Below are 115,343 nucleotides of genomic sequence, written 5' to 3'. Positions count from 1 at the left end.
AATTGAACCCGCTGGTCGACAAAGCGAGTCAGGTGATCCGCGACAGCCAGAGCGAACTGGCCGAACGCTGGCTGGAGAGTGTCCACCAGTCACCGCGTCCGTTTGCCGGCAACCCGGAGATCCGCCGCAGCACCTTGATCCGCGATGCGCTCTGGCGTGGTCGCAAGTTCAGTGCCGAGATCCAGCGCGTGATCAAAGAGCGCACCGTGTGGCTCTGCTACGACCGTATCAACCCGCTCGGCATTCTCAATCAGCCGGACGGTCCGATCCTGCTCTGCACTCTCTCAGAGCTGGATCCCAAGGTCTACGGCATCCCGTTTGACCATATCAAGAATGTGGAGCTGACCAACTTCAGCGCCACCCAGCCGAAGGATTTCAATATTCAGAAGCTGATCCGAGATCAGGGTTATCAGGATGTGAGCGGCCCGATCCGTTTCGTCGGCCGGATCGATGCCAACAGCCAGTCGCTGCTGGATAACCAGATCCCCGGCAACAATCCGCGCATGACCCGCTATGACAAGCGCAGCGTGGTGGTGGAGACCGAAGTGCAGGACACCCCGGAGTTTCGCAGCTGGTTGAACAATATCAGCGGTGAACTGGAGGTGCTGGCGCCGGAATCGCTGCGCAAGGCCTATCTCAATCCGGCCAACCGCTTGAGCTGATTAAGAAATTGCATGTGAAGAGTCGAGCCTGGTCTCGGCTCTTTTTTTGCTTTTTTTTTAAGCATATTTATTCAACTAATTTTTAAGTCTTAACGACAGGATTGAACCGTTTTCCTGCCCCGTTTTTGGGGGCGAATCCCGTGTAAGAGATCTGCCATAGCCACTGTAAGAGGCTGGCGCTTTGAACCGTACGCGAAGCCATGCCAGAATGATCGAGCTTTCCTGTGAAACTAATTAACTTGCTGATATTGAAGGGTTAGTTTTTAAGTTTGTTTTTTGAAATGGGAGCGGCATCAGATCTTTATCATCGGATGGCCCTTGTTCGGGGTCCGCATTTCCTTACTATGGGTCTCACAAGGACGGAGCTGGTCCGGCAGGATGCAGGGCAGCGCATAAAGATGGAATAGTCCGCAGGATGTGGACAAGGGACACCTCAGGATGAGCTCGATAATCAGGATGATTATCGTCACGGATGAATAAGGAACACCGCAGGACGCGGCAGGACACTCTCGGGATGAGAGCAGAACGAACGGAACCTCGTTCTTCAGGATGAACAGGACCTCGCCGGATGCGAGAGGAATACTTCAAGATGAAGTGAGATAACCCGGATGGTTATCTGTCAGGAAGACGCAAGGACCCCCACAGGACGTGGTAATGGACACCTCCAGGATGGAGACAGTGAAGCAGTTCAGGATGAATTGCCAGGCCAGGAACGCCGCAGGACATGCCAACGGATTGGAAAGGGGATATTCCAAAGGATTAGGATAAAGTCAGGGATTGCAGGGAGCATTGCAGTTCTAAGGACAGGACGACACGACTCTAGGGGACGGCTACCGCCGTCCCCTTTTCTTTTATGGTTTGTCCGAGAGATTACCTCGCTGGGCGGCGTTGACGATCTCTTGCAGGCGCTGACGAATGTCGACCATGCCAAACACGCCAAAGATCAGCACAGTGACAAATTCGGCCTTGGTGACCGCGAAGTAGCGTTTGCAAGCTGCCTTGATCATGCTGGCCTGCAGCCAGTGCAGCAGGGCGACAATCACGCCACAGACCGGCAGAAAGCCGTTGAGTTTGCCGGGTAGCGGGGCAATCAGGCTCACCAGTACGCCAAACCAGAAGAACAGTATCAGCCCCATCGCCAACAGATTAAAGACCCGCTTCATTGTTTACCTCCCGTAGATAGAGTTGATAACAGACCTGACCTGCCTGCTTGTCCTTGAGTAGTTGCCAACTGGCGGGCAGCGCCAGATCGGCCATCTCTTTTTCCCGCTCCAGATAGATCAGGGCGTCCGGTGCCAGCCAGCCGCGCTGCTCCAGCAGTTCGCACACTTGCGGCAGCAGCTCGCGGCGAAACGGCGGATCGAGGAACACCAGATCAAACGGCGTGGCTGGGCCTTGCAGCCAGCTCACTGCATCTGACTGGATCACCTGACCCTGACTGCTGCCGAGGGCGGTCAGGTTCTTCTTGATCTGGTCCGCGGCCCCTTTGTCCATCTCGATCAGGGTCACCTGCTCGGCATAGCGCGACAGCGCCTCCAGCCCGAGTCCGCCGCTACCGGCAAACAGATCCAGGCAGCGGGTGCCGCGAATGTGGGGGGCCAGCCAGTTGAAGATGGTCTCCTTGACGCGATCCGTGGTGGGCCTGAGCCCCTCCACATCCTTGACCGGCAATTTGCGGCCTCGCCACTGGCCGCTGATGATTCTTACAAAGCCCGATTTTCCTTGCGGGGCGGGACTCTTGCTCGGGTTGCTACGGCTGGATTTCACTCTGGGCATCGCGTTTCATCGTCAGAAAATAAAGTGGTAGTATAAGGCGGTTCATTTTTATGCCGACCCGCCAAGGGACGGCTATCTTAGCAGTCAGCCTTTGATGTGAGTATTTTTAGATGGCAAAAGGTTTGTTTTCCTGGCTGGGTTTCGGCCGCAAGAAAGAAGAGGCTGAGGCTGTCCAACCACAGACACCCCAAGCCACCCCCGTTACCGTTGAGCCCGAGGTCACTGCTACCCCCGCTCCCGTTTCCGATATAACTGTTTCCGATAGTACGCCGGCTGTTGCCCCCGAAGTGCCTGCCAGCGCACAGAATCCCGTTTTGCAAGATGATTGCTGCCTGCCGACCGAGCTGGACGACCACGGCCCGCTGGTGGTGGAGGAGTGCGCCTCCGATCTGGAGCCGGTGATCGTCAACGAAGCGCTGATCGCCGAAGAGGAACGTGCCGCTGAAGCCGCTCGCACTGCCGCAGAAGCACAAGCTGCTGAAGCGGCTCGCATCGCTGCCGAAGCTCGCGCCGCGGAAGAATCTCGCATTGCCGCCGAAGCCCGCGCCGCGGAAGAGGCTCGTATCGCGGCCGAAGCCCGCGCTGCAGAAGATGCTCGTATCGCCGCCGAGGCTCGCGCCGCAGAAGAGGCCCGCATCGCCGCCGAAGCTCGCGCCGCGGAAGAATCTCGCATTGCCGCCGAAGCCCGTGCCGCGGAAGATGCTCGTATCGCCGCCGAAGCCCGCGCTGCGGAAGAGGCTCGCATTGCTGCCGAGGCTCGCGCTGCAGAGGAGGCTCGCATTGCTGCCGAAGCTCGCGCTGTGGAAGAGGCTCGCATTGCTGCCGAGGCTCGCGCCGCGGAAGAGGCTCGCATTGCTGCCGAAGTCCGCACAGCGGAAGAAGCTCGCATTGCCGCCGAAGCTCAGGCTGCGGAAGAGGCTCGTATTGCCGCTGAAGCTCAGGCTGCGGAAGAAGCCCGTATCGCCAAAGAGGCCCAGCGCGCGGAAGATATGCGCCTGGTCGCCGCGATGGAGGCTGAGGCCGCTGCACTGGCTGCTCTGCCATTGGCCGCCAAGGTGGACGACGACACCCAGGACAAACCGCAGCGGGAGGGCTTCTTTGCTCGCCTCAAGCGCAGTCTGGTACGCACCAAGGAGAATATCGGCTCCGGTTTCTTCGGCCTGTTCCGTGGCAAGAAGATCGACGATGAGCTGTTTGAGGAGCTGGAAACCCAGCTGCTGACCGCCGATCTCGGTGTGGATACCACCACTCGCATCATCGAAGGGCTGGTGCAGCACGCGGATCGCAAGCAGCTCAAGGATGCCGAGGCGCTCTACGGCCTGCTTAAGCAGGACATGGGCGAGATGCTGGCCAAGGTGGAGCAGCCGCTGGTGATCGACACCAGCAAGAAGCCTTATGTGATCCTGATGGTCGGCGTAAACGGCGTCGGCAAGACCACCACCATCGGCAAGCTGGCCAAGCAGTTCCAGGCCGAGGGCAAGAGCGTGATGCTGGCGGCGGGTGACACCTTCCGTGCTGCCGCTGTCGAACAGCTGCAGGTTTGGGGTCAGCGCAACAACATTCCGGTGATTGCCCAGCATACCGGTGCCGACTCCGCCTCCGTTATTTATGACGCCATCGAGGCCGCCCGTTCCCGCGGGGCTGACGTGCTGATCGCCGACACCGCCGGCCGCCTGCAGAACAAGAGCAACCTGATGGAAGAGCTCAAGAAGGTGGTGCGGGTGATGAAGAAGCTGGACGATGCGGCGCCCCACGAGATCATGCTGACACTGGATGCGGGCACCGGCCAGAACGCCCTGAGCCAGGCCAAGCTGTTCAGCGAGGCGGTGGGCCTGACCGGCATTACCCTCACCAAGCTGGATGGCACGGCCAAGGGCGGCGTCATCTTTGCGGTGGCCGACAAGTTCCAGATCCCGATCCGCTACATTGGGGTGGGCGAGGGGATCGACGATCTGCGTCCCTTCGTTGCCAACGACTTCATCGAGGCGCTCTTCAGCCGCGATGAATAAGTCCGGCCGCGATGAGTCAGCTCAGCCGTGATGAGTAAGTGTTCCATGCCCCGACTCCGGTCGGGGTTTGTCAATTTCAGGGAACCGTTATGATTCGTTTTGACAAGGTCAGCAAGGTATACAGCGGCGGCCATCAGGCGCTGCAAAAGGTCAGCTTTCACCTGCGCAAGGGGGAGATGGCTTTTCTGACCGGGCACTCGGGGGCGGGCAAGAGTACCCTCCTCAAACTGATCAGCGTGATGGAGCGTCCGACCGATGGTCGCGTCTTCTTTCATGGTGATGATGTCAGCCATATCCAGCGCAGCCAGATCCCCTATGTTCGCCGCCAGATCGGGATGATCTTTCAGGATCACCGCCTGCTGATGGACAGAACCGTGTTCGACAACGTGGCGCTGCCGCTGGTGATCGATGGTTACAGCCATGCGGACATCAACAAGCGGGTGGCGGCGGCGCTGGACAAGGTGGGGCTGCTCGGCAAGGAGCGCTACCAGCCGCGCATGCTCTCCGGTGGTGAGCAGCAGCGGGTCGGTATCGCCCGCGCCATCGTCAACAAGCCGCCGCTGCTGCTGGCGGATGAACCGACCGGCAACCTGGATCCCCAGCTCTCCATGGACATCATGCGGCTATTTCAGGAGTTCAACAATTTTGGGGTCTCGGTACTGATTGCCACCCACGATCTGGGGCTGATCGCCCGCATGCGCTATCGCACCCTGACCCTCAAGGCGGGTCGCATGTATTCGGCCGGGGAGGAGCTCTGATGGCTATCGTTCGTCATAAACAACCGCCACTGCGCCGTCTGATGATGTACGGGGTTGACCATGTGCGGCAGGCGTTTGCCAGTCTCGGAGAGTTGTGGCGCAATCCGCTCGCCTCCCTGATGACGCTGGCGGTGCTTGGCGTCAGCTTGGCACTGCCCTCCTGTTTCCATGTGCTGCTGAAAAACGCCGAGGTGGTGGAGGGGAGCTGGCAGAGCAGTTCCCAGATCTCCCTTTACCTGCGCAAGGATCTGCCGGAGCAGAGCATTCTCGATCTGCAGCACCGGATCCTGCTCTATCCCGAGGTGGATTCGGTCACCTACCTGAGCCGTGACGATGCGTTGCGGGAGTTTCGCGAGATCTCCGGCTTCGGCGATGCTCTCGACTACCTCGACAGCAACCCGCTGCCGCCAGTGTTGAGCGTCATTCCGGATCCGCGCTGGCAGAATCCGGAAGGGGCCGCCGAGTTGCTCGGCAAGCTAAACAATGAGGATGGGGTCGAGCAGGGCAAGCTGGATCTGCAGTGGCTGACTCGCCTGCAGGGGATCATGAACCTGCTGCGCCACACCATTACCGGCATCGCGGTGCTGCTGCTCTCCGCCGTGCTGCTGATCGTCGGCAATACCCTGCGTCTCAACATCCTCAACCAGCGCTCAGAGATTGAGGTGCTCAAGCTGGTGGGGGCAACTGATGCCTTCATCCATCGCCCTTTCCTCTATACCGGCATCTGGTTCGGGGTGATTGGTGGCATGTTGGCCTGGTGGTTGACCGAGGTGATGGTAATCTGGAGCGAAGGGGTAGTTAAGGAGCTTGCGGGCTTGTATAACAGTAACTTCCGGTTGGTTGGCATGGGTCTGGTGGACGGGGTGAACCTGATCCTGCTGGGGGCTCTGCTGGGGCTGATCGCATCATGGTTTTCAGTTCATCGTCACATTCGCGATATAGAGCCATCCTGATTAATTTATTATCAAAGTAAATCGCTGGATTTTGAGAGGTGGATCAAGTAAAAGAAGGTCCGTTTCTGGCTTGACCCCCTTAGTCAGAGTATTCTGAATTAAATAAGATCTCTCGGATCTTTTATGGATCCACGGAACCTTCTGATTTATAAGCAGTCTATTAGGCTGAAGCATTTATACGAGTGTGGCCCCTCTGCCTTGCTCGTCAGACTTGGCAAGCATGTGAAGGTTGCGAGCTCCGCAACAATGGACTTAGCATGCTACTTTTCGGGGGTCCTTCATTGTGACCCCTTTTTTTTGACTGTTCATTCATGATTCATCCTGCAGGCATAAGATAAGCCGGTCTAAAGCTGGACATGTTCTTTGATAGACGCCGCAGAATGACATCAGGTCAGTAGACAGACCCAATCTGGGTGTTAGACTGATTCGATTGAAAAGTAAGAGGTAACAGATGGGAACTTCATTGCAGCGCACTATGGCTTTGATTCCGCAAGGTAGTTTGGAAGGCTATATCCAGGCAGTCAACTCGATTCCGGTGCTGAGCGCAGAGGAAGAGCGTGAGCTGGCTGAGCGTTTGCAGCAGGATGGCGACCTTGAGGCTGCTCGTCAGCTGGTCATGTCGCACCTGCGCTTTGTCGTTCATGTCGCCAAAAGTTATGCCGGTTACGGTCTGCCCCAGGCCGACCTGGTGCAGGAAGGCAACATCGGCCTGATGAAGGCGGTCAAGCGCTTCGACCCGAGTGTCGGCGTGCGCCTGGTCTCCTTTGCCGTGCACTGGATCAAGGCCGAAATCCACGAATATGTTCTGCGCAACTGGCGCATGGTCAAGGTGGCGACCACCAAGGCCCAGCGCAAGCTCTTCTTCAACCTGCGCAAATCCAAAAAACGTCTGGGCTGGCTGAACCACGAAGAGGTTCAGGCAGTGGCGGCCGATCTAGGCGTTTCTGCCGCTGACGTGACCGAGATGGAAGCGCGCATGAGCAACTATGATCAAGCCTTCGACCTGGTCGGTGATGATGACGAAGAGGGTGGTTTCGCACCGGTCCACTATCTGGAGGACAAATCCTCCGATCTGGCTGCGACCATCGAGAACGACAACTGGGACGACCATGCGACCCGTCGCCTGAGCTCGGCTCTGGCTACTTTGGACGAGCGCAGCCAGCACATCATCCGAGCCCGCTGGCTCGACGATGAGAGCAAGACCACTCTGCAGGAGCTGGCCGATACCTACGGCGTTTCTGCCGAGCGAGTGCGCCAGCTTGAGAAGAATGCGCTCAAGAAGCTGAAAGATGCCATGGAAGCCTGATGCTTCCTCTCATAAAAACAGGGCCTAATGGCCCTGTTTTTGTTTTGCAGGGGGCTGGTCGGCCTTGCCTTGGTTACCCTTGTGTATGGTATGTTGCCGCCACTGCCACTGTAGGGAGAGCAGATAGTGAAACTGTTGAACGACCTGTTTACCAACAACCGCGAGTGGGCGGAGCAGATCAAGGCCGAGGATCCCGAATTCTTTGCTACCCTCTCTGCCCAGCAGGCCCCCGAATACCTCTGGATTGGCTGCTCCGACAGCCGGGTCCCTGCCAACCAGCTGATGGGGTTGCTGCCGGGGGATGTGTTTGTCCACCGCAACGTCGCCAACCTGGTGGTACACACCGACTTCAACTGCCTCTCGGTGCTGCAATATGCGGTCGAGGTGCTCAAGGTGAAGCACATCATCGTCTGCGGCCACTACGGCTGCGGCGGCGTCAAGGCGGCGATGCAGAACCAAGAGCTGGGGCTCATCGACAACTGGCTGCGCAACATCAAGGATGTCTACTTCAAGTATCGCGAGCAGCTGGATGCCATCGAGGATGAGCACGAGCGCTTCGACTACCTGTGCGAGCTGAACGTGGCCGAGCAGGTCGCCAACGTCTGCCACACCACCATCATCCAGAATGCCTGGCGCAAGGGGCAGGAGCTGGCGGTACACGGCTGGATCTACGGCATCAAGGACGGTCTGCTGCATGACCTTGATCTTTGTATCAGCGGGCCGGATCAGATCCCCGACGTCTACCGCGCCTGGCCGGATATGCGTCCGCCCCACCGCCGTCGCTGAGGAGCATCCCGTTGGCACCGGCCCTCTATATGCAAATCAAGCAGCACATCCTGGACGGGATCCGCGAACGCCACTATCAGGCGGGCGACCGGATCCCGACCGAGGCCGCCCTGTGCGAGCAGTTCGCCGTGAGCCGGATGACGGTCAACAAGGCGCTGCGCGAACTGGTGGCCGAGGGGTGGCTGGTGCGCACCGCCGGTTCCGGCAGCTTCGTGGCGGACAGGCGCACCGAGTCGCCGCTGCTGGCCATTCGCAACATCGCCGACGAGATCGCCGAACGGGGCAGCGAGTACAGCGGCCGGGTGATCCGGCTGCAACGCCAGGCTGCCGATGAGAAGGTGGCGGTACAACTGGGGCTGCGGGTTGGCGCCCCCATCTTTCACAGCCTGATCGTCCATCAGGCCGATGGGGAGCCGTTGCAATTGGAGGAGCGCTTCGTCGATGCCGGGCGTTTGCCGGGCTATGGCGAGCAGGATTTTACCCAACAGACCCCCAACCGCTATCTGATGGATGTCTGCCCCCTCTCCGAGATGGAGCACGTGGTGGAAGCCGTGTTGCCCAGCGCCGGTGAGGCGGGATTGTTGCAGATCCGCGTAGATTCTCCCTGCCTGTTGTTGCACAGACGCACCTGGTCGGAGGGGCATCTGGTCTCCTACGCCCGTTTGCTCTCCCCCGGTTCCCGCTACAAGCTCAGCTCCAAGACTCAGTTGGATTAAATGTATATACAACTAGATTTTGCAAAGCCCACCTCCTGGTGGGCTTTTTTGTGCTTAAACTCTAAGTTTGATGCTGTTATCAGGATGTGAATTTCGCTCTTTCTTTCGTCATAGAGATCGACTATAAGAATATGTATATACATTTGAGGTCGCTATGAACAAGGAACTGTTGAACTGCGAGCGTGTCTGGCTCAACGTGACACCCGCCACCCTGAATGATGAGCTGGCCGACTACGGCCTGCTGCCGCTCCACGCCATCGGCGTGAAGGATGGCAAGATCCATGCGCTGGTGCCGATGGCCGAACTGAAGGGGCCGTATCCTGCTCACTGGCATGATATGCAGGGCAAGCTGGTCACCCCCGGCCTTATCGATTGCCATACACACCTCATCTTCGCCGGCAGCCGTGCCGAAGAGTTCGAGCTGCGTCAGCAGGGTGTGCCCTATGCCGAGATCGCCCGTCGGGGCGGCGGCATCATCAGCACGGTGCGTGCGACCCGTGCCGCCAGCGAAGAGCAACTGTTCGATCTGGCGTTGCCGAGGGTGAAATCCCTGATCCGCGAAGGGGTCACCACGGTGGAGATCAAGTCCGGCTATGGCCTGACGCTGGATGATGAACTCAAGATGCTGCGGGTGGCCCGTCGACTGGGAGAGGCGTTGCCGATCCGGGTCAAGACCACTCTGCTGGCGGCCCATGCGGTGCCGCCGGAGTATCGCGACGATCCCGACAGCTGGGTCGAGACCATCTGTCAGGAGATCATCCCGGCCGCCGCCGAGGCGGGTCTGGCCGATGCGGTAGATGTCTTCTGCGAGCACATCGGCTTCTCGCTGGCCCAGACCGAGCAGGTCTATCTGGCGGCGGATCAATACGGCCTGCCGGTGAAGGGGCATATGGATCAGCTCTCCAATCTCGGTGGCAGCACACTCGCTGCCCACTTTGGCGCCCTCTCGGTGGATCATCTGGAGTATCTGGATCCGGAAGGGATCCTGGCGCTGGCCCACCGTGGCGTGGTCGCCACCCTGCTGCCCACCGCCTTCTACTTCCTCAAAGAGACCAAGCTGCCGCCGGTTGCCACCCTGCGCAAGGCGGGGGTGGCGATGGCGGTCTCCTCAGACATCAACCCGGGTACGGCCCCCATCGTCTCGCTGCGGATGGCGATGAACATGGCCTGCACCCTGTTTGGCCTGACCCCGCTGGAGGCCATGGTCGGGGTGACCCGTCACGCCGCCAAAGCGCTTGGCGAGCAGGATCGCCTTGGTCAGCTCAGGGTCGGCATGGCAGCCGATTTCCTGATCTGGCACTGCGCCCATCCGGCCGAGCTGAGTTACATGGTCGGCGTCGATCAGCTGGCAGGCCGCATCTTCAACGGCGAGGAGACCCTCCATGGATAAGTTCAACCCGATCGACATGTCACTCTGGCAGGGGCGGCAGGATCCGGAAGATGGTGAACTGGCCCTGCGCTGGCACGACAAGGTGCTGCCCTGGACCGCCGGAGCACAAGACTCTGCCGGTGTAGTACTGCTTGGTTTTGCCTGCGATGAAGGGGTTCGCCGCAACAAGGGGCGCATTGGTGCTGCCGGGGCGCCGCTGGCTGTGCGCAAGCTGCTGGCCAACACTGCCTGGCACCTGAACCGTCCCGTCTACGATGGCGGAGATGTGAGCTGTACCGATGGCAATCTCGACGCCGCCCACGGCCGTCTGGCCGAGCGGGTCGCCGCTGCGCTCGATCTGGGCCACTTCCCGCTGGTGCTGGGGGGCGGCCACGAGGTGGCCTTCGGCAGCTGGAGCGGCCTCAACTTGCATCTGGCGGGTCAGGGGCGAGTCGGCATTATCAATTTTGACGCCCACTTCGACCTGCGCATGAAGCAGGAATTGGCAAGCTCCGGCACCCCCTTCTTCCAGATCGCCGAGCAGTGCGCCGCTCAGGGCACGCCGTTTCGCTACGCCTGCCTCGGGGTAGCCGAGACCGCCAATACCCAAGCCCTGTTTGCCCGCGCCGAGGCGCTGGGTGTGTGGCATGTGCTGGACGAGGCAATGACCCAGACCGAGCTGCCAGCCTTGCTAAGCGGGCTGGATGCCTTTATCGCCGATTGTGATCACCTCTATCTGACCATCGATCTTGATGTGCTGCCCGGAGCCGTGATGTCGGGAGTGAGCGCCCCCGCCGCCCGCGGCGTGGAGCTGGCGGTCATCGAACCGCTCATTGCCCATATCCGGGCCAGCGGCAAGCTGCTGCTCGCCGATCTGGCCGAATACAACCCGAGTCTGGATCAGGACAACCGCAGTGCCCGCGTGGCCGCCCGGCTGGTCCATCAGTTAACCAAGTAGCGGCCTGCCACCGGCCGGCCGCCACCCTGCTGCATCGATAAACAAGGAGTGTATATGTCCCAGCAACACCAGGATCCCCGTCATGATCCGAACCGCGTGATCCGTGCCCCGCGCGGCACCGAACTGACCGCCAAGAGCTGGCTCACCGAAGCGCCGCTGCGGATGCTGATGAACAACCTGGACCCCGAGGTGGCCGAGCATCCCCAGTCGCTGGTGGTCTATGGCGGCATCGGTCGCGCCGCCCGCAACTGGGCCTGCTTTGACAAGATCGTCGAGGTGCTGACCCGGCTGGAGGAGGATCAGACCCTGCTGGTGCAATCCGGCAAGCCGGTCGGGGTGTTCCAGACCCACAAGGATGCGCCGCGGGTGCTGATCGCCAACTCCAACCTGGTGCCGCACTGGGCCAACTGGGAGCACTTCAACGAGCTCGATAAAAAGGGCCTGATGATGTACGGCCAGATGACCGCCGGCTCCTGGATCTACATAGGTACTCAGGGGATCGTGCAGGGCACCTACGAAACCTTCTTCGCGGTGGCCAACCAGCACTTCAACGGCGAGCCCAAGGGGCGCTGGATCCTGACCGGCGGTCTGGGTGGCATGGGTGGCGCCCAGCCGCTGGCCGCTACCATGGCCGGCTTCTCGATGATCGCGGTGGAGTGCGACGAGACCCGCATCGATTTTCGTCTGCGTACCCGCTACGTGGACAAGAAGGCCCACAGCCTGGATGAGGCGCTGGCCATGATCGAAGAGGCCAAGCAGAGCGGCAGCGCCGTCTCCGTCGGCCTGCTCGGCAACGCCGCCGATGTGTTCGCCGAGCTGGTGGCCCGTGGCATCACCCCGGACGTGGTGACCGACCAGACCTCGGCTCATGACCCGGTGCACGGCTACCTGCCGCAGGGCTGGAGCGTGGCCCAGTGGCGCGCGCTGCAAAAATCCGCGCCCCAGGAAGTGAACCAGGCCGCTCGCCACTCCATGGCCCGTCAGGTCGAAGCCATGCTGACCCTGCAAGCCCGCGGTGCGGCCACGCTGGATTATGGCAACAACATTCGCCAGATGGCGCTGGAGGAGGGGGTGAAAAACGCCTTCGACTTCCCCGGCTTCGTCCCGGCCTACATTCGCCCGCTGTTCTGCGAGGGCATTGGCCCGTTCCGCTGGGTGGCGCTCTCCGGCGATCCGGAAGACATCTACAAGACCGACCAGAAGGTGAAGGAGTTGATCCCCGATGATCCTCACCTGCACAACTGGCTCGACATGGCTCGCGAGCGCATCGCCTTCCAGGGCCTGCCGGCGCGGATCTGCTGGGTCGGGGTCAAGGATCGGGTACGCCTCGGCCTGGCCTTCAACGAGATGGTCAAGAATGGCGAGCTGAAAGCCCCCATCGTCATCGGCCGCGATCACCTGGATTCCGGCTCGGTGGCGAGCCCGAACCGCGAGACCGAGTCGATGATGGATGGCTCCGATGCCGTCTCCGACTGGCCGCTGCTCAACGCCCTGCTCAACACTGCCAGCGGCGCGACCTGGGTCTCCCTGCACCACGGCGGCGGGGTCGGCATGGGCTTCTCCCAGCACTCCGGCGTGGTGATCGTCTGTGATGGCTCCAATGATGCCGCCAAGCGGGTCGGTCGGGTGCTGCGCAACGACCCGGCCACCGGGGTGATGCGTCACGCCGATGCCGGCTACGAGATTGCCATCAACTGCGCCCACGAGGCGAAACTGGATCTGCCGATGATTGACGGCGCCAACGGTGTCAAAGGAAAGGTGTAACACCATGTTTGAATTGACTATTACCCCGGGCGAGCTGGATCTTGCCACCCTGCGTCGCGTCAGCCGCGAGCCGGTACACATTTCACTGGATCCCGTCGCTCTGGCGGGGATCCACGCCTCCGCCGCCGTAGTCACCAAGGTGATCGAGCAAAACCGGGTGGTGTACGGCATCAACACCGGCTTTGGCTTGCTGGCCAACACCCGCATTCCGGTGGAGCAGCTGGACGAGTTGCAGCGCTCCATCGTGCTCTCTCATGCGGCAGGGATTGGCGAGTACATGAATGACGCCACCGTGCGGCTGATGATGGTGCTCAAGCTCAACTCGCTGGCGCGCGGCTTCTCCGGCATCCGGCTGGCGGTGCTTGAGGCCCTGATGACCCTCATCAACGCCGAAGTCTATCCGGTGGTACCGAAGAAGGGCTCCGTCGGTGCCTCCGGCGATCTGGCGCCGCTGGCTCATATGAGCTGTCTGCTGATCGGTGAAGGCAAGGCTCGCCACAAGGGCGAGCTGATCGACGCCGCCACTGCCCTGAAGATTGCCGGGCTGGAGCCCATCGCGCTAGCACCGAAAGAGGGGCTGGCGCTGCTCAACGGCACTCAGGCGAGCACCGCCTTCGCGCTGGAAGGGCTGTTCCACGCCGAGGATCTGTTTGCTGGTGCCATCACCATCGGCGCCATGAGCGTGGAGGCCGCCCTTGGCAGCCGCCGGCCGTTCGATGCCCGCATCCACGCGGTGCGCGGTCAGCGCGGCCAGATCGACGCGGCCGCCTGCTACCGTCACCTGCTGGTGGATGGCAGCGAGATCGGCATGTCTCATCACAACTGCGAGAAAGTGCAGGATCCCTACTCCCTGCGCTGCCAGCCACAGGTGATGGGCGCCTGTCTGACCCAGATCCGCCAGGCAGCCGAGGTGCTGGTGTGCGAGGCCAACGCGGTCTCCGACAACCCGCTGGTGTTTGCCGAGGATGAAGACATCCTCTCCGGCGGCAACTTCCACGCAGAACCCGTGGCCTTCGCCGCCGACAACCTGGCGCTGGCCATCGCCGAGATCGGGTCACTGTCCGAGCGGCGCATGGCGCTGCTGATCGACTCGCGGATGTCCGGTCTGCCGGCGTTTCTGGTCAACAACGGCGGCGTCAACTCCGGCTTTATGATCGCTCAGGTCACCTCGGCGGCGCTCGCCTCCGAGAACAAGACGCTGGCCCATCCGGCCTCGGTGGACAGCCTGCCCACCTCCGCCAATCAGGAGGATCACGTCTCCATGGCCACCTTCGCCGGCCGTCGACTGGCGGACATGGCCGAGAACACCCGTGGCATTCTGGCGGTGGAACTGCTGGCGGCAGCGCAAGGGCTGGATTTTCGTGCTCCCCTGCGCAGCACCGAGCTCATCGAGCTGGCCAAGGGCCGGCTGCGGGAAGAGGTCAGCTTCTACGACAAGGACAGGTACTTCGCGCCGGACATCGAGGCGGCCGCCGCGCTGCTGGGCCGTGCCAGCTACAACGACCTGCTCCCGACCGGGGTGCTGCCGAGCCTCTAGGTGGCCATCCAGCCCATAACAAAAGACCGCCCAATCGGGCGGTCTTTGCGTTTCTGGTGTTGGTTGAACGCGGTTATTCGTGTTCGAACATCAGGAACAGATAGACCACGAACAGCACCAGGTGAGTGGCTCCGTGGAGCACATTGGTGCGGCCGCTGCTGAAGGTCACCTTGCACACCATCAAGGTCGTGACCAGCAGTACCATATCGGCGGGGGAGAGACCGAGGCGCACCTCCTGACCGAGCATGGAGCCGATAAAGAGCACGGCAGGCACGGTGAGGGCGATGGTGGCCAGCACAGAGCCGAAGTAAAGGTTCATGGCCCGCTGCAGCTGATTATTGAAGGCCGCCTTGATGGCGCCGACTGCTTCGGGTGCCAGCACGATACAGGCGACGATAAAGCCGCCCAGTGCTGGCGGAGCTGCCAGCACCTTGACCCCGTGGTTGATGGGAATGGCCAGGGTCTTGGCCAGCAGGATCACCACCAGCAGATAGGCGAGCAGCAACAGGGTGTGATAGAGGTTGCTCTGTAGCGGGCCGTGGTGCTCTTCGTAATCCTCATGATCGCTGTCGATGAAGAAGTGGCTGTGGCTGCGGGTCTGGATCAGCAGAAAGACCCCGTAGAGCAAGATCGAGATGATGATCAGCATCCATGACATCGGGTTAGACATGCTGCCGACCGTGCCGCCCCGGGTGAAGTTCGGCAGCACCAGACAGAGCAGGGCCAGCGGAATGATGGCCACCAGATAGGATTTGACCCCGTCCAGATTGAAGCTCTGGGTGTGGTAGCGCCAGCCGCCGAACAGCAGGGTGAAGCCCACCAGGCCGGTACTTACCAGCATCACCACCGCAAACATGGTGTCACGGGCCATGGTGGGGTTGGGCTCGCCGGTCAGCATCACCGAGGAGATCATCACCACTTCCAGCGAGATGACCGACAGGGTCAGGATCAGGGTGCCGAAGGGCTCGCCAAGCTTGATGGCGAGGGCATCCGAGTGGCGCACCACCGAAAAGATGGCCCAGGTGACGATAGCAAGCAGCATCGCCGAGACAGGAAGATAAATCCCGAGCGGAGTGGTCTCTGTCAGCAGGTCGCTGCCGAGCGTCTTGAAAAAGAGCAGGGTGAGCAGGCCAACGGGCAGGGCAATCTCTTGCCGGATAAATGTCTTCATAGGCAATGGTTCTCATCTCGGGGCGGCACTGGCCGACGGGGATTGATGGGAGGCACGCGTAAAGGTGCTCACGGTAGCCGAATGCTTATGATAAGCGCTCCATCCGGCCAGGGGCAGATCATTTTGTTTCTGAATGTAAACAGGTGGTTGAAGGCGATCAGCCTAGTGGCTCCAGAGGCTGCGTCAGTGCCAGCCAGCCTCTGTGGAAAAGGGAGCAAGCGGGTCAGTTGGGACGAGCTCTGCCGGACCTGTCTTGTGTAATATCAGTGTCAGCTCTCCTGCGAATATTGTGGGGGCCACGTTTGTTGCCAGATGGCAAGATCTGCCAGCGCCATTGGTCTGCCAAAGACGTAACCCTGGATCAGACAGACGCCGCGTTGTCGTAAATACTCAACCTGTTCCCGCGTATCAACCCCTTCTGCAATCATCTCCATGCCTGATTCCAGACCAAATGTGATGATGGCATCCAGCACACTGCGTTTGAGGTCGTTGGTGCCTATGGTGTCGACAAACATCTTGTCAATCTTGATTTGGCGAATGCCCAGCCGTTGCAAATAGGCAAACCCCCCGTAACCGGTGCCAAAGTCGTCCAGTTTGAAGTGATATCCCATTTGTTGCAGCAGGGTGATCTCGTCGGTGGCACTCTGAATATCGATGATCGGCTTGCGTTCAGTCAGCTCGAAGGTAAGGCGCTCGGGCGACGGATTGTGGTGTTCGCTCAACATGTTGCGCAGCAAGGGTTGTTCGATATGTGCGGCGACCAGGTTGACGCTGATCCACTGCTCTGGCGCCAGCTGCGGCAGATCCGTGATCACTTGTTCCAACAACTGTCTGGTAATCGGCAGGATCAGTCCCTGATCTTCCGCATATTCGATAAAGGCGCTCGGGGGGATCAGCTCGTGTCCCCGTTGCCAGCGCAACAGAGCCTCAAAACCGGCCACCTGCCAGGTACGAATATCCACGATGGGCTGATAGAAGGGAATGAACTCCTGGCGCACCACTCCGGCCTGCAATAGCCCCTTGAGCGAGCGGCGATAGTTTCGCAGCGACCAGTAGGCGGTCACCAGCAGTCCGCTCAGGATAGCACCGCACCAGAGTGCGATGCGTCTGACTTGCTCGCGAGCAAATTGATCGAGTGCGGAACCTGCCCAGATGGTTTGTCGGGTGAGTTTGTCCTGATCGAAGAAGCTCAGACTGCGGCTGCCTTCTTCGAGCTTGATTGCCTGGTTACCGCGCGGGAAGCGGGGGGTCATTGCCACGGGATCCCGCTGACTGAACTCCAGATAGAAACAGCCACTGCAGGGGAGTTGCAGCAGATCGTGGCTCCAGCTGTTATCGAGCACCCAGTAGGCAATGTTGCCGCCGCTTTGGTAGTAGGCAACCATCTCCTGCTCAGTATTGAAGCTGGCTGTTGTGGCGGTCAGTCCCAGTTTATCGGGAAGCTTTCCCTCCTGGTTGACATTTTTGATGAGCGAAATGCCTATACCCAGGCTTGAGCAGCTTTTCCCTGATGCCAGTTCCAACCCCTGCAGACGAATATGGGTGCTGTAAAAACGGGGATCCCGCAGCAACGCCATGTCGTTGGCACCACAATCGAAATCAAACTGTGCCAATTGCTCGTTCATGGCCTTGTCCAGGGTGTGATGGCGTATCGCCATGGCACGCTTTATCTCGGCCACCTTCTGCTCCATCAGGTGGTTGGCCATTGGTCTGGTAAGCCAGATGCCGACGGACTGGCTTGCCAGAATGGGCAAGACACATAGAAGAACAGTGATCCAGAGGGGGGAGATGCGTAACAAGGTAGTCCTGCCTGTTTCACGAGACACAGATGGGTCACGCCATCATAGTGCATTAGCACAATCAATTTGAGTCCGATATGTCACACTTATTGATTGATTTTTTAACTAATTGGTTTTAATCGATTTTTTAATTTCTTTTTAAAAGAGGCTATCGTTGACCTGTCATAAATGACAATTGCCCAACTTATCCGAACTGCTTTAGAGTACCCCTGCGGTTTGACTCACCGTGTGTTCAATACTCCTGTATCTGTTTTTTGTCAGTAGCACAGAGTGTTAGTTTTGATATGAGTGTTCCTTTTGGTCCCTTTTGAGGGACCATTTTTCTGTCTGCTATCTTCCCCTGCTCCACCTGTGTACCTTCCTTGGTATTCCCTCTCTGCTTTGGGTATGCTGCCTCGCTTAAATTACAGAAGCGGGATCCCCGTCCATAGTGATGGCTACAGTGCCACTGCTACCATGAACTCCAATGGATGATGCCGGGCATACGGAAAGGCACATGAAACTTACAACACATCTTGTCTCGTTTATTACCTTGTGCGTGATCGCTGCCATGGCGACCGTGCTGATTGGCGGGGTATTCAGCTTTCGTGAGCTGGGCATGGAGTTGCAGCAAAAGAAGGTTGATGCGCTGGTCGAAGTGATCGACAAGCAGCTCGATGTTGCTCACGGCATGGAGGATATGAGCCGCTGGCTGCCTACCCTGCTGCGGGCGGCTCATGTGGTGGAGCTGGAGGTGCGCCAGAACGACCAGCGGGTCTACTGGTTCCGTGATGTACAACGTCCGGTTAATGAACCGCTGCTGGTGCCATACAGCCATCTACTGCCCCATCAGGCGGGCATGCAGGCCAACTTCAAGCTGGAGCGTCCTTTCAAGGAGGCGGAGTACTCCATCAAGGCGATGTCGGGCATCTCGTTCGGTATCTTTATCGTGGTGTTCGGTCTCTGGTACTCCATCCGCTGGTTGCGCCAGCAGTTGCGCGGGGCCGAGCTGCTGGGCATACGCGCCCAGCTGATCCTCGATGACAAACTGGTCAAACTGAGCCATGACCCCGCCGAAGAGTGGCCGGTTGCCGCCAGCCAGGCACTTGACCATCTGCTGGCTGAGCTGGCGGATGCTCGCAAGGAGCGCAGCCGCTTCGATAACTTCATTCGCAGCAACGCCTTCGTCGACAAGATGACTGGTATTGGCAACCGCCTCTTCTTCGATAACCGGCTCGAGAGCGCCATCATGGAGGCGAGCGTCATGAGTGGCGGTGTCTTGCTGATTGAACTCGCCTGCCTGGAAGAGCTGGAAGCTGACCAGTTCGAGCTGCAGGGACACGATCTGCTGCTGGAGGCGAGTGCCGTGATCAGTGCTTTTGTGCGCAAGCATAATGGCGCCTTGCAGGCTCGTTATGCTGGGCATGTCTTTGCGGTGTTGTTGCCCAATATGTCGGAGAGCGAGATGGTGGACAGTGCCAGCCAGTTGCTCAAGAGCCTGCAACGGCTGCACTGGCCGCAGCAGGTCAATCCGGAGACGGCCATCTACATCGGTGCTGTTTGCTACCAGGCGCAAGACACCCTGCTCAAGGTGCAGGAGGAGGCAGAGCTGGCCCTCAAGAGTGCCCGTCTACAGGGGCACAATGGCTGGTTTCTCTATGAGAAGCAGCTGGACGAGGAGCAGAGCAGCAAGGGGACGGTGCGCTGGCGTACCCTCATCAGTCGCCGTCTTGAAGAACAGGGCATCGATTTTTATACCCAACCGGTCCAGCAGGATCGGGATCAGGTGGTGCTGCAACAGGATCTGCTTACCTATATCCACGATGAGCAGGGGCGGGAACTGCAAGCTGGGATCTTCATGCCAATGGCGGAGAAGGTGGGGCTATTGCTGCAACTGGATCGGCTGGTGGCGGAGCAAACGTTGGTGTTGCTGCGCCAGCGTTCCGAGCAGAGCTGTCCCATCAGTCTGACCCTGAGCGCCCAGAGCCTGCTCAACCGCGAGTTCCAGCGCTGGCTCTTCTTCGCCTTGTTCCAGTTGCCGCGCAGCACCAACGAGCGGTTGATCCTGCAACTCTCCGAATCCCAGGTGACCCGCCACTTCGAAGCACTCAAGCGGCCGCTGCGCTCCCTGCGCATGCTGGGCTGCCAGCTGGCCATTGATCATGCTGGCCAGGATGTGGTGAGCACCCAGTACATCAAGGAGTTCGAGATCAACTTCCTCAAGTTGCACCCCAGCCTGGTGCGGGAGATACACGCCCGACAGGTCAACCAGATGGCGGTCCGCAGTCTGGTAGGAGGCTGCGCCAATACTCGTACCCGGGTGCTGGCGGTGGGGGTAGAGAGTGGCGATGAGTGGAAGATGCTGCGCCACCTCGGGGTGCATGCCGGGCAGGGGCCCTGGTTTGCCGAGCCACGCCGGTTGGTGCTGGAGCCGGCTGGTGATTGAGATAAATGAGAGAGGGTCGTCGTGGGGCGACCCTCTCTCGTTTGCGGTTGCCGTCAGGCGGGGCTCACAGTCGCCCTTGTTCCCGCAGTCCGGCCAATCCCTGCATGCCGCCGGTATGGATAAAGACGATCTTGCTGCCAGGAGCGATGCGGCCCGCAGCAAGCTCGCGAAACAGTCCCCACATCGCCTTGCCGCTGTATATCGGCTCCAGAGGCAGACCTGTTTCGGCGCTGAAATCTTGAACCCACTGCCAGAGGGCCGGGCTGAATTTGGCGTAGCCACCATCGTGGTGATCGAGCGCGATGCGCCAGCCGGGGATATTGGCAGCCGCGGGATGGAGGCGACACACCTCGTCAGCGATAAAGCCGCCCCCCTTCAGTACCGCAATGGCGAGGATCTGCTCCCGATCCCGTTTGCCGGCGATCAGGCCCGCCAGAGTGCCGCCGCTGGCGCAGGGCAGTACCCAGAGATCCGGCGAGAAGGGCACTTCGCCGACCAGTTCCGCCACCCCGGGGATGGCCAGCGGGCTGCTACCCCCTTCCGGCACGATCAGGGTATCGGGTGCATCGAATTGGGCCAGCCAGTCGGGATCCTGCCGTCGCCGGTAACTCTGGCGGTCGACAAAAACGAGATCCATGCCCCAGCGCCGGGCATCCCTCAGGGTAGAGTTACTGACGGCGTCATATTCGCCCCGTATGATACCGGTAGTACGAAGACCAGATTGGCACCCCGCTGCCGCCAGCGCGTGGATATGGTTGGAGTAGGCGCCGCCAAACGAGAGCAGATGCTGTTTGCCGTGCTCTTTGGCATGCAGCAGGTGGTACTTGATCTTGCGCCACTTGTTGCCGGAGATGGCCGGATGGATCAGATCATCCCGCTTGCACCACAGCTCCACACCATAGCGGGTCAGCAACGGATGGTGGAGGCGTTGCAAGGGGGAAGGGAGGATGGCTTGACCCTCTGACTCGGCGGAAAGGCTGGCTTGCAATGGTGAGTCCGTCTTTTAATATGGAGGCTAATCTGCTGTTTATGTTAATATTTCATACATTTAATCACTATTGATGGGCGGGCTTACATGAAAAAACTGTTCAGACGGTCGACGCCAAGCCGCCAGGTCGGGCTCTTGCTGGCCAATGACAGGATCATGCTGGCTGCGGTGGGCAATCCCCCCATCTTCGCGACGCGCACCATCAACGGCCCACAGGAGTGGGCAGTGGCCATGAACGAGCTGTTCAGCCGTCATGGACTGGCCAAGTCTAAAGTGCGGGTGGCCCTCGCCGCCAGCCTTTATCAACAGATCCAGATCGACAAGCCTGCCGTGCCTGACGCCGAGATGGCGGGGGCGCTCCCTTGGGCCATCAAGGATTATGTCAGCGAACCCGTGCTGCAACTGGCGATGGATTATGTGGACTTGCCCACCCCGCCGGCCGGTCGTCCTCGCATCAATGTGATTTGCCTGCCCAAGAGCCGGGTGCAACAGCTGGCCGATGCCATCAACGGCATCGCCACCCTGCAATCCATCATCAGCGACGAATTGGCGCTCACCTCTCTCTATGACGCTGACGAGACGGTGCGCATGCTGCTGTGGCAGCCCAAGGGGCAGGATCTGCAACTGCTGGTCTTCCATCAGGGCGGGCTCTGCTTCTCCCGCCAGCTGCGCGGTTTCATCAGCCTGACTGGCGAACATGAGCCGGACAGCATGCAGCTCGATTCACTGGCGCTGGAGATCCAGCGCTCCCTCGACTATCTGGCGGGCCAGCTGAAATTGCCCGAGCTGGGGCAGATGCAGTTTGCCGTCGCCTCGCCCTTTATCGGTACCCTGGTGCGTCACATGGAGCAGACCTTCGGCTTTGCCGTCTCCGCCATGGCCAACAAGGCGGTGCTGGCTGGCGTCGAATACCTTTCTGCCTATGCCGCCGCCATCGGGGAGGATGCGTGATGAAACGTCAGATAAACCTCTATGGCGCCGAGTTTCGCCCCAAGCGGCAGTGGGCCAGCCTCAATCAGATGGCGCTGGTATGGGGCTTTGCACTGCTGCTGATCCTGTTGACGGGGGGGGGTTACAGCTGGCAGCAGCAGCAGGTCAGCCGGGCGCTGGCGCAGCGCTCTGCCGAGCTGGAACTCAAGCGCAGCGAGGCGCAGCGGCTCGATGCCGAGCTGGCGCGCCATCAGGCAGATCCCCGGCTGCAACAGCAACTGGTCAACAAGCAGGATGAGCTGACGGCCAAGCAGGGGCTGATGCGCCAGCTGGGCAGCCTGACCCTGCAAAAATCCCAGGGCTATGCCAGCGTGATGGCGGATCTCTCCCGCATTCGCAACAGCAACCTCTCGTTGCAGCGCATCGAGATCAACGAAGGGCGGATCAACCTCTCCGGCTTTGCCGGACGCAGTCAGGATGTACCGGCCTGGGTCAACCGCTTCAAGCAGACCCCGAGTCTGGTGGGCAAGGAGTTTGGTGAACTGACCCTCAGCCGTGACAAGGAGGGTCGTTTGACCTTCCAGTTGAGCGGCATCGCGCGGGAGAAACCCTGATGAACCTGAAAGCACAATGGCAGGCATGGGGCCAGCGTATCGCCGTGTTGAGCCAGCGGGAGCGGGTGTTGATCCTGCTGACTGGTCTGGTGCTGCTGGGCGCGGCCGGACTCTACGGCTGGCTCGATGGCGCCGATACCCGCCTGCAGCAGGATCGCATGGCCCTGAGCGCCGCCGAGCGCGACCTCGAGATCATGGAGCTGGAAAACCTCGGCAAACAGGCCCGGCTCAAGCGGGATCCCAATCAGGGCGTTCGCGACCAGCTGGCGCAGGTCGAAACGGATCTGGCCCGTATCGACGATGAGCTGAAGGCACAGACCGTCGATCTGATCCCGGCGCACGAGATGCCGCTGGTGCTGGAGGCGCTGCTCTCCCGCTCCGCCAACCTTCACATGCTGGCGCTCAGTTCGCTGGAGCCGACCCCGCTGATGGCGGGAGAGCAGAAGGTCAATCTCTACAAGCATGGTATCCGGCTTCAGCTTGAAGGCGGCTATTTCGATGTGTATCAATATCTTAAAGCGCTGGAAGCCTTGCCGCGTCACTTCTACTGGAAGCAGTTCGACTATCAGGTCAAAGCCTATCCCGGCGCGGTGGTGGAGATGGAGATCTACACCCTGAGTACCAGCAAGGAGTTTATCCGTGGCTAGAGTGTTTGCGTTGTGCTGTTGCCTGTTCAGCTTGCTGGTTCAGGCGGGGCAGGTCGAGGTATTGCAGGATCCCACTGCGCCGCTGGCGGATGTGGCGGTTGGCGCCCGTGCGACCGGCGAGAGCAGCGCCGGTTTGCCGAAGCTGCAGAGTGTGGTGCTGGGCAATGGCCCTGCACTGGCGGTACTCAATGGCAAGAGTTATCGGGTCGGACAACAGGTGGACGGCTATACGCTGGTGGCCATCAATGCCGATGCCGTGGTGCTGGAAAAGGCGGGAAAACGCCATGCGGTAACACTGTTTGCCAGCAAGATCCGGGTTTGAGTCGTGCTTGCCTCTCGAGAGGTGGAGTGGCTTTATCGAGTTTAATTGCAAGTCAGGGTGCCCTAATTACATGAAAACACACCGTCTCTGTCTGATCACCGTGGCCATGATGGCTGCAGGCTGTACCACGTATCAGCACCCCGAGCCGACCCAGGCGAAGGATGCCCTCAAGCAGGCCATGAACGAACAGCAGAAGCAGGCTGCCCCGCTGACCACCTTGCCCAAGTCGGTGCAGAGTGAATTGCTGCAGCTGAACCGGCCGCAGATGCCGGTCGGCATGCCGGAGAAACGGCTGCGTATCGCGGCTCACGACGTGGAGGCGGTGGAGTTTTTCGGTTCCCTGTTCAAGGGCTCCCGTTACAGCGTGGCGGTGCACCCCGGGGTGGCTGGTCAGATCTCGGTCGAGCTCAAGGATGTGACCCTGCCGGAAGTGCTGGCGGTGGTGGGCGACATGTACGGTTTTGACGTACAGCGCAAGGGCAACGTCTTCCATATCTATCCGGCGGGTTTGCGCACCGAAACCATCCCGGTCAACTATCTGATGATGTCCCGTCGTGGCCTCTCCCGCACCTCGGTCAGCACCGGCGGGGTGACAGCCAATGACAGCAATAACGGCAACAGCGACAGTAGTTTTGACAGTGCGTCGAACAACAACAGCAGCACCAACAACTCCTCCGGCAACAACTCGAGCGGCGACAGCGGCAATGGCACCCGTATCGAGACTGACACCAACAGCGACTACTGGACCGATCTGCGTGACTCCCTGCAGACCCTGATTGGCACGGGTGACGGTCGCGCAGTGATCACCAGCCCGCAGGCGGGTCTGGTCACCATCCGCGCCTATCCGAAAGAGCTCAAGGCGGTGCGTGAATTCCTCAATCAGTCCGAGAGTCACCTCAAGCGTCAGGTGGTGCTGGAGGCGCGGATTATCGAAGTCGCCCTCAACGAAGGGTACGAGCAGGGGGTGGACTGGAGCGGTCTCTCCGCCAGTTGGGATGGCGGCAAGGGGATCACAGGCGGTGGTTCGGCGTCTAATTCCCAATTGCCCACTACCCCTAACCAGATATTTACGGCGCTGGGAGGTGGGGCTGGCTTTACCATTTCCGACGGTAACTTCAACGTGGCGGTCAACTTGCTCAAGACCCAAGGCGATGTGAATACCCTCTCCAGCCCCCGCGTCACCGCGACCAACAACCAGAAGGCGGTGATCAAGGTCGGGACGGACGAATATTTTGTCACCAATGCATCGACGACAACCGTGAGCACGACGAGTGGTGACCGAACCACTCCCAATGTAGAGCTGACCCCTTTCTTCTCGGGTATCTCTCTGGATGTGACACCACAGATAGATGAAGAGGGTAAGGTGTTGCTGCATATCCACCCCTCCGTTATCGATACTGAAGAGCAAACCAAGACCATCAAGGTTACAAACAGCGATACGCTGGTGCTGCCGTTGGCGAAAAGCTCCATTCGAGAGTCAGATACCGTGGTGCAGGCCAATAATGGCGACATCATCGTTATCGGGGGTCTGATGAAGACCGATAAACAGGAGATCGTCAGCAAGGTACCATTGCTGGGCGACATTCCCTGGGTGGGTGAAGCCTTTACCAACCGCCGCGAGAGCACCAAGAAGGTGGAGCTGGTGATCATGCTCAAACCGACCGTGGTAGAGAAAGACACCTGGCAAAACGAGCTACAACGCTCCTCCGAGCTGCTCGACAAGTGGTATCCGGCCAAGGGCTGAACCATGACACCAGAGACGGTCACTCTTATCCCGAACGGCCTGTGCTGCTTTGCCTGCACAGGCTGCTTGTTCGAATTGGCAGGTGATGTCGCATGTACCTGAGCCACTTCGGTCTGCAGGAGGCGCCGTTCGGCCTTACCCCCAATACCGGCTTCTACTACGGCCTTCCCCCTCACGAGGAGGCGCTACAGGTGCTCAATTGGGCGCTGGCGCAAGGGGAGGGATTTATCAAGGTGACCGGCGAGGTAGGTACCGGCAAGACCCTGCTCTGCCGCAAACTGCTGAGCGAGCTGGGCTCGGAAGAGTGCCCGGTGCGGCTCGCCTGGTTGCCCAATCCCCACCTCAGCCCAGCCGAGCTGCGCACAGCGCTGGCGCTGGAGCTGGGGCTGTCGGTGCGGGAGCAGAGTGAGCTGGATCTCACCGATCGCATCCATCGTCACCTGATCAGCCTGCACCAGCAGGGCAGTCGGGTGGTGGTACTGATCGATGAGGCCCAGGCACTGCCTGACGAGACCCTGGAGGCGATCCGCCTGTTTGGCAATCTCGAGACAGAATCGAGCAAGTTGCTGCAGATCGTGCTGTTTGGCCAGCCAGAGCTGGATGTCAGACTGGCCAGGCCTCACCTGCGCCAACTGCGCCAGCGGATCGGCTTTTCATACTGCCTGCGCCCGCTGCGCTTTGACGAGACCCGCGCCTATCTGGAGCACAGATTGCAGGTCTCCGGCTACCGCGGGGCACCACTGTTTGTTGGCCGCGCCATGCGGATGCTGTGGCGGGCCTCGCGAGGGATCCCGAGACTGATCAACATCCTGGCGCACAAATGCCTGATGTTGGCCTACGGTCAGGGGGGGCGCCGGATCGATAGCCGTCTGGTGAGGCTCGCCATTCGCGATACCGACGATGCCAGCCGCTTTGCGCCCTTGCGCTGGTGGCCCCTGTTACTGTTGCTGGGGTGCGCCCTGGCTTATGGAGTCTGGCCATGAGCGTTATCAACCAGATGCTGAAAGATCTGGATCGGCGCCAGCAAGGCGCCGAGGGAACTGCCGTCTATATCCCGCCAGTACGTCAGCAGGGTTGGTGGATGTTGCTGTTGACCCTGATCTGTGGTCTGGCATTGGGGATCCTCGGTTGGCGCACCTGGATCTACTGGCAGCAAGCTCACCCTGTCGTCGCCGCCAGTGAAGTGGTGGCCCCCGATGTGGTGACACGAGCCGCCGCGCCAGTCAACCCGCCCGAGCCGGTCGAGGTGGCCGCTGCGCTGCCGTTGCCGGGTGGGGATGAGAGAGTGGCTGATACCGCTGGCGGGCAGGTAGATGGAGAGATGGCCGATGGTGCCCCCTTTGATGCCTCCAGCGATATCGACGAGTCGGAGCCGACCGATGAAGAGCTGCAGCCCGAGCTTTACGCTGAACTGGCGGCAGAACAGCAGGCTGTCGCGAGTGCGCCACGCAAACCTGGCGTATTGAAGATCGAGACGGTTGAACTGTCGGCCAAGGAGCTGGCGGCACTGGCGGAGCGCAAGGCGACGACCGCCATGGCCAAGGGGAGTCTGCGGGATGCGCAGGACAATTACTATCAGGTGCTGGCCCACGATCCCTACAACCAGGGGGCGCGGGAGCAACTGGCGGGGCTGCTCTACGGCGAGGGGCGTCTGACCGAGGCGCGTCAGCTGCTGGAGGAGGGGATCCGACTCGATCCCCTGCAGGCCGATTTTCGTCTGCTGCTGGCCCGTCTTGCCATCAGCGAGGGACAGCAGCAGCAGGCACTTGGCTGGTTGTCCGGTTATCAACCTGATCTTGCCAGCAACCTGGACTATTACGCCACCTGGGCCGGACTGGCTCAGGAGCTGGGACAGAATGTCGAGGCGGCCAATCTCTATGTGAAGCTGCTGCGCCAGCAGCCGGATCAGGGCCGCTGGTGGCTTGGTCTCGGCGTGGCCGAGGATGGTCAGGGGCACAGCCAGCGGGCGCTCGATGCCTATCGCAACGCCCTGCTGCACGGCAACCTCGGCGAGGCGTCGACCAACTGGCTGGAACAACGAATTGGCCAACTAACCCCTTGATAAACGCAGGTTCGATGAGCGAAGAGATCATCGGATGTGGCAACGGGTGTGAAGTAACAGATATCGGAGCAAACATGGCACAACCCAGACTGAAAATGCGCCTCGGCGACCTGCTGGTTCAAGAGCAGATCATCTCTGATGATCAGTTGCAGCTTGCCTTGCAGCAGCAGCGTCAGACCGGCCGCAAACTGGGTACCACTCTGATTGACCTCGGTTTTATCAGTGAGGTGCAGCTACTGCAGTTCCTCGCTCGCCAGCTGGATGTGCCCTTCTTCGATCTCAATAACCTCACCATCGACGCCGCTGCTGTGCCGTTGCTGCCCGAAGTGCAGGCACGCCGTTATCGGGCGCTGGCAGTCAACCTCACCGACAACAAGGTGACGGTGGCCATGTCGGATCCGGCGGATTTGAGTGCGCTGGATGCCATCGCCGCCCTGCTGAGCCCGCGGGAGATGGTGCTGGCGGTCGCGCGGGAAGGGCAGTTGCTGGACTATTTTGACCGCCTCTATCGCCGTACCCGCGAGATTGAGAGCTTCGCCGAACAGCTGCAGGAGGAGTATCAGGACTCCGGCTTCGAGTTGGGTTCCGGCAATCTGGGGGCCAGTGACGAGGGGGAGGCGACGGTAGCCAAGTTGCTGCGCTCCCTGTTCGAGGATGCGGTACAGGTGGGGGCGTCGGATATCCACATCGAGCCGGACGAGAAGGTGCTGCGCATTCGCCAGCGGATCGACGGCATTCTCCACGAAAACATCCTCAATGAGGTACGCATCGCCCAGGCGCTGGTGCTGCGCCTCAAGCTGGTGGCCGGGCTCGATATCTCCGAGAAGCGGCTGCCGCAGGATGGCCGTTTCAACATGAAGGTGCGCGGCCGCGATGTCGATGTGCGGATGTCCACCATGCCGGTGCAATATGGCGAGTCGGTGGTGATGCGTCTGCTGGATCAATCCTCCGGCATTCTGTCACTGACCGAGACCGGCATGCCGCCGGAGATCCTGACCCGTTTCCGCCGTCAGCTCAAACGCCCGCACGGCATGATCCTGGTGACCGGCCCGACCGGGAGCGGCAAGACTACCACCCTCTATGGCGCCCTCTCCGAGCTCAATCAGTCCAGCAACAAGATCATCACGGTCGAAGATCCGGTGGAGTATCGTCTGCCCCGTATCAGCCAGGTGCAGGTCAATCCCAAGATCGGTCTCACCTTTTCCCATGTGCTGCGTTCCACCCTGCGCCAGGACCCGGACATCCTGCTGGTGGGTGAGATGCGGGACAACGAGACGGTGGAGATCGGTCTGCGTGGCGCCATCACCGGTCACCTGGTGCTGACCACCCTGCACACCAACGATGCGGTGACCAGTGCCCTGCGTCTGATCGACATGGGGGCGCCCGGCTATCTGGTGGCGAGCGCCCTGCGAGCGGTGGTCGCCCAGCGGCTGGTGCGGCGGGTATGTGAGCACTGCGTTGAGGAGAAGGCGCCCGACGAAGGGCAGGCCACCTGGCTCACCGTACTCTCCGGCGAGGCGCCCGGCCAACACACCTATCACAAGGGCCGGGGTTGCCAGAGCTGCAACTTTACCGGTTATTCTGGCCGGATCGGGGTCTACGAGCTGCTGGAGCTGGATCAGCCGATGATGGATGCCCTGCGCCGCAACGATGCGGAAGGGTTCGCCAAGGCGGCCCGTCAACATGAACACTATCGGCCGCTGGCCCTCACAGCCCTCGATTATGCCCGTCAGGGGATCACCTCGGTGGACGAGGTGCTGCGACTGGCCGAGGATTTGGGGTAAGCGATGGCTAACTTTGCTTACAAGGGGCGTGACAGCCAGGGCAACGCCACCAGTGGCGTGGTCGAAGCGGCCAACGAGATGGCGGCCGCCGAGCAGCTGATGCGCCGCGGGGTGATGCCCACCGAACTGAAACTGGGCAAGGCCAAATCCGCGGCCATCGACTGGTCACTGTTGCTGGAAGGGGGCGTCAAGCTGGATGAGCTGGTGATCTTCAGCCGCCAGATGTATGCCCTGACGCGGGCCGGGATCCCGATCCTGCGCGCCATCGCCGGGCTGGAGGAGAGCACTCACAGCAAGCCGCTCAAGCGGGCGCTTCACTCGCTGGGGGAAGATCTTGGCAACGGTCGCCCGCTTTCGAGCTCGATGCAGGCGCACCCCAAGGTATTCAGCAGCCTGTTTGTCGCCATCATCCATGTGGGTGAGAACACAGGTCAGCTGGAAGAGTCCTTTTTGCAGCTCGCCAACTATTTCGAGCTGGAGCTGGAGACTCGCAAGCGGATCAAGACCGCCATGCGCTACCCCAGCTTCGTGATGATCGCCATCGGTATCGCCATGGTAATCCTCAATATCATGGTGATCCCGGTGTTTGCCGGCATGTTCGCCAAATTCGGGGTGGAGTTGCCGCTGGCGACCCGCATTCTGCTCGCGACTTCCCACTTTTTCGTCCACTACTGGTGGCTGCTGCTCGCCATTCTGGCGGGGATGGTGTTCGGCTGGCGCCGCTGGGTCGCCACCACCAAGGGCAAGCTGACCTGGCACCGCTGGCAGCTCAAGTTGCCGATCGTCGGCACCATCATAGAGCGCTCCCTGCTGGCCCGTTTTGCCCGCAGTTTTTCCATGATGCTCAAGGCAGGGGTGCCGCTGAACACTGCGCTGACCCTGGTGGCCGATGCGGTGGATAACGCCTGGATGGCGGGGCGGGTACGAGATATGCGCGCCGGTATCGAGCGGGGCGAGAGCCTGCTGCGCACAGCCAGCAGTAGCGGCCTGTTTACCCCGCTGGTGATGCAGATGATTGCCGTGGGGGAGGAGACCGGTCAGGTCGATGACCTGCTCCATGAAGCGGCCGAGTATTACGAGCGGGAGGTGGATTATGACCTCAAGAGTCTCACTGCACGGATCGAGCCGATCCTGATCGGGATCGTGGCGGTGATGGTGCTGATCCTGGCGCTCGGGATCTTTACACCGATGTGGGACATGATGCGCGCTGTTCGGGGTAAGTAACCATGCATCTTTAACTCTGATTGGCGGGACATGATGAGCGTCGTAAGAGGCAATAGGGCGAGGGAGTCGAGGAGTGGATGAGCAGACAGACACAACAGGATGATCGCTGGCTGGCCGGATATCGGCGGATCGCCGTGATAGTCCTGCTGATGGTGATCGTCACGACCCTGGTGCACAGCTATCAGATCAACCGGGACGAGGCGCAACAGCTTTCGCTCACCCTGCTGGGGGAGCAATTTGCCGAGCGGGCACAGCGTTTGCACGGGATCTGGCTGAATGAGCGGCGCCCCGGCACCCTGCATAGCGCCGGTCATGGTTGGCAATTTGATGAGCGTGGCTGGCCACTCGGACTATTGCCCCCGCAATCCCCATCAGAGAATTGTCGTCAGTTGTGGCTTGCGCTGGTGGGCGAGACGGAGGGGAGCATGCCACCCTTACAGTTTCTGGCTCGCCCCGATGGCAGTGGCTGCGAGATAGGATGGGATGGTTATTGGCTGGTTTATCTGTTTTCCGACGGGCGAGTGATGAAAAAGCCTTGAATGAGGCTAATCATATGACCCAACTACATGATTTTTTTAGGTCTGCATGAAATAATATCGGCCATTACCAAGGGAGCATGAAAATGAAACCAATGGCACCATCAATGCCAAATAACGGGGTGACAAGACAGGCTGCTGGCTTCTCCCTCATTGAGCTGGTGATCGTTATCGTGATCCTGGGGATCCTGGCGGTAACGGCGCTGCCCCGTTTTCTGGATGTGACCGACGAGGCGAAGAAGGCCAGCGTCGAGGGTGTATCTGGTGGCTTTGCTACCGGTGTATCTCTGGTTCGGGCCCAGTGGGAAGCGGAAGGGAGAGCCAAACAGGATAGCCTCAATACCGTGCTCTATGATGGCAGTCGCTTTTATCTGACCACACCGACGGATGCCCAGATCAGCAATGGTGAGTTGTCCCCTGGCTACCCCATGGATACTGCGGCCAGCGGTAATCCGGATGTGGACCCAGCCAATTTGACAGCCGAGCGTTGTCTCAATATTTGGGAGGGACTACTGCAAAACCCGCCCAAGGCTACGGCCAGCTTCAATGAAGTGCGCGGTAGCGGCAATGACCTGAAATACTATGCCACTGTGAGCAGTAATGGACTGGATTCGGTCTGCCGTTACTATCTGGTCAATAGTTTGAGTAAGGGCAGTGATGGCAAGTATCAGGATCCGCAAGGCAAGACTGATGCATTTATGAGTTTCAGTTACCGCCCGGCATCCGGTCAGGTGACCACAAATATTAATTAACAGAGGAAAGTGAAATGAAAAAACAGGCGGGTTTTACCCTGATCGAACTGGTTATCGTGATCATCATTCTGGGTATTCTGGCGGTCACTGCTGCACCCAAGTTCCTGAATCTGCAGGATGATGCACGTAAGTCTGCTGCGCAGGGGGTTCAATCTGCACTGCAGAGTGCAGCTAATCTGGTTTATAGCAAGGCTGCTTTGGAAGGTCTTGAGGCATCGTCTTCTGCCGTATCTGTTGCTGGAACTACAGTTCAGGCGATTTATGGTTATCCGACTGCTGCGACAGTTAAAAATGCACTTACATTGGATGGTTGGTCTGTTTCTCCTGCGACCCCTACAGGGAGCACTGCAGATTTTTATCCTGATAATACAAAGGGTAACTCTTGTTATGTGACCTATACGCAAGCTACTGATAAAGACACTCCTTTCAAGGTTGAATTGGCGGATACTTGTAAGTAAGCGTGCAAGCGAGGCTTCGGCCTCGCTTTCTTCTTTCCCCAATGAGAAAAACCATGCCTGCAACCAAGGGCTTTACCCTGATTGAACTGGTACTGGTGATCCTGTTACTCGGGATTCTTGCCGCCTTTGCTGTGCCCAAATGGCTGGGCAAAGGCGGCGTTGAAACTCAAACCGTGCGTGACGAGCTGCTGACCCGGCTGCGATTGGTGCAGACCGTCAATATGCATGAGCCTGCCAACCGCTGTACCCAGCTGGTGGTCGCCTCTCCCCGTTTTGCCCACCGAACTTATACTGCGTGTCCTGCCAGCGATGATCTGGGCAGTGGCTGGACCGACAATTTGCGCACCCGTGGTCGGCTGGTAACCGTCTCTGAAGGCATCACTCTTTCCCTGAACAGCAACAACAGCTTCGTGCTGCGCTTCGATCAGATGGGGAGGCCGCTAGGCAGTTGCGCCGCCGGTTGTACCTTGCAGGTGAGTGATGGTCGCGAAACCAGCCGCATCCAGATTGAGTCTGAGGGGTTTATCCATGAGATCCCTTAAGCGTGGTTTTACCCTGATTGAGCTGATCGTCGGCATCGTGCTGCTGGCCGTGGCCTTGACCGGTATGTTGGGGTTACTTATCAATCAAGCACCTCAGGCAGTGGATCCGGTGCAGCAGGTGCGCGCCGCCCAGCTTGCCCAGCGCCTCTCCGGCGAGATCCTGCAAAAGTCGTTTGATGAACATTCGGATCATAACGGTGGTCGTTATCGTTGTGGCGAGACCTTTAATGGCCAATTTTATGGGGATTGCAGTTGCCCTGTTGGCGTGGCATGTACCCAGCAACCTCCTGCTCCGACGATTGCTGGTTGGCAGCCTAGTCAATATGGTCCTGATGGTGAGCCCGCATCCTATGCCTATAACGATGTGGATGATTTCGATACCGCAGGTAATTGGGTGGATGCCAACACCCTGACTCAGACTGCAGCGGGAGTCGGCGGTGAGGAGTATCGCAACTATCAGGTGAAAATTGTGGTGAGCGGAGCCGATTTCAGCGACGGCACCTTCAAGAGTTGTGCCGCACCCTGCTCTGTGGGTAAGCGTATTGATCTGCAGATCAAGCTACCGGATCAGAGCGTGCTCGACTTCTCCTTCTACCGGGGGAACTACTGATGGATCGCTCTGCTGTCGGGGGTTGCCTCTCTACCAGAATATCAGCGCCCCTAGCCAACTCCGGCGCCAGATTACGCCTGGTGGCCAATCGAACCTACCACAAACCTCGGGGTAACCGTGGCTTTACCCTGGTTGAGCTGGTGATGGTCATCCTGCTGCTCGGGATAATGGCGACCTTTACCAGCCAGTTTATCGGTATCGGTACCCAGATTTATGGCGATGCCAGCAGCCGTGAGCAGCTGATGAGCGATGCCCGCTTCGCCATGGAGCGGCTTAACCGCGAACTGCGCGATGCGGTGCCGGGATCGGAGCGGATCGAGACGACTGGCGGGGCATGGGTCGACTCCGGTGCCTGTCTGCGGTTTTGGCCCATCAGCACCTCCAGCCGCTATCTGGCGCTTAACCGTGCTATGTCGGGGAGCACGGCCACCCTTGAGCTGGTGATGGCGACCCCGGCTTCTGCTGCCAACCCACTGGATGTGGATGCCACCGCCGTCAAAAAAAATGATCAGCTGATCGTCTTCCCTGTGCCGGACAAAAATGCCGGTTCGCTCACGGCTGGCTGCGATTATGGCCGCTGCGTGGCCAAGGTCACGGATGTGCTGACGCCCGTATCCGGAGCGCAAACCATCCGCTATACCAGTGCCGAGAGCCTGGCTGGTCTCTCTCCGGGCAGCCGGGTCTACTTTGCCAACCAGCAGGTACGTTACTGTGTGGAAGGAAACACGCTGATCCGTGCCACTGCCCCCATTGGAGCATCCTTACCTGCACAAGGCGTATTGATGGCCGATTCCCTTCGTATTGGAACCTTCTATCGGGAAACCTCGGCGTTTAACGCCGAAGGGGAGTTTGGCATGCGCTTTGTGTTCGAACGCAAGGGGGAGTCGGTCACCTTCAACCACAAGATAGAGGTGTTCAATGTGCCCTGATCCACAGGCTTTCGGACGGATGCGAGGCAGTGCCTTGATGATCGCCCTGTTTGTGATTGTGGTGATGGCACTGCTGGCGGCTGCCATGGGCCGTTTTCTGGTCGATAGCGGCGAGAAAAATACCGTGGAGGTGCGCAGCGTGCGGGCCCTGCTGGCCGCCCAGAGCGGGCTGGAAGTGGCGCTCTATCGGTTGTTCCCCAAGCGCACGCTTGCCCAACCGACCCCCCCAGCGGTCTGCCTGGCAAGCAGCCCACTGAGCTTTGCCAGCAATCCAGGGCTGACCAACTGTCAGGCTGTGGTTCGTTGCGCCACGGTGCCGGTGAACTACAACGGATCTGTGACCAATGGCTATCGTCTCGAGAGTGTCGGAACCTGTGGCAGCTCGGACCTTAACAGTGCCAACCCTGATTTTGCCGTGAGCCGAACCCTGATGGTCGAAGCTTATGATGGAGGAACACCCTGATGCGCAATTTATGGATCGTCGCAGCCGTGTGGCTATTTAGTGGCGCAGCAGGGGCCTTTCAAACTATCAATAATGGGACAACGTTTCCTGCTGTTGTACAAGGCCATGGTGGCACGAGTAATGGCTGGTGTGGGTGGTGGGGAAATAACTACTCCACTCTCACCATGAATGGCAGCGCCAAGATAACCGGCACAGAGGGGCGAACCCTAAATTTCTGTTATTCCAACCAAAATGCGGGAATGCCTGTTGATAGCTGTGATAACAGCAATGGCAGTAGAAGACTATGTACGATTACACCCGATACGATTCAGGGTCTATCCACCAGTGGGGGTAACGCATTTTTAGCTGGGAATGGTAGTAGTGGCGGAGTCCCTTTCTGTAGTGCAGGGCAGGCTATCAGTTTAGGCAGTGCAAGTCAGTATCAGTTCTCCAGCCTCTCCCTGTATAGCAGTTGCACCGTGACCTTCTCTTCAGCGCGCACCGAGTATCGGATCCAGAAGATAGAGGCTGGCAGTGGTGCCAAGCTTATTTTGCCTAGCGGAGACTACTGGATCGAGCAGTTGACTCTAAACCAGGGGGCCGAGATTGAAGTACAGGGAGATGTGCGGATCTTTGTCAATCAGGCAGTCCAGCTCAACGGTGCTGTATTGAATCGTGCCAGTACGGGTTCTCTGCTGCTATTTGGGTATCAGGATATCACCCTGAATAACGATACCTTGCTGAATGGGTATGTTTATTCCGATCAGACACTGGTGTTGAACAATACCTCCGTCATCAATGGCCGTACGACCAGCCGTTCCCTGACGATGGCAAGTAGCAGCGCCATCAATGACCAGGCATTTACTCCGCCATTGGCCTGTTTTAACGATAACTTCTCGTCCGGCTCTCTGAGCAGTGACTGGGTGGTGAAGACCAGTAGTGGTTCTTTCACCCCTTCAATTGTCAACGGCCGCTTGCGCTTGACCCAAGCGGTGGGTAATCAGGCCACCTCAACTACCTATCAGCGGTTATTTCCGGCAGCGAACAATCTGGTGACCATCTCCTTTAACCATTATGCCTACGGTGGCAACGGGGCTGATGGTATGGCGGTAGTGCTATCCGATGCGACAGTGACACCACAGCCCGGAGCATTTGGTGGTCCGCTTGGCTATGGTTTCAAGCCGGGTATCCCCGGTTTTGCAGGAGGCTGGCTGGGGATTGGCTTCGACGAGTTCGGTAACTACTCGGGCGAGGGGGGGACGGCCAACGTGGGGCAGCGTCGGCAGGCGGTGGTTATCCGTGGTTCCGGTTCAGGAACAAGTGGTTACAACTATCTGCGGGGTACCTGTAACAACGGCACGACCAACACGAGCACAAATTGCCTGAGCCCGGCAGTTGATGGGAATGGCAATGCTAACCACAAGTATCAACTTACCATTGACTCACGTGTTGCCGGCCAGTCGATGGTGAAAATAGAGCGAGATACCGGTAATGGCTACATTACGCTGATCGACTCGTTCAATGCTCAGAGTCAGAGCGGCCAGACTCAGGTGCCGAGTGATTTTTTGCTCTCTCTTACCGGTTCGACCGGGGGCTCCACCAACGTCCATGAACTCGACAATGTGCAGATCTGTGCTCTGCGATCCAACCCGGTTGGTGTTCAGATTGACCACTTCCAGCTTGACCACTCCGGTCAGGCGCTGACGTGCAATCCCGAGACGGTGACTGTCAAGGCATGCGCCAATGCCGCTTGTACCACACTAATCACAGACCCGGTGACCGCGACCCTGAGTTTAACCCCAATTTCTGCCAGCAATGGTTGGATTGGTGGCAATACAGTGACCTTCAGCGGCGGTTCGACCACTGTGCAGCTGCGCAACAATACGCCGACCGCAGTAACCATCGGCGTTTCCGGTTCGACTCCGACGACCAAGCCATTCAGTACCACCTTGTGCAAGGCTGGGGCTGGTACGCCCAGTGCTGCCGCCTGTACCTTGAACTTTGCCGATAGCGGCTTCTTCTTTGATGTGCCTGATACCTATTCCAATCAGCCGCAGACGGTGACTATCAAGGCAGTCAAAAAGAGCGATGTGACCAAGCAGTGTGTGCCGGGGTTTGCCAGTCAGACCAAGAGCGTCAAGTTCTGGAGCAGTTATATCTCTCCGGCCAGCAACCCTTACAACAGCAAGATGAGCATTAACAATAGTGTGCTCAGTACCAGTCAGGGAGCTGCGACGCAGCTTTCCCTCACATTTGATGCTCAGGGGCAGTCGACCATCACGGTTAATTATCCGGATGCGGGCAAGGTGCAACTGGATGCCCGTTATGATGGTACTGGCAGTGAGGCCGGTTTGGTGATGCTCGGAGCGGATCAGTTTGTGGCGCGTCCGGTGGGCTTGTGCATTACCCCTCCGCAAGGGGTATGCGCGGCAGGTGATAGCAGCTGTCCAGTCTTCAAGAAAGCGGGGGATACGTTCCAGGTAGATATCAAGGCGATGGCCTGGGAGTCAGCCAATGATGGGGATATCTGCGCCGGGAATCTGACTACGCCCAACTTTTCCCTGCCCAATATTGCTCTGGGCAGTACGCTGGTGGCACCCAATCCGGGCACCAATGCAACGCTGGGGACTACCACCTATAGCCATGTGGCTGCACCCAACAGTGTTAATAGCGTTAGTCAGACAGTGAGTGAGGTGGGAGTGTTCAGGATGACAGCGAACCCACCTGCTGGTAGTTACTTCACCTACACAATACCAGCTGTAACCAGCGCCCCCATCGGTCGTTTTGTGCCTTGGGATTACAGTTTGAGCGGCGGTTTTATCACTCCAGCCTGCAATGCCTTTACATACATGAGTCAGCCCTTTGCCAGCGGTTTTGTCCTCACTGCACGCAATCTGCAGAAAGGGACGACACAGAACTATAAGGGGGCGTTCGCTAAAGGGGTTGCTGAGATGGTGGCGGCTAATGCTTTGGATGGCATTGCGCGTGACCAGCGTATTACGTTGTCGCCATCGCTCAGTTGGGCAAATGGTGTCGCCAGTATCAATCAGCAGTCGCCTTTGGGGCTGAATACCCGTTTTGATCGCGCCGCGAGTCCAGAAGCACCTTTTGCCACGTTGAGCTTTGGTATCAAAGTCGATGATAAGGATGGCGGTAATACACTGTTGGCTAATCCAAATATGAATACTGCTGTGGCTGGGGCATGTTCCGGTGTTGGGTGTAATGCGGTGTTACTCGGTACGCAAAAGTTGTTGTACGGTCGCCTGCAAGCTGGTACGGCTGCGGGGCTGACTGCGGCGCCGCTGGCCATTCCGCAGCAAATGCAATATTACGACGCTGGCAACTGGCTGCTGAACAAGGAAGATCAGTGTACCCAGCTCTCTTTGGCCAATCAGGGGTTCACTTTCCTCAATTCGAGTCACACCTTTGATGCTGCGACCCGCGAGTTGAATCTGGGGGCGGGTCGCAAAATCAAGCTGGGGTTGGGCGGCTCGGCGCCCGGTGGGGACGCTGCACTGGCGAAAGACGGGGAGATCCTGTTCCACTTTGCCAAGCCGGATATCTCGGTGCGCATTCCCTACAAGGTCGATTTGGCAAAACAGCCGTCGCAGCCGATCTGGTTGTCTGACCCGGCCAGCCTGCAGGGGGAGGCCATTTTCGGCTCCAGCCGTGGTAATGACAGAATTATTTATCGGCGCGAAGTATTGCATTGAATAATGTGAAAGGGGGGATGGCTCAGCAGCATCCCCCTAAATCCTTGTTTATTAGTGTTTGCAAGCGTGTGCGAGTGAGTGATGACTCGCATTTTTGTCGCGCCTGATTGATTGGCGACAGTTTGAGCGCTTGCCGATTGGGGTGGGCATTGGTAAAGTTAGCCGGTTTTCTGCACCTCCAAATTCTTAGGATTTCCCGTAGCCATGTTCAAAAAGCTCAGAGGCGTCTTTTCCAACGATCTGTCGATCGATTTGGGAACTGCCAACACCCTGATCTATGTAAAAGATCAAGGGATCGTCCTTAACGAACCCTCAGTTGTCGCCATTCGCCAAGAGCGCGGGAACGCCAAATCGGTCGCTGCTGTCGGTCATGCCGCCAAGCAGATGCTGGGCCGTACCCCGGGCAACATCTCCGCGATCCGCCCGATGAAAGACGGCGTGATTGCCGATTTTTACGTGACCGAGAAGATGCTGCAGCACTTCATCAAGCAGGTTCACGACAACAACTATTTCCGCCCCAGCCCGCGTGTGCTGGTGTGTGTACCGTGTGGCTCCACTCAGGTTGAGCGTCGCGCCATCAAGGAGTCCGCTCTGGGTGCAGGTGCCCGCGAGGTTTACCTGATCGATGAGCCTATGGCTGCTGCCATCGGTGCCGGCCTGCCGGTGTCCGAAGCAACCGGTTCCATGGTGGTTGATATCGGTGGTGGTACTACCGAAGTGGCCATCATCTCCCTGAACGGTGTGGTCTACTCCCAGTCCGTCCGTATCGGTGGCGACAAGTTTGACGAAGCCATCATCAGCTACGTCCGTCGCAACTACGGCAGCCTGATCGGTGAAGCCACTGCCGAGCGCATCAAGCACGAGATCGGCTCCGCCTATCCGGGCGAAGAGGTGCGCGAGATTGAAGTCCGTGGTCGCAACCTGGCTGAAGGTGTACCGCGCAGCTTCACCCTCAACTCCAACGAAATCCTGGAAGCGCTGCAAGAGCCGCTGTCCGGTATCGTGGCCGCCGTTATGGTGGCTCTGGAGCAGTCCCCGCCGGAACTGGCTTCCGACATCTCCGAGCGCGGCATGGTGCTGACCGGTGGTGGCGCTCTGCTGAAAGATATCGACCGTCTGCTGATGGAAGAGACTGGCATTCCTGTCGTCGTGGCCGAAGATCCCCTCACCTGTGTGGCCCGTGGCGGCGGCAAGGCGCTGGAGCTGATCGATATGCACGGTGGCGATCTGTTCCACTACGAATAAGACCCAAAGCCGGCCAGCGTGCCGGCTCTTTTTTGACGACCCATGAAACCCATTTTTGGTAGAGGCCCTTCGCTTCAGTTACGGTTGTTTCTCGCCGTCATCATCTCCATTGCTGCCATCGTCGCGGACTCCCGCTTCGGTGTGTTTACCCATGTCCGCGTCTACCTCAGTTCGTTAGTCAGTCCCCTGCAATACATGGCCAATGCGCCCGGTACCCTGCTCGACACCATGTCGACCCAGGTGCAGACCCGTGCCGATCTCATCGAGCAGACCAAGCAGCAGGAGCAACAGCTGTTTACCCTGCGCTCTCGCCTGCTCAAGATGGATCATCTGGAGCACGAGAACCAGCGGCTGCGCGAGCTGCTGGGTTCGCCGGTGCACAAAGAGTCCCGCAAGATGGTGGCCGAGCTGCTGTCGGTGGATTCTGACCCCTTCAGCCATCAGGTGCTGATCAACAAGGGGGCGCTGGATGGCGTCTATAACGGTCAGGCGGTGATCAACGATCAGGGTGTGATTGGTCAGGTGCTCCACGTGGGCTCCACCACCAGTCGCGTGCTGCTGATAACCGACTCCAGCCACGGCATTCCGGTGCGGGTGCTGCGCAACGACTTGCGCGCCATTGCTTCCGGCAGTGGCGAGCTCGACAAGCTTGAGCTGCGCAACCTGCCGCGCAACACCGATATTCAGGTGGGTGACCTGCTGGTCACCTCGGGTCTGGGTGGCCGCTTCCCGGAAGGCTATCCGGTGGCGACCGTGACCCGCTCTGAATATGTGGAGGGCAAGCCCTTCGCCCAGGTCGAGGCCAAGCCGCTGGTGGAGCTGGACAGACTGCGTTATCTGCTGCTGCTGTGGACCGACAAGAAACCCGAAGTACACGATGATGAGAATGGCGAACGGGTGGCAACGGCTGCCTCCGCCGCAGGAGCCACTCGCTGATGCTGCAACCCGCCAGCGGCAGGATCTGGATCTGGATTTCGATCCTGCTGGCTTTGAGCCTGTCGATCCTGCCGCTTCCTTTCGAATTTGATCCATTTCGTCCGGACTGGCTGGCCATGGTGCTCATTTACTGGGCACTGGCGTTGCCGCACCGGACCAACGTCGGCACCGCCTGGGTGGCCGGCCTGCTGCTGGATGTGCTGCTTGGCAGCACCCTCGGCGTGCGGGCCATGGCGATGGCCATCACCACCTATCTGGCAGCATTCCAGTTCCAGAAGATCCGCAACTTCTCCCTCTGGCAGCAGGCCCTGATCATCGGTGGGCTGTCGCTGGTAGGCAAGCTGACGGTGTTCTGGGCCGAACACCTGTTTAGCCGGGCCAGCCTCAACTTCGCCTACTTTTGGTCGACGTTGACGACGATGCTAATATGGCCCTGGGTGTTTCTGGTGTTGCGCAAAGTGCGGCGCCGCTTCAATATCAGGTAAATATGAGCAAAAACAACGAACTGCAACTCTATCTTGCATCGGGTTCCCCCCGTCGTCGCGAACTGTTGGCCCAGCTTGGCTATCGTTTTGATGTGCTGAAACTGGATGTGCCGGAGCAACGGGAAGAGGGGGAGAAACCGCAGGATTATGTCTGCCGTCTCGCCCGCGACAAGGCGATGGCTGGTGTGGCGTGTGCGCCGACGGCGTTGCCGGTGTTGGGTGCCGACACCATAGTGGTGCTGGGGGATCGGGTGCTGGAGAAACCGTCCGATCTGCTCGATGCCAAGGATATGCTGGAGGCGCTCTCCGGCAAGGTACATCAGGTGATGACCGCGGTGGCGCTGGCCACCCCCGAGCGCTGCGATGTGCGACTGGTCACCACCAACGTGGCGTTTCGCAAGCTGGACGAGGCCGAGATTGAGGCCTACTGGCAAACCGGAGAGCCCTGTGACAAGGCCGGGGCCTACGGCATTCAGGGGATTGCCGGCAAGTTTGTCAGTCGCATCGAAGGCAGCTATAGCGCCGTGGTCGGCCTGCCGCTGCTGGAGACGGATCTATTGATCAAGCAGCATCTGGAACAACACAAGTAATTTTCCGTCAGCTGTGCTCTGCTGCGTTCTTCCTTGCGCGCGTTGTACCGGATTGGCTGTATAAGAATTCAAAACTGGAACAGGCAAGGTTAGTTATGTCGGTAGAACTGCTGGTTAACGTTACCCCCTCCGAAACCCGGGTCGCTCTGGTCGAAAACGGTCTGCTGCAGGAAGTGCATGTAGAGCGTCAGGCCAAACGCGGCATTGTCGGCAACATCTACAAAGGCAAGATCAGCCGGGTGCTCCCGGGCATGCAGGCGGCTTTCGTCGATATCGGTATGGACAAGGCGGCCTTTTTACACGCCTCCGATATTGTGCCCCATACCGAGTGTGTGGCTGTGAAGGAGAAGGAGCAGTTCCAGGTCGGCAATATCGCCGAGCTGGTGCGTCAGGGGCAGGACATCATGGTGCAGGTGGTGAAAGACCCGCTGGGTACCAAGGGTGCCCGTCTCACCACCGATATCACCTTGCCTTCCCGCTATCTGGTCTTTATGCCGGGCAGCGCTCACGTCGGCGTCTCCCAGCGAATCGAGTCCGAAGCGGAGCGGGAGCGCCTCAAGCGCACCGTAGCTGGCTATGTGGATGAGCTGGGTGGCTACATCATCCGTACCGCCGCCGAAGGGGTGGGGGAGCAGGAGCTGGAGCAGGATGCCGCCTTCCTCAAGCGGCTGTGGCGCAAGATCCTCGAGCGCAAGCAGAAGTATCCCCCCTGCAAGATCCTCTACGAGGATCCCAGTCTGGCATTCCGGGTGGTGCGCGATTTCGTCGGCGCAGAACTCGACAAGATCCGCGTTGACTCCCGCCAGAGCTTCGATCAGCTCAAGCGCTTCACCGAAGAGTATGTGCCGGAGCTGGCCAGCAAACTGGAGTACTACCCCGGCGAGTCACCGATCTTCGATCTCTACGATGTGGAGAACGAGATCCAGCGGGCGCTGGAGCGCAAGGTGGAGCTGAAATCCGGCGGCTACCTCATCATCGACCAGACCGAAGCCATGACCACGGTGGATATCAACACCGGCGCCTTTGTCGGCCATCGTAATCTGGAAGAGACCATCTTCAATACCAACGTCGAGGCGACGGCAGCCATCGCTCGTCATCTGCGCCTGCGCAACCTCGGTGGCATCATCATCATCGACTTCATCGACATGCAGTCGGAAGATCACCGCCGCCGGGTGCTGCACAGTCTGGAGCAGGCGCTCTCAAAGGATCGCGCCAAGACCAACGTCAACGGCTTCTCCCAGCTGGGCCTGGTGGAGATGACCCGCAAGCGCACCCGCGAGAGTCTGGAGCATGTGCTCTGCTCCGAGTGTCCCGAGTGCAAGGGACGCGGCCGGGTCAAGACGGTGGAGTCGGTCTGCTTCGAGATCCTGCGGGAGATCATCCGGGTCAACCGTGCCTACGATGCAGATCAGTTCACCGTCTACGCAGCCCCTGCCGTAGCCGACTATCTCCATGGCGAGGAGTCCCACAGTCTGGCGGAGCTGGAAGTGTTTATCGGCAAGCAGGTGCGGGTGGTGAGCGAGCCTCTCTGCGGCCAGGAGCAGTTCGACGTGGTGATGATGTAATTGGTCTATCGCTGGCTGAGTCGGGGCTGGTTAGCCCTGGGGGTCCTGTTCGTACTGCTGGCCATGCTGGTCACCCTGGTGCGGGTCGGGGGCCCTTTGCTGAATCAGTATCGAGAGAGCCTTATCCACACTCTGCTCGGCGATTCGCAAATCAAGGTCAGCGTCGATCAAATTGGACTGAGCTGGACACAATCAGGCCCGGCCCTCGAACTGCAACAGCTCGCCGTTGCCCCCGACTCCAAACGCTATACCGTCAAGCTCGGCAAGGCCTGGGTGCATCTCGACTTCTGGCGCACTATTAACGAGCTAAAGCCGGTGTTTGGCGAGCTGATCCTCAGCGATGGCGATATCACCCTCGACTTGCGCCAACCGGCTGACGACAGCCCTTCCGGCGATCCCCAGCAGGGCGCCCTGCTGCGCTTTCTGCTGACCCAGCTCTCCACCTTTGACATCCATAACACCCGGCTCAATGTCACCACCGCACTGGGCGACATGCGAGCACTCGATATTGCCCAACTGCGCTGGCAGAATCGTGGCAAGCGCCATCAGGGGGTCGGTAAGGCCTATCTCATCAACGGGGTAGGCGAGAGCACCCTGGACCTGATACTCGATGTAGATACGCCACAAGATCGGCTCGATCGCCTCAAGGGGCAGCTCTATCTGGGTGCCCGCCAGCTCGATATTACCCCGACCCTCGCCAGGATCCATGCTGGTGAACCCAAGGTGGCCGGGCAGCTCGATTTCCAGCTCTGGAGCGAGTTTGACAGCGGCAAGCTGGGCAATACCCTACTGGCATTTGGCAACAACTACCTGATCTGGAAGGATCCCAAGAAAGGGGAGATGCACCGTTTCGGCCTCGATGGCGGCAAGGTTCAGCTACGCCGCGATGGTGAAAACTGGCAACTGGCCAGCCATGGCGTCACCTTCAAGCTGGATGGTAAACCCTGGCTGCACAGCCGGTTGCAGCTGGAGCGGATCGGTGAGCGGGTGCAGGGCTATGTGCCGCAGATCGATCTCGACCAGCTTGCCCAGCTGAGCCAGCTGGTCTCCGCGATTTATCCTGCCCAGAGCGAGCTGCTCAAGCAGACCAAACCCAAGGGCAAGCTGACAGATTTGACCCTGCAGGCGGATGCCGGGTGGCAGGATATATCCCTCAGCGGCGAGATCGTCAATGTGAGCCTCAATGCCTGGCACGACGTGCCCGGGATGCAGGATCTCAACGGTGAATTCTGGCTCACCCCCAAGGGGGGCAGCGCCAGAGTGGCGCTGGCAAACGACAAAGTGGATCCCGCCCGTCACTTCAAGATGCCGATCCCGGTCGACAACTTCTCGGCCCGCCTCGACTGGTGGCGCGAGGAACAGGGCTGGGTGCTGTACGGGCAGGATATCGCGCTGGATAACCCGGATCTGACCCTGTCCAGCCGTTTCCGCCTCGATCTGTTCGAGCACCCTTTCCTCGCCCTGACCGGTCGCATCGATGTGAAGAATGCGGGCCATGCGGATCGCTACTTCCCGCTGCAGGCGATGGACAAGGGGCTGGTGGATTACCTGAGCGGCGCCATCAAGGGGGGCAAGGCCAAGGGGGCCGACCTGCTCTGGTATGGGGAGTTTCGGGATTTCCCTTATGAGAAAGGTGATGGCATCTTCCAGGTGGCGGTGCCGCTGGAGCGGGCCACCTACGAGTTCTTCCCTGGTTGGCAACCGCTCACCGACCTGCAGATCGATCTCTTGTTCCAGAATGCCGGCCTCGATATGCGCAGCCGCTCCACCCGACTTGGCAAGGCGAGCTCCGACTCGGTGCATGCCTGGATCCCGGATCTCTCCCCAGGCGCCCACCTCTATGTGGATGCCAAGGTGCAGGGGGAGGGTAAGGCCATCAGCGACTACCTGCAGGACTCCCCGCTGGGCAGTTCGGTGGGACAGGCGCTGCGGGAGATCGAGATCCGTGGCCCGATGGCAGGATCGGTCAAGCTCGATATTCCTCTCGATGGCGAGAGTGAGGTGAAGGCGAGTGGCGATGCCACCTTCAGCAACAACAAGGTGCGGGTCGCCAGTCTGGATCTGCCGCTGGAGAAGGTGCAGGGGCGCCTCGAGTATGACAACCAGCAGACCCGTTTCAGCAACCTCAAGGCGAGCCTGTGGAACCAGCCGCTGACCCTCGACTATCAGGGGCGCCAGCATCCGGATCACTATCAGGTCGACCTCGATTTCAAGGGGCAATGGGATAGCCGCCGCCAACCCGCCGCCATCTCTTCGTACGGTATCCTCAACGGCCGCAGCAACTGGGGCGGCAAGCTCGAGTTGATCTTGCCCGAGAGCAAGCCGTTCAGCTTCCAGCTGGCGCTCGACTCCAACCTGCAGGGGATGGGGCTGGATCTGCCGCTGCCGCTGGCCAAGAGCAGCGCCAGCCGGCTGCCGCTCAAGGTGATCGCCCGTGGCCGGGATGGCAGCGCCGACATTCGCGCCGTGCTGGGGGCTGATGTGGATATGCAGACCCGGCTGGTCTACGGCGAGGGGGTGCCTTATCTCAGTCGGGTGCGGGTTGATATAGGCCAACCGGGTGCCCGGGTAATGCGCGATGCCCCCATGTTGCTTGCCATCAACCAGCAGGAGGCCGATGTGGGCGGCTGGCTGGCGCGACTCAAGCAATGGCTGCCAGCGCAGAACCAGACCGGTAATGCGGTAGTCGGCCCTGCCTTCCTGCCACAGGAGTGGTGGGTGGATGGGCAGCTGGCCCGTGCCTATATCGGCAGTGCCACCCTCAAGGCGGCGCGTTTCACCGTGGGACCGACCAATCAGGCGACCGAAGTGATGATCGATAGCCCCGATGTGATGGGGGTGATCCGCCTGCCCGCAGTGGCCAACCGTCCGGTGGATGCCAAGTTTGCCCGCATCTACTGGTCCGGCAAGAGTTCGGATCTCAGCCCGGATCCCGATGCGAAGCAGGATAACGCCATCATGGCTTCGATTCCCTGGCTGACATTCAGCTGTGTCGATTGCCGCTTTGGCGAGTTGCCGCTTGGCGAAGTGAAAGGCGAGCTGCTGCCGGGCGCCAACAAGGTGACTCTCAAGGGGCTGGATATGCGGTTGGCAGGCAGTCAGCTTGCCGGCAGCGTCGACTGGCTGGCCGATGGCAACCGGATGGAGACGCGGGCCCGTGGCAAGCTGACCAGCAACAACAGCGAGCTGCTGCTCAAGCGGCTCGGCTACACCTCGCCCATCGGTGATGCCCCCGGCTCCCTCGCCTTTGATCTCAACTGGCAGGATGTGCCCTATCGCCCGAGTCTGCCGACTCTGGGGGGGAGTGCCAACTATCAGCTGGAGGGGGGCACCCTGCGGGAGGTCAACGACAAGGGCGCACGGCTGCTCTCCCTGCTCAGTCTCGACTCCCTGCTGCGCAAGCTGCGCCTCGATTTTCGCGATGTGTTCGACAAGGGTTTCTACTTCGAATCCATGTCTGCTTCTGCCACCATCAAGCAGGGGCAGGTCAGCAACAATGATTTCTATATGAAGGGGGCTGCAGGCAATCTGCGCGGCGAGGGGATCGCCGATTTGGTGCGCTGGCGGCTCGACTACGAGCTGAGCTTTTCCCCGAACCTGGGTGGCACCCTGCCGGTGGTGGCGGCCTTTTCCATCACGCCGATCACGGGTCTCTATGTGCTGGCCCTCTCCAAACTGCTGGAGCCGGTGGTGGATGTGGTGACCCGCATCGACTTTCGTATCTCGGGCCCGCTCGACGCACCCAAGCTGATTGAGGCGGGGCGCGATCGCGCACGCATCAAGCTCAACCAGCAGCAGAAAGAGGCGGTCGACGCCGTTGCTCCCAGCCTGCCAACGCAAGAGGTGACCCCTTTCCTGCTGAGCCCCAAACACGCGGGGCCTGCTCAGCGCTGAACGAGCGGCCCGGCACCATCACAAGGAGTGAGCCATGATCCGACATATCCTGCTGATCGCCTTCAAGCCGGACACCAAGCCTGCCCAGATAGATGCGGTGCGTACCGCCTTTCTCGCCATTCCGCATCAGGTCAGCGGTGTGACTGCTGTGGAGTGGGGTGAGAATGACAGCCCGGAGGGGAGGGATGACGGTTTTACCCACACCGTGCTGATGACCTTTGCCGACGAGGCTGCCCGCCAGCGCTATATGCCCCATCCTGATCACGATGCCCTCAAGGCCATCTTTCGCCCGGTGCTGGCGCGCATCATAGTGCTGGATTACACCCTGCAGGCGGGTGATGCTGTCACCATCTGATGGCCCAAGCGACAAGGAGAGAGTCATGTGGTTAGTCGCAATACAGCTGGTATCTGGCCGTCACTGGCAGGATAACCGGGAGCAGATCGCCGCCGAGCTGGCCGCCTTGCCCAAAGAGCGGCCGCTGCTGGTGCTGTTGCCGGAGAACTTTGCCCTGTTTGGCGAGCGGCAGGGTTATCTGGATGGGGCCGAGACCATAGGTGAGGGCCCAATCCAGCAGCAGCTGGCCGAATGGGCACGAGATTACGGCATCTGGCTGGTGGCCGGGGCTGTGCCGACCACCATCGAAGGTTCCGACCATATCCACACAAGCTCGCTGGTGTTTGACCCAAGCGGTGAGCTCAGGGGCCACTACCACAAGATCCACCTGTTCGACGTGGATGTGGCGGACAATCACGGCCGCTATCGGGAGTCGGAGACCTTCAGCCCGGGGGATGCACCTGTGCTGGTGGACTCCCCGTTTGGTCCCCTCGGCCTCTCGATCTGTTATGATTTGCGCTTTCCCGAGCTCTACCGCCAGTTGACCCGAGCTGGAGCTCGCGTGCTGCTGGTGCCTGCCGCCTTTACCGCCGTGACCGGCGAGGCGCACTGGGAGCCGCTGCTGCGGGCTCGCGCCATCGAAAACCAGTGCTACGTAGTCGCGGCCAATCAGGGCGGCACTCACGAAACGGGGCGCCAGACCTGGGGCCACAGCATGGTGATCGACCCCTGGGGCCGGGTGCTGGCCAGCAAAGAGTCCGGGTGCGGTACCGTGCTGGCGAAGATGGAGCCCGGGCTTATCGACGAATTGAAACGCACCATGCCAGTGCTGCAACACGCCCGTTTGCTCTGATGGTGTGGTGAAAAATTGAAACGCAGCCGTTTGCCCGTGCTGGAGCATGCCCGTTTGTTGTGATGGTGTGGCTTGTTGCCAACCCGTCGGCAAGACGATTTAAAACAGCTCGTTACGAGAGTGGAGAAGAAGATTGAGTCTATTGAGCCAGGTTAGTGCCTCCCTGTTGGCCCCGAACGACCTCGACGAAGGGCGCCTGCAGCAGCTGCTCGGCAGCCTGATGAGCCATCAGGTGGAGTTCGGCGATCTCTATTTCCAGCGCAGCTGGCACGAGTCCTGGATGCTGGAAGATGGCATCGTCAAGGATGGCAGCTACAACATCGATCAGGGGGTCGGGGTGCGCGCCGTCAGCGGCGAGAAGACCGGTTTCGCCTACTCGGACGAGCTGAGCCTGCTGGCGCTGCAACAGTCGGTGACTGCCGCTCGCGGCATCGCCGCCGCAGGTGCTCACGGCAAGGTGAAGGCGTGGACTCGCACCGAAGCGAACCTGCTCTATCCGGCCATGGATCCGCTGCAGACCCTCGACAAGCACCAGAAGATCGCCCTACTGGAGCAGATGGACAAGTTCGCCAGAAGTCTGGATCCCGCCATCAATCAGGTGATGGCCTCCATCAGCGGCGTCTACGAAGAGGTGCTGGTGGCCGCCACCGACGGCACCCTGGCCGCTGATGTGCGTCCGCTGGTGCGGCTGTCGGTGACCGTGATCGCCGAGAAGGGGGATCGCCGCGAGCGTGGCAGTGCCGGTGGCGGTGGCCGCTTTGGTTACGACTGGTTCCTCGAACTGGACGGGCTGGAGAGCCGCGCTTTTGGCTATGTGCGTGAAGCGGTGCGTCAGGCGCTGGTCAATCTGGAAGCCATCGACGCGCCAGCCGGCACCATGCCGGTGGTGCTGGGTGCCGGCTGGCCTGGTGTGCTGCTGCATGAGGCGGTGGGTCACGGTCTGGAGGGCGATTTCAACCGCAAGGGCTCTTCCGCATTTGCCGGTCGCATCGGCGAGCAGGTGGCCTCCAAGCTCTGCACCATCGTCGATGACGGCACCCTGCCGGGTCGGCGTGGCTCCGTCAGCATAGATGACGAGGGGACGCCGGGTGGCTACAACGTGCTGATCGAGAACGGTATCCTCAAGGGCTATCTGCAAGACAAGCAGAACGCCCGCCTGATGGGTGTGCCACTCACCGGCAACGGGCGCCGCGAATCCTACGCTGCCATGCCGATGCCGCGCATGACCAACACCTACATGTTGGCGGGTCAGTACGATCCGGCCGAGATCATCGCCTCGGTGAAGAAGGGCATCTATGCCCCCAACTTCGGTGGCGGTCAGGTGGACATCACCTCCGGCAAGTTTGTCTTCTCCGCCTCCGAGGCTTACCTCATCGAGGATGGCAAGATCACTGCCCCCATCAAGGGGGCGACCCTGATCGGCAACGGCCCCGAGGCGATGAGCCAGGTCTCCATGGTGGGGAGCGACCTGGCGCTGGATCGCGGGGTCGGCATCTGCGGCAAGGAGGGGCAGAGCGTGCCGGTCGGTGTCGGCCAGCCCACCCTTAAACTGGATCAACTCACCGTGGGTGGCACCCAGTAAGCCTCGACGCAGCACAAGAACAGAGAGAAATCATGCTTACCCTGTCGAAAATATCCAATATCCGGAGCCAGCTCTCTCCTAGCGAGCTCAAGATTGCCGATTACATCCTCTCCTGCCCGGAGCAGGTGACTCGCTTCTCCTCCCAGGAGCTGGCCCAGCAGGCGGAGGTGAGCCAGTCGAGCATAGTGAAGTTCACCCAGAAGATCGGGTTCAAGGGCTTCACCGCCTTCAAGCTGGCGGTTAGCGAGGATCTGGGGCGCAAGCATGCCATCAAGACCGACAATGTCGGTGATCTCTACAATGGCATCGGGCGGGACGATGATCTGGAGACCATGGCCAAGAAGCTGGCGCAGGAGAAGATCAACTCCATCGTCGAGACCACTCAGGCCCTCGACAGTGCTCTGCTGAAGCAGGTACTCGATACCATAGATGGCGCCGGGCGGGTGCAGCTGGTGGGGATTGGCGGTTCGGCACTGACTGCCAAGGATCTCTGGTACAAGTTGCTCAAGATCGGCGTAACTACCCTGTTTGCCCAGGATAGCCATGTGCAGATCTCCATCGCCCAGACCCTGGGGCCGGGTGATGTGCAACTGGTCATCTCCTATTCTGGCGCCAGCCGTGATGTGCTGGCGGCGGCCGAGCTGGCCAAGCGCAATGGTGCCACCCTGATTGCCGTGACTTCGTTCCGGCAAACCCAGTTGCGCCAGATGGCCGACATGGTGCTGGATACGGTGGCGGAGGAGAACGAGTTGCGTATCTCTTCCATCTCCTCACGTACCGCCCAGAACACCATTACCGACATCCTGTTCCTCGGCCTGGTGCAGCGCAGAGACGAGCGAGCCTGGGCACTGATTGACGGTACCCGGGATGCCATCGACCGACTCAACAAGGAGTGAGGTCGGCTCTGCCTCTGTATCATCCGTACAACAAAAAACCACCTGAACAGGTGGTTTTTTGTTGTCTGCTAGAGGTCAAGGGCCCAGCGGATAAAGGCTTTACGCCGCTTGGCATCGGCCGCCAGATAGAGTTCCCGCAGGGTGGCATCCGCCTGCTCCGGCGTAAGTGCCGAAGCGGTATGAATGGTAGTTGCGGCTTGTGTTGCGAAAATGGGGGGCGGACTTGCTGTTGGTGTATGGCTCGCCAGCAGGGCCTGGTAATCGGTGCCCAGACCATCCTGGCTGCGTGGCAGGGCTTGTAGTGTCAGCGGCTGTGATATGCCCTTGTCGTCACTCAGCAGCAGGGTCGGGCTGGCGGCAAACTGGCGGATAGCCGAGGGGCTGGTCAGCACCGGGGTGGTCAGTTGCAGCGTCCCTTGTGCTGGTGCTGTAAGGGTGACCAGCAGAGGAGCTGAGGTCACGCGTCCCGGGCTCTCGTTGGTGGATCGAGGGTCACTTGGGCTGTCAAAGCGCACCAGCAGTCGGGACTCTCCCGCCGGGAGCTCAATGGTCCGGGTGAAGGCCGAGGGTTTGCCCTGTGGCGAGGCGAGCAGGGTGAGGGTATCGGCCAGCTCCAGCCGGGCCGCCTGTGCCGGTACGCTGAGCAGCAGGGCAAACAGGGGGGATAATAGTAGGGGAGAGAGCAGGGAGGATCGTGCCATCATAAGACTCCATAAAGGAGCCGGCCCGCAGGCCGGCAACCAGATCAGAATTCGTAGCGCAGGCCGAGGTGGTAGAAGCTCTCGCTGTTGCTGCTGCCACCAAAGCTGGTGATGGTGCTACCAGCCAGACCATCTTCACCATTGCGGATCACATAGGCGCTGTAGAGGGAAGATCGCGGGGTGAGCTTGTATTGCAGCTCCAGCGTAGTATCGCGCAGTGCCATCTGGTCGCCACCCTCGTTGACGAGGTGACGATAGCCTGCGCGGGCCCCCCACTTCTGGTTGATGTCATACACAGCGGTCAGTTCCCACACCTTGTCTTCACTGTCGGCACGGCCGTCGCGATAGGTCACCTGATCCTTGCTATAGAGGGCACCCAACATCAGAGGGCCGAGATAGTAGCGGGTACCAATCCCGGCGAAGCGATACTCATCGGCATTGGGATCGACCTTGCTGCCACTGCTCTGGGCGGCTTTGGTCTGCTGATACGCCACGACCGGAGCCAGTTTGCCGGCACTGCCCAGATCGAAGGTGTAGCGCAGGGCACCGTTGTAGCCGTAATCGAGATCCGAAGTGCTGTTGCCGAGGATGTAGGCGAGCGAGAGATCCAGATTGCCGAGGGTGTTCTGGTACTGCAGGGTGCCATCCTGACGGAACACCTGCACGGCGGTGGAGTCCACCTTGTTGGCCTGACGGGCCATGGAGACGTCGGAGGCGGCAAACACATCGCCGATATCGGTGAACATGATGAGGCCGGAAGAGACGCGCCCGCCGGTCACCTTGCCCCACTGACCACCATCAATCCCTGCCCAGACGTAACGGGCGGTGAGATCGCTGCTGTTCTTCTGCACGTTGTTGGCGTATTCGGCTGCATTGACCTGATATTGCGCCATGCCGATCACTGCGACATCGTCATTGACGGTCTGACGGGCGGTAAAGCCGATACGGCCATCGAAGTCACCCTGATCATTGCCGCTCTTCTTGTCGGAAATATTGAAGCCAAGACGGCCGTAGAGGTCGACGTTGGAGCCATTGTCAGCCTGATAGATGACGGCCGCATGAGCGGAACCTGTGCCGAGCAGTGCGGGAAGAACCAGAGCAAGCATGGATTTTTTCATTTTTTATCGTTCCTGTACGGGCTCTGTGCCAGAGCCGGGATGAGTTCGGCCATGACCCCGATTGCTCGGGGCCAGACCTTGGCTAGAAATCCGGAGGAGGGATTAACTCAGATCGACGTTCTTGCAGCCGAACATCAGGGTGAAGAGGTAGCCGCCGAGGTAGGCAACGGCGAGGCCGACCGCATAGACCATCATGCCGGGGAAGATCCCCTGGGCGGAGGTCATCAGCGGCAGGGCGACGATACCGGAGGGGCCAAAGACGGTGTTGAGGCCGACCGGCAGACCCAGCCAGGAGATCAGGCCAACCACGAAGCCCCCCAGCGAACCACCGCAGCAGGCCGTGATAAAGGGTTTGACCCGCGGCAGGGTGACGCCGTAGATGAGCGGCTCACCGACCCCCAGAATGCCCGGAATGATGGTGCCCTTCACCTGAGTGCGCAGTAGGGAATCCTTGCCTGCCCGGCTGTAGAGCGCCAGCGCAGCCCCTACCTGTCCGGCACCGGCCAGCGCCAGGATAGGAAACAGGGAGTTGAAGCCCTGGGCATCCATCAGCGCAAAGTAGACGGGAACGAACCCCTGGTGGATGCCAAACATCACCGAGATGAGGAACAGGCCAGCCAGAATAGCGGTACCGAACGGGTTGCCATTGAGGTTGATGAAGAGCCAGGACATGCCGTTATAGAGCTGCACGCCGAGGGGCATGATCAGGATAAAGGTGACGGCTCCCATGATCAGCAGGGTGATGCAGGAAGTGAGGATCATATCCAGACTGTCCGGCATGTAGCGGCGAACCTGGCGCTCAACCGAGGCGCCTATGATGCAGGCGATCAGCACGCCGATGATGTTGCCGCGGGGATCGATCTGATGGCCGAAGAAGTCGGTGATACCGGAGTAGATGCCGCTGCTGGCCTGAGGGTCATAACCCATGACAAACAGAGAGGCGATGATGGCACCGTTGACGCCGGAGCCACCAAACGCCTTCTGGGCGTTGTAGCCGATCAGGATGCTGAGGAAGCTGAACAGTCCCTTGCTGAAGAGCTTCATGTAGCCGACGAATTCGGCCAGCATGCCCCCTGTCTGCTGTCCTTCCAGCAACAGGGTCTGTTCGATCAGGGTGGCACAGCCGAGCAGCAGACCCGCAGCGATAAAACCGGGGATCAGCGGAGTGAAAATGGTGGCAAACTTGGCCAGGAAGCGGTGCGCCGCACTGCTCTGCTTCTGCTTCAGCGCCTGCTTGTTGGCGGCGGCGATGTCGCCAAGATCCGCAGGTTGCGGACGGGGGGCGGTGAGGATGCCAGCGTCCGTACTCAGCATACCGTTCATCATTTCGCAGGCGGTCTGGGCTTTGCCCGGACCAAGCACGATCTGGAACTGGTTGTCGCTTTCAATCACCCCCATCACCCCGGCGATCCGTTTGATAGTATCGCGATCGGCATGCAGGCTGTCCGCCAGGCTCAGCCGCAAGCGGGTCATGCAGTGGCCACAGTTGGTGATGTTATCCCGGCCGCCGATGGCCTGGATGATCTGGCCAATCATGGAATCAGTTATTTTTGCCATAAAGAACCCGGTCAGTCTGATGTGAGGGGGCGGATGCCCCCGCTTATGTTGTTATCCTGTCGCCATTGCTGGCGCGGCCAATGTGCGGTCGGCCGATTAATCTGTGCATTTGCTGATAAAGCCGCCGCTGCTTTTCAGCCGCTCTCGTGCTTCGCTGGCGGAGATATTGGCCAGGATCATTACGATGGCGGTCTTGCAGTGGCTATCCGCGGCGGCAAGAGCCTGCTCGGCCGTGCCACGGTCACATTCGGTTGCTTCCATGACGATGCGCTTCTGGCGTTCCACCAGTTTGGCGTTGGTCGCCTCCACATCTACCATCAGATTGCCGTAGACCTTGCCGGTGCGGATCATGGCACCGGTCGAGAGCATATTGAGGATCAGCTTCTGGGCTGTGCCCGCTTTCATGCGGGAGGAGCCGGTCACTATCTCGGGTCCGACCACGGCGACCATGCTTATGTCGGCCGCTTTGGCGAGCGGGCTGCCCGGGTTGCAGCTGATGCTGCACACTGTGGCACCCAGGCTCCTGGCATACTGCATGGCGCCCAGCACATAGGGGGTTCGCCCGCTGGCTGCGATACCCACCAGTACATCGTTGGCACTGAAGTGGATGTTTTTAAGATCGTTGGCACCGAGTTCTGCATCGTCTTCGGCATTCTCCACCGCCTGCAGTATGGCCTTGTGGCCCCCGGCAATCAGGCCGATGACCCGTTCGGCAGAGACACCGTAGGTGGGTGGGCATTCGCTGGCATCCAGAATGCCGAGGCGCCCGGAGGTGCCTGCCCCGATGTAGATCAAGCGGCCGCCTTTGCCAAATGCCGCAGCAATAGCATCGACCGCCTTGGCGATCTCGGGCAGCAGTCGGCCTACAGCCACTGCTACGTGTTGATCTTCTTGATTGATGATCCGCAGCATATCCAGCGTCGGGAGCTGATCGATCTCGATGCTGGCTGGATTGCGGGTTTCAGTAATCATGCTTGATAGGTCAATGGTCATCGCTTCCTCTACTTCAGGTCGTCGCCATCCCCGGCGTACATCATCTTTCTTGATGCTGGCTATCATGCTCGATTTTTGATTTTTATTATGAGATCGCTATCGCATAATTAATTATTCCGTTAATTTTTTCTTTTTGTAATTAAAATTCCTGAAGAGGCGTACAGATACAAGAGCGAAGATGACAGGGGGATTGGCTAGCCTGCTTGATGGGCATGCAACAAAAAGCCCCGGTCAGTAGGCCGGGGCTTGCAGAATCATCGGTGTTAATTGACCGAGATGGCGCGGGCGTCGATGAAGTAACGGGCCTTGCCCTGTTTGTCGATCTGGATTTTGGCGAGCAGCCTCTCTTGCTGCCGGTGTTCCCACAGTTGTTCTATGTTGGCAAGGGCTGGATTGGCTATGCCGAGCACATTCAGGTATTCGTGAAACAGGCTATGACTGCCGATTTCGGTCAGCATCTTGGTCATATGGGCACTCTTCTGGAACAAGGGGGGCAGATACAAGATAGCCATGTCGAGCTGAATGAGTGCTGTACAAAAAACAGACAGGCTTTTCGTGCAACAACAGCGATGCAGCGGGTCGGGGAGTATGGGAGCTCAGATTACAAAAAGCCCCGGTCAGTGGACCGGGGCTGGCTGGTTATTCGGTATCAGTTGATGGATATGGCGCGAGCATCGATGAAGTAACGGGCATTGCCCTGCTTATCGATCTGGATTTTGGCGACCAGCTGCTCCCGCTTTTTATATTCCCAGTGTTGCTCAATCTTGGCGAGGGATGGGCTCGCAATCCCAACCACGTTCAGGTACTCGTGAAACAGGCTATGGCTCCCTATTTCGGTCAGCATCTTGTCCATCTGCATACTCTCCTGAAGTTGAGTGGGTATTCATCAACAAACCTATCAGCGTCCGTCTGAATAAAGTCTGTATAAAAAACAAACTAACCCATTTTTGTGTCAGTAACATGATCAGGAACAAGATCAGTGCAGATCGTCAGGGACTTTTTGATACCGTTTTCAATCAGAGCTGGCGGGCTTTTGCGGCAACTGATCAAACGTGCCGGAAGCCTGCGGTAGCGCCGGTGCGGTTTGCATGGTCTGGCCGCCGTGGAAGACCGGATCCTGTGCCACTTCCTTGATGCCGTTGATGCAAAACTGCATACCCATGCAGACCAGCAGGAAGCCCATGATGCGGGTCATGGCATCGATGCCGGTGGCGCCAAGGATCTTGCAGACCGGATCCGCCAGCTTCAATACTCCCCAGCTGATCAGGCTCATCAGGGCAAATGCAGTGACCATGGCGCCATAGATAGTGAGGCGGTTGTACTCGTCAGGCAGCTCGGCAATCTGGGCTGCCCCGCTTATTACCAGCGCCATGGTGCCCGGCCCGCACATGCTGGGCATGGTGAGTGGTACGAAGGCGATGCTCTGGTTGATATCGACCCCGCTCTGCTGGCTGGGGGCGGGGAACAGCATGCGAAAGCCGATAAAGCCGATGATGAGCCCCCCGGCCAGGCGCAAACCCGGGATGGAGATCCCGAACAGATCCAGAATCGAAGATCCGATAAAGAAGGTGATGCAGAGGGTGCAGAACAGATAGATGGCCGCCATATTGACCTGACGGCGCACGTGTTCGCGCGACATCCCCTTGCTCAGCCCCAGCAACAGGGTGGCTGTGGTGGGGGGATTGACCATGGGCAGCAGCGCCAGCAAGGCGAGAAATACGACCTGAAAGAACATGTTGAGCCTCGGGTAGCAGGGATGAATGGAAATACCTTGATCCAGGTGGTCACCTGACTCAAGAGGGAGGCTATCTTATGCTGGCGAAACTGAACATAAGCAGTACAAAAAAGCCCCGGCAGTTACCGGGGCTTGTTGTTCGGGTCAAGCCGCTTGCGGCGCTTGCTGTTGTCGGATGGCCCGTTGCTGGAACCAGAGCCAGAGGCCGATGGCAAAACCCAGCACCGACAGACTCACCACATAGTGGGAGGGGGCAAGCATGTCGCTCTTCATCCAGAGGGTTACCGCCATCGGGGTGAGGCCGCCGAAGATGGCGTAGGCCACGTTGTAGGAGAACGACAGACCGGAGAAGCGCACCACCGGCGGGAAAGCGTTGACCATCACGTAAGGCACGGCACCGACAATCCCGACCGCAAAGCCCGCCAGCATGTAGAGCGGCACCAGCTGGCTCGTACCGGCCGCCAGACCGTGATAGAAGGCGTAGCTGGAGCCAGCCAGCAGCAGGGAGCCGAACATGAAGGTGAGACCGCTGCCCAGCAGGTCGATCAGTCGACCATAGACAATGCAGCCGAGGGTCAGGGCAACGATCGCCAGCGAGTTGGCGGTCAGGGCGTCGGCCGGGCTGATGCCATAAACCTTCTGCAGATAGGTGGGGGTCATCAGGATCACCACCACGATACCGGCGGAGAGCAGCCAGGTGAGCAGCATGGAGACCACCACGCTGCTCTTGTGGTTGCGCAGCACCGACTTGAGGGGCAGTTCGTCAGCCAGGGTCTTGTTGGCCTTCATCTCGGCGAAGACCGGGGTCTCGTGCAACCAGCGACGCAGGTACATGGCGACGATGCCGAAGATACCACCGAGCAGGAAGGGCACTCGCCAGCCCCACTCGCTCACTTCGGCCGGGGTCAGGTTCTTGTTGACCGCAGTCGCGATGAGGGAGCCGAGCAGGATGCCGGCCGTCAATCCCGCCGTGAGCGTGCCGCAGGCGACCCCGACCCGACGGGCAGGGACGTGCTCGGCGACAAACACCCATGCGCCCGGCACTTCACCGCCGATGGCGGCGCCTTGCAGGATCCGCAGTCCCAGCAGGGCGATGGGGGCGCCGATGCCGAGTACCGCATAAGTCGGCAACAGACCGATCAACAGGGTCGGCAGCGCCATCATGATGATGCTGAGGGTGAACATCCGCTTGCGACCGATGAGATCGCCAAAGTGGGCCATGATGATGCCGCCAAGCGGGCGGGCCAGATAACCGGCGGCGAAGATGCCGAAGGTCTGGAACTGGCGCAGCCACTCAGGAATGTCGGCCGGAAAGAACAGCTCGCCGATGACCACGGCGAAGAAGACGAAGATGATGAAGTCGTAAAACTCCAGCGCACCGCCGAGGGCAGCCAGACTCAGGGTTTTGTAATCCTGTCGATTGAGGGGGCGGGCGTGATCGTGTTGTTGTGTGCTTGTGGTCATATCCGTATGTTTCCCATCGGTTTTTTTAGTTATTGTCACCCCGTGCAAGGGGCATATACAGGTGATCGAGAGTATGCTGCCTGCCTCTTGTGTGTAAATCGCGCAATTCGCAACACTGTCTTGCATCTTTTTGGGGCAATCCGAATGCCCCGCTGGCGGAGGAATGATGGAAAAGAAACGGGTACTGCTCTCCTGGAGCAGCGGCAAGGATTGCGCATGGGCACTGCATCAGTTGCGGCAAGATCCCGCCATCGAGGTGGTGGGGCTGTTTACCACCCTCAATCAGGCATTCGAGCGGGTAGCGATGCATGGGGTGCGCAAGCAGCTGTTGACCGAGCAGGCCGCCTGCGTCGGGCTGCCTCTCATCACCATCGATCTGCCCTGGCCCTGCAGCAACGAGGATTACGCCCGCATCATGACTGGCTTTATCGCCGATGTGGTGGCACAAGGGATCCGCCATATGGCCTTTGGCGACTTGTTCCTCGAGGATGTGCGCGCCTACCGTGAAAAGCAGCTGGCAGGCACTGGCATCGAACCACTGTTCCCGCTGTGGGGCAGCAATACCCGTGAACTGGCGCCGCAGATGGTAGCCGCTGGGTTGAAGGCGCGGATCAGTGCTCTCGACCCGAACAAGCTGGATGCCAGCCTGGGGGGCCACGACTTTGACGAGGCACTGCTGGCGGCGCTGCCGGAGGGGGTCGATCCGTGCGGCGAGAACGGCGAGTTTCACACCCTGGCCTATGATGGCCCCATGTTCTCCCGTCCGCTCGGCATTCGGGTCGGCGAGACAGTGGTGCGCGACGGCTTTGTCTTTACCGATCTGCTGCCAATCTAGGATTAATTATCGGGCGTCAAATGCTCCCTTTTGCAGGAGCTTTCACAGATTTGAAGGGCGGGATGGGGGCACTATTGGCCCCCTCTTTTGATTGAAGATGACAACCTGCCTTATGAAACACATCTCTCGTCCGGCGCTGCTTGCCTCCTTGCTGGCTGCCGCCCTCTCTCAGCCTGCCGTGGCGGGTCAAGCCGCTACCGTTCAGCCTATCCCTGCCGGTGTCACCACCGTCACTCTGGCCCAGCAGGCGCCGATCCACTGGGTGTCGGTGGAGCAGATTGCCAAGAGTCTGGATGGCCTGCCCCCGATGGCAGTCGGGTTTGATATCGACGATACCCTGCTCTTCTCCAGCCCGGGTTTTTATCGCGGCAAGCAGGAGTTCTCACCCAACGACGAGAGCTATCTGAAGAACCCCGCCTTCTGGGAGAAGATGAATAACGGCTGGGATGCATTCAGCATGCCGAAAGAGGTGGGCAAGGCGCTCATCGCCATGCATCTCAAGCGCGGTGACCACATCTATTTCGTCACCGGCCGCTCGGCCACCAAGACCGAAACCGTGAGCCAGACCCTGCAGCAGACCATGAATATTCCGGCCGACCAGCTCAATCCGGTGATCTTTGCCGGTGATCAGCCGGGCCAGAACACCAAGGTGCAGTGGCTCAAGGATAAGCAGATGAAGCTCTTCTACGGCGACGCCGATGGGGATATCAAGGCGGCGCAGGAGGTCGGCATTCGCGGCATTCGTCTGCTGCGGGCCGCCAACTCCAGCTATCGGCCACTGCCGTTGGCAGGGGCGCTGGGGGAAGAGGTGATCATCAACTCCCAGTTCTGATCCGGAGCGGATCCATGCAAAAGGGCGGGGCCATTGGCACCCGCCCTTTTTGCATCCGTCATCCAGCTCGGGTCAGTCGTCTGCCCACGGCATCTCGGGCAGGCTGTCGAGGAACTCGCCGTAACGGGTCAGATTGAAGGGGCCCTGATCAGCCTCCATCGCCATCAGCTCGGCACCGAGGGCGCAGGCGATATATTGCAGCGCCTCTTCCCGCGGGGTGCCCTTCATCACCAGTCTCATCAAGGTAGCTTTCACGTGGGGCGGGTGACCGTCGTTGAGCTGGTTCTCCACCATCTCCAGCAGCGCGTCTTCGTCAAAAAATTCCTGAGTGTCGTTCATGGGATATCCGCAACAGTGAATGTGGCGGCCAGTATAGCCTGAATGGGGCTAACACATTGAACGGCCTGCGAATAAACAATCCGATGGGGAGGCCATTTGTTACCCATAATTAGGAGGAGTTTGCCAAGGCAAACAGGTTGGAACACAGATAACATGGATGGACACGCCTATGCCCACGATAGATTCCCTGCTGGCCGAGCCCAAGCTACTGCCCCAGATCCCGGAAGTGATGCGCGATTTGATCCAGACCTTCAATGAAAAGGATCCGGATCTGCTCAAGATCAGCAAGTTGATCAACAAGGACCCTGTCATCTCCGCCAAGTTGCTGCGGCTGGCCAACTCGGCCAAATTCGGTAGTAGTCGTCAGATCGGCACCGTCAATGAAGCCTCGGTGCGGCTGGGGTTGGCGATGGTGCGCAACATGGTGCTGGCCTGCGGGCTCACCGAATCGGTCACTGCGGTGCCCGGCATTGACCTCAAACACTTCTGGGGCAGCGTGTTCAACGTGGCGGAGCTGGCCCGTCGTCTGGCGGTGAAGAAGGGGATGAAGGGAGATGAGGTTTTTACCTGCGCCCTGCTCTACGATCTTGGCCGACTGGTGATGCATGTGGGCCTGCCGGAAAACACCGTCCATCACATCCACGATCTGGAGCTGCACAAGGGGCGGGCCAAGGCGGAAGAGCTGGTGGTTGGCTTCAACTATGCCCAGGTCGGGGCGGCCATGGCACGTTACTGGAAGTTCCCCGAGACCATCAGCAATGCGGTGGAGTATCACTACAACCCCATGCTGGCCAAGGAGTTCTCTCCCGAGGCCGGGTTGATCCATCTGGCGATCGTGCTGGCTGCGCAATCCGATGTGGGGGAAGAGGCGCCACCCGAGTGGCCCCACAAGGTGGCAGATGCGCTGGGGTTGAGCTGGGCCGATTGTGCCGCCCAGTTCACTGCGCTGCGCGAGCAGGGTAATGGCTATGCCGGGTTGCTGGCTGCCTGACCACTCTGCTACCGCTGTGTGACATCGTAAAAAGGGGCCGAGGTTGGCCCCCTTTTCATGGCCGTGAGCCCGCTATTGCTTGTCAGTCGGTTGTCGAGGGGGCACTCTGCTGACTTCGCCTGTTTTGAGAGAGCCCTTGCCATGATTACCTCCCCCCGTCTCGTTCTGCGTGAACTGACCATCGCCGATGCCCCCTTTATTCTTGAGCTGCTCAATGACGGTGACTTCTATCGCTACATCGGTGATCGGGGCATTCGTACCCTGGAACAGGCGCAGGAGTATATCCAGCAGGGACCGGCGGTGAGCTATGCCCGTCATGGTCACGGCCTCTATCTGGTCGAGCGCAGGGAAGATGGCGCCAGCCTCGGTATCTGCGGTCTGATCAAGCGCGATACCCTGGAGCAGGTCGATATCGGTTACGCCTTCCTGCCGCAGTATCGCGGTCAGGGTTATGCCATCGAAGCGGCGCAGGCTGCTCTGGCCGATGGCAAAAGTCGGCTGGGGATCGGGCAGGTGATTGCCATCGTTACGCCGGGCAACGAGCGTTCCATCGGCCTGTTGGCCAAGCTGGGGCTGGTGCGTAGTCGGCTGGTCAAATTGAGCGAAGATGCCGATGAGTGCCTGCTGCTGGAGCAGTGATCAAGGTCAGAGAGCTGGAAAGCGAATGGCGAGGTGGCTGTCAGGCTGAGTGACAAGCAAGAGGCCGGGTCTGGCTAAAGGAGTGAGAGAGAAGCAAAGAGGCCGCCGTGAGTTGCGGCCTGTCTGCATCGGGCGCTGCCGGAGGGCAGGCAGGATCAGTTGAGGTCTTCGATGGAGAACTCGCCAGCGATACCATCACAGGAGATGGCGAAACCGCCGCTGAAGCGGGTGCTGAACTGGATCAGAAACGCATCATTGTCGTGCTCTTGCACAGGCAGGTTGATGGGCTTGCTACGACGCAGGGGCTTGTGTGTTTGTACTGCTTTCATCATGGTATTTCTCTATATAAATTAGGTGTTTGCTCCTTGTATTGGCAAATGTCAGGTCAATGGGCGCGGTCGATTGGGTGAACGACAAGCGCGCAGGAATACCCAGCCCGGTTAAAGGGCGTCTGCACTTTCAAGGAATATGCTGATGCATAAATCAAATTGGGTGGGCAGATCGGGTCTGCACCGTGAGAGCCGGGCAACGCAGGCAGACAGCCTGACGGTTCTCAAGGCGAGTAAATCAGAAGAAGGTTATGCGGGTACTGGCAGGATTCATCGTGAGGTGAAGCATTGCAGGATAAACATAAACAGGGCTGATTAACTAGCCGGCGCGCATTCTCTCCTCGAAATGAATAAAAAGCAAACAATAATTTGCCGATGTTGAAGTCAGTACGCTTTTCCTCTGTGTAATCAAGGCGCTATCAGCAGCAAATATTCGCAACTATCCGCCATAAAAAGAGGGCTCCCGACGGGAGCCCTCTCTCATTCTGCAATCAGCACAGTGGGCCGACTCAGTAGTCGCCACAGGCCTTCTTGGCGGCCGTGATCATCGGGGTGATGGTCATGCCTTGCACCACGATGGAGAACATCACCACCGAGTAGGTCATCACCAGGATGACCTCCCGCAGATCGACACCATGTTCCGGGATCATCATGACGCCGGAGGGGAGTGCCAGCGCCATCGCCATGGCCAGACCACCGCGCAGGCCACCCCAGGTGAGGATCCGTACCGAGAAGGTGTTGTAATTGCGGAATCGGCGGAAAGCCACATAGGGCAGCGACACGCTGATAAAGCGGGCACCCAGGCAGAGCGGCACCGCAATGACCAGTAGGATCCAGTCACGCCAGGCGAGATCCAGCAGTACCAGCGCCAGACCGATCAGCAGGAACAGCAGGGCGTTGAGGAACTGGTCCATCAACTCCCAGAAGTGATCCAGGTGATGGCTGCTCTGCTCGGAGAAGCCGGAGTGACGGGTCCAGTTGCCGATCATGATGCCGGTGACCACCATGGCCAGTGCGCCGGAGACGCCGATCATGTTGGCAAAGGCGAAGCCGGCGGTCGGGATGCAGAGGGTCAGCAGCAGCTCCAATGAACCGTCATCGGTGGCGCTGATCATCACGTGGGCGATGAGGCCCAGCACGGCGCCGAACAGGATGCCGCCGAGGGCTTCGTGCAGGAACAGACCGGCCACGCTACCGAAGGTGGGTTCGACACCGCCAAAGGCGACGGCAAACACGGTAGCGAAGATGACGAGGCCAACACCGTCGTTGAACAGGGATTCCCCTTCAATCTGGATGGCGATCTGGGGTGGCGCCTTCATCTTCTTGACGATGGCCAGGACGGCAATCGGGTCAGTGGGGGAGATCAGCGCGCCGAACAGCATGCAGTAGACCAGCGGCAACTCCCAGCCCAGCAGCTTGGCGATAAACCAGAAGCCGTAGCCGATGAGGAAGGTGGAGAGCAGGGTGGCAATGATGGCCAGAATGGTGATCTCCCACTTCTGGCTACGCAGCGCCTTGAGGTTGATGCCAAGACCACCGGCGAACAGCAGGAAGCCCAGAATCCCCTTCAGCAGGAAGTTCTGGAAGTCGATGCTCTCCATGGTCTTGACGGCAAGAGGTTCCAGGTTGAACCAGCCCAGTTTGCCAAACAGCACCAGCAGTGCGGAGATCAGCATGGAGCCCGCAGTAATGGCGATGGTGGTCTGGATCTTCACAACATACTGGTTGGCAAAGGCGATAAAAATCGCCAACGCTGCCAGAAAACAGAGTGTGTAGTAGACGCTCATAGTTATTTTTTTCTCGTTGGTAGACAGCAAGCACGTATCCCTATGCAGGACGGGCATAGGTTACTCTCGGGCCCTATGTTACTCATTACCCATAAATGAGTATATGGTGGTGCATTTGGACTGATAGACGGCTAGATTTCCATTTTATTTGTTTGCTGTTAGGATGCTGTTTACGCAGTTGCATGGATGTAAGAGGAACACGCGGTGTCGAACGTAATGTCGAGCAGAGAGCCGAGCAAGCAGTCGGACGTAACAAAGAAGCTGGAAGCCTGCCTCAGGGAGCGGATCCTGATCATCGACGGGGCCATGGGCACCATGATCCAGGGCTACAAGCTGGGGGAGGCAGATTATCGGGGTGAGCGGTTTGCCGACTGGCATACCGACATCAAGGGCAACAACGATCTGCTGGTGCTGACCCGTCCGGCGGTGATCCGCGAGATCCACGAGCAGTATTGCGCTGCCGGGGCCGACATTCTCGAGACCAACACCTTCAACGCCACTCGCATCGCCATGGCCGATTACGAGATGGAAGAGTTTTCCGCCGAGATCAACCGTGAAGCCGCCCGTCTGGCTCGCGCCGTGGCCGACGAGTGGACGGCAAAAGACCCCGCCAAGCCGCGTTTTGTAGCAGGGGTGTTGGGCCCCACCAACCGCACCGCCTCCATCTCGCCGGATGTGAACGATCCCGGCAAGCGCAACGTCACCTATGACCAGCTGGTGGCCGCCTACACCGAATCGACCCATGCCCTGATCGAGGGTGGCGCCGACATCATTCTGATCGAGACCATCTTCGATACCCTCAACGCCAAGGCGGCCGCCTTCGCGGTGGAAGGGGTGTTCGAGGAGCTGGGTTACAGCCTGCCGGTGATGATCTCCGGCACCATTACCGATGCCTCCGGCCGAACCCTCTCCGGCCAGACCACCGAAGCCTTCTACCACTCGCTGCGTCACGTAAAGCCGGTGTCGTTCGGCCTCAACTGTGCGTTGGGGCCCGATGAGCTGCGCCAATATGTGGAGGAGCTGTCTCGCATCAGCGAATCCTGCGTCAGCGCCCACCCCAACGCCGGTTTGCCCAATGCGTTCGGCGAGTACGACCTCGATGCGGGTGAGATGGCGGAGCATATCCGCGAGTGGGCCCAAAGCGGCTTTCTCAACCTGGTCGGTGGCTGTTGCGGTACCACCCCGACCCATATCCGCGCCATGGCGGACGCTGTGGCGGGCATCAAGCCGCGTGTGCTGCCCGAGCTGCCGGTGGCCTGCCGCCTGTCGGGCCTCGAGCCCCTGATCATCACCCCCGAGTCCATGTTCGTGAACGTGGGGGAGCGCACCAACGTCACCGGTTCGGCCAAGTTCAAGCGGCTGATCAAGGAGGGGCTCTACGACGAGGCGCTCGATGTTGCCAAGCAGCAGGTAGAGAACGGCGCCCAGATCATCGACATCAACATGGACGAGGGGATGCTGGACGCCGAAGCGGCCATGGTGCGCTTCCTGAACCTTATCGCCGGTGAGCCGGATATCGCCCGGGTGCCCGTGATGATCGACTCCTCCAAGTGGGAGGTGCTGGAAGCGGGCCTCAAATGCGTGCAGGGCAAGCCGGTGGTCAACTCCATCTCCATGAAAGAGGGGGAGGAGAAGTTCATTCAGCAGGCGAAACTGCTGCGCCGCTACGGCGCCGCCGTCATCGTGATGGCGTTCGATGAAGCGGGTCAGGCCGATACCCGCGCCCGCAAGTTCGAGATCTGCCAGCGTGCCTACCGGATCCTGGTGGATCAGGTCGGTTTCCCGCCGGAAGACATCATCTTCGACCCCAACATCTTCGCGGTGGCGACCGGCATCGACGAGCACAACAACTACGCGGTGGACTTCATCGAGGCGGTGAAGGACATCAAGACGCATCTGCCTCACGCCATGATCTCCGGCGGCGTCTCCAACGTCTCGTTTTCGTTTCGCGGCAACGAGCCGGTGCGCGAAGCCATTCACGCCGTCTTCCTCTACCACGCCATCAGGAACGGTATGGACATGGGGATCGTCAACGCCGGCCAGCTCGCCATCTATGAAGACATTCCGGCGGAGCTGAAAGAGAAGGTCGAGGCGGTGGTGCTCAACCTCAATGACAACGCCACCGAAGAGCTGCTGGCCATCGCCGAGAAGTATCGCGGTGCCGGTGCCCAGGCTGAGGATCCGCGGGATCAGGAGTGGCGCAGCTGGCCGGTGGGCAAGCGGCTGGAGCACGCGCTGGTCAAGGGGATCACCGACTTTATCGAAGAGGATACCGAAGAGGCGCGCGCTGGTGCCGAGAAGCCGCTGCACGTCATCGAAGGGCCGTTGATGGATGGCATGAACGTGGTCGGCGACCTGTTCGGCGCGGGCAAGATGTTCCTGCCGCAGGTGGTGAAATCGGCGCGGGTGATGAAGCGGGCGGTGGCCTATCTGCAGCCCTATATCGAGGCGGAAAAGTCGGGTGGCTCCAGCAACGGCAAAATCGTGCTGGCGACCGTGAAGGGGGACGTGCACGACATCGGCAAGAACATCGTCGGGGTGGTGCTGCAGTGCAACAACTTCGAGATTGTCGACCTCGGGGTCATGGTCTCCTGCGAGACCATTCTCAAGACTGCGCGGGAGGTCGGCGCTGATATCATCGGGTTGTCGGGTCTCATCACCCCGTCGCTGGACGAGATGGTGCACGTGGCCAAGGAGATGGAGCGTCAGGGCTTCAAGCTGCCGCTGCTGATCGGCGGTGCCACCACCTCCAAGGCCCACACTGCGGTGAAGATCGAGCAGAATTACTCGGAGCCTGTGGTCTATGTCTCCAACGCCTCCCGTGCGGTGGGGGTGGCGCAGAGCCTGCTCAGCCCGGATCTTAAGGAGGCGTTTGTCGCCCGCATCGACAAGGAGTACGAGATCGCCCGGGATCAGCATGCCCGCAAGCAGCCGCGCTCCCGCCCGGTCAGTCTGGCCCATGCCCGCGCCAACCGGCACCAGCTGGATTGGGTTGGCTACCAGCCGCCCAAGCCCCGCGAGCTCGGGGTGCAGAAGTTCGAAGATGTGGCCATTTCGGTGCTGCGCCCCTACATCGACTGGACGCCGTTCTTCCTCAGCTGGGAGCTGGCGGGCAAGTATCCGCGCATCCTCGAGGACGAGATCATTGGCGAGGAGGCGACCAAGCTGTTTGCCGACGCCAACGCCATGCTGGATCAACTGGAAAAGGATCAGAGCGTGCGCTGCGCCGGGGTGGTCGGCCTGTTCCCGGCCAACGCGGTAGGGGACAGCATCGAAGTTTACAGTGACGAGTCCCGCACCGAGGTCATCAAGGTGCTGCACCACCTGCGCCAGCAGAGCGAGAAGCAGGGCTTCCCCAACTACTGTCTGGCGGACTATGTGGCGCCGAAAGAGAGTGGCAAGCCCGACTGGATCGGCGCCTTCGCGGTGACCGGCGGCATCGGTGAGGAGGCCATCGCCAAGGCCTACAAGGCGCAGCACGATGACTACAACGCCATCCTCATTCAGGCGGTGTGCGACCGTCTCGCCGAAGCCTTTGCCGAGTATCTGCACGAGCAGGTGCGCAAGGTACATTGGGGTTATGCTCCCGACGAGGCCCTCAGCAACGAGGAGCTGATCCGCGAGAACTATCAGGGCATCCGTCCGGCCCCCGGTTATCCGGCCTGCCCGGAGCACACCGAGAAGGGGAGCATCTGGGAACTGCTGAAGGTGGAGCAGGCTATCGGCATGCAGCTCACCGAATCCTACGCCATGTGGCCGGGGGCGGCGGTATCGGGTTGGTACTTCTCTCATCCCGAGAGCAAATACTTCGCGGTGGCGCAGATCCAGCAAGATCAGGTGGAAGATTACGCCGCCCGCAAAGGGATGACGCTGGCCGAGGCCGAGCGCTGGCTGGGGCCAAACCTGAACTGACTCCCGCGTGACACCGGTTGATCTTTAACGAGAAACGGCGGCATCCTTGCTTGGGTTGAACAACCTGCGCAGAGCCGCCGTTTAACCTGTTGGTCACAGTGACAGGGTAGAGTGCGGTTTGGTGTGGTTTGTCTTGTTGTCAGGATAAACAATTGGCGTTGTCTTGGCGCTGTGGCACCTTATACTCTCCCGCCCCATCCTGCCCAGGCATAGCCTTCTAGCGGAATTGTCATGAAGATCGCCATTTTATCCCGTGAGCCGAAAAACTACTCCACCCGCCGTCTGGTCGAGGTGGCACAGGCGCGCGGTCATCAGGTAGAGGTGCTCGACACCCTGCGCTGCTATATGAATATTGCTTCCCACAACCCCTCCATTCACTACGAGGGTGGGGAGCTGGGAAGCTATGACGCCGTGATCCCGCGGATCGGGGCCAGCATTACCGCCTACGGTACCGCCGTGCTGCGCCAGTTCGAGATGATGAACACCATGGCCCTCAACAGCTCGGTGGCCATCAGCCGTTCCCGCGACAAGCTGCGGGCGATGCAACTGCTCTCCCGCCATGGCATCGGCCTGCCCATCACCGGCTATGCCCACAGCACCCACGACGTGCCCGACCTCATCACCATGGTGGGCGGGGCGCCGCTGGTGGTGAAGCTGCTGGAGGGAACCCAGGGGATTGGCGTGGTGCTGTGCGAGACTCAGAAAGCCGCCGAGAGCGTGATCGAGGCCTTTATCCAGACCAACAACAACATTCTGGTGCAGGAGTATATCCGCGAGGCCAATGGCGCCGATATCCGCTGTCTGGTGGTCAACGGCAAGGTGGTTGCCGCCATGCGCCGTCAGGCCCAGCCGGGGGAGTTTCGCTCCAACCTGCACCGTGGCGGTACTGCCGAAGCGATCAAGATCACCCCGGAAGAGCGCGCCACCGCGGTGCAGGCCGCCAAGATCATGGGGCTGGATGTGGCGGGGGTCGATATCCTGCGCAGCGCACGTGGCCCGCTGGTGCTGGAGGTCAACTCCTCCCCCGGATTGCAAGGGGTGGAAGCCGCCTCCGGCAAGGATGTAGCCGGCAAGATCATCGAGTTCCTCGAACTCAAGGCGAGCCGCAAGAACAAACCGGCGGAGTGAGCCGCGGGCTTGCATCTGTCAGATAGAAACAGGGCGCCCTCGGGCGCCTTGTTGCTATCTGGCTGGTGGGCAGCGGTCTTGCCGGGGAGTGTCTGTTATCTCCCTTCTCCTACTATTTTGAATAGACGGGGGGAAGGGCCGGGTATGAGGGGGCTATGCCTTCGTGGGTTCGCTGGTGATCATCGCCAGCCTTGCGCTGAATACGCCATCCTCGAGCCGGGTGTCGATCTGCCAGCCCAGCTTCTCGCAGATGCGCTGGATGATGGTGAGGCCACAGCCGTAGCCGAGGATCTGATCCGGCGCCGCCGCCGTCGGGTTGCTGATGGTGAGCACCGGGCCGCACAGCTCGATGTCGATATGTCCCTCGGCATAGCTCAGGGCATTTTTCAGCAGGTTGCCGAGGGCGATGGCGAGCAGGGAGAGGGGGGCGTTTACTTCGCTGCTCTCGTCCAGATTAAGCCGGATATCGAGGGCCTCCCGCTGCAACAGTGGAGCGAGGCGGGCCAGCTCCTGACGGATCAGCGGGGTGACCTGTTGCAGCGGTCGCTCCACCGCCTCCTTGCGGCCCAGTAGCAGGAAGGTCTCGGTGAGCAGCGCCATCTCGTCGGCGGCGGCGCGGATGCGGGTGGTGGCGCGTGCAGCCGGTGCGGGCAGATCCGTCACCTTGCCGAGCAGGGCCGCCGAGCCCTGGATCACCATGTTGGGAGTGCGCAGCTCGTGGCTGGCGAAGCGGCTGAACTCCTGCTCGCGAGCGAATACCGCGCTCACCTCCTGTTTACCGGCCAACAGTGCCAGCTCGATATCCCGCAGCTCCTGCCAGGGGGCGTCGGGTTCGAAATCCGCCTGATCCGGGGTGAGGTGGGCGACCCTCTGTTGCAGCCGTTGCAGCGGCCCCGTGATATGGCGCACCAGCCAGATGCCGAAGCCGAGGCAGGCGAGCAGCAGGGTCACCCCGATCAGCCGGGTCGCCAGATGCAGCTTGTCCTCGTAGGGGTCGAGGTAGTCGTCTGCGTCGTCGTTGAACACCAGATAGAGCAGTCCCTCGCCGGAGGGGTGACGGGCCACCAGAAAGTGTTTGTCCTCCTTGCCCAGTTGGTGCTCGAAAAAGCCGGGAGTCTGGTAGGGCTTCAACCACTTGGGCAAGCGGCCCGCCTCGGTCCAGTAGCTGGAGAACTGTCTGGGGCTTGGAGCCGCCGCAGCCGGGCCGAGTCGCAGCCAGTCATCGCTGTAGCGGGTCACTTCGGCTTCCAGCCAGTGGCGCAGGCTCAGCTCCTCCATCTTGTCTTCGGCCACCAGCATCAAGCCGGAGAGCAGGATCAGCAGCACCACCCCGGCGCCGCCGAGCGCCATGATCAGGCGGCGGCGCAGGCTCGGCAGGCTCATGCGCTCACCAGTCGATAGCCCTGACCGTGCAGGGTCTCCAGCATGGGAGTGGGGAAGGGCTTGTCCAGCGCGTTGCGCAGGGCGTAGATGTGGCTGCGCAGGGCATCGGAGTCGGGCTCCTCATCCCCCCAGACGGTGTCGAGCACCTCCTGACGGCTGACGATGGCGGGGGCGCGGCGGGCCAGCAGGGCGAGGATCCGGAACGGGATTTTGCCGAGCTTGAGGGGCTCACCGGCGCGGGTGGCGCGGCCGCTGGCGACATCGACCGTCAGATCGCCAAAGGTGATGGCGCCGATGTCGCCGCGGGGGCCACGCAGGCTGAGGGCTTGCAGTCGCACCTCCAGCTCCTCCATGGCGAACGGTTTGACCAGATAGTCATCCCCTCCCGCCTTGAAGCCTGCCAGCTTGTCCTCCAGGCTGTCGCGGGCGGTGAGAAACAGCACGGGAGTGGCAATCCCCTGCTCGCGCAGGCGCGCCACTGTGCTGAGGCCATCGAGGCGCGGCATCATCACATCCATGATGATGACGTCGAAACGCTGATCCTCCAGCAGTTGCAGCGCCGCCTGACCGTGATAGGCACAATCGAGTCGGTGACCGGCCAGCTCCAGATAATCCATGATGGTTTCCGCCACCTGAGGATTGTCTTCCACTACCAAAATCTTCATGCTTTGCTCTCCTGGTTGGCGAGCGTTTCACGCTCTTTTCACACCGGATTCGGCATCCTGTTTGCCAGTGTAACCCCGAGGATCCCTGATGAAGAAGTCTCTCTGCGCCCTCCTGCTGTTGATCTTGTTGCCACTTGGCACCGCACAGGCGACCGAATTCAAACTGACCGGCCGCACCACCTGGCAGCTTGGCCAGTTGATGGTCAACGGCATGCCGTTCGTGATCGACGACCAGACCCGCTTCAAGGATTGGCTCAACGAGGATGACCTCGGCGGTACCTGGGTCGAGATGAAGGGGGTGGTGGAGAATGGCGTGCGCTATGTGCGCAAGGTCGAGGCCCTCGACGAAGATGACAAGGACGAAATGGATCTGGAGGGGCCGGTGGAAGGGGGGCGGATCTGGGGCTACACCACCTCGGATAACAGTCTGGCGCCGTTTGAAGGGCGCTGGCTCGAGCTGGAGTGCAAGTTTGACGGCATGCGCCTGAGCCGCTGCCGCGAGGATGACTGATCCGATCTCTGCGTTCCGATTAGAAATGCTCCCGAATGAAGCCCATGCTTGTCCTGCATGGGCTTTTTGTTCAGGGACGAACGAAGATGGAACAATCGAGAAAGTGGTGTGCATGGATGCTGGGTGTGCCGCTCTGGGCGGCGCAGGCGGGAGCCGACGAATTGTGGCTGGTGGAGCTGGAGCACAGCGATGGCATCCGCCTGCAATTTCAGGGGGCCGAAGTGGAGCAGGGCAGTGCCGCCGTCTGGCGGCAGGGGGAGATTTGGCCACAGCCACTCAAGCCCGGCGACCAGCTCGCCCTGCTGGTGGCCGATGGCGTTGCCACCCGGATTGAGCTGCTGGCCGCCAGAGCCCCGCTGGCCAATCAGCCCTGGCAGCGGGCGCAAGATCGCCTGCAATCCTTCGATGATCGGCAGCTCACCCTGGCCACCCTGGGCACTGTGCCACTCAATCCACAGGTGTGCTGGGTCAACGGCTCGGTCGCCGATCTGCACGCCGGGAGCGAGCTGGTATTGATCCGTTCGGCGGATGGAATATTGCAGGGAATTGAAGTGATCAATCCGGAAGAGTAATTCAGCATCTTCTTATTTAATATGGTTTCACCATATTGTGGCAGCCATTAAATAATGACTGTCACAATATTTATGATTTATTCCTCAATAAAGTCATCGCTCTAATTATTTTCCTGTATCACCATTATTTTGTTTGTCATGGATGTTTTTTGGTGGTTTATTTTATTTGTGTCAGGTTTTGTCGGAGTCCATACCTGTCAAATGAAAAAGGATATTTCTACACAATAACAATTATCGTATGTCTGAAAGAGGGATAAATGATGAATAGAATAATTACCGCCAATCTGGCGTTTTTGGCGTCTTCATTGATGCTCGCTCAGGTGCAGGCGGCTGAACCTGTCTACCCTGATCAGGTCAAGTGGGCGGGTCTTGGGACGGGCGTCTGTGCCAGTGGCTACCGTCCTCTGACCCGCGATGAAGCCATGAGTATCAAGGGTAATCTGGTCAGCCGCATGGGGCAGTGGCAGATCACCGGGCTGGCGGATCGCTGGGTGATTATGGGGTCGGGATATAATGGCGAAATCAAACAGGGCACTGCCGGAGAAACCTGGTGTTATCCCAACTCACCGGTTTCCGGAGAAATACCAACACTCTCTGACTGGAATATTCCGGCGGGTGATGAGGTCGATGTGCAATGGCGGCTTGTCCACGACAATGATTATTTTATCAAACCAGTCAGCTATCTCGCTCATTATTTGGGATACGCTTGGGTGGGTGGAAATCATAGCCCCTATGTCGGGGAAGATATGGATGTTACCCGGGTTGGCGATGGCTGGCTGATAAAGGGAAATAATGACGGCGGCTGCTCCGGATATCGTTGTGGGGAGAAGAGTTCCATCAAGGTAAGCAACTTCTCATATACCCTGGAACCCGACTCCTTCAGCCATGGTCAGGTCACCGAGAGCGGCAAGCAGTTGGTGAAGACCATCACGGCCAATGCGACCAACTACACCGACCTGCCCCAGCAGGTGGTGGTGACCCTGAAGTACGACAAGGCCACCAACTGGTCGAAGACCGACACCTACAGCCTGAGCGAGAAGGTGACCACCAAGAACAAGTTTCAGTGGCCGTTGGTGGGGGAAACCGAACTGGCCATCGAGATCGCTGCGAGCCAGAGCTGGGCTTCCCAGAAAGGGGGCTCGACGACCGAGACCGTCTCGGTTGAAGCGCGCCCCACGGTGCCGCCTCACTCCAGCCTGCCGGTGCGGGTTGCCCTCTACAAGTCCAACATCTCCTATCCCTACGAGTTCAAGGCCGAGGTCAATTATGACCTGACCATGAAGGGCTTCCTGCGTTGGGGTGGCAATGCCTGGTATACCCATCCGGAGAATCGTCCGACCTGGGAGCACACCTTTGCCGTCGGCCCGTTCCGCGACAAGGCAAGCAGCATCCGTTACCAGTGGGACAAGCGTTATATCCCGGGTGAAGTGAAGTGGTGGGACTGGAACTGGACCATCAGCGAGTATGGTTTGTCGACCATGCAGAATAACCTGGGTCGTGTGCTGCGCCCGATCCGTTCGGCAGTGACCGGTGACTTCTATGCCGAGAGCCAGTTTGCCGGCGATATCGAAATCGGTCAGCCCCAGACCCGTTCCGCGAAGGCTGCGCAGTTGCGTAACTCCTCTGCTGAAGGTGTGGCTCTGACCGGTGTGGATCTGGACAGCGAGGCCCTTGCCAGCGAAGGGTTTGGCAACGTATCCCTGACCATAGCACCGGTTCAATAACCTCACTCGCAGGCCCCTTTCATGGGGGCCTGCATCACCTGCCGGCCATGGATCCCTCTCCGGATTGCCTATCTACCCCACTTCTCATATCACTCACTGTTACTGCCCGTGGCTCCTGATCCTGGTGGTCACTCCTGCGAAGGTGTTGACCCGTCTACAATAGGCGGGTTTATCCTCAGCCCGTTGGATGAAGGAACCCCTATGTTGACGATTACCCGGCTGGCCAGAGAACTGGGCCTGAGCCGCACCACCCTGCTCTATTACGAACGTCTCGGTTTGCTGCTGCCCGCCCTGCGCGGGGAGAACGGCTATCGCCGCTATGGCGAGGCCGAGCTGGAACGGGGGCGGCAGATCGCCAGCTTTCGCGCCATGGGACTGCCGCTCGAAGAGATCGGCACCCTGCTGGCAGCGAGGCAGGAGAGCCACTCCTGCCTCGATGGTCACCTGCTGCGACTGGAGCAGGAGATCGCCGAGCTGAGGCGGCAACAGCGGGCCATCATCCTCTATCGCCAACAGACACACGAGGAGATCCCCATGGTAGACAAGGCTCGCTGGGTTGCCATCATGCAGGCCGCAGGCATGACCGAAGAGATGATGCGCAACTGGCACATCCAGTTCGAGAAGATGGAGCCGCAGGCCCATCAGGAATTCCTCGAATCCCTGCAGATCCCCGCCGCGGAGATCGCCGCCATCCGCACCTGGTCGCGCGGGGAGTAATCTCGTCTGACCACAGCACCAGCCGTTGCCCCATATTGTTAACGGCTTGTGCTTTAGATTTTCCCCCTTATACTGGCGCCATCTTGTCGGAGTGCTGACCGTCGAACGACGCGAAGCTGAGACCGTTAATTCGGGATCCGTGGAACCTGATCAGGTTAAAACCTGCGAAGGGAACAAGGGTAACTTGCGGGTTACCGCGCTGGGGGAGGAACAAGCCTCTTCCGCTCATCGAAGGGATCACCCTTGATGGGTCAGGGCGCACAGGAGGGAGTCTGTCCCGTCCGGTTGTCCAGCACGTGGGGCGCCTTGCCCACAGCGTGCAGAGAGCTGGAAGGGGCAGTACAGCAGCGCGGAGATCCATCCCGCGCGCACTCCCTCCCGAGATAAACCCCCCGCCGCAAGTTCATCTTCTCCTCGAACTCCAGACAAGCAAACCCCCATAACTTCAACCAGTTAATGTGAGTTTTGCTATGTCTACTTCTGTATCTGATACCACCAAATCCAGCCGCCGCGAGCAGCGCTCCAGCGCCCAAGCTTTTATCGACAGCCTCAAGGGGATGGCTCACCCCAACTCCCGTCGCATCTTTATCGAAGGCTCCCGCCCCGATATTCGTGTTCCCCTGCGGGAGATCCAGCTGGCCGACACCTTCGTCGGCGGCACCAAAGAAGATCCCAAGTTCGAGCCCAACGAGCCGGTGCCGGTCTATGACACCTCTGGCCGTTACGGGGAGGAGGGGGCCGCCATCGACGTGCGCCGTGGCCTGCCGCGCCTGCGGGAGAACTGGGTGCTGGAGCGGGATGACACCGACGAGCTGCCGGGGCTCAGCTCCACCTTCACTCAGGAGCGTCTGGCCGATGAGGGGCTGGATCACCTGCGCTTCGAGCATCTGCCGAAACCGCGCCGCGCCAAGCCGGGTCGTCGGGTTACCCAGCTGCACTATGCCCGTGCCGGCATCGTCACCCCCGAGATGGAATTTATCGCCATTCGCGAGAACATGGGCCGCGAGCGGGTGCGCTCCGAGCTCCTGCGCACCCAGCATCCGGGCCGCGATTTCGGTGCCCGTTTGCCCCAGAACATCACCCCCGAATTCGTGCGCGATGAGGTGGCGGCCGGTCGCGCCATCATCCCCAGCAACATCAACCACCCGGAAGCGGAACCGATGATCATCGGCCGCAATTTTCTGGTGAAGATCAACGCCAACATCGGCAACTCGGCGGTCACCTCCAGCATCGAAGAGGAAGTCGAAAAGCTGGTCTGGTCGACCCGCTGGGGCGCCGACACCGTGATGGATCTCTCCACTGGCCGCTACATCCACGAGACCCGCGAGTGGATCCTGCGCAACAGCCCGGTGCCCATCGGTACAGTGCCAATCTATCAGGCGCTGGAAAAGACCAACGGCATCGCCGAAGAGCTCACCTGGGAGCTGTTCCGCGACACCCTGCTCGAACAAGCCGAGCAGGGGGTGGACTACTTCACCATCCACGCCGGCGTCCTGCTGCGCTTCGTACCGATGACCGCCAAACGCCTCACCGGCATCGTGTCGCGCGGCGGCAGCATCATGGCCAAGTGGTGCCTCTCCCACCACAAGGAGAACTTCCTCTACCAGCACTTCCGAGAAATTTGCGAGATCTGCGCCGCTTATGACGTGGCGCTGTCGCTGGGCGACGGTCTGCGTCCGGGCTCAGTCTATGACGCCAACGACGAGGCCCAGTTCGCCGAGTTGCGCACCCTGGGCGAGCTGACCAAGATCGCGTGGGAGTACGACGTGCAGGTGATGATCGAGGGGCCGGGTCACGTGCCGATGCACATGATCGAGCGCAACATGACCGAGCAGCTGGAGCATTGCCACGAGGCGCCGTTCTACACGCTGGGCCCGCTCACCACAGACATTGCACCGGGTTACGATCACTTCACCTCCGGCATCGGCGCCGCGCTCATCGGCTGGTATGGCTGCGCCATGCTCTGCTACGTCACCCCCAAGGAGCATCTGGGGCTGCCCAACAAGGAGGATGTGAAGCAGGGGCTGATTACCTACAAGATCGCCGCCCACGCCGCCGATCTGGCCAAGGGTCACCCGGGCGCCCAGATCCGCGACAACGCCATGTCCAAGGCGCGCTTCGAGTTCCGCTGGGAGGATCAGTTCAATCTGGCTCTCGACCCCGACACCGCCCGTGCCTACCACGACGAAACCCTGCCGCAGGAGTCCGGCAAGGTGGCTCACTTCTGCTCCATGTGCGGGCCCAAGTTCTGCTCCATGAAGATCACTCAGGACGTGCGTGACTACGCGGCGAAGCTTGAAGCAGTAGAGATCAAGCTGGTCGGTATGGATGGCCAACAGGAGCAGGTAGTGGCTCAGGTAGAGAGCGGCATGGCCCGCATGGCGGAAACCTTCAAGGAGACCGGTGGCGAGATCTACCATCAGGCGGCGGCGCTGAAACAGGTCGCAGGGGAGGAGGCGTGAGCAGCGCAAGCGGGGCTGTCAGCCCCGCCGATCTGCTGCCTGTGACGGACTCTCGCCCAGTTGTCTGGACCATCGCTGGTTCAGACTCCGGTGGCGGTGCCGGCATTCAGGCCGACTTGCACACATTGCACGATCTTGGCGTGCACGGCTGTTCGGTCATCTCCGCCATTACCGCTCAGAACTCGGTGGCGGTGAAGATGGTTGACCCCGTGCTGATGCAGACCTTCACCGCCCAGATCGACGCCCTCGGCGTCGATCTGCCGCCCGCCGCCATCAAGATCGGTCTGCTGCCGACCCGGCTCCACGTCGAGGTGCTGGCCCGCCGACTGGCTGCCATCCCGGCCCCCTTCGTGGTCTACGACCCGGTGGCCATCGCCAGCACCGGCACCCCGATGGCGGAGCCCAATATGCTGGAAGCGGTGCGCGAACAGCTGTTGCCACGTCTGTCGCTCATCACCCCCAACGGCCCCGAGCTGGAAGCCCTGACCGGCATTCCCGCGACCAGCCCTGTGCTGGTGCGCTTCGCCGCCCAGCGGCTGCGCGAACTCGGCGCTCGCGCCGTGCTGGTCAAGGGCGGTCATCTGGAGTGGAGCGGCGATCTCTGCCTCGACTACTACCAGGACGAGACCCGCGAATTCTGGCTGGCGGCGCCGCGACTCGATACCCGCCACGGTCACGGCACCGGTTGCTGCTACGCCAGCGCCATCGCCGCCGTGGTGACGCAGGATTATCCGGTGGAAGACGCCATCACCCTGGCTCGTGCCTACCTGCAACAGGGGCTGGCGGCGGCGCAGGGGGTGGGCGCAGGCCCGGGTCCCATCGCCCATCTCGGCTGGCCCGCCGATCTGGCTCACTTCCCCCGAGCCGTGTTGGCGGGATCAACCCTCGATCGCCGCTTCGGGCTTTATGAAACAAGCAGCGCTCGCCTGCCGCAGGGCCCCTTTGCGCCGACCGAACACAACCTCGGCCTCTATCCGGTGGTGGATTCGGTCAAGTGGCTGCGCCGCCTGCTGGGGCAGGGGGTCAAGACCATCCAGCTGCGGATCAAGAATCTGTCCGCCGCCCAGGTGGCACCGGCCATTCGTGATGCGGTAGAGCTCGGTCGCCACCATGGGGCGCGGCTCTTTATCAACGACTACTGGCAGCAGGCCATCGAGGCGGGCGCCTGGGGCGTGCATCTGGGGCAGGAGGATATGGAGACCGCCGATCTCGCCGCCATTCAGGCGGCCGGGCTGCGCCTTGGCATCTCCACCCACGGCTACTTCGAGCTGATGCGAGCGCGCGAGCTGGCCCCCTCCTACATAGCGCTCGGCCATATCTTCCCGACCAACACCAAGGCGATGCCTTCGCGCCCGCAGGGGCTGGTGCGGCTGCATCGTTACCGCGCCCTGATGTGCGACTGGCCGATGGTGGCCATCGGCGGCATCAGCGAGGAGCGGGTGGCGGCGGTCAAGGCAAGCGGGGTCGGCAGCATTGCGCTGGTCTCGGCCATCACTGCCAGCGACGACTGGCAGGGGGTGACCGAACGGCTGCTTGCCGCCGTGGGGGCGGGGGATGAGCCGCGTTCGGCCACCGTGATACGGGAGGCTGAACATGCTCTCTGATGCTGAGTATTTGCGATACGGCCGCCAGCTGATGCTGGCGGAAGTGGGTGAGGCGGGGCAGGCACGGCTCAAGGATAAATCCGTGCTGATCGTGGGCTTGGGCGGGCTTGGCTCGCCGCTCGCCCTCTATCTGGCCGGGGCCGGGGTGGGCACCTTGTGGCTGGCCGATGGCGATACCGTCGATTCCAGCAACTTGCCACGCCAGATCCTGTTCGATAGCGAGGCGGTCAACCACTCCAAGGCGGAGCTGGCCCGCGAGCGCTTGGCGGCCCACAACCCGCTGGTGGAGCTGATCGCCATCAACCAGCGACTCGATGCCGCCAGCCTGCCGGAGTTTGTGGCCGAGGTAGATCTGGTGATCGACTGCTGCGACAACCTCGCCACCCGCCAGGCCATCAACGCCGCCTGCGTGGCTCAGGGCAAGCCCTGGATCTCCGCCGCGGCGGTGGGTTGGCAGGGGCAGTTGATGGCGCGCACAGGTACGGATCACGCCTGCTACGCCTGCCTCTATCCGTTGGATACCAAGGTGAACCAGAGCTGCGAGACCAGCGGCGTCACCGGCCCGCTGGTCGGAGTGATGGGCTCCTTGCAGGCGCTGGAGGCGCTGAAACTGCTGCTCGAGATGCCGAGCCCGGTCGCTGGCACATTGCGCCGTTTCGATGCGCTGACCCATCAGTGGCAGACCCTCACGCTGGCCCCCGACCCCGATTGCCCGGTCTGCGGGCAGCGCCGATGCCCGACACACGATAAGGAGATCACCCCATGACCCTCACCATTCGACTCAACGATAAAGCCCAGCCGCTGGCGGCAGGGCAGAGCGTGGCCGACCTGCTGGCGGCACAAGACGTTAATCCACAGGGGGTGGCGGTGGCCCTTAACGGCGCCGTGCTGCCCCGTGGCCGCTGGGCCGAGACCCGTCTCAATGACGGGGACGAAATTCACCTCTTTACCGCCATTGCGGGAGGCTGACATGCTGACCATTGCCGATCACACCTTCTCATCGCGCCTCTTTACCGGCACCGGCAAGTTTGCCCGCCCGGATCTGATGGCCGCCGCCATCGAGGCGAGCGGTTCCCAGCTGGTCACCATGGCCATCAAGCGGCTCGAACCGGGCAAGGTCCACGACGATATCCTGAGCCCCTTGCTGCAACTCGGGGTCAAGCTGCTGCCCAACACCTCCGGCGCCAAGACCGCCGCCGAGGCGGTGTTTGCCGCCCATCTCGCCCGTGAGGCGCTGGGGACGAACTGGCTGAAGCTGGAGATCCACCCCGACCCGCGCTATCTGCTGCCAGACCCCATCGAGACGCTGAAAGCCGCCGAGCAGCTGGTGAAAGAGGGCTTTGTGGTGCTGCCCTACTGCGGCGCCGACCCCGTACTCTGCAAGCGGCTCGAAGAGGTGGGCTGCGCCGCCGTGATGCCGCTCGGCGCCCCCATCGGCTCCAATCAGGGGCTGGTGACCCGGGAGTTTCTCTCCATCATCGTCGAGCAGGCCAATGTGCCTGTGGTGGTGGATGCGGGCATAGGTGCGCCGAGCCACGCCGCCGCCGCCTTTGAACTAGGCGCCGATGCCGTGCTGGTCAACACCGCCATCGCGGTGAGTGGCGACCCGGTCGCCATGGGCCGCGCCTTTGCGCTGGCCTGCACTGCCGGGCGCAGCGCCTATGAGGCAGGCCTTGGCGCGCGCGCCCTGCAGGCCCAAGCCTCCAGCCCGCTCACCGATTTTCTGGGGGCGTTATGAGTCATGATGCTGGTGCGATGAGTGACTTCGAGCCTTTTGAACAACCCCAAGTGCGCCCGAGTGATAGCCCCCCTCTCGGCTCTTCACAAAATAAGGGAGAGGAGTTGGGGGTGAGGGCAGAGGCAGATTCGGTGTTTGAAGGGGGCGAGCCCTGCACTCCTCCCCCTCCCAAGGGGGAGGCCTGGAGGGGGTTGGATTTTGCCAATCGCTGGCAGGTGCTGGAGTGGGACGATATCGGCATGCAGATCCGCGCCAAGACAGCCGCCGATGTAGAGCGGGCGCTGGGTTCACCCCGCCGCACTCTGGCCGATTTTATGGCGCTGATCTCCCCAGCCGCCGAAGCGTACCTGCCGCAGATGGCGGCCGAGGCCGAGCGGCTGACCCGCCAGCGCTTTGGCAACACCATCGGCTTCTATGTGCCGCTCTATCTGTCGAACCTGTGCGCCAACGACTGCACCTACTGCGGCTTCTCCATGAGCAACCGCCTCAAGCGCAAGACATTGAATGCAGAGGAGATTGAGCGCGAATGCCTCGCCATCAAGGCGCGTGGCTTCGACAGCGTGCTGCTGGTGACTGGCGAGCACGAGCACAAGGTGGGGCTCGCCTATTTTCGCGAGGTGATGCCCATCATCCGCCGCCACTTCAGCACGGTAGGGATGGAGGTGCAGCCCCTCTCGCAAGCCGAATATGCCGAGCTGAAAAGCCTCGGCCTCGACGCCGTCATGGTCTATCAGGAGACCTACCACGCCCCCACCTACGCCCGCCATCACCTGCGCGGCAACAAGCGGGACATCGCATGGCGCCTCGCCACGCCGGATCGGCTTGGCCGCGCCGGTATCGACAAGATAGGGCTGGGGGCGCTGATCGGCCTCTCCTCGGATTGGCGCGCCGACAGCTACTTTGTCGCCGAGCATCTGAGCTGGCTTGAGCGCCACCACTGGCAGAGCCGCTATTCGCTCTCCTTCCCGCGCCTGCGCCCCTGCACCGGTGGGCTGGAGCCTGCCGTAGTCATGTCGGATCGCCAATTGGCCCAGCTTATCTGCGCCTGGCGCCTCTTCTCGCCCACGCTGGACTTGTCCCTCTCCACCCGCGAGTCGGCTACGTTTCGCAACGGCGCGGTGCGCCTTGGCATCACCCAGATGTCGGCCGAGTCGCGCACCCAGCCGGGAGGCTATGCCGAGGGGGATGCGGAGGAGTTGGAGCAGTTCGCCATCCACGACGACCGCCCGGTGGGGGAGGTCGCCGCCGCCGTGCGGCAGGCGGGGTTGCAGCCGGTGTTTAAAGACTGGGAACCCTTCTTGGGCCGATAGGGGCGACCACGCCCCCCCCTTTGCCGGTGGCATCCCGGCGTCCAGCCAGACTCAGTGCCTGTGGCGAGCAGGCACGGCTGCGCCGTGCAATCGTAGGGTCGATTAGCCGTCAGGCGTAATCGTCCGTTCCGAGGTATGGCGCTGGCAGCAGGGGCCGTTGTGTGGTGGCACGGCTTTGCCGTGCAGGACGCGAGGCCGCTGGCCTCGAAGGGGTTTCGCCCGCCCTTCGGGCTTGGGCGAGTAACTTTTCTTTGCGTGGCCAAAGAAAAGTCACCAAAAGAAAGGCCACCCCCGCTTATTCGCCCGACTTCGTCGGGTTCCTTCGGCTCACCCGCTTGTCCGACGGCACGCGCCGACGGGCCATCCATGGCCCGGCGCCGCTCGCTCGACATCCTGTCTCGCGGCCTGGACAAGCGGGCTCGCCTCAGCGAATAAGAGGGGGGAACCAAACAAGATTTTGCCTGTGTAAAAGCACCATGCTTGCTCTGTCAGTAATGGGGCTGACCAAATGAACGATGTTCTACTGATACAATTTAAAATAGTATCAAGCAGCATTTCTGCGATACCAATGAACTGCTCTATCAGAAAGGATGTCGGGATCGCTATCCACTTCGGTTTCTATATTTAGTGTTTTTAAATACCAACAAAACTTATCAATTTCCAAATTAACTTGGTCGCGTTTTTCCACCTTAAGGTCATTGTTTGGTGATAATATGAAAATAGCCCCGCCCTTATATTCTGTATAGCTTTTTAAAGCTAATGAGATATCTCTTTGCGCATCATACAAATGGCACTTGGCTAAGTTTTCATCAGAGTATGCTGCCGATGCTATTGTACCAAGAGAGCTTTTAGCTCTGTATGGAAGATAAATAGTCTGCGACTGTTGTCCCAGCGGTACTCTTTTTGATGGTGAAGGATCTCGCATTTCAAAATATTCTTCGAAATTAAGGTGCTGCTTGAAATATCCATCCATTAAATTATAAAGTTTGTCTCTAGAGATCGGGGTGTATGCACGCTCTCTTTTCTTTGTTATTTTTATTGATAACGGTACAACATTTGAGAATAAAGATGAAACGATATCGTCTACAGACTCACCTTGGGCATAACCATTATTCTTGAATGTTAAGTTTTGGTACTTTTTTGATAAAAAGTCATCTCCCGAAAGGATAATTTCTCTTGCCACATCACAAGCAAGCTTAAGATGAAAAATCATACTGTGAGAGTATAAGCAAGAGATCCTATCAAAATATTCTAGAGTTTGTACAAATGCCCCGCCTAAATTATCCTTAAAACATACGCCAATATTAAGCATTTCACCTGTAGCAATATCTGGTGACCATTGGATAGTGAACCATTCACCTCTGATAATTGGCTGGTGAGAATGCTCATTTAATATTGAATCAAAATTAATCATGCGACCCCCACAAGTACACCAAGCCTTCTACTTAATCTTTCGTTCGAGAAAATAGCCCGTTGTTTCAAAAAAACCAACAGACTGTCTCTTGCTTGTGGGTTCAAAAGTTGATCACACCAATAGATTACTTCAGCCAATACAATGTCTAATGCTTCAGTTTGCCCATTAGCACCCCTTATTATATCCATCTTTTGAGGTAGTGTAGGAATGGAGCGGAAGACTCGTTCTAATTTATTGACTGGATTGATAGTTATAGATAAATCCTCAGGAGACCACGCAAGATCCACAGGCATATTGCTATGGTCAATCAGAGTGACCTGGCTATTTGAATCAATAATCAAGTTTCCTAAATTTCTATCTTGATTTGCAACCCACTCATCAAATGCGATCGTTTTGTGCAAACTCTCCCAGTCATCAAGAATTTTCCTAAGACTTTCAAATTTAATCATATCGCCAATGCTGTAATAACTGGATGGGGATTGCCCAGTAATCTTGGAGGTGACAAATGCAATTGGTGAGATGGCGAAGTCAATCGATTCAATAATTCCATCAGGTAATATCAGTATGCCCGCTTTTGGCGCTACAGGAAGATCGCTTGATTTGGTAAGCAGGTATCCGAGGACTTCATTAAAAACACCAATGCTTTCCTCACGAGTGAATATTTTGACATATGATTGTCTCTGTACTCCGTCAGGCCAATCAATAAGGCATAAAAGAGTCACAGCCATTTGACCTTCACTGGGTCTGCCTAGCACCGATTTGAAACTTGCCTGGCTGAGTATTTCAATTGAAGATTGCATTCAATTATCCATAACGCCAAAAAATGATGGCTCACATTCTAGAGTAAAATGGTAATTGAATGCACTGTTTATTTAACCAGCAGTTATTGATGCAAAGCATTCTGGCTACCCTATCATTTTGACTGACGGTGTAGTTGGCGGCTTGGCTTGATGAGTCGAAGAGTGAAGGTCAGCATGACTATGGCCGTTCATCTCAGAAATGTACCTTGTGACAGTAGCCAGTCTGTGTGGATAAGAGAATAAACATGCGCATCCATAGGCAGGCCATGTAGGAAGATACGGTTCCTTGCCCGGTACTCAAAGGTAGCCTCGGCGGCGATGGCAACAGCTTCGCTGGCGTTGTTGCCAACCCCCATCACGATCTCCAGCCGAAATAGGCCCAACTGCTGAAAACCAAAGTCACGGAGCAGAGTGACCGCCTGTCTGGCGATGCCGCAGCCTTGGCTGGATTGGCGTACCCAGTAACCGATATTGCCTTAACGATGGTGGGGCGACAGCTGGTTGATTCTTGCGCCACCCAGCAGTTGGCCGGTGGTGGCGCAGAAGATGCCCATGTCAAAGGCGCGTCCCGCCGTACAATCCTGCTCGCAGCTGGCAAACCACTCCAGCGCACTTCCCCGAGTAAATGAACGGGAGCACCAGATCATCCATTTGCCTACCGTCTCGATGGATTCGTGGGCCGCGCGGACAAACTCGTCGGCATCGCCCGCGTCAAACGGACGGATCACGAGCTGAGCGTTGGCAAGGCGCGGGAGTGTCATCACTTATCCTGCTTTTTCAGAAAGTAACTGATATGCCCCGGCGGCATATCGGGCAACTGGCCAAAGACCTCGTAACCCTGTTTCTGGTAGAAGGGGAGGGCCTGAAAACTGGTGGTTTCCAGATGGTAGTTGGTGATGCCCTTGCTTTGGGCGTACTGCTCCATGGCGCCGAGCAGGCGGCCGCCCCAGCCATCACGGCGGATGCTTTCATCGATCCAGAGCCAGTCGACATGCAGCCAGCCCCACTTGATGTCGGCGATGATGCCGCCATGTACCTTGCCCTCTTTATCCTTGATAAAGCTGGCGATCCGCTCGCGCAGATGGGTACCGGCGTGATCCTTGTTGTAGCCCGAGAGACCAATGCGCAGCGCTTCGATCTCATCGTCCTGAGGCGGTTGGGGTGGGGTGAGTTGCATAGTGCTTCCTGCTTGAGTGTGATGATCTCTGTCGGGTTCCGGCGTGTTGTGCGCCGGGCTTACCGCTGCGTTACTGTTGATGTTTTACCGACACTACCCTAACGGAATCGGGTGGAGCCGTGCCAGCTTTTTCGTGGGCCCAGGTTCGCCAGTCTCTGTCGCCCTGTGGTGGTGGGCGTATCGACCCCGCCGGGGTTTGTCCCTAGCATAAGGAGGATGCGGGGCAGGGGCTCCGCCATGCGGGCATGTGTTGATGCCCGTTTACGGATTTCTGGCGGAGAGAAAAGATGAAGCTGCGTTCCTTGTTGATGGTGGGGGCCCTGCTGCTGGGCGGTTGTGCGGTCAATCCCTACGGTGGTACTCAGGCTCCTGTCAGTGAACCCGATCAGCCAGTGAGCCAGCCGGACAAGCCGGTGACCAAACCGGATAGCGGGGACGTTCAGCCCAAGCCGGTGGCGCCGACCGGACTGGCGCAGGCCATGGCCGATCTCTTTGTGCAGGCCCCCGAGGTGCGGGAGCTGGCGCAAACCGGTCAGCCGGTGCTGCTGCTCACCCCGCCCCAGAACGGCACCGGCGAGCCGGTGGACACCCGCGCCATGGCGGCGGCCATGAGCAAGCGCATCCAGAGCAAGAGCGGTTTTCACTTTGTCGACCAAGGGCAGGTGGCGGCCATCACCGGCCAGCTTGAGTATCAGCAGGGCAGGATGAACCCGGCCTCCCTGGTGCGGCTTGGCCGCCAGACCGGCGCCGGCTACATGCTCTACGGGGATCTGGTGGCACAGGGGAGCCGTTATCGGTTGTCGATGACCCTGATGGAGCTGCGCAGCGGCGAGCTGATCTGGAGCGGTAGTCGCTCCGCCAGCCACTGAGCGGTCTGCGACCAATCAAAAAGAGGGTTGAGTGCCTGTGCGCTCAACCCTCTTCTCATTTCTGGCCCTATGCCTGATGGGGCTTGTCTCTAGCGGATTGCCGCTTCCAGCGCGGCTATCTCGCCGCCGCTGATGAGCGCCAGGTTGCGGCTGATCTGCTCCACCGGCCAGTCCCACCAGGCGATGGCGTTGAGACGGGCGATGGTGTCGTCGTCGAAGCGGTAGCGGATCACCTTGGCGGGATTGCCGCCGACCACGGCGTAGGCGGGCACGTCACCGGTGACCACGGATCGGGCGGCGATAATGGCGCCGTTGCCGACCTTTACCCCTGGCATGATCAGGGCGTCATAGCCAATCCAGACATCGTTGCCGATCACGGTATCCCCCTTGTAGGGGAGGCTGCCCGGGGCGGGGGGCGCTTTCCCAGCCGTTGCCGAAGATAAAGAAGGGGTAGGTGGAGAAGCCGGAGGTCTGGTGGTTGGCGCCGTTCATGATGAACTTCACCCCGCGGGCGATGGCGCAGAACTTGCCGATGATGAGCTTGTCGCCGACGAAGGGGAAGTGGTAGAGGACGTTGCGCTCGAAGCCCGCCGAATCCTCCGGGTCGTCGTAATAGGTGTAGTCGCCCACCTCGATATTGGGCCCCTTGATGGTGTTCTTGATAAAGCACACCTGGGGGAAGCCATCCATGGGGTGGGGATTGGCGGGATCGGGTCCGTGCATGGGGAGCTCCTTGAGCTGGGTCGGATGTTAGAGCGCCGGGAAGTAGCAGGCGCTCATGTCGATGGGGTGATCGGGGCAGCCGGGCAGATAGAATTGCCAGCCCGCATCGGAGAAGGCGCGCAGCTCGGTTTCGACAAACTTGATGGCGAGGCTCAGGGCCTGCAGGCTGTCGATGCCGTAGATAAAGGTCTTGTCGCTCAGCCCCGCCAGCTTCACCTTGCAGCGCCAGTCACCGCTGGCGGACTTGGGATCCGGCTCGGGGGCCTTGATGGCGATCTTGAGGACGAGCTGTTCCCCTTCGGTGCTGATGGCGTCGAAACGGGCTTTGACGATGGCATTCTTCATCCTGCAACTCCTTGTGCGATTCCCCTCCTGCGGCATCGGGCTGCGTCTCCATGGAGGGATAAAAATGGGGGCGAGCCAAAGGAGCCTAAACGAAGGCTCTTTTTGAAACAATGGGATATGGGGGGATCCCGGTGGTTTGCGTGTTGCGACGGGCTGTTTCACCACGCGGGGTACACTTGCTGTAAAGGATTGTTGGCTACCGCTGCAAATCTATCTCTTATGCTGATTGCTGGTGGATCATCGGGTTGGGGCACAATATACGGCCCCTGTTGGCCGCGGAAGTACAGGAGCATCTATGACACTGTCGGTATTGCAGCTTTACGAGGTGATGGCCCAGTTGCCCGACCCGGTCTTTATCCTGAGTGAAGATGGTTATTACGTTGAATACATAGGGGGCATGGAGCAGCAATCCTATCAGGACGGCAATCCGCTGGCAGGGAAGCAGTTGCGGGATGTGCTGCCGGAGACGATGGCGCTCTGGGTGATGGCGCAGGTCGTGCTGGCGCTGGATAGCGGCCAGGTTCAGGTGGTCGAGTACGATCTGGCGGCCAGCGAGGTGGGTGGCATTGATGCCGGTGTCGGGCCACAAGGGATGCAGCGCTTTGAGGGCAAGATTGCCCCGCTGCCCTCCCTCTATGACGGCAAGCGGGCGGTGGCCTGGGTGACCCGCAATATTACCCGCCAGTACGAGTTGCAGCAGCGACTGCTGCGCCAGAGTGAAACCGACCAGCTGACCGGCCTCTACAACCGCCGCTTCTTCTTCGAGCACTGTCAGCCGCTGCGGACAGGAGATGCGCCCTGTGGCCTTATCATGCTCGACATCGATCACTTCAAGCAGATCAACGATCACTACGGTCATCAGCAGGGAGATCGGGCCTTGCAGCGATTCAGTGGCTGCATCGATGCCCTGTTGCGGGCGGACGATCTCTTTGTGCGCAGCGGCGGCGAGGAGTTTCTGATCCTGTTGCCACGGATCGATGAAGCCGGTTTGCTGCAGATAGCGGAGCAGATCCGTGCCGCTGTCGAAGCATTGCCTGCCGATCCGGTCGCCATCACGGTCAGTCTGGGCACAACCCTGGTGCAGCCGGAGGAGGAGATCAATCAGGCGCTGGCCCGGGCCGACGAGTGGCTCTATCGAGCCAAGCGGGCAGGCCGCAACCGGGTAGCACACTGCCCGGCAGGTTGAGAGTGTCTATCCGGTCGCATGGCGGAAATAGCCCGTTCTTTTACTCTAAATAAGTTGACTGACATCACTGTCAATTAGTAGAAAAGTTGGGCTTATTATTTAACTCATATTCTAAAGGATAAGGTGTTAATATTATCGGCCTGATCGCTGGTCTTATTTATGTTGTTGGGCAACAGGATGAGGTTTTATCGGTATGTTATCAAAAGGGTTTGAATCTGGTTCTTGATGACGAATGTGACACATTTCGTTGTCTTTTGAAACAATCTGATTCAAACGGTCATGAATTATTAACCTTGACCAGGTTGGCGATTTCAACGATGGTAGCGTGGCAGCTCCGTTCCCTTCCGGTGGCCCTGTTGGCCACTGGCGGTGTTGTTCTTTCACGAACAGGGCGATCTGCCATGACATATCGCCAGCCTGTTATTCGGGCCAATAAAAATAATGATGACAGACTAATAAGGTATATATTGCAATGAGTGTTTCTATTGCTGAAAAGAGTAACCCTGTTTCAAAATTGAAATGGGAGAAAAGCGATTCGGTATGGACCATGGGCTTATATGCCACTGCGGTTGGTGCCGGTACGTTATTTCTCCCTATTACGGTTGGCAGTAATTCTCCGGTTATTTTGCTATTTATATTATTGCTGGCTTTCCCGCTCTCTTATTATTCCCACCGGGCATTGAGCCGCTTTGTGCTCTCCAGCTCCCATAAGGAAGGGGATATCACCCATGTGGTGGAGGAGCACTTCGGTGCCAGAGCGGGCAAGCTGCTGATGCTGGTCTATCTGATGGCCTTCTACCCCATCATTCTGGTCTACAGCATCTCTATCACCAATGCGATCCAGAGCTTCGTGGTTCACCAGCTGGGGGACGCCGAGCTTCCCCGCGGCTTGCTGGTGCTGGGGGTGATGCTGGGCCTGCATCTGATCCTGTTGGCTGGCAAACAGATCGTGGTGTCGGCCATCAGCGTGCTGGCTCTGCCGATGGTCGCCTTTCTGATTGGCCTATCCATCTATCTGCTGCCCCAGTGGAGCCTCTCCTATTTCAGCGAGAGTCAGGCAGTGGAGTGGCGTGATCCGGCGTTCTGGAAATCCCTCTGGCTGATCGTGCCGGTGATGGTGTTTTCGTTCAGCCATGCGCCCATTATCTCCTCCTTCAGTGCGGCGCAGAAGAAGCGTTGTCAGGAGAGTGCCGACCTGCGTGCCAAGCGGATCATCAAATACAGCAGCATGCTGATTTGCGGCAGCGTGCTCTTTTTCGTGGTGAGCTGCGTGATGAGCCTGAGTCAGGCCGAGATGGCGCTGGCCCGCACCGACAATATCTCCGTGCTGTCGGCGCTGGCGAACAAGTTCTCCAATCCGCTGATCGCTTATGTGGGGCCGCTTATCGCCATTCTGGCCATGTCCAAATCCTTCCTCGGCACCTCCATGGGGGTGAGCGAGGGGACGGTGAGCATGGTGAGCGGTGCCTGTCAGGGGCTGGGGCTCTCTCTCAAGGAGTCGACCATCGCCCGGGTGTCGTCGGTGATCCTGTTTCTGGTGACCGCCCTCATCACCTATCTGAACCCCAATGTGCTCGACATCATCGAACGCGTCAGTGGCCCGCTGATCGCGGTGATCCTGTTTCTGCTGCCAGCCTGCTCTATCTATCGCTTGCCCGCACTCAAGCGTTATCGCGGGCCGAGTACCCTTTTTGTGTTGGTGATGGGGCTGCTTGCCATCTCGGCCCTTATCTACGATCTGCTTTGACCGGGCAGTATCCCGCACAAATCCAAAAGGGCGACCATCTGGTCGCCCTTTTTCTGTGCATCGGGGTTAGCCGAGCAGGCCGGTGGCGCTCTGGCCCGCCATCAGCAAGCCGATGGCCAGCACGCTGAACCAGACCAGGGTCGCGCTCACCAGCAGATAGCCGCTGGCGACGAACAGACCGTCCCGCTGCAACATGCCGGTGGCCAGCAGCAGGATGGCCCAGGCAGGCATGGCGTTGGTGAAGGGGATGGCGCCCAGGGGTAGCATCAGCAGCAGGGCGGCCAGCATGATCAGCAGACCGTTGCAGCGGTTGACCGTGCTGCTGCCGGTCAGCACCAGCAGACGCGGGCGGATAACGCGATCGACACGGGCCAGCAGATCTGCCCCCTTGTGCAGGGTCGGCTTGAGCTGGTCGGCGGCGAAGCGGCGCTCCATCAGGATGGCGGGCAGCCAGGGCACCCGGTTGAGGGTGATGCCGATACCGATAAAGAGGATCAGCAGGCCAAACGGGGTGCTGACGCCGGGGATGGAGACCGGCAACAGAAAGGGGACGGTGAGCAGGACGCAAAACAGCAGCATGCCCTGTTCGCCCACCAGCTCCAGCATCTGGCGCAGGCTGATGTGGCTTTCGTCGATGGCGTGCGCGGTGGCCCGCAGGGTATCCGCGAGGGTGGTTTGGGGGTCGTGAAGTTGCGCGGCAACCATTCCCTGATGTCCTTCTGAGTGGTGATCACGGGCTCCGATGACCCGATTTGGCGCCAGCATACGTGGCAGAGGTTAACCGTCGATGAATGGTGATGGGTGTTACATAGCGGCGGTTGTCGCGTTGCTTGGCAGAGGTTTCGGCGAGGGGATATCGCGCACTGAAAGTGATCCGGTACAGCCGCCATTTAGGATGGGCGCAGGATGCCTCTGGTATGCTTTCTGCACAATCACACAGGGAGCAGGGGACGATGATGAAGAGAGCCGGGATAGCGATGATGGGGCTGTTGCTGCCACTGGGGCAGGCCTGGAGTAGCGAGGCTGCGACCACATCTGGTTGGCAGGTGACGCCGTTTTTCGGCTACAGCTCAGCCATCGACTTCGAGAAGGGTGACGAGGTGGTGCAGCCGGTGCCGCTTTCTGCATCGCTTGATTCACTGCAGGGACAGGGCTCCGGCAGCTGGGGTCTCTTTATCAGCAAGGAGGTGGATGATCCGGGCATGATTGAGCTGCTCTACAACCATCAGTCAACCACCCTTTCTCCCGATCAGCCAGACCGCCTGACGGTGGACATCCTGCACTTTGCCGGTGCACTGACCCTCTCTGACAACCTGATGGCGCCCTATATCGGCGCCGGGATCGGGGTGACCCGTTTTGCCGCCTACGACAGCGAGGTGACTCCTTCCATGTCGCTGGCGCTCGGGGTGCAACCGCGCCTCGCCGAGCATCTGGCGCTGCGGGCCGAGGTGCGCGGCTATGGCTCGCTGGTTAACGACAACAACCAGTTTCTTTGCAATCCGGAGCAGTGCGTGTTCAAGGTACGCGGGGAGCTGGTAACCCAGTGGCAGGCCAATATTGGTCTTACCTTCCGCTTTTAGGCGAGGGGATTTCCCCCATAAAACAGGGGCCCCTGGGCACCTGTTTCAGCAGCAATGTTCCGCCGTGATCGGCCATCAACCGGCAGCTCTTCACACCTCTTTATTAGTCGGCGTCGCCCATACCGCGCAGTTTCTCCCCGCCTCCTTGGCGCCATACAGCGCCTGATCAACCCGTTTGAACAGCGAGACTGCCGGCTCCCCGGGCTCGCGGATCCCCACCCCCAGACTGACCGTCATGGTATGGGCCGGGTCGGGGGCTATGGTGCGGGTCGCAGTGAGCAGGGTGTTGGCCAGTTGCTGCAAGTCGGCTTCGTGGGCGGCGGGCAGCAGCAGGGCAAACTCTTCACCACCAACACGGGCCGCCAGCGCACCGGGCGGGCAGTGCTGTTGCAACAGCTCGCCAAACTGCTGCAACACCCTATCCCCGATATCGTGGCCGTAGTTGTCATTGATCCGCTTGAAGTGATCGAGATCCAGCAGGATGAGGGCGTGGCACATCCCCTGCTCCAGAAACAGCTGCTGATGAAAGTAGCGCCGGTTTGGCAGTCGGGTCAGATCGTCGAACAGCGCCTGCTGTCTGAGCTGGGTATTGATGTGGAAGAGGTGGTGCATGGTGCTCAGGATGCCGATGCTGCTGAGCAGGATGCCGCTGGATCGCAGCAGATCCTCGGCATAGATGGCGAGCCAGAGTGGCTGCGCCACCAGCTCATCCATGATGTCGGCGGTGGCTCCCATGATCCACAACATCAGACCGCAGGAGAGCATGCGGTAGGTGTGGGTGGGCAGGTGGGCGCACTGTACCACCCAGAACAGGAACAGCATGGTGAGCCAGTTGATCACCTCGAAGCCAAAGCTGACGGCGTAAAAGCGCTCGTAGGGAAAGTGGGGCAGCAGCAACAGATGCAGGGCCATGATGGCCAGCATCACTATCCCCAGCAACGCGATGTGGGCGCGATGCTCCCGGTCGAGATGGCGGTAGTGGGAGAGGCTGATGTCGAGACGATCGAACTGCATGGTGTTCCTCGGATTGGGCCCGCCATCACGTTGCAAACAAGGCGCTGCGTAATGGTATGCCGTAGTCGGATAACAGAAACGGCTGGTCTGCCAGTGTAAACGAGTTGGCCCGCAGCGCGCGATATCGAGGGCTTCAGCTTGTGGGCTGGTTCAGTATTTGCGCATTTGTGGTGCGCCGGCCATGCCATGCCCTGTGACAGGGCGGTTCAGTATCGGTTAGCGCAGTGTGTGCGCTATTTTGGTGCGTTAACGATAGCTGAGATAGTTAATTTAATGATTTTAAAGGATTTAAAATTGTGGCCCGCTTTATGCTTTTTACATGTCAGACGGTCTCTTGCGGTCATCGGCGGCAGATGCAGTGATGAGGAAGTGGCAAGAGACATCCCCGTGCCGGGCGCGGGTGTGATTCTGGCGGGTTGCAGCAACACCTTGCGGTTCGCCACAGATTCAATCAGGGAAACGGAGCCGGTCTTGTACCGGTACGACAGGGAAGGAGAGTGCTCTATGGTCAAAAAATGGATGATGGCGGGTCTGACGATGTTGCCTGCCTTGCTGGTTACCCCAAGTTGGGCCGAAGAGGTCGCTCAGGTACAGGCGGCGGTGGCTCCGGTTGCCGCCATGACAATCAACAAGGGTGACAACACCTGGATGCTGCTCTCGGCGGCGCTGGTGATCCTGATGTCGATCCCCGGTTTGGCCCTCTTCTACGGTGGTCTGGTGCGGGCCAAAAACATGCTGAGCGTGCTGATGCAGGTCTTTACCCTGTTCTGCCTCATCTGCGTGCTCTGGGTGATCTACGGCTATTCGCTGGCCTTTACCGAAGGGGGCAATTTCTACGGCTCCTTCAGCAAGGTGCTGCTCAAGGGGGTGACCCCTGACTCCATCGCTGCCACCTTCAGCAAGGGGGTCGGGATCAGCGAGCTGATCTATGTGGTGTTCCAAGGGGCCTTTGCCGCCATCACCTGCGGCCTTATCGTGGGGGCGTTTGCCGAGCGCATCAAGTTCGCTGCCGTGCTGCTCTTCTCGGTGATCTGGTTCACCTTCGCCTATATCCCGCTGGCTCATATGGTGTGGTACTGGGCGGGTCCGGATGCCTATACCAGCGCCGAGGCTGCGGCCACAGCGACCGCCACTGCTGGCTATCTGTTCCAGCATGGTGCGCTGGATTTTGCAGGCGGCACCGTGGTGCATATCAACGCCGCCGTGGCGGGTCTGGTGGGTGCCTATCTGGTGGGCAAGCGTCTGGGCTACGGTCGTGATCCCATGACCCCCCACAGCCTGACCATGACCATGATCGGCGCCTCCCTGCTCTGGTTCGGCTGGTTCGGTTTCAACGCGGGCTCCGCGCTGGAAGCCAACGGTATCGCCGCACTCGCCTTTATCAACACCTGGGTAGCGCCGGCTGCGGCAGCTCTCTCATGGACGCTGGCCGAGTGGGTGATGAAGGGACGTCCCTCCCTGCTGGGTGCGGCATCCGGTGCGGTGTCCGGTCTGGTGGTGATCACCCCGGCAGCCGGTTTCGTCGGTGTGGGCGGTGGTCTGGTGATGGGCCTTATCAGTGGCGTGGCGGGTCTGTGGGGGGTCCACGGTCTCAAGCGCCTGCTGGGTGCCGATGACAGTCTGGACGTGTTTGGCGTACACGGGGTATGCGGCATTCTCGGCGCCCTGCTGACCGGCGTCTTTGCCAGCCCGGATCTGGGCGGTACCGGGGTGTGGGACTATGTCACCAATCAGGTTGCCGAGGGCTACTCCATCCTGACTCAGGTGAAGATCCAGGCCATCGGGGTTGGTGTCACTCTGCTCTGGTCCGGTGCCGTGGCGGCGATTGCCTTCAAGGCGGTCGACATGCTGGTGGGTCTGCGGGTGAACGGCGATGCCGAGCGGGAAGGGCTGGATGTCACCTCCCACGGCGAGAAGGCTTACAGCATGTAATCCCGAACGTCAGACAACAAAAAACCGCCGGGATCGGCGGTTTTTTTATGGCTCAAGTGTGGCCACACCTTATTTCACACCCTTAATTCACGACGGCCACGTTGATGCTGCCATTGCCCTGGGTCATGCGCACGCGGGCGCCCGGTACGAAGGTGGGGCTGGCTTTCTGTACTACCACGATGGCTTCGCCGTTCTCTTTCTTGATCTCCAGCTCGACCCCGTCGACCTGGTTGAGCTTGTCGCCAGCGGCCTTGCCGGCTGCCGCGCCGGCAATGGCGCCACCGGCCGCGGCGATATCACGGCCGGTACCACCGCCTATGGTGCTGCCCAGCAGGCCGCCGACCACGGCTCCACCGATAGTACCTAGCAGGGAGTTCTCATCGGCCTGGATCTTCACCGGACGGGTGGAGATGATGGTGCCATAGCTGACGGTCTGTACCTGTTTGGCGCGGTCTTTGGTGTAGACATCGCCAGAGTAAACATCGCTGTTGGCGCAACCGGTGACGGTAGTGGCGGCCAGCAGGGCAATGATGGTCATACGTTTCAACATGATAGGCCTCCGAGGCTGCATGTAATTTGAACAATCTGGATGATGGAATGCACTTTACTCCAACCTTCCCAGACATTAAATCAGCGAAATGTAACCAATTATGTGACCTGTTACGGCTAAATGCCCCTTTGGTGGGCTACTCGGCTAGCTGCTTGGCCAGTACCAGCCGGTGTTCACCTGCCCCGAAATAGTTTTCAACTTCTTCAACCTGTTGATATCCAAGCCGATAGTAGAGGCGTTGGGCCGGATTGGCCGGATCGACCGTGAGCCGCAGTTCGCTGATCTGCAGCGCCTGCTGGTTGGCCTCCATCTGGCGCATCATTCGCTCGGCCAGACCAAAACCGCGCGCCTCGGGCAGCACCGCCAGCGAGAGCACCCAGCCTTGCGACCGCTCCTGACCGAATCCCCCCAGCACATAACCCACCAGCTGCCCCTCGTATTCGGCCACCAGCAACAACTCTGGCCACAAATCCATCGCTTGACGGAAGAAGAAGGCGGGATAGACATCTTCGCCAAACACCTTGGCATCGATCTGCCAGATTGCGTGCATGTCATTGTGGGTAGCGGTGCGTAGCAGGGGCGGGTTGTGGTGCATCAGGACTCCATTGGCAACAAACGGATCGGCAACGCCGCTGACCTTGGGGTCAACGGCAAAAAAGGAGTCATAGGGTAGTGGTCATCCCCTGCCGGATGCAAGGGATTGGCGGTTATGGCGGCAGGGGGCGGCTCTGGGGCAGTTTGGGGGCCTTGCGCAAGCCGTCGAGCAGGTGGCGGAGGGTGAGCCAGGGGTGGCGCAGCAACATGCGCGGGCCGCTCCACTTCATCACCTGCTGGATCTGCTTGCGCATCGCCGGTGCGTAGCAGTGGATATTGCAGTTGGCACAGGTGGGTTTGTGGCCGTGGCCATAACGGCAGCGACGAAGGCGCTGATGGGCGAAATCCCGCAACTGGCGACAGTGGCGGCAATGGGGATCCTGATGATGGTGCTGGCAGTAGAGGCGGATCATGGCGCTGACCGTCTGCTGCTCGCGCATGAGTCTGGGGTGGTCACTCGCCTTTTTGCTGGCTGCGGCGTGTGGGCCCCGGGCTGGGCTGGCATGATAACTTTTCATGGCCGCCATTCTCCTGACCTGCTCGCTTGGAGTGTTGATACAGGTCAAATGGGGGATAAAAAACAGGGCCCGCAGGCCCTGTGTCATCAGATGAGGCTGGTTGCCTGCTCCAGCCAAGCGAGATCATCGCCCTCGAGCAGCGGGCTCAGGCGGCGGAACACCTCGACATGGTATTCATTGATCCAGCGGAATTCGGCCGGGCTCAGCAGGCTGCGGTCGATCAGGCGGGTATCGAACGGCACGTAGGTCAGACGCTCGAAGCCCAGCATCGGCAGCTCGCCAACCTGTTCCAGCTCGGTCACGACTACCAGGTTCTCGCAACGGATGCCAAAGCCATCTTCACGGTAGTAGCCCGGCTCGTTGGAGAGCACCATGCCCGGTTGCAGGGCAACCATGCTCCCTTTCGGCGCGATGCGCTGGGGCCCTTCGTGGACACTCAGGAAGTGGCCGACGCCGTGGCCGGTGCCGTGGTCATAGTTGTAACCGGCTTGCCACAGCGGCATGCGGGCCAGCACGTCGAGCTGGATACCGGCGGTGCCACGGGGGAAGCGGGCCTGATCCAGTGCGATATGGCCCTGCAGTACCCGGGTAAACATCGCTTTCTGCTCGTCGCTCACCTCACCCACCTTGATGGTGCGGGTGATGTCGGTGGTGCCATCCATATACTGGGCGCCGGAGTCCAGCAGATAGAGGCTGTCCTGGCCAAACGCGCGCGGGGTGCCGTTGGTGTGGTGGTAGTGGCACATGGCGGCGTTGGGGCCGAGCGCGGAGATGGTATCGAAGCTCGGCTCGAGGTAGTGCTCCTGCTCGCGGCGGAACGCTTCCACCTGATCGGCCAGGGTGCCTTCATCCACCCCCTCGAACTCGCCGGAGGCGACCAGCCGATCCAGCCAGGCGAGGAAGCGGGTCATGGCCACGCCATCACGCAGGTGAGCGGCACGCATACCCGTCAGCTCGATCTCGTTCTTGCACGCTTTCGGCAGCATGGTCGGGTCTTGCCCTGCCACCAGAATGGCGCCCGCCTCTTCCATGACGAGCTGGGTCCAGGCGTTGGCGCTGTCCGGATCGGCCAGCACCTTCTGCTGATCTTCACCGATGCGTTGCAGCACGTCACCCAGCTTGTCGATGGGGTAGACGGAGACATCTTGGCCAACGTGTTGGGTGAAGGCGAAGCAGTCGATCTTGTCGGTATCGACGAAGAAATCCATGCTGGTGTTGGCGTAGAGCACCGCAAAACCGAGCACCACCGGCAACCGGTCGATGTCGCGGCCGCGCAGGTTGAGCAGCCAGTTGATGGGCTCGGCCTGGGTCAGCAGCACCGCATCCAGCCCGCGCTTGCGCAGGTCGGCTGCCAGCTGTTCACGTTTGGACTGGCTGGACTGGCCTGCCAGCTCCTCGTTGTAGAGGATGACCGGGCTCTTGGTCGGCTCCGGGCGATCGCTCCAGTTCAGGTCGATGGGGTTCTGCTCGACACGGATCAGCTCGATACCGCGATCGGCCAGCACGGCCTTGGCATTCTTGTACCAGGTCAGGCTGTGCAGGCGGGCATCGAAGCCAACCCGGGAGCCTGACGGCAGCTGTTCGGCCAGCCACTGCACATGAGGATTTTCAATGAGGTGGAGGAATTCGAATAGTTCGGCGGGAGTTTGCATCCGCGCCTGCACCGTATAGCGACCATCGACAAAGAGGGCTGCCCGCTGTGCCATGATGATGGCGACGCCGGCAGAGCCGTTGAAACCGGTGATCCAGTCAAGCCGCTCGGCATAGGCGGGGATGTACTCGCCGAGGTGCTCATCATCGTGGGGGACGATAAAGGCGTCCAACTCCTGCATGGCCAGCTCGGCCCTGACTTGGGCGACGCGGGTTTCAATTATCTCGAAATTATTCATGTCGTTAGTGCCAGATGGTTGCTATATGAGTGTTCAGTTTTTATGGCCGCTGGCCAGGATCCGCTTGATCGACTGACCCGCTGCTTCGATATGCTGCCTGAGCAGCACCACCGCCTCGTGCTTGCGCCGGGCGCGGCACAGTTCCAGCAATTGGGCGTGTTCACGCTCCGCCTTGTCCACCCCGTCGCTGGCAAAGAGCAGCTCGAAGCGGACATAGCGGTCACAGCTCAGATTGATCTGGGCGATCAGTTCAAGTGCCTGGGGGCGACCGGCTGCCTGATAGAGGGTGGCGTGAAAGCTGTGGTTCAACTCGGCCCAATGTTCGATCTGGGTGCCTGACTCCAGGGCGTGATCAAACTGGGCGAGGATCGCCTCCGCTTGCGCGAAAGTGGCTTCCGTCATCTTGTCGACGGCGTGAAACAGGGTATCGGCTTCCAGCAGCGCTCGCAAATAAAAGAGCTCTTCAATGGCCGAGGCGTCCAGCATGGTGACCACGGCGCCGCGATGGGCTTCGAACTTCACCAGCCCTTGCGCTTCCAGCTGCATCAAGGCTTCGCGCACCGGGATGCGGCTCACTGCCAGCTCTTTGGCAATGGCATCCTGACGCAAGGGGGCGCCAGCGGGGAACTCCCCACGGAGGATCCGGCCACGGAGGTTTTCCATCACCATCTGGGTTCGGGTCTTGTAGGGTGGGGTCATGGTCGGGTCACGATTGGGCGTTACAGAATTGTATATTGTATAAAGTTTGGCTGAATCTAACCTGTCACAATAGGCAAAGGCAAGGTTTTGGCCCCTTTAACGGGAGCGATGGCGGCGTTCGGGGCTCCACAAAAACAAAAATGCCGGTCAGCATGGCTGACCGGCATGATGTCACTGATACGAAGCGAGCCTGTTACAGCTGCGGGCCTGCCGCAACCAGACGTTTGCCTTCATCGTTATCGGTGAAGCGCTCGAAGTTCTTGATGAAACGGCCTGCCAGATCGACGGCTTTGGCATCCCACTCAGCCTTGTCGGCGTAAGTGTCGCGCGGGTCGAGGATCGCCGGGTTCACATCGTGCAGCGCGGTCGGGATCTCCAGATTGAAGATTGGCAGCACCTTGGTCTCGGCCTTCTCGATGGAGCCATCCAGGATGGCGTCGATGATGGCGCGGGTATCCTTGATGGAGATGCGCTTGCCGGTGCCGTTCCAGCCGGTGTTGACCAGATAGGCCTCTGCACCTGCCGCTTCCATCCGTTTCACCAGCTCCTGACCGTACTTGGTCGGGTGCAGGGAGAGGAAGGCTGCGCCGAAGCAGGAGGAGAAGGTCGGAGTCGGCTCTGTGATGCCGCGCTCGGTACCGGCCAGTTTGGCGGTGAAGCCAGACAGGAAGTGGTACTTGGTCTGCTCCTTGGTCAGCTTGGAGACCGGGGGCAGCACGCCGAAGGCGTCGGCAGTCAGGAAGATCACCTTGGTGGCGTGACCTGCCTTGGAGACCGGCTTGACGATGTTGTCGATGTGATAGATGGGGTAGGAGACGCGGGTGTTCTCGGTCTTGGAGCCATCATCGAAGTCGATGGAGCCATCGGCAGCAACGGTCACGTTCTCCAGCAGCGCATCGCGACGGATGGCGTGGTAGATGTCCGGCTCGGCCTCTTCGGAGAGCTTGATGGTCTTGGCGTAGCAGCCCCCTTCGAAGTTGAACACGCCGTGGTCATCCCAGCCGTGCTCGTCATCGCCGATCAGCTGGCGCTTCGGATCGGTGGAGAGGGTGGTCTTGCCGGTGCCGGAGAGGCCGAAGAAGATGGCGACGTCGCCGTCCTGACCCACGTTGGCGGAGCAGTGCATGGAGGCAATGCCGCGCAGGGGCAGGAAGTAGTTCATCATGGAGAACATGCCCTTCTTCATCTCGCCACCGTACCAGGTGCCACCGATGAGCTGCATCTTCTCGGTCATGTTGAAGGCAACAAAGTTCTCGGAGTTGAGACCCTGCTCTTTCCAGTTCGGGTTGGTGCACTTGGCACCGTTCATCACCACGAAGTCAGGCTTGAAGGTTTTCAGCTCTTCATCGCTCGGACGAATGAACATGTTTTTCACGAAGTGTGCCTGCCAAGCCACCTCGGTGATGATACGCACGGCCAGGCGGGTATCCGGGTTGGCACCGCAGAAACCGTCGACCACAAACAGGCGCTTGCCGGAGAGCTGTTTGGTGACCAGCCCTTTCAGATGTGACCACACTTCGGGGGTAATCGCTTTGTTATCGTTTTTACCCTGGTCAGACCACCACACAGTATCCTGGGTAGTGGCATCTTTGACGATATATTTATCTTTCGGAGAGCGGCCGGTAAAGATACCGGTGTTGACGTTGACGGCGCCCAGTTCGGTGACGACGCCGCGCTCGAACCCTTCCAGGTCAGGGCGAGTCTCTTCAGCGAAAAGCTGCTCGTAAGAGGGGTTGCGAACGATTTCCTGGCTGTTTTTGATGCCGTACTGGTCCAGTCCTAATTGTTGGGCCAGGGTGGGTTCTGCCACGATTGTCATTGTATTCTCCTGGGTTCAGAGGTTTGTAGGGTTCTATCTGACGTTCATCCTATCACTTAGGTGGTAGAGTTTAGCGATCGCCATCAAACTTTATAAAATAGGGTATTTTTTTGTTATTAAAGTTAAAGGCGGGTTTTGCCCGCCTTTAATTAGTGTAACTTGTTTGCATCATTGCCGGGAGCCCTGCTGAACAGGGTTTCGACATCGATCCCATTAAATTGGTACTGGGCGCCGCAATAATCACAGTGCATGTCGATCTTGCCGAGCTCCTGCACCATATCCATCACCTCTTCCTTTTCTATCTGCAGCAGGGCCCCTTCGCAGCGCTCGCGGGAGCAGGTGCAGCGGAACTCGACCGCCTGCGGATCGAACACCCGCACCTTGTCCTGATGGTAGAGACGGTAGAGGATCTCTTCGGCTTCCAGACCAAACAGCTCTTCATCCTTGATGGTGCTGGTGAGCTGGGTCAGGTGCTCGAAGTCGTCGCTGTGATCCTCGCTCTGGGCTGGCAGTTCCTGCAGCATGATGCCGGCGGCGCGGGGTTGCCCTTCATGGGAACCGGTACGGATCCACAGCTTGGTCGCCAGCTGTTCGGACTGGGCGAAGTAGTGCTCCAGACAGCCAGCCAGGGTGTCGGCGTCCAGCGCGATGATGCCCTGATAGCGTTCGCCCTGTTCCGGCGTGATGGTGATGACCAGCTGGCCGTTGCCGATCAGGCTCTGCAGTTTGTCGTCGCTCGGCAGCTCGCCCTCATAGCGTGCCACGCCGCGCAACTGCTGGTTGTTGTCACCGTTGATCACGGCCAGACGCACCGGGCCATCGCCCTGCAGCTGCACTGTGATGGAGCCTTCAAACTTGAGGGTAGCGGTCAGCAGGCTGGTGGCGACCAGCAGCTCGCCCAGCAGCTTTTGCACCTGCACCGGGTAGCTCTGGGCTTCCACCACGTGGCGGTAGGTGTGATCCAGCTGGACCAGCTCGCCACGTACTTCGTACTCTTCAAACAGATAGCGATACAGCAGATCTTGGTTGCTCATCATGTATTCCTAGCTTTTCGGTGAGGTAAATCGGGCGGGCTGGGGTTGATGCCAGCCCGGTATCAAATCGGGGTCGGTCAGTACTGTTTGACCTTGAGCAACTGGCGTCGCTCCTGCTTGTCGGGGCGGCGCTCGGGGCTGGGGGCAAACTGGCTGTTGAAGCGGCGCGCCTCGCTGTTCTCGGCCCGTTTTTTCAGGCTCTCGGCAGTCTCTTCATAGAGCTGCTGGGCCAGCGGGGCCGATTTGCGTTGCTCGCTCAAGGCCAGCACCCGCACTTCGCGTTCGTCCTGCCCCTGCCAGAAGCGGATCAGTGCCCCCACTTCCACCTGTTTGCCCGGTTTGCTGCGCTGACCATTGTAGTGCACCTTGCCCCCGTCTATCTGATCCCGAGCAATGGAGCGGGTCTTGTAGAAACGGGCCGCCCACAACCACTTGTCGAGACGAACCTCAAGGGCGCTTTCCGGATGATTGGCCATGAACCGGCTCCATAACGGGGAAAAGGGGTGGTCGATTATACCAGAGGCGGGCCGCTGGATAGAAACCGGCCGGCAGCGAAGGCGTGCCCCGCTGTTGTCCTGACCACGCAACATATGGGCAGTTTGCTGATTAACAAGGGAAAAGCGGGGGATCTGGCCGTAAGGGGTAGATTGCCTGCCATATGTTGCATAAAAGATGTCGCCCCTCGCGGGGCGCCATCGTTCAGTGCAATTGGCCGGTCAGGTCGGTGATCAGAAGCGATCCTGCGGTTCGACTTTCTTCTCCTCCTTGCCTTCGCTGTGGGCGATGGCGGTGCGGATCAGGTCAACCCCGGCACGGATAATCAGCACCCCCATGTTGACCAGCTTGACGCAGACCCACATGAAGGTGATGAGCAGGATCAGCTTGAGCACGGTCTGGAACGCTTCCAGGAAGTTCTGCTCCAGCTGGGCGGTGAGGCCGTTGGCGCTGGTCATCAGCCAGGTGTAGACCTCGCGCACGAACGGGATGCTGCTTGGCATCTCCAGCACGTCCAGTGCCGCAGGCAGGGCCTGAAAGATGACGATGCTGCCGAACAGGATCAGGATGACACCGATGGCGATGCCGAGGAAAAAGCCGAACTGTCTCATGGAGGGCTCCAGCGGTTGCTGCATGACATTGAAGATAGCCGCCAATAGTAGGGAGTGCCCTCGCTCATCGCAATCTTCCCGGTGCGGCCATCATGGCCGGATCAGCGCTAAACAGGCTGCCAGCATTGCCCAACTATCTGATTTCTGGGAGGCTTGTCGCCATTGTGCATAGGGAAAGCAAATTGATGTCGAGAACCCTCTTTTTACTGTTGCTGGCGCTGTTTACCGCTCTGCCAGCCCTGAGCGCCGAACCGACGGCGGCAGTCTGCGCCATCCGCCATCAGGATCAATTGCTGCTGGTGCAGGATCGCATCTCCTCCCGCTACAGCCTGAGCGGCGGCTACATAGATGGCGATGAGCGCCCCGAACAGGCGGCGCTGCGCGAGCTGTATGAAGAGACCGGCCTGCGCGGCGAAGTCGTCGCGGATCTTGGCCGCTGGCAGAAAGCGCAGGTCTTTGCCTGCCGCACTCTGGAGCCTATCGTCGCCCAGCAAGATTCCGATTTTGTCTCGCTGCTGCAGGCCCCCAATCTGGGCGGGGAGATCCTCAACGCCCGCTTGATCGCGGTGGACAAGCTGCCCCGCGCACAGCGCCGCTTCCCGGATCAGCTCGACTGGCTGCAAGCCCGGCTTGGCGAGCTGCCCGAGAGCGAGGTGCACTGGCAGGCCGATTTCGTGGCGCAGGGCAATGCGCTGCATCAGGCCGAGATCCCGCTGATGATGCGCCTGCAACAGTGGCTGGGGCCCGATGTCTGGTGGCTGTCGGTCAGTAATCTGTTTGGTTCAGGCGGCTTTCAGCTTGCCCTGATACCTTTGCTGCTCCCGCTGCTGGGGTGGCCACGGCTGCGCCAGCTGCTCTTTGCCATGCTCTGGCTCGGGCTGTTGGTGCAGGCGAGCAAGGAGGGGATCGGCTGGCCGCGCCCCTTCCATCTGCAACCTGAACTGGCGACTCACAGTGCCCAGGGCTTTGGCATGCCGAGCGGTCACACCGCCTCGGCCCTGCTGTTCTGGGGCGCGCTGCTTGGCTGGCTCTGGCCTGCCCGGCGCGGGCTGGCCTACTCGCTGGCGCTGCTGCTGGCCCTTACCACCGGTCTGGCGCGGGTCTGGCTTGGGGCACACTTTATCTCTGACGTAGTGGCGGGGCTGCTGATGGGCGCCATACTGCTGGCTGCTCGTCCCTGCTGGCGTACGGATGGGCTTGTGGCAGGCTGGTTGCTGCTGATTGCCGCGGCGCTGGCGCTCGGGGGACTGACCCAATCGGCCCATCTGACCGGTATCGGGCTGGTAGCGCTGGGCCTCTGGCTCGGGGGAAATGCGGCCCTCGTTCGAGCTGGTTATCCCCCGCTGCTTACAGGGGGCGTTGTGCTGGCGGGCTGCTTGCTGATCGGTGCCGGCCTGTGGCTGTTGCCGCTGCTGACCAGTAGCTCGTTGATCATACTGCTTGGACAGTTTGTGCTCTTTTTCGGGCTGGGGCTCTGGTTGAGCGTCGGCCTCTGGTGGATACTCTCTCTCTTGAAACAAGACTCACGACCCAGGGGCGGACGCCCTGCAAGGGGAACTCTATGAATATGAAAAAAGTGGATTTGGCCAAGATAACCTTGGGGGTGCTGTTTCTCAGCCTCCTGATCATCTCCTGCTTTATGGTGCTGCGCCCCTTCCTGCCCGCACTGGTGTGGGCCACCATGATCACCATCGCTACCTGGCCACTGATGTTGATGGTGCAGCGGTTGCTGTGGGGCAAGCGTGCGCTGGCCGCTCTCTTTATGAGCCTGGTGCTATTGCTGATGTTTGTCATTCCGCTCTTTATGACACTGGCCAATGTGGCGGAGAAAGCCCCCATGCTGATCGAACTGGGGACCAATATCAGCCAGTCGCCTCCGCCCGAGCTGCTCTGGTTGCAGCAGATCCCGCTGGTGGGCGGCAAGCTCTATGACTTCTGGCAGCAAATTCTGGCGAGCGGTGGTCAGGTGCTGTTTGCCAAGCTGGCGCCCTACTTCGGTCAGACGGCGCGCTGGCTGGCTGCTCAGGCCGGTAATCTGGGCATGCTGCTGGTCCACTTCCTGCTGACGGTCGGTATCTGTGGTCTGCTCTATCACTCCGGTGAAGTGGTGGCGACCGGCATTCGCCGCTTTGCCCACCGGCTGGCCGGGGATCGCGGTGACAATGCGACCGTGCTGGCTTCCCAGGCGATCCGCGCCGTGGCCATGGGGGTGGTGGTTACTGCGCTGGTGCAATCCTCGGTGGCCGGGGTGGGGCTGTGGATCGCTGGCATCCCCTACACCATGGTTCTGGTGGTGGTAATGTTCCTGCTCATCGTCGCCCAGATAGGTCCCTTTCCGGTGCTGATCTCCTGTGTCGGTTATCTCTACTGGAGCGGTGATACTACCTGGGGCACCTTCCTGCTGGTCTGGTCGCTGATCGCCGGCACAATGGACAACTTCCTGCGTCCCTTCCTGATCAAACGCGGTGCCAATCTGCCCCTCATTCTCATTCTGGTGGGGGTTATCGGCGGCCTGCTGGCGATGGGGATCATCGGTCTGTTTATCGGCCCCGTGGTGCTGGCTGTGGCTTATACCTTGCTGGATGCCTGGATCAAGGAGGGTGACCACCAGTCAGAGGCGACCCATATCGCGGCAGCGCCCAGTATAGATTGACGGTTCTATAAAAAGACGATGCAAAGAGCCGCCCGATGGGCGGCTCTTTTGTTGATGATGACAGCGTCAGGCCAGTTGTTTCATACCTGAGCCGCAGCGGTTGTTCACAGCATCTGCTTGAGGCGATAGAGCAGGTCCAGTGCCTGGCGCGGGGTGAGCTCGTCCGGGCGCACTGCTTCCAGCTCTTCCACCACCGGATGAGGCTGCGGGGCGAGGGTCACCGGAGCCGGGCGGCTTTCACCGGCGGCGGCCGGAGTGGCGCTCTCCAGCTCATGCAGTTTGTGACGGGCCTGCTGGATCACCGATTTGGGTACCCCCGCCAGTGCCGCTACTTGCAGGCCGTAGGAGCGGCTGGCCGCCCCTTCCTGCACCGCGTGCATAAAGGCAATGGTGTCGCCGTGCTCCACCGCATCGAGATGGACGTTGGCCAGCCCGCTCATCAGCTCGGGCAGGCGGGTCAGCTCGAAGTAGTGGGTAGCGAACAGGGTGTAGGCGCCAATCTTGCTCGCCAGCTGTTCGGCGCAGGCCCACGCCAGCGAGAGACCGTCGTAGGTGCTGGTGCCGCGGCCAATCTCGTCCATCAGCACCAGACTGCGGGCGGTGGCGTTGTTGAGGATATTGGCGGTCTCGGTCATCTCCACCATAAAGGTGGAGCGGCCGGAGGCGAGATCGTCTGACGCTCCGATGCGGGTGAAGATGCGGTCGATGGGGCCGATGCGGGCGCTGTCGGCGGGCACGAAGGCGCCGATATGGGCCAGCAGCACGATCAGCGCGGTCTGGCGCATGTAGGTCGATTTACCGCCCATGTTGGGGCCTGTGATGATCAGCATCCGCCGCTCACGCTCCAGCCGGATAGGGTTGGCGATAAAGGGATCTGTCATTACCTGCTCAACCACCGGATGGCGGCCCGCCTCGATCAGGATCTGATCCTCATCGATGAGGGTCGGGCAGCGATAGTCGAGGGTCTCGGCCCGCTCGGCCAGGTTGGCCAGCACGTCCAGCTCCGCCAGTGCGGCGGCGGAATCCTGCAGATCGCCGAGGTGGGGCAGCAGGGCATCGAGCAGCTCTTCGTAGAGCCGTTTCTCCAGCGCCAGCGCCTGGGACTGGGCGGTGAGTACCTTGTCCTCGTACTTCTTCAGCTCATCGATGATGTAGCGTTCGTTGTTCTTGAGGGTCTGGCGGCGGATGTAGTGGGCCGGCACCAGATGGCTGTTGGCGCGGCTCACCTCAATGTAGAAGCCGTGCACCTTGTTGTAGCCCACCTTGAGGGTATTGATGCCGGTCAGCAGCTTCTCCCGCTCCTCGATGCGGGCGAGGCTGGCGGTGGCGCCGTTGGCGAGATCCCGCAGCTCGTCCAGCTCCTGATTGAAGCCGTCACGGATGACGCCACCATCGCGGATTAGCACTGGCGGCACCTCCATCACCGCGCGCTCCAGCAGGTCGAGCAGCTCGGGGAAGGTGCTGGCCCGCTCGGCCAGTTGTTGCACCGCTTCGTGCTCGTTGTCCGCCAGCAGGCGCTGCAACTCGGGTAACTGGGCGAAGGCCTGACGCAGGCGGGTGAGGTCGCGCGGGCGGGCCGAGCGCAGGGCGAGACGGGCCAGCACCCGCTCCACATCACCCACCTGACGCAGCAGGTTGCCCAACTCGTCGTAGAGGTTCTGCTCAATGAGCTCCTTGATGGTGCTCTGGCGACCTTTCAGGATCACCCGATCGCGGATCGGCTGGTGGATCCAGCGCTTGAGCAGGCGGCTGCCCATGGGGGTGGCGGTGCGATCCAGCACCTCGGCCAGGGTATTTTCGTAGCCACCGGCCAGATTCTGGGTCAGCTCCAGATTGCGGCGGGTGGCGGCATCCATGATGACGGCGTGATCCGGCTGTTCGAGGCGCACGTTGCGGATGTGGGGCAGGGCGGTGCGCTGGGTGTCCTTGACGTACTGCATCAGGCAACCGGCGGCGCACAGGGCAGTCTCGCTCTGCTCGACGCCAAAGCCCACCAGATCCTGGGTGCCGAATTGCTGGCAGAGCAGCTTGCGGGCGGTGCCCAGCTCAAACTCCCACTCCGGGCGGCGACGCAGGCCACGGCGACCCTCGACGTGGTGCAGGAAGGCGAAGGATTCGGGGTAGAGCAGCTCCGCCGGATTGGTGCGCTGCAGCTCCGCCAGCAGGGTCTCTTCTTTCTCGAACTGGTTGATGAAGAAGCGTCCGGAGCCGATATCCATGGTGCCATAGCCGAAGCGGCGGCCATCGTGGTAGACGGCGGCGATCAGGTTGTCCTGTCGCTCGCTGAGCAGTGCCTCGTCGGAGACGGTGCCCGGGGTGATGATGCGAATGACCTTGCGCTCCACCGGCCCCTTGCTGGTGGCGGGATCCCCCACCTGTTCGCAGATGGCGGCCGATTCGCCGAGCTGCACCAGCTTGGCCAGATAGCCCTCGATGGCATGATAGGGAACACCCGCCATCGGGATGGGGCTGCCAGCTGACTGGCCACGCTTGGTCAGGGAGATATCGAGCAGCTGGGAGGCCTTGCGGGCATCGTCATAGAACAACTCGTAGAAGTCGCCCATCCGGTAGAACAGCAGGATCTCCGGGTTCTCGGCCTTGAGGGTCAGATACTGCTGCATCATGGGCGTGTGGGCGCTGAGATTGGCGCTTGGCGCAGCGCCAGTAGCTTGGTGTTGTGCGGTCATGTTCTATTCCAGAAGGGGCCTCTGCGGGCCCGGGTCTGCGGTGATGAGCCTTAAGCTTGATGGCGCCATTCTACACATAAGCGCCGCGCCGGGGGAGCGGGTGTTCCGGGCGCGGTTGTTCTGCACTATTGAAGGCATGACACCGGTGCGGCACCTCACATTGCGGCAGGCAAGGGCGGTCTGCCGTGGTTGCGGGCGGCGCTAGCGGGATCGCATAATGTGCCCCTTGAGCGGATCATAAGGAGTCGTGATGAAACTGGATGCAGAGATAGAGCACCTTGCCATCGAGCTGGGACGGGCCCTCGGTCAACGGGGCTGGCTGGCGGCGACCGCCGAATCCTGTACCGGCGGCGGGGTGGCCAGCGCCATCACCGACATCGCGGGTAGCTCCGGCTGGTTCGATCGCGGTTTTGTCACCTACACCAACGAGGCCAAACAGCAGATGCTGGGGGTGAGCAGCGATAGCCTTGAACAGCACGGTGCAGTGAGCGAGGCGGTGGTGCTGGAGATGGCCCGCGGCGCGCTGGCGCACTCGTCTGCCTCCATCAGCGTTGCTATCAGTGGCATCGCTGGCCCCGGCGGCGCCACCGAAGGCAAGCCGGTCGGCACCGTCTGGTTCGCCTGGGCCGACCGCAACGGCCGTCACCACTCCCTGCTCGCCCGCTTCGACGGGGATCGCCGACAGGTACGCCAGCAGGCGGTGAGACAGGCCTTGTCGGGTCTGTTGGCCCTGCTCAGATAAATTGGGCTTGATACTGTATGAATAGACAGTATACTTAGCCCAACTTCACTTCTTACTCACGATTTCCAGCGGAGATTGGCATGGATCAGAACAAACAGAAGGCACTGGCGGCTGCGCTGGGTCAGATTGAAAAGCAGTTCGGCAAAGGTTCCATCATGCGTCTGGGCGACAGCAAGACCATGGATATCGAAGCCATCTCTACCGGTTCCCTCTCGCTGGACGTGGCGCTGGGCATTGGCGGTCTGCCGTGTGGCCGTATCGTCGAGATCTACGGCCCGGAATCTTCCGGTAAAACCACCCTCACCCTGCAGGTGATCGCGGAAGCCCAGAAGAAGGGCAAAACCTGTGCCTTCGTCGATGCGGAACACGCCCTCGACCCTATCTATGCTGCCAAGCTGGGCGTCAACGTCGACGACCTGCTGATCTCCCAGCCGGATACCGGCGAACAGGCGCTGGAGATCTGCGACATGCTGGTTCGCTCCAACGCGGTTGACGTCATCATCGTCGACTCCGTGGCGGCCCTGACGCCGAAAGCGGAAATCGAAGGGGAGATGGGTGACTCCCACGTTGGTCTGCAGGCCCGTCTGATGTCCCAGGCGCTGCGCAAGCTGACTGCCAACATCAAGAACGCCAACTGCCTGTGCATCTTCATCAACCAGATCCGGATGAAGATCGGCGTCATGTTCGGTAGCCCGGAGACCACTACCGGTGGTAACGCGCTCAAGTTCTACGCCTCAGTGCGTCTGGATATCCGTCGTATCGGCGCCATCAAGGAAGGTGACGAAGTGGTCGGTAACGAGACCCGCGTTAAAGTGGTCAAGAACAAGGTTGCCCCGCCCTTCAAGCAGGCTGAATTCCAGATCTTCTACGGTGCCGGTATCTCCAAAGAGGGCGAGCTGGTGGATCTCGGTGTCAAGCACAAGCTGATCGACAAGGCCGGCGCCTGGTACAGCTACAACGGCGAGAAGATCGGCCAGGGCAAGGCCAACGTGATGAAGCTGTTCGCCGAGAACAAGGTGATGGCTGGCGAAGTGGAAGCCCGCCTGCGCGAGCTGCTGCTCTCCGGTGCCGTGCCAGTCGATGACAAGGCTGCACCGGTTGAGGCAGAAGAGTTCGATGCCGAAAGCGAACAAGAGTTCGAATAAGGAACAAAGGAAGGCCGGGTAGATACCCGGCCTTGTTATTTATGATGGTTGATGAATCCGTTACCGAACCGGTCGAACCTGCCGAGCCGACCTTTGCCGAGCAGCTTACCGCCGCTCGCGCCTTTGCCATGCGCAGTCTGGCCCGTCGCGAGAGTGCCGAGTCAGAGCTGGCTAGACGCCTGCGCCAGCAGGGCTTCAATGAAGAGGTGATCGAGGCGGTGGTCGACTACTGCCGCGGTTACAACTGGGTCAATGACGAGCGTTACGGCGGTATGGCAGTACGGGCCGGTGCCGCCAAGGGGCATGGCCCCATCAAGATCCGCTTCGATCTGCGCCGCAAGGGACTCGACGATATGCAGATTGATGCCGCATTCGATCAGCCGGAGCTGGACTGGTTCGAACTGGCGTTTGCCCTGCTCGAACGGCGCGCCCGGGTGGCCGATCTGGCGGATTTCAAGCTGCGGATGAAGTGGCTCAAATATCTGCTGGGGCGCGGTTTTACCCAGGATCAGGCACGTTACGCTATCTCTGCCCTGCAGGAGCGGGAGGAGTAACGCCACTGCGTGGCAACAGTCGTCTTACCTCTCCTTGTGGCAGGTTTTTCCTGCCGGCTCAGTAGGTTGCGAGCGCAATTCCGAAAAAACCGTCTTTTGTTCATCTCATCCCTCTTTGTGCGCGGCTTTTTTGCCTCTCGACGGTGGAAAAAGCCACTGTGAGCAGTGGCGCTCTTTTCTGGCCCGTTTATGTGCGCTTTTTCGCCCGTGGCGGCCCTGTCCGTTTTACTTTACCCCGCAGAAAACTTACATTAATGCGGTTAAAAGTCCGTATTCGAATCAAGCAGGATTTTCCATGTATATGTCCACGTCAGAGATTCGCGCTGCGTTTCTCGAGTATTTCCGTTCCCAGGGGCACCAGGTTGTCTCCTCCAGCTCGCTGGTACCGCATAACGACCCGACCCTGTTGTTTACCAACGCGGGTATGAACCAGTTCAAGGATGTGTTCCTTGGCGCAGACAAGCGTGCCTACAATCGCGCGACGACTTCCCAGCGTTGCGTGCGTGCCGGTGGTAAGCACAACGATCTGGAAAACGTCGGCTATACCGCTCGTCACCACACCTTCTTCGAAATGTTGGGCAACTTCAGCTTCGGTGACTACTTCAAACAGGATGCCATCAAGTTTGCATGGGGCTTCCTGACCGAGGTGCTGCAGCTGCCGAAAGATCGCCTGCTGGTGACCGTCTACGCGACTGACGATGAAGCTTTCGATATCTGGGAAAAAGAGGTCGGTGTCCCGGCCGATCGCATCGTGCGCATCGGTGACAACAAGGGTGCCCCTTACGCTTCCGACAACTTCTGGGCGATGGGCGATACCGGCCCGTGCGGTCCCTGCACCGAGATCTTCTATGACCACGGCGATCACATCTGGGGTGGCCGTCCCGGCTCACCGGAAGAGGATGGTGACCGTTTCATCGAGATCTGGAACGTGGTCTTCATGCAGTTCAACCGTCAGGCTGACGGCACTATGGAGCCGCTGCCCCGTCCGTCCGTGGATACCGGCATGGGTCTGGAGCGGATCTCCGCCATCATGCAGGGTGTGCACTCCAACTACGAAATCGACATCTTCCAGGCGCTGATCAAGAAAGCGGCCGAGATTGTCGGCACCACCGATCTGAGCAACCAGTCCCTGCGCGTCATCGCTGACCACATCCGCTCTTGCGCCTTCCTGGTGGCAGATGGCGTGATGCCGTCCAACGAAGGCCGTGGCTATGTGCTGCGCCGCATCATCCGCCGCGCCGTGCGTCACGGTCGCAAGCTGGGCGCTACCGATGTCTTCTTCTACAAACTGGCTGCCGAGCTGGCAGTGCAGATGAAGGATGTCGCTGCCGAGCTGATCGCCCAGCTGCCGCTGGTCGAGCGCGTGCTGCGCATCGAAGAGGAGCAGTTCGTCCGCACGCTGGATCGCGGTCTGCTGCTGTTGGAAGATGCTCTGGCCAACCTGGGCGATGCCAAGGTTATTCCGGGCGAAGTGGTGTTCAAGCTCTATGACACTTACGGCTTCCCGGCTGACCTGACTGCCGACGTGGTGCGCGAGCGCGAGATCGGCATCGATGAAGAGGGCTTCAAGGCCGAGATGGAGAAGCAGCGTGCTCGTGCCAAGGAAGCGTCCAGCTTCGGCGTGAACTACAACGAGATGCTCAAGCTCGACTTCGAGACCCCCTTCACCGGTTACAAGACCCTGAGCGAGCGCACTCGCGTGGTCGGCATCTACAAGGGTGTGGAAGAGGTGAGCGGTCTTATCGCCGGTGACGAAGCAGTCATCGTGCTGGAAGAGACCCCCTTCTACGCCGAGTCCGGTGGCCAGATTGGCGACAGCGGTACCCTGAAAGTGGACGACGGCATCTTTGCCGTAACCGACACCCTAAAAGCGGGCAAGGCGATCATCCACAAGGGTTACATGGAGCTGGGCACCTTGGAGAAAGGGGCCGAGGTTGAGGCCGTGGTAGACGCTGACCGTCGTCAGGCCATCGCCCTGAACCACTCCGTGACTCACCTGCTGCACGCTGCCCTGCGTCAGGCTCTGGGCGAGCATGTCACCCAGAAAGGTTCTTTGGTTGGAGCCGAGCGCATGCGTTTCGACTTCTCCCACTTCGAGGGGCTGACCATGGCGACCATTCGCCGGGTCGAGGAGCTGGTCAACAACCAGATCCGCGCCAACCACGAAATCACCACCCAGCTGATGGATCTGGAAGCGGCCAAGTCCGCCGGTGCCATGGCGCTGTTTGGTGAGAAATATGAAGACGACGTGCGAGTGGTGCGCATGGGCGACTACTCCACCGAGCTGTGCGGCGGTACTCACGCCAAGCGTACCGGTGATATCGGCTTCTTCAAGATCATCGCCGAGAGCGGTATCGCGGCTGGCGTGCGCCGTATCGAAGCGGTGACCGGCAAAGCGGCTATCGACTTCATGCATCAGGTTGGCGAGCAGATTGAAGAGGCTGCCGCCCTGGTGAAAGGCGACCAGTTCTGCATCGCCGACAAGGTTCGCCAGATGCTGGACAAGGCCAAGATGATGGAGCGCGAGCTGGAGCAGCTCAAGGCCAAGCTGGCCGCTCAGGCCGGCAACGACCTGCTGGGTCAGGTGATCGAGATCAACGGTCAGAAGGTGCTGGTTGCAGCGCTGGAAGGGGCCGATCCGAAATCCCTGCGCGGCATGCTGGACGAGCTGAAAAACCAGATGAAGTCCGGTGTTGTGCTGCTGGCAACCTGTGCCGACGGCAAGGTCAACCTGATCGCGGGCGTCACCAACGACCTGACCGGCAAGGTCAAGGCCGGTGAGCTGGTCAATCTGGTTGCCCAGCAGGTGGGTGGCAAGGGCGGTGGCCGTCCGGACATGGCACAGGCGGGTGGTACCCAGCCTGAGGCGGTGCCGGCAGCGCTGCAATCCGTTCACTCTTGGCTGGAAGAGCGCCTGTAATCGGGCGAGGTGATCTGTGGCACTCTATGTACAGAAGTACGGCGGCACCTCGGTCGGCACACTGGAGCGGATCGAGGCGGTAGCTGAGCGGGTCGAGCAGACCCGCGCCCAGGGACACGACGTGGTGGTGGTTGTCTCCGCCATGTCGGGCGAAACCAACCGGTTGCTGGGCATGGCCCAGCAACTGGATCCTGATGCCAACCGGCGCGAGATGGATGTACTGGTCTCCACCGGTGAGCAGGTCACCATAGCACTGCTGGCGATCGCGTTGAACAAACGCGGTTGTCCTGCGGTCTCAATGACCGGTGATCAGGTGCGGATTCATACCGATTCCGCCTATGGCAAGGCGCGCATCACCCACATCGACACCGAGCTGGTTCATGCCGAACTGGCTGCGGGCAAGGTGGTGGTGATCGCCGGTTTCCAGGGCCGTGACGAGCATAACGCCATCACGACGCTGGGCCGCGGCGGTTCGGATACCACGGCGGTTGCCGTGGCGGCGGCCATCAAGGCCGATGAGTGCCAGATCTTTACCGATGTGGATGGGGTATACACCACGGATCCGCGCATCGAGCCCAAGGCGCGTCGTCTCGACACCATCACCTTCGAGGAGATGCTGGAGATGGCCAGTCTCGGCGCCAAGGTGTTGCAGATCCGCTCGGTGGAGTTTGCGGGCAAGTACCGCGTCCCGCTGCGGGTGCTGTCGAGCTTTATCGATGGAGAGGGAACCTTAATCACATATGGAGGTGAGAGGATGGAAGCTCCCCTGGTATCCGGGATCGCTTTTAACCGCAACGAGGCCAGTCTGACCATTCTGGGCGTGCCGGACAGACCAACCGTAGCTGCGCAGATCCTGAATCCGATCAGCGACGCCAACATTGATGTCGACATGATTGTGCAGAACACCCTGGGAGATGGCACCGCCGACTTCACCTTCACGGTGAATCGTGACGACTATCGCCGCGCCCGGGCTCTGTTGGAGGAGACCGCAACCGAACTTGGCGCCTCCTGCGTGCAGGGAAATGGCGAAATTGCCAAGGTTTCCATTGTCGGTGTCGGCATGTGGAACCATCCCGGTGTTGCGCGCACCATGTTCAAGGTATTGGGCGAGGAGGGGATCAACATGCAGTTGATCTCGACCTCTGAAATCAAAATCTCTGTGGTGATTGACGAGAAGTATCTGGAGCTGGCGGTGCGAGCCCTGCACGCGGCTTTCGGGTTGGATCAGGCACCGCAAGAGCAGCCCTTGGGCTAACAATCTCTGATTGATTTAGTTTCAACCATTTACCATATCGGTATCTTTGTTAGATAATGTCGCATATCGATATAAAAACAAAACAGGATACAGGAGCAAGCGAATGCTTATTTTGACTCGTCGTGTTGGGGAAACCCTGATGATTGGTGATGAAGTGACTGTCACCGTACTGGGCGTTAAAGGCAACCAGGTTCGTATCGGTGTTAACGCGCCGAAAGAGGTCTCCGTACACCGCGAAGAGATCTACCAGCGCATCCAGGCCGAGAAAGTTCCGGGCCAACCGGGCTTCTAAGCCACTTTCATGGCTGTGACAAGGCGACACCTCATGTGTCGCCTTTTGTTTTTTCTCGGCCCCTGAAATCGCCCTGCAGGGCGCGAAACTGCGGGATAAGTGCCGATATTGTTTGAATATTCCACGCTTTGACTAAATGCTGAGCGAACGCACTTTTTTCTCCAAAAAAGTGTTTGACTAAAAATCCCTGTGAAGTATTATCAGCCCCGCAAACGGAGAGGTGGCCGAGAGGCTGAAGGCGCTCCCCTGCTAAGGGAGTATGCGGCTTATACCCGCATCGGGGGTTCGAATCCCCCCTTCTCCGCCATTTGCGCCCGTAGCTCAGCTGGATAGAGTACCTGGCTACGAACCAGGTGGTCAGAGGTTCGAATCCTCTCGGGCGCACCA

At 59.9% G+C, this 115,343-nt stretch carries 103 protein-coding genes, 2 tRNA genes, 2 pseudogenes and 1 riboswitch (1 of these 108 running past the window's edge); of the genes and pseudogenes, 70 read left to right on the top strand and 37 right to left on the bottom strand.

Annotated elements, in window-relative coordinates:
* Positions 1–662: the 3' portion of a helix-turn-helix transcriptional regulator gene (locus G5154_RS08950; RefSeq protein WP_005342851.1), read on the top strand. 325 nt of this gene lie to the left of the window's left edge; only the last 662 of its 987 coding nucleotides appear in the window; its start codon lies off the left edge, out of view; it ends in the stop codon at positions 660–662.
* 851 nt (positions 663–1,513) lie between these two features.
* On the opposite strand, the gene G5154_RS08945 is transcribed toward G5154_RS08950, so the two are convergent.
* Together G5154_RS08945 and rsmD are read right to left on the bottom strand one after the other, a co-directional pair.
* Positions 1,514–1,825 carry a DUF1145 domain-containing protein gene (locus tag G5154_RS08945; RefSeq protein ID WP_005342853.1) on the bottom strand — a complete coding sequence of 104 codons (312 nt, stop codon included), beginning with the start codon at positions 1,823–1,825 and terminating at the stop codon, positions 1,514–1,516.
* Positions 1,809–2,438, bottom strand: coding sequence for a 16S rRNA (guanine(966)-N(2))-methyltransferase RsmD (gene rsmD, locus G5154_RS08940; protein ID WP_042081417.1), 630 nt, complete (start codon positions 2,436–2,438; stop codon positions 1,809–1,811). Before rsmD ends, G5154_RS08945 begins: the two co-directional genes overlap by 17 nt.
* 110 nt (positions 2,439–2,548) lie before the next feature.
* Here rsmD and ftsY point away from each other — a divergent pair, with 110 nt between their 5' ends.
* The 10 genes from ftsY (at position 2,549) to hutH (ending at position 14,594) form a co-directional block, all read left to right on the top strand.
* Positions 2,549–4,447 (top strand): signal recognition particle-docking protein FtsY, encoded by a 1,899-nt coding sequence (gene ftsY / locus G5154_RS08935; protein WP_421250840.1) that lies wholly within the window; start codon positions 2,549–2,551, stop codon positions 4,445–4,447.
* A gap of 89 nt (positions 4,448–4,536) precedes the next feature.
* Positions 4,537–5,205 carry a cell division ATP-binding protein FtsE gene (gene ftsE, locus G5154_RS08930; protein ID WP_005339995.1) on the top strand — a complete coding sequence of 223 codons (669 nt, stop codon included), beginning with the start codon at positions 4,537–4,539 and terminating at the stop codon, positions 5,203–5,205.
* Complete coding sequence (gene ftsX / locus G5154_RS08925; protein WP_421250839.1) at positions 5,205–6,158, top strand: permease-like cell division protein FtsX; 954 nt, start codon at positions 5,205–5,207, stop codon at positions 6,156–6,158. Before ftsE ends, ftsX begins: the two co-directional genes overlap by 1 nt.
* A 451-nt stretch (positions 6,159–6,609) precedes the next feature.
* Entirely contained in the window at positions 6,610–7,464 is an 855-nt protein-coding gene (gene rpoH / locus G5154_RS08920; RefSeq protein ID WP_005342862.1) for an RNA polymerase sigma factor RpoH, read from the top strand.
* Between the two features lie 126 nt (positions 7,465–7,590).
* On the top strand, positions 7,591–8,250 hold the full coding sequence (gene can, locus G5154_RS08915; protein ID WP_005342864.1) for a carbonate dehydratase: 660 nt from the start codon (positions 7,591–7,593) through the stop codon (positions 8,248–8,250).
* A gap of 11 nt (positions 8,251–8,261) precedes the next feature.
* A complete protein-coding gene (hutC, locus tag G5154_RS08910; protein ID WP_421250838.1) occupies positions 8,262–8,966 on the top strand; it encodes a histidine utilization repressor in 705 nt (234 codons plus the stop codon).
* 154 nt (positions 8,967–9,120) lie between these two features.
* The gene (gene hutI / locus G5154_RS08905; protein WP_421250837.1) at positions 9,121–10,356 is read left to right on the top strand and encodes an imidazolonepropionase; all 1,236 of its coding nucleotides are present in this window, start codon (positions 9,121–9,123) and stop codon (positions 10,354–10,356) included.
* Positions 10,349–11,293 carry a formimidoylglutamase gene (hutG, locus tag G5154_RS08900; RefSeq protein ID WP_421250836.1) on the top strand — a complete coding sequence of 315 codons (945 nt, stop codon included), beginning with the start codon at positions 10,349–10,351 and terminating at the stop codon, positions 11,291–11,293. The genes hutI and hutG overlap by 8 nt, the downstream gene beginning before the upstream one ends.
* A 54-nt stretch (positions 11,294–11,347) precedes the next feature.
* Positions 11,348–13,057, top strand: coding sequence for a urocanate hydratase (gene hutU, locus G5154_RS08895; RefSeq protein ID WP_421250835.1), 1,710 nt, complete (start codon positions 11,348–11,350; stop codon positions 13,055–13,057).
* Positions 13,058–13,061: 4 nt separating this feature from the next.
* Complete coding sequence (gene hutH, locus G5154_RS08890) at positions 13,062–14,594, top strand: histidine ammonia-lyase (RefSeq protein WP_421250834.1); 1,533 nt, start codon at positions 13,062–13,064, stop codon at positions 14,592–14,594.
* 73 nt (positions 14,595–14,667) lie between these two features.
* Here hutH and G5154_RS08885 read toward each other — a convergent pair whose 3' ends face one another.
* Both G5154_RS08885 and G5154_RS08880 read right to left on the bottom strand, forming a co-directional pair.
* Positions 14,668–15,765: a calcium:proton antiporter gene (locus tag G5154_RS08885; RefSeq protein ID WP_216979631.1), complete on the bottom strand. Its 1,098-nt coding sequence runs from the start codon at positions 15,763–15,765 to the stop codon at positions 14,668–14,670.
* Between the two features lie 269 nt (positions 15,766–16,034).
* Entirely contained in the window at positions 16,035–17,564 is a 1,530-nt protein-coding gene (locus G5154_RS08880) for an EAL domain-containing protein (protein WP_421244855.1), read from the bottom strand.
* Between the two features lie 496 nt (positions 17,565–18,060).
* Between G5154_RS08880 and G5154_RS08875 the strand changes: the two genes are divergently transcribed.
* Complete coding sequence (locus G5154_RS08875) at positions 18,061–19,989, top strand: EAL domain-containing protein (protein ID WP_005342880.1); 1,929 nt, start codon at positions 18,061–18,063, stop codon at positions 19,987–19,989.
* A 64-nt stretch (positions 19,990–20,053) separates the two neighbouring features.
* Here the strand turns inward: G5154_RS08875 and G5154_RS08870 are convergent, their stop codons facing one another.
* The gene (locus tag G5154_RS08870) at positions 20,054–20,977 is read right to left on the bottom strand and encodes a 1-aminocyclopropane-1-carboxylate deaminase/D-cysteine desulfhydrase (protein WP_216979629.1); all 924 of its coding nucleotides are present in this window, start codon (positions 20,975–20,977) and stop codon (positions 20,054–20,056) included.
* A gap of 87 nt (positions 20,978–21,064) precedes the next feature.
* Here G5154_RS08870 and G5154_RS08865 point away from each other — a divergent pair, with 87 nt between their 5' ends.
* The 27 genes from G5154_RS08865 to G5154_RS08735 all read left to right on the top strand — a co-directional run bounded on the left by G5154_RS08865 (position 21,065) and on the right by G5154_RS08735 (position 50,666).
* Positions 21,065–21,928: an MSHA biogenesis protein MshI gene (locus G5154_RS08865; protein ID WP_421250833.1), complete on the top strand. Its 864-nt coding sequence runs from the start codon at positions 21,065–21,067 to the stop codon at positions 21,926–21,928.
* Positions 21,928–22,521, top strand: a complete 594-nt coding sequence (locus tag G5154_RS08860) for a PilN domain-containing protein (RefSeq protein ID WP_201947769.1) — start codon at positions 21,928–21,930, stop codon at positions 22,519–22,521. Before G5154_RS08865 ends, G5154_RS08860 begins: the two co-directional genes overlap by 1 nt.
* Positions 22,521–23,168, top strand: coding sequence for an MSHA biogenesis protein MshJ (locus G5154_RS08855; protein WP_139412193.1), 648 nt, complete (start codon positions 22,521–22,523; stop codon positions 23,166–23,168). The genes G5154_RS08860 and G5154_RS08855 overlap by 1 nt, the downstream gene beginning before the upstream one ends.
* A complete protein-coding gene (locus G5154_RS08850) occupies positions 23,161–23,490 on the top strand; it encodes a SctD/MshK family protein (protein ID WP_265061714.1) in 330 nt (109 codons plus the stop codon). The genes G5154_RS08855 and G5154_RS08850 overlap by 8 nt, the downstream gene beginning before the upstream one ends.
* Positions 23,491–23,560: 70 nt before the next feature.
* The gene (mshL, locus tag G5154_RS08845) at positions 23,561–25,234 is read left to right on the top strand and encodes a pilus (MSHA type) biogenesis protein MshL (protein WP_421263921.1); all 1,674 of its coding nucleotides are present in this window, start codon (positions 23,561–23,563) and stop codon (positions 25,232–25,234) included.
* Between the two features lie 92 nt (positions 25,235–25,326).
* The gene (locus G5154_RS08840; RefSeq protein WP_005342891.1) at positions 25,327–26,217 is read left to right on the top strand and encodes an ExeA family protein; all 891 of its coding nucleotides are present in this window, start codon (positions 25,327–25,329) and stop codon (positions 26,215–26,217) included.
* Entirely contained in the window at positions 26,214–27,296 is a 1,083-nt protein-coding gene (locus tag G5154_RS08835) for a tetratricopeptide repeat protein (protein ID WP_337073117.1), read from the top strand. The genes G5154_RS08840 and G5154_RS08835 overlap by 4 nt, the downstream gene beginning before the upstream one ends.
* Before the next feature lie 74 nt (positions 27,297–27,370).
* The gene (gene mshE, locus G5154_RS08830) at positions 27,371–29,080 is read left to right on the top strand and encodes an MSHA fimbrial ATPase MshE (protein WP_236346262.1); all 1,710 of its coding nucleotides are present in this window, start codon (positions 27,371–27,373) and stop codon (positions 29,078–29,080) included.
* Positions 29,081–29,083: 3 nt separating this feature from the next.
* Entirely contained in the window at positions 29,084–30,304 is a 1,221-nt protein-coding gene (locus G5154_RS08825) for a type II secretion system F family protein (RefSeq protein WP_421250831.1), read from the top strand.
* 77 nt (positions 30,305–30,381) lie between these two features.
* Entirely contained in the window at positions 30,382–30,843 is a 462-nt protein-coding gene (locus G5154_RS08820) for a hypothetical protein (RefSeq protein WP_421250830.1), read from the top strand.
* Positions 30,844–30,920: 77 nt separating this feature from the next.
* Positions 30,921–31,592, top strand: coding sequence for a type II secretion system protein (locus tag G5154_RS08815; RefSeq protein WP_421244849.1), 672 nt, complete (start codon positions 30,921–30,923; stop codon positions 31,590–31,592).
* 14 nt (positions 31,593–31,606) lie between these two features.
* Positions 31,607–32,050 carry a prepilin-type N-terminal cleavage/methylation domain-containing protein gene (locus G5154_RS08810; RefSeq protein ID WP_421250829.1) on the top strand — a complete coding sequence of 148 codons (444 nt, stop codon included), beginning with the start codon at positions 31,607–31,609 and terminating at the stop codon, positions 32,048–32,050.
* A 53-nt stretch (positions 32,051–32,103) separates the two neighbouring features.
* Positions 32,104–32,592 carry a prepilin-type N-terminal cleavage/methylation domain-containing protein gene (locus G5154_RS08805; RefSeq protein ID WP_005342902.1) on the top strand — a complete coding sequence of 163 codons (489 nt, stop codon included), beginning with the start codon at positions 32,104–32,106 and terminating at the stop codon, positions 32,590–32,592.
* A complete protein-coding gene (locus tag G5154_RS08800) occupies positions 32,579–33,202 on the top strand; it encodes a type IV pilus modification PilV family protein (protein WP_421250828.1) in 624 nt (207 codons plus the stop codon). Before G5154_RS08805 ends, G5154_RS08800 begins: the two co-directional genes overlap by 14 nt.
* A complete protein-coding gene (locus tag G5154_RS08795; RefSeq protein ID WP_216979619.1) occupies positions 33,202–34,131 on the top strand; it encodes a type II secretion system protein in 930 nt (309 codons plus the stop codon). Before G5154_RS08800 ends, G5154_RS08795 begins: the two co-directional genes overlap by 1 nt.
* Before the next feature lie 37 nt (positions 34,132–34,168).
* On the top strand, positions 34,169–34,594 hold the full coding sequence (locus G5154_RS08790; RefSeq protein WP_421244846.1) for an MSHA biogenesis protein MshP: 426 nt from the start codon (positions 34,169–34,171) through the stop codon (positions 34,592–34,594).
* On the top strand, positions 34,594–38,286 hold the full coding sequence (locus G5154_RS08785) for a DUF6701 domain-containing protein (RefSeq protein ID WP_421250827.1): 3,693 nt from the start codon (positions 34,594–34,596) through the stop codon (positions 38,284–38,286). Before G5154_RS08790 ends, G5154_RS08785 begins: the two co-directional genes overlap by 1 nt.
* 204 nt (positions 38,287–38,490) lie before the next feature.
* Positions 38,491–39,531, top strand: coding sequence for a rod shape-determining protein (locus tag G5154_RS08780; RefSeq protein WP_005340051.1), 1,041 nt, complete (start codon positions 38,491–38,493; stop codon positions 39,529–39,531).
* A 42-nt stretch (positions 39,532–39,573) separates the two neighbouring features.
* Entirely contained in the window at positions 39,574–40,467 is an 894-nt protein-coding gene (gene mreC / locus G5154_RS08775; RefSeq protein WP_005342907.1) for a rod shape-determining protein MreC, read from the top strand.
* Positions 40,467–40,952, top strand: coding sequence for a rod shape-determining protein MreD (gene mreD, locus G5154_RS08770; RefSeq protein ID WP_005342908.1), 486 nt, complete (start codon positions 40,467–40,469; stop codon positions 40,950–40,952). Before mreC ends, mreD begins: the two co-directional genes overlap by 1 nt.
* 2 nt (positions 40,953–40,954) lie before the next feature.
* A complete protein-coding gene (locus G5154_RS08765; protein WP_005342909.1) occupies positions 40,955–41,542 on the top strand; it encodes a Maf family protein in 588 nt (195 codons plus the stop codon).
* A gap of 95 nt (positions 41,543–41,637) precedes the next feature.
* On the top strand, positions 41,638–43,107 hold the full coding sequence (gene rng, locus G5154_RS08760) for a ribonuclease G (protein ID WP_005340056.1): 1,470 nt from the start codon (positions 41,638–41,640) through the stop codon (positions 43,105–43,107).
* The gene (locus tag G5154_RS08755; RefSeq protein ID WP_421250826.1) at positions 43,108–47,001 is read left to right on the top strand and encodes a YhdP family protein; all 3,894 of its coding nucleotides are present in this window, start codon (positions 43,108–43,110) and stop codon (positions 46,999–47,001) included. It abuts the gene before it with no gap.
* A 34-nt stretch (positions 47,002–47,035) separates the two neighbouring features.
* Positions 47,036–47,356 carry a Dabb family protein gene (locus G5154_RS08750; protein ID WP_421250825.1) on the top strand — a complete coding sequence of 107 codons (321 nt, stop codon included), beginning with the start codon at positions 47,036–47,038 and terminating at the stop codon, positions 47,354–47,356.
* Between the two features lie 25 nt (positions 47,357–47,381).
* Positions 47,382–48,188 (top strand): carbon-nitrogen hydrolase family protein, encoded by an 807-nt coding sequence (locus tag G5154_RS08745; protein WP_421250824.1) that lies wholly within the window; start codon positions 47,382–47,384, stop codon positions 48,186–48,188.
* Between the two features lie 133 nt (positions 48,189–48,321).
* Positions 48,322–49,770: a metalloprotease TldD gene (gene tldD / locus G5154_RS08740; RefSeq protein WP_421250823.1), complete on the top strand. Its 1,449-nt coding sequence runs from the start codon at positions 48,322–48,324 to the stop codon at positions 49,768–49,770.
* A 32-nt stretch (positions 49,771–49,802) separates the two neighbouring features.
* Positions 49,803–50,666 carry an SIS domain-containing protein gene (locus G5154_RS08735; RefSeq protein ID WP_005342915.1) on the top strand — a complete coding sequence of 288 codons (864 nt, stop codon included), beginning with the start codon at positions 49,803–49,805 and terminating at the stop codon, positions 50,664–50,666.
* 68 nt (positions 50,667–50,734) lie between these two features.
* Here the strand turns inward: G5154_RS08735 and G5154_RS08730 are convergent, their stop codons facing one another.
* The 8 genes from G5154_RS08730 to G5154_RS08695 form a co-directional block, all read right to left on the bottom strand.
* The gene (locus G5154_RS08730; protein WP_421244941.1) at positions 50,735–51,370 is read right to left on the bottom strand and encodes a DUF2057 domain-containing protein; all 636 of its coding nucleotides are present in this window, start codon (positions 51,368–51,370) and stop codon (positions 50,735–50,737) included.
* A 41-nt stretch (positions 51,371–51,411) separates the two neighbouring features.
* Positions 51,412–52,485, bottom strand: coding sequence for a porin (locus G5154_RS08725; RefSeq protein ID WP_421250822.1), 1,074 nt, complete (start codon positions 52,483–52,485; stop codon positions 51,412–51,414).
* Between the two features lie 102 nt (positions 52,486–52,587).
* Entirely contained in the window at positions 52,588–54,042 is a 1,455-nt protein-coding gene (gene murP / locus G5154_RS08720; protein ID WP_421250821.1) for a PTS N-acetylmuramic acid transporter subunit IIBC, read from the bottom strand.
* Positions 54,043–54,138: 96 nt separating this feature from the next.
* Entirely contained in the window at positions 54,139–55,035 is an 897-nt protein-coding gene (gene murQ / locus G5154_RS08715) for an N-acetylmuramic acid 6-phosphate etherase (RefSeq protein WP_421250820.1), read from the bottom strand.
* Positions 55,036–55,298: 263 nt separating this feature from the next.
* Positions 55,299–55,502, bottom strand: a complete 204-nt coding sequence (locus G5154_RS08710) for a hypothetical protein (RefSeq protein WP_041209699.1) — start codon at positions 55,500–55,502, stop codon at positions 55,299–55,301.
* Positions 55,503–55,684: 182 nt separating this feature from the next.
* Positions 55,685–55,888 (bottom strand): hypothetical protein, encoded by a 204-nt coding sequence (locus G5154_RS08705; protein ID WP_005342922.1) that lies wholly within the window; start codon positions 55,886–55,888, stop codon positions 55,685–55,687.
* 159 nt (positions 55,889–56,047) lie between these two features.
* The gene (locus tag G5154_RS08700) at positions 56,048–56,770 is read right to left on the bottom strand and encodes a MarC family NAAT transporter (protein WP_288728861.1); all 723 of its coding nucleotides are present in this window, start codon (positions 56,768–56,770) and stop codon (positions 56,048–56,050) included.
* A gap of 144 nt (positions 56,771–56,914) precedes the next feature.
* A complete protein-coding gene (locus tag G5154_RS08695; protein WP_421212234.1) occupies positions 56,915–58,234 on the bottom strand; it encodes an MFS transporter in 1,320 nt (439 codons plus the stop codon).
* A 166-nt stretch (positions 58,235–58,400) separates the two neighbouring features.
* Between G5154_RS08695 and G5154_RS08690 the strand changes: the two genes are divergently transcribed.
* Together G5154_RS08690 and aphA are read left to right on the top strand one after the other, a co-directional pair.
* Positions 58,401–59,069 carry an adenine nucleotide alpha hydrolase gene (locus tag G5154_RS08690; protein ID WP_139472745.1) on the top strand — a complete coding sequence of 223 codons (669 nt, stop codon included), beginning with the start codon at positions 58,401–58,403 and terminating at the stop codon, positions 59,067–59,069.
* A 112-nt stretch (positions 59,070–59,181) separates the two neighbouring features.
* Positions 59,182–59,901, top strand: coding sequence for an acid phosphatase AphA (gene aphA / locus G5154_RS08685; RefSeq protein ID WP_319920154.1), 720 nt, complete (start codon positions 59,182–59,184; stop codon positions 59,899–59,901).
* A 72-nt stretch (positions 59,902–59,973) separates the two neighbouring features.
* On the opposite strand, the gene G5154_RS08680 is transcribed toward aphA, so the two are convergent.
* A complete protein-coding gene (locus tag G5154_RS08680; RefSeq protein WP_005348674.1) occupies positions 59,974–60,240 on the bottom strand; it encodes a hypothetical protein in 267 nt (88 codons plus the stop codon).
* Between the two features lie 169 nt (positions 60,241–60,409).
* On the opposite strand from G5154_RS08680, the gene G5154_RS08675 reads away from it, so the two are divergent.
* Together G5154_RS08675 and G5154_RS08670 are read left to right on the top strand one after the other, a co-directional pair.
* Positions 60,410–61,231 (top strand): HDOD domain-containing protein, encoded by an 822-nt coding sequence (locus G5154_RS08675; protein ID WP_216979606.1) that lies wholly within the window; start codon positions 60,410–60,412, stop codon positions 61,229–61,231.
* Between the two features lie 141 nt (positions 61,232–61,372).
* Positions 61,373–61,870 (top strand): GNAT family N-acetyltransferase, encoded by a 498-nt coding sequence (locus G5154_RS08670; protein ID WP_216979605.1) that lies wholly within the window; start codon positions 61,373–61,375, stop codon positions 61,868–61,870.
* 155 nt (positions 61,871–62,025) lie between these two features.
* Here the strand turns inward: G5154_RS08670 and G5154_RS08665 are convergent, their stop codons facing one another.
* Together G5154_RS08665 and G5154_RS08660 are read right to left on the bottom strand one after the other, a co-directional pair.
* Positions 62,026–62,202, bottom strand: coding sequence for a hypothetical protein (locus G5154_RS08665; protein ID WP_005340085.1), 177 nt, complete (start codon positions 62,200–62,202; stop codon positions 62,026–62,028).
* A 506-nt stretch (positions 62,203–62,708) separates the two neighbouring features.
* Entirely contained in the window at positions 62,709–63,986 is a 1,278-nt protein-coding gene (locus G5154_RS08660) for a cation:proton antiporter (RefSeq protein WP_019446508.1), read from the bottom strand.
* Positions 63,987–64,202: 216 nt separating this feature from the next.
* Between G5154_RS08660 and metH the strand changes: the two genes are divergently transcribed.
* Together metH and rimK are read left to right on the top strand one after the other, a co-directional pair.
* Complete coding sequence (gene metH / locus G5154_RS08655) at positions 64,203–67,898, top strand: methionine synthase (RefSeq protein WP_421250883.1); 3,696 nt, start codon at positions 64,203–64,205, stop codon at positions 67,896–67,898.
* A 231-nt stretch (positions 67,899–68,129) separates the two neighbouring features.
* Positions 68,130–69,026, top strand: coding sequence for a 30S ribosomal protein S6--L-glutamate ligase (gene rimK / locus G5154_RS08650; RefSeq protein WP_005340088.1), 897 nt, complete (start codon positions 68,130–68,132; stop codon positions 69,024–69,026).
* A 153-nt stretch (positions 69,027–69,179) separates the two neighbouring features.
* On the opposite strand, the gene G5154_RS08645 is transcribed toward rimK, so the two are convergent.
* The gene (locus G5154_RS08645; RefSeq protein ID WP_335849104.1) at positions 69,180–70,409 is read right to left on the bottom strand and encodes a HAMP domain-containing sensor histidine kinase; all 1,230 of its coding nucleotides are present in this window, start codon (positions 70,407–70,409) and stop codon (positions 69,180–69,182) included.
* Complete coding sequence (locus G5154_RS08640) at positions 70,406–71,074, bottom strand: response regulator transcription factor (RefSeq protein ID WP_421250819.1); 669 nt, start codon at positions 71,072–71,074, stop codon at positions 70,406–70,408. Before G5154_RS08640 ends, G5154_RS08645 begins: the two co-directional genes overlap by 4 nt.
* 88 nt (positions 71,075–71,162) lie before the next feature.
* Between G5154_RS08640 and G5154_RS08635 the strand changes: the two genes are divergently transcribed.
* From G5154_RS08635 to thiH, 10 genes are all read left to right on the top strand, one after another.
* Positions 71,163–71,585 (top strand): hypothetical protein, encoded by a 423-nt coding sequence (locus G5154_RS08635; protein WP_005340092.1) that lies wholly within the window; start codon positions 71,163–71,165, stop codon positions 71,583–71,585.
* Between the two features lie 86 nt (positions 71,586–71,671).
* A complete protein-coding gene (locus tag G5154_RS08630) occupies positions 71,672–72,157 on the top strand; it encodes a hypothetical protein (RefSeq protein WP_421250818.1) in 486 nt (161 codons plus the stop codon).
* Between the two features lie 260 nt (positions 72,158–72,417).
* The gene (aerA, locus tag G5154_RS08625) at positions 72,418–73,881 is read left to right on the top strand and encodes an aerolysin AerA (protein WP_421250882.1); all 1,464 of its coding nucleotides are present in this window, start codon (positions 72,418–72,420) and stop codon (positions 73,879–73,881) included.
* 201 nt (positions 73,882–74,082) lie between these two features.
* Positions 74,083–74,598, top strand: coding sequence for a MerR family transcriptional regulator (locus tag G5154_RS08620; protein WP_005342946.1), 516 nt, complete (start codon positions 74,083–74,085; stop codon positions 74,596–74,598).
* Between the two features lie 77 nt (positions 74,599–74,675).
* Positions 74,676–74,788: riboswitch (TPP riboswitch) on the top strand.
* A 280-nt stretch (positions 74,789–75,068) separates the two neighbouring features.
* A complete protein-coding gene (gene thiC / locus G5154_RS08615; protein ID WP_421250817.1) occupies positions 75,069–77,060 on the top strand; it encodes a phosphomethylpyrimidine synthase ThiC in 1,992 nt (663 codons plus the stop codon).
* On the top strand, positions 77,057–78,664 hold the full coding sequence (gene thiE / locus G5154_RS08610) for a thiamine phosphate synthase (RefSeq protein WP_421250816.1): 1,608 nt from the start codon (positions 77,057–77,059) through the stop codon (positions 78,662–78,664). The genes thiC and thiE overlap by 4 nt, the downstream gene beginning before the upstream one ends.
* The gene (locus tag G5154_RS08605; RefSeq protein WP_421250815.1) at positions 78,654–79,430 is read left to right on the top strand and encodes a HesA/MoeB/ThiF family protein; all 777 of its coding nucleotides are present in this window, start codon (positions 78,654–78,656) and stop codon (positions 79,428–79,430) included. Before thiE ends, G5154_RS08605 begins: the two co-directional genes overlap by 11 nt.
* Entirely contained in the window at positions 79,427–79,633 is a 207-nt protein-coding gene (gene thiS / locus G5154_RS08600) for a sulfur carrier protein ThiS (protein WP_139735910.1), read from the top strand. Before G5154_RS08605 ends, thiS begins: the two co-directional genes overlap by 4 nt.
* A 1-nt stretch (position 79,634) precedes the next feature.
* Positions 79,635–80,402, top strand: coding sequence for a thiazole synthase (locus G5154_RS08595; protein ID WP_421250814.1), 768 nt, complete (start codon positions 79,635–79,637; stop codon positions 80,400–80,402).
* A 191-nt stretch (positions 80,403–80,593) separates the two neighbouring features.
* Positions 80,594–81,712, top strand: coding sequence for a 2-iminoacetate synthase ThiH (thiH, locus tag G5154_RS08590; RefSeq protein WP_421250813.1), 1,119 nt, complete (start codon positions 80,594–80,596; stop codon positions 81,710–81,712).
* Between the two features lie 544 nt (positions 81,713–82,256).
* On the opposite strand, the gene G5154_RS08585 is transcribed toward thiH, so the two are convergent.
* The 4 genes and pseudogenes from G5154_RS08585 to G5154_RS08570 form a co-directional block, all read right to left on the bottom strand.
* Positions 82,257–83,126 carry a hypothetical protein gene (locus tag G5154_RS08585; protein ID WP_421172694.1) on the bottom strand — a complete coding sequence of 290 codons (870 nt, stop codon included), beginning with the start codon at positions 83,124–83,126 and terminating at the stop codon, positions 82,257–82,259.
* The gene (locus tag G5154_RS08580; protein ID WP_421172695.1) at positions 83,123–83,926 is read right to left on the bottom strand and encodes a hypothetical protein; all 804 of its coding nucleotides are present in this window, start codon (positions 83,924–83,926) and stop codon (positions 83,123–83,125) included. Before G5154_RS08580 ends, G5154_RS08585 begins: the two co-directional genes overlap by 4 nt.
* Before the next feature lie 188 nt (positions 83,927–84,114).
* Positions 84,115–84,687, bottom strand: a pseudogene (locus tag G5154_RS08575) (GNAT family N-acetyltransferase).
* A complete protein-coding gene (locus tag G5154_RS08570; protein WP_148611042.1) occupies positions 84,687–85,103 on the bottom strand; it encodes a GNAT family N-acetyltransferase in 417 nt (138 codons plus the stop codon). The pseudogene G5154_RS08575 and the gene G5154_RS08570 overlap by 1 nt, the downstream one beginning before the upstream one ends.
* Before the next feature lie 287 nt (positions 85,104–85,390).
* On the opposite strand from G5154_RS08570, the gene G5154_RS08565 reads away from it, so the two are divergent.
* Positions 85,391–85,972 carry a penicillin-binding protein activator LpoB gene (locus G5154_RS08565; RefSeq protein WP_201968240.1) on the top strand — a complete coding sequence of 194 codons (582 nt, stop codon included), beginning with the start codon at positions 85,391–85,393 and terminating at the stop codon, positions 85,970–85,972.
* An 89-nt stretch (positions 85,973–86,061) separates the two neighbouring features.
* Here the strand turns inward: G5154_RS08565 and G5154_RS08560 are convergent.
* Together G5154_RS08560 and G5154_RS08555 are read right to left on the bottom strand one after the other, a co-directional pair.
* Positions 86,062–86,695: pseudogene (locus tag G5154_RS08560) on the bottom strand (Vat family streptogramin A O-acetyltransferase).
* A 27-nt stretch (positions 86,696–86,722) separates the two neighbouring features.
* Positions 86,723–87,040, bottom strand: coding sequence for a DUF6968 family protein (locus G5154_RS08555; protein ID WP_421244923.1), 318 nt, complete (start codon positions 87,038–87,040; stop codon positions 86,723–86,725).
* Positions 87,041–87,335: 295 nt separating this feature from the next.
* Between G5154_RS08555 and G5154_RS08550 the strand changes: the two genes are divergently transcribed.
* Positions 87,336–88,226 carry a GGDEF domain-containing protein gene (locus G5154_RS08550; RefSeq protein ID WP_421250812.1) on the top strand — a complete coding sequence of 297 codons (891 nt, stop codon included), beginning with the start codon at positions 87,336–87,338 and terminating at the stop codon, positions 88,224–88,226.
* Positions 88,227–88,379: 153 nt separating this feature from the next.
* Here G5154_RS08550 and G5154_RS08545 read toward each other — a convergent pair whose 3' ends face one another.
* Positions 88,380–88,634 carry a hypothetical protein gene (locus tag G5154_RS08545; RefSeq protein WP_421250811.1) on the bottom strand — a complete coding sequence of 85 codons (255 nt, stop codon included), beginning with the start codon at positions 88,632–88,634 and terminating at the stop codon, positions 88,380–88,382.
* 64 nt (positions 88,635–88,698) lie between these two features.
* Here G5154_RS08545 and G5154_RS08540 point away from each other — a divergent pair, with 64 nt between their 5' ends.
* Positions 88,699–89,973 (top strand): amino acid permease, encoded by a 1,275-nt coding sequence (locus tag G5154_RS08540; RefSeq protein WP_421212248.1) that lies wholly within the window; start codon positions 88,699–88,701, stop codon positions 89,971–89,973.
* 66 nt (positions 89,974–90,039) lie between these two features.
* Here G5154_RS08540 and G5154_RS08535 read toward each other — a convergent pair whose 3' ends face one another.
* Positions 90,040–90,678, bottom strand: a complete 639-nt coding sequence (locus G5154_RS08535) for an exopolysaccharide biosynthesis protein (RefSeq protein WP_216979593.1) — start codon at positions 90,676–90,678, stop codon at positions 90,040–90,042.
* Positions 90,679–90,929: 251 nt separating this feature from the next.
* Here G5154_RS08535 and G5154_RS08530 point away from each other — a divergent pair, with 251 nt between their 5' ends.
* Positions 90,930–91,553, top strand: a complete 624-nt coding sequence (locus G5154_RS08530; RefSeq protein WP_421250881.1) for an outer membrane beta-barrel protein — start codon at positions 90,930–90,932, stop codon at positions 91,551–91,553.
* 90 nt (positions 91,554–91,643) lie between these two features.
* On the opposite strand, the gene G5154_RS08525 is transcribed toward G5154_RS08530, so the two are convergent.
* Positions 91,644–92,567, bottom strand: a complete 924-nt coding sequence (locus G5154_RS08525) for a GGDEF domain-containing protein (RefSeq protein WP_421250810.1) — start codon at positions 92,565–92,567, stop codon at positions 91,644–91,646.
* 504 nt (positions 92,568–93,071) lie between these two features.
* Between G5154_RS08525 and amt the strand changes: the two genes are divergently transcribed.
* Complete coding sequence (amt, locus tag G5154_RS08520) at positions 93,072–94,499, top strand: ammonium transporter (RefSeq protein ID WP_005355035.1); 1,428 nt, start codon at positions 93,072–93,074, stop codon at positions 94,497–94,499.
* A gap of 82 nt (positions 94,500–94,581) precedes the next feature.
* Here amt and G5154_RS08515 read toward each other — a convergent pair whose 3' ends face one another.
* The 9 genes from G5154_RS08515 to G5154_RS08475 all read right to left on the bottom strand — a co-directional run bounded on the left by G5154_RS08515 (position 94,582) and on the right by G5154_RS08475 (position 102,708).
* Complete coding sequence (locus tag G5154_RS08515) at positions 94,582–95,049, bottom strand: glycine zipper 2TM domain-containing protein (protein ID WP_005342991.1); 468 nt, start codon at positions 95,047–95,049, stop codon at positions 94,582–94,584.
* Between the two features lie 136 nt (positions 95,050–95,185).
* The gene (locus G5154_RS08510) at positions 95,186–95,644 is read right to left on the bottom strand and encodes an N-acetyltransferase (RefSeq protein WP_337073149.1); all 459 of its coding nucleotides are present in this window, start codon (positions 95,642–95,644) and stop codon (positions 95,186–95,188) included.
* Between the two features lie 112 nt (positions 95,645–95,756).
* Positions 95,757–96,161 (bottom strand): nitrous oxide-stimulated promoter family protein, encoded by a 405-nt coding sequence (locus G5154_RS08505; protein WP_337073150.1) that lies wholly within the window; start codon positions 96,159–96,161, stop codon positions 95,757–95,759.
* Positions 96,162–96,247: 86 nt separating this feature from the next.
* Positions 96,248–98,050, bottom strand: coding sequence for an aminopeptidase P family protein (locus G5154_RS08500; protein WP_421250809.1), 1,803 nt, complete (start codon positions 98,048–98,050; stop codon positions 96,248–96,250).
* A 33-nt stretch (positions 98,051–98,083) separates the two neighbouring features.
* Complete coding sequence (locus G5154_RS08495) at positions 98,084–98,749, bottom strand: GntR family transcriptional regulator (RefSeq protein WP_005340138.1); 666 nt, start codon at positions 98,747–98,749, stop codon at positions 98,084–98,086.
* Positions 98,750–98,942: 193 nt separating this feature from the next.
* A complete protein-coding gene (gene pckA, locus G5154_RS08490; protein ID WP_421250808.1) occupies positions 98,943–100,568 on the bottom strand; it encodes a phosphoenolpyruvate carboxykinase (ATP) in 1,626 nt (541 codons plus the stop codon).
* A 149-nt stretch (positions 100,569–100,717) separates the two neighbouring features.
* A complete protein-coding gene (gene hslO, locus G5154_RS08485) occupies positions 100,718–101,602 on the bottom strand; it encodes an Hsp33 family molecular chaperone HslO (RefSeq protein ID WP_421250880.1) in 885 nt (294 codons plus the stop codon).
* A gap of 77 nt (positions 101,603–101,679) precedes the next feature.
* Entirely contained in the window at positions 101,680–102,078 is a 399-nt protein-coding gene (hslR, locus tag G5154_RS08480; RefSeq protein ID WP_139748038.1) for a ribosome-associated heat shock protein Hsp15, read from the bottom strand.
* Between the two features lie 252 nt (positions 102,079–102,330).
* Positions 102,331–102,708 carry a hypothetical protein gene (locus G5154_RS08475; RefSeq protein ID WP_421250807.1) on the bottom strand — a complete coding sequence of 126 codons (378 nt, stop codon included), beginning with the start codon at positions 102,706–102,708 and terminating at the stop codon, positions 102,331–102,333.
* 185 nt (positions 102,709–102,893) lie between these two features.
* Here G5154_RS08475 and G5154_RS08470 point away from each other — a divergent pair, with 185 nt between their 5' ends.
* Both G5154_RS08470 and ydiK read left to right on the top strand, forming a co-directional pair.
* Complete coding sequence (locus tag G5154_RS08470) at positions 102,894–104,273, top strand: phosphatase PAP2 family protein (protein ID WP_421250806.1); 1,380 nt, start codon at positions 102,894–102,896, stop codon at positions 104,271–104,273.
* A complete protein-coding gene (ydiK, locus tag G5154_RS08465; RefSeq protein WP_216952793.1) occupies positions 104,270–105,361 on the top strand; it encodes an AI-2E family transporter YdiK in 1,092 nt (363 codons plus the stop codon). Before G5154_RS08470 ends, ydiK begins: the two co-directional genes overlap by 4 nt.
* A gap of 104 nt (positions 105,362–105,465) precedes the next feature.
* On the opposite strand, the gene mutS is transcribed toward ydiK, so the two are convergent.
* Positions 105,466–108,048 carry a DNA mismatch repair protein MutS gene (mutS, locus tag G5154_RS08460; RefSeq protein ID WP_421250805.1) on the bottom strand — a complete coding sequence of 861 codons (2,583 nt, stop codon included), beginning with the start codon at positions 108,046–108,048 and terminating at the stop codon, positions 105,466–105,468.
* Between the two features lie 250 nt (positions 108,049–108,298).
* Here mutS and pncC point away from each other — a divergent pair, with 250 nt between their 5' ends.
* From pncC to G5154_RS08420, 8 genes are all read left to right on the top strand, one after another.
* Entirely contained in the window at positions 108,299–108,790 is a 492-nt protein-coding gene (gene pncC, locus G5154_RS08455; protein WP_005357800.1) for a nicotinamide-nucleotide amidase, read from the top strand.
* An 80-nt stretch (positions 108,791–108,870) separates the two neighbouring features.
* Positions 108,871–109,935: a recombinase RecA gene (recA, locus tag G5154_RS08450; protein WP_040068994.1), complete on the top strand. Its 1,065-nt coding sequence runs from the start codon at positions 108,871–108,873 to the stop codon at positions 109,933–109,935.
* A 44-nt stretch (positions 109,936–109,979) separates the two neighbouring features.
* Positions 109,980–110,489 carry a regulatory protein RecX gene (locus G5154_RS08445; RefSeq protein WP_421250879.1) on the top strand — a complete coding sequence of 170 codons (510 nt, stop codon included), beginning with the start codon at positions 109,980–109,982 and terminating at the stop codon, positions 110,487–110,489.
* A 295-nt stretch (positions 110,490–110,784) separates the two neighbouring features.
* The gene (alaS, locus tag G5154_RS08440; protein WP_042033273.1) at positions 110,785–113,409 is read left to right on the top strand and encodes an alanine--tRNA ligase; all 2,625 of its coding nucleotides are present in this window, start codon (positions 110,785–110,787) and stop codon (positions 113,407–113,409) included.
* A gap of 16 nt (positions 113,410–113,425) precedes the next feature.
* On the top strand, positions 113,426–114,664 hold the full coding sequence (locus G5154_RS08435) for an aspartate kinase (protein WP_124241561.1): 1,239 nt from the start codon (positions 113,426–113,428) through the stop codon (positions 114,662–114,664).
* 103 nt (positions 114,665–114,767) lie between these two features.
* Positions 114,768–114,956: a carbon storage regulator CsrA gene (csrA, locus tag G5154_RS08430; RefSeq protein WP_005336053.1), complete on the top strand. Its 189-nt coding sequence runs from the start codon at positions 114,768–114,770 to the stop codon at positions 114,954–114,956.
* A 214-nt stretch (positions 114,957–115,170) separates the two neighbouring features.
* Positions 115,171–115,263, top strand: a tRNA-Ser gene (locus tag G5154_RS08425).
* 3 nt (positions 115,264–115,266) lie between these two features.
* A tRNA-Arg gene (locus tag G5154_RS08420) sits at positions 115,267–115,343 on the top strand.

Source organism: Aeromonas sp. 600527 (genome assembly GCF_049175415.1).
In the GTDB taxonomy this organism is placed as follows: domain Bacteria; phylum Pseudomonadota; class Gammaproteobacteria; order Enterobacterales; family Aeromonadaceae; genus Aeromonas; species Aeromonas veronii_A.
Note: the sequence above shows the minus strand (reverse complement) of the source record. Positions and strands in the feature narration are given on the sequence as shown.

Coding starts and splice junctions, on each gene's coding strand:
- ydiK (WP_216952793.1), top strand. CDS start 104,270: ATGAATATGAAAAAAGTGGATTTGGCCAAGATAACCTTGGGGGTGCTG.
- mutS (WP_421250805.1), bottom strand. CDS start 108,048: ATGACCGCACAACACCAAGCTACTGGCGCTGCGCCAAGCGCCAATCTC.
- mreD (WP_005342908.1), top strand. CDS start 40,467: ATGCTGCAACCCGCCAGCGGCAGGATCTGGATCTGGATTTCGATCCTG.
- metH (WP_421250883.1), top strand. CDS start 64,203: ATGTCGAGCAGAGAGCCGAGCAAGCAGTCGGACGTAACAAAGAAGCTG.
- G5154_RS08780 (WP_005340051.1), top strand. CDS start 38,491: ATGTTCAAAAAGCTCAGAGGCGTCTTTTCCAACGATCTGTCGATCGAT.
- G5154_RS08735 (WP_005342915.1), top strand. CDS start 49,803: ATGCTTACCCTGTCGAAAATATCCAATATCCGGAGCCAGCTCTCTCCT.
- G5154_RS08820 (WP_421250830.1), top strand. CDS start 30,382: ATGAGCAGACAGACACAACAGGATGATCGCTGGCTGGCCGGATATCGG.
- G5154_RS08525 (WP_421250810.1), bottom strand. CDS start 92,567: ATGCAGTTCGATCGTCTCGACATCAGCCTCTCCCACTACCGCCATCTC.
- G5154_RS08675 (WP_216979606.1), top strand. CDS start 60,410: ATGCCCACGATAGATTCCCTGCTGGCCGAGCCCAAGCTACTGCCCCAG.
- hslO (WP_421250880.1), bottom strand. CDS start 101,602: ATGAGCAACCAAGATCTGCTGTATCGCTATCTGTTTGAAGAGTACGAA.
- hslR (WP_139748038.1), bottom strand. CDS start 102,078: ATGGCCAATCATCCGGAAAGCGCCCTTGAGGTTCGTCTCGACAAGTGG.
- G5154_RS08580 (WP_421172695.1), bottom strand. CDS start 83,926: ATGCAATCTTCAATTGAAATACTCAGCCAGGCAAGTTTCAAATCGGTG.
- G5154_RS08805 (WP_005342902.1), top strand. CDS start 32,104: ATGCCTGCAACCAAGGGCTTTACCCTGATTGAACTGGTACTGGTGATC.
- hutI (WP_421250837.1), top strand. CDS start 9,121: ATGAACAAGGAACTGTTGAACTGCGAGCGTGTCTGGCTCAACGTGACA.
- G5154_RS08665 (WP_005340085.1), bottom strand. CDS start 62,202: ATGATGAAAGCAGTACAAACACACAAGCCCCTGCGTCGTAGCAAGCCC.
- pncC (WP_005357800.1), top strand. CDS start 108,299: ATGAAACTGGATGCAGAGATAGAGCACCTTGCCATCGAGCTGGGACGG.
- G5154_RS08470 (WP_421250806.1), top strand. CDS start 102,894: ATGTCGAGAACCCTCTTTTTACTGTTGCTGGCGCTGTTTACCGCTCTG.
- mshL (WP_421263921.1), top strand. CDS start 23,561: ATGAAAACACACCGTCTCTGTCTGATCACCGTGGCCATGATGGCTGCA.
- G5154_RS08885 (WP_216979631.1), bottom strand. CDS start 15,765: ATGAAGACATTTATCCGGCAAGAGATTGCCCTGCCCGTTGGCCTGCTC.
- G5154_RS08530 (WP_421250881.1), top strand. CDS start 90,930: ATGAAGAGAGCCGGGATAGCGATGATGGGGCTGTTGCTGCCACTGGGG.
- G5154_RS08825 (WP_421250831.1), top strand. CDS start 29,084: ATGGCTAACTTTGCTTACAAGGGGCGTGACAGCCAGGGCAACGCCACC.
- G5154_RS08710 (WP_041209699.1), bottom strand. CDS start 55,502: ATGACCAAGATGCTGACCGAAATCGGCAGTCATAGCCTGTTTCACGAA.
- ftsY (WP_421250840.1), top strand. CDS start 2,549: ATGGCAAAAGGTTTGTTTTCCTGGCTGGGTTTCGGCCGCAAGAAAGAA.
- G5154_RS08700 (WP_288728861.1), bottom strand. CDS start 56,770: ATGTTCTTTCAGGTCGTATTTCTCGCCTTGCTGGCGCTGCTGCCCATG.
- G5154_RS08680 (WP_005348674.1), bottom strand. CDS start 60,240: ATGAACGACACTCAGGAATTTTTTGACGAAGACGCGCTGCTGGAGATG.
- G5154_RS08475 (WP_421250807.1), bottom strand. CDS start 102,708: ATGAGACAGTTCGGCTTTTTCCTCGGCATCGCCATCGGTGTCATCCTG.
- G5154_RS08505 (WP_337073150.1), bottom strand. CDS start 96,161: ATGAAAAGTTATCATGCCAGCCCAGCCCGGGGCCCACACGCCGCAGCC.
- G5154_RS08570 (WP_148611042.1), bottom strand. CDS start 85,103: ATGCAACTCACCCCACCCCAACCGCCTCAGGACGATGAGATCGAAGCG.
- aphA (WP_319920154.1), top strand. CDS start 59,182: ATGAAACACATCTCTCGTCCGGCGCTGCTTGCCTCCTTGCTGGCTGCC.
- G5154_RS08695 (WP_421212234.1), bottom strand. CDS start 58,234: ATGACCACAAGCACACAACAACACGATCACGCCCGCCCCCTCAATCGA.
- ftsE (WP_005339995.1), top strand. CDS start 4,537: ATGATTCGTTTTGACAAGGTCAGCAAGGTATACAGCGGCGGCCATCAG.
- G5154_RS08510 (WP_337073149.1), bottom strand. CDS start 95,644: ATGCACCACAACCCGCCCCTGCTACGCACCGCTACCCACAATGACATG.
- G5154_RS08535 (WP_216979593.1), bottom strand. CDS start 90,678: ATGGTTGCCGCGCAACTTCACGACCCCCAAACCACCCTCGCGGATACC.
- amt (WP_005355035.1), top strand. CDS start 93,072: ATGGTCAAAAAATGGATGATGGCGGGTCTGACGATGTTGCCTGCCTTG.
- G5154_RS08730 (WP_421244941.1), bottom strand. CDS start 51,370: ATGATGGCACGATCCTCCCTGCTCTCTCCCCTACTATTATCCCCCCTG.
- G5154_RS08785 (WP_421250827.1), top strand. CDS start 34,594: ATGCGCAATTTATGGATCGTCGCAGCCGTGTGGCTATTTAGTGGCGCA.
- csrA (WP_005336053.1), top strand. CDS start 114,768: ATGCTTATTTTGACTCGTCGTGTTGGGGAAACCCTGATGATTGGTGAT.
- G5154_RS08750 (WP_421250825.1), top strand. CDS start 47,036: ATGATCCGACATATCCTGCTGATCGCCTTCAAGCCGGACACCAAGCCT.
- G5154_RS08645 (WP_335849104.1), bottom strand. CDS start 70,409: ATGAGCCTGCCGAGCCTGCGCCGCCGCCTGATCATGGCGCTCGGCGGC.
- G5154_RS08795 (WP_216979619.1), top strand. CDS start 33,202: ATGGATCGCTCTGCTGTCGGGGGTTGCCTCTCTACCAGAATATCAGCG.
- G5154_RS08810 (WP_421250829.1), top strand. CDS start 31,607: ATGAAAAAACAGGCGGGTTTTACCCTGATCGAACTGGTTATCGTGATC.
- rpoH (WP_005342862.1), top strand. CDS start 6,610: ATGGGAACTTCATTGCAGCGCACTATGGCTTTGATTCCGCAAGGTAGT.
- G5154_RS08690 (WP_139472745.1), top strand. CDS start 58,401: ATGGAAAAGAAACGGGTACTGCTCTCCTGGAGCAGCGGCAAGGATTGC.
- G5154_RS08790 (WP_421244846.1), top strand. CDS start 34,169: ATGATCGCCCTGTTTGTGATTGTGGTGATGGCACTGCTGGCGGCTGCC.
- hutU (WP_421250835.1), top strand. CDS start 11,348: ATGTCCCAGCAACACCAGGATCCCCGTCATGATCCGAACCGCGTGATC.
- G5154_RS08660 (WP_019446508.1), bottom strand. CDS start 63,986: ATGAGCGTCTACTACACACTCTGTTTTCTGGCAGCGTTGGCGATTTTT.
- G5154_RS08745 (WP_421250824.1), top strand. CDS start 47,382: ATGTGGTTAGTCGCAATACAGCTGGTATCTGGCCGTCACTGGCAGGAT.
- G5154_RS08495 (WP_005340138.1), bottom strand. CDS start 98,749: ATGACCCCACCCTACAAGACCCGAACCCAGATGGTGATGGAAAACCTC.
- G5154_RS08565 (WP_201968240.1), top strand. CDS start 85,391: ATGAAGCTGCGTTCCTTGTTGATGGTGGGGGCCCTGCTGCTGGGCGGT.
- G5154_RS08605 (WP_421250815.1), top strand. CDS start 78,654: ATGCTCTCTGATGCTGAGTATTTGCGATACGGCCGCCAGCTGATGCTG.
- G5154_RS08945 (WP_005342853.1), bottom strand. CDS start 1,825: ATGAAGCGGGTCTTTAATCTGTTGGCGATGGGGCTGATACTGTTCTTC.
- G5154_RS08500 (WP_421250809.1), bottom strand. CDS start 98,050: ATGAATAATTTCGAGATAATTGAAACCCGCGTCGCCCAAGTCAGGGCC.
- hutG (WP_421250836.1), top strand. CDS start 10,349: ATGGATAAGTTCAACCCGATCGACATGTCACTCTGGCAGGGGCGGCAG.
- G5154_RS08875 (WP_005342880.1), top strand. CDS start 18,061: ATGAAACTTACAACACATCTTGTCTCGTTTATTACCTTGTGCGTGATC.
- G5154_RS08595 (WP_421250814.1), top strand. CDS start 79,635: ATGCTGACCATTGCCGATCACACCTTCTCATCGCGCCTCTTTACCGGC.
- G5154_RS08630 (WP_421250818.1), top strand. CDS start 71,672: ATGGAACAATCGAGAAAGTGGTGTGCATGGATGCTGGGTGTGCCGCTC.
- G5154_RS08800 (WP_421250828.1), top strand. CDS start 32,579: ATGAGATCCCTTAAGCGTGGTTTTACCCTGATTGAGCTGATCGTCGGC.
- G5154_RS08550 (WP_421250812.1), top strand. CDS start 87,336: ATGACACTGTCGGTATTGCAGCTTTACGAGGTGATGGCCCAGTTGCCC.
- pckA (WP_421250808.1), bottom strand. CDS start 100,568: ATGACAATCGTGGCAGAACCCACCCTGGCCCAACAATTAGGACTGGAC.
- G5154_RS08545 (WP_421250811.1), bottom strand. CDS start 88,634: ATGTCATGGCAGATCGCCCTGTTCGTGAAAGAACAACACCGCCAGTGG.
- G5154_RS08865 (WP_421250833.1), top strand. CDS start 21,065: ATGAAAAAACTGTTCAGACGGTCGACGCCAAGCCGCCAGGTCGGGCTC.
- G5154_RS08540 (WP_421212248.1), top strand. CDS start 88,699: ATGAGTGTTTCTATTGCTGAAAAGAGTAACCCTGTTTCAAAATTGAAA.
- mreC (WP_005342907.1), top strand. CDS start 39,574: ATGAAACCCATTTTTGGTAGAGGCCCTTCGCTTCAGTTACGGTTGTTT.
- rsmD (WP_042081417.1), bottom strand. CDS start 2,438: ATGCCCAGAGTGAAATCCAGCCGTAGCAACCCGAGCAAGAGTCCCGCC.
- G5154_RS08640 (WP_421250819.1), bottom strand. CDS start 71,074: ATGAAGATTTTGGTAGTGGAAGACAATCCTCAGGTGGCGGAAACCATC.
- G5154_RS08445 (WP_421250879.1), top strand. CDS start 109,980: ATGGTTGATGAATCCGTTACCGAACCGGTCGAACCTGCCGAGCCGACC.
- murP (WP_421250821.1), bottom strand. CDS start 54,042: ATGGCAAAAATAACTGATTCCATGATTGGCCAGATCATCCAGGCCATC.
- G5154_RS08635 (WP_005340092.1), top strand. CDS start 71,163: ATGAAGAAGTCTCTCTGCGCCCTCCTGCTGTTGATCTTGTTGCCACTT.
- ftsX (WP_421250839.1), top strand. CDS start 5,205: ATGGCTATCGTTCGTCATAAACAACCGCCACTGCGCCGTCTGATGATG.
- G5154_RS08840 (WP_005342891.1), top strand. CDS start 25,327: ATGTACCTGAGCCACTTCGGTCTGCAGGAGGCGCCGTTCGGCCTTACC.
- G5154_RS08670 (WP_216979605.1), top strand. CDS start 61,373: ATGATTACCTCCCCCCGTCTCGTTCTGCGTGAACTGACCATCGCCGAT.
- mshE (WP_236346262.1), top strand. CDS start 27,371: ATGGCACAACCCAGACTGAAAATGCGCCTCGGCGACCTGCTGGTTCAA.
- murQ (WP_421250820.1), bottom strand. CDS start 55,035: ATGACCATTGACCTATCAAGCATGATTACTGAAACCCGCAATCCAGCC.
- G5154_RS08860 (WP_201947769.1), top strand. CDS start 21,928: ATGAAACGTCAGATAAACCTCTATGGCGCCGAGTTTCGCCCCAAGCGG.
- recA (WP_040068994.1), top strand. CDS start 108,871: ATGGATCAGAACAAACAGAAGGCACTGGCGGCTGCGCTGGGTCAGATT.
- G5154_RS08555 (WP_421244923.1), bottom strand. CDS start 87,040: ATGAAGAATGCCATCGTCAAAGCCCGTTTCGACGCCATCAGCACCGAA.
- G5154_RS08835 (WP_337073117.1), top strand. CDS start 26,214: ATGAGCGTTATCAACCAGATGCTGAAAGATCTGGATCGGCGCCAGCAA.
- G5154_RS08585 (WP_421172694.1), bottom strand. CDS start 83,126: ATGATTAATTTTGATTCAATATTAAATGAGCATTCTCACCAGCCAATT.
- rng (WP_005340056.1), top strand. CDS start 41,638: ATGTCGGTAGAACTGCTGGTTAACGTTACCCCCTCCGAAACCCGGGTC.
- G5154_RS08765 (WP_005342909.1), top strand. CDS start 40,955: ATGAGCAAAAACAACGAACTGCAACTCTATCTTGCATCGGGTTCCCCC.
- G5154_RS08815 (WP_421244849.1), top strand. CDS start 30,921: ATGAAAATGAAACCAATGGCACCATCAATGCCAAATAACGGGGTGACA.
- G5154_RS08515 (WP_005342991.1), bottom strand. CDS start 95,049: ATGTTGAAACGTATGACCATCATTGCCCTGCTGGCCGCCACTACCGTC.
- G5154_RS08855 (WP_139412193.1), top strand. CDS start 22,521: ATGAACCTGAAAGCACAATGGCAGGCATGGGGCCAGCGTATCGCCGTG.
- alaS (WP_042033273.1), top strand. CDS start 110,785: ATGTATATGTCCACGTCAGAGATTCGCGCTGCGTTTCTCGAGTATTTC.
- G5154_RS08705 (WP_005342922.1), bottom strand. CDS start 55,888: ATGGACAAGATGCTGACCGAAATAGGGAGCCATAGCCTGTTTCACGAG.
- hutH (WP_421250834.1), top strand. CDS start 13,062: ATGTTTGAATTGACTATTACCCCGGGCGAGCTGGATCTTGCCACCCTG.
- G5154_RS08725 (WP_421250822.1), bottom strand. CDS start 52,485: ATGAAAAAATCCATGCTTGCTCTGGTTCTTCCCGCACTGCTCGGCACA.
- thiS (WP_139735910.1), top strand. CDS start 79,427: ATGACCCTCACCATTCGACTCAACGATAAAGCCCAGCCGCTGGCGGCA.
- rimK (WP_005340088.1), top strand. CDS start 68,130: ATGAAGATCGCCATTTTATCCCGTGAGCCGAAAAACTACTCCACCCGC.
- aerA (WP_421250882.1), top strand. CDS start 72,418: ATGAATAGAATAATTACCGCCAATCTGGCGTTTTTGGCGTCTTCATTG.
- thiC (WP_421250817.1), top strand. CDS start 75,069: ATGTCTACTTCTGTATCTGATACCACCAAATCCAGCCGCCGCGAGCAG.
- G5154_RS08620 (WP_005342946.1), top strand. CDS start 74,083: ATGTTGACGATTACCCGGCTGGCCAGAGAACTGGGCCTGAGCCGCACC.